The sequence below is a fragment of the Pseudomonas gorinensis genome, assembly GCF_042015035.1.
GTDB classification, from domain to species: Bacteria; Pseudomonadota; Gammaproteobacteria; order Pseudomonadales; family Pseudomonadaceae; genus Aquipseudomonas; species Aquipseudomonas gorinensis.
In genome coordinates, this window is sequence record NZ_CP167125.1 from 5,211,075 (window position 1) to 5,326,417 (window position 115,343).

General features: G+C 62.0%; 97 protein-coding genes (2 of these 97 cut by a window edge). 50 read left to right on the forward strand and 47 right to left on the reverse strand.

Annotated elements, in window-relative coordinates; translation table 11 throughout:
• Positions 1-906, forward strand: partial view of a class II fumarate hydratase gene (locus AB7933_RS23560; protein WP_041160987.1) — the 3' portion only. The gene continues 477 nt to the left of window position 1, outside the view; 906 of the gene's 1,383 nt are visible here — the last part of the coding sequence; its start codon lies off the left edge, out of view; its stop codon occupies positions 904-906.
• Here the strand turns inward: AB7933_RS23560 and AB7933_RS23565 are convergent.
• The 3 genes from AB7933_RS23565 to pap all read right to left on the reverse strand — a co-directional run bounded on the left by AB7933_RS23565 (position 903) and on the right by pap (position 5,148).
• Positions 903-1,859: a DMT family transporter gene (locus tag AB7933_RS23565; protein ID WP_024076610.1), complete on the reverse strand. Its 957-nt coding sequence runs from the start codon at positions 1,857-1,859 to the stop codon at positions 903-905. The genes AB7933_RS23560 and AB7933_RS23565 overlap by 4 nt on opposite strands.
• Before the next feature lie 128 nt (positions 1,860-1,987).
• Positions 1,988-3,172: a thiolase family protein gene (locus AB7933_RS23570; RefSeq protein ID WP_024076611.1), complete on the reverse strand. Its 1,185-nt coding sequence runs from the start codon at positions 3,170-3,172 to the stop codon at positions 1,988-1,990.
• A 461-nt stretch (positions 3,173-3,633) separates the two neighbouring features.
• Positions 3,634-5,148, reverse strand: a complete 1,515-nt coding sequence (gene pap, locus AB7933_RS23575; RefSeq protein ID WP_024076612.1) for a polyphosphate:AMP phosphotransferase — start codon at positions 5,146-5,148, stop codon at positions 3,634-3,636.
• Positions 5,149-5,289: 141 nt separating this feature from the next.
• Between pap and mnmC the strand changes: the two genes are divergently transcribed.
• The 5 genes from mnmC (at position 5,290) to AB7933_RS23600 (ending at position 12,897) form a co-directional block, all read left to right on the forward strand.
• A complete protein-coding gene (gene mnmC / locus AB7933_RS23580) occupies positions 5,290-7,284 on the forward strand; it encodes a bifunctional tRNA (5-methylaminomethyl-2-thiouridine)(34)-methyltransferase MnmD/FAD-dependent 5-carboxymethylaminomethyl-2-thiouridine(34) oxidoreductase MnmC (protein ID WP_024076613.1) in 1,995 nt (664 codons plus the stop codon).
• Between the two features lie 165 nt (positions 7,285-7,449).
• On the forward strand, positions 7,450-9,222 hold the full coding sequence (locus AB7933_RS23585) for an N-acetylglutaminylglutamine amidotransferase (protein WP_024076614.1): 1,773 nt from the start codon (positions 7,450-7,452) through the stop codon (positions 9,220-9,222).
• A 3-nt stretch (positions 9,223-9,225) separates the two neighbouring features.
• Positions 9,226-10,974 (forward strand): N-acetylglutaminylglutamine synthetase, encoded by a 1,749-nt coding sequence (gene ngg / locus AB7933_RS23590; protein WP_024076615.1) that lies wholly within the window; start codon positions 9,226-9,228, stop codon positions 10,972-10,974.
• Positions 10,975-11,425: 451 nt separating this feature from the next.
• The gene (locus AB7933_RS23595; protein ID WP_024076616.1) at positions 11,426-12,610 is read left to right on the forward strand and encodes an osmoprotectant NAGGN system M42 family peptidase; all 1,185 of its coding nucleotides are present in this window, start codon (positions 11,426-11,428) and stop codon (positions 12,608-12,610) included.
• A gap of 59 nt (positions 12,611-12,669) precedes the next feature.
• On the forward strand, positions 12,670-12,897 hold the full coding sequence (locus AB7933_RS23600) for a YheU family protein (RefSeq protein WP_003236706.1): 228 nt from the start codon (positions 12,670-12,672) through the stop codon (positions 12,895-12,897).
• Between the two features lie 8 nt (positions 12,898-12,905).
• Here AB7933_RS23600 and csrA read toward each other — a convergent pair whose 3' ends face one another.
• Positions 12,906-13,103, reverse strand: coding sequence for a carbon storage regulator CsrA (gene csrA / locus AB7933_RS23605; protein ID WP_024076617.1), 198 nt, complete (start codon positions 13,101-13,103; stop codon positions 12,906-12,908).
• 188 nt (positions 13,104-13,291) lie between these two features.
• Positions 13,292-14,107 carry an SDR family oxidoreductase gene (locus tag AB7933_RS23610; RefSeq protein WP_024076618.1) on the reverse strand — a complete coding sequence of 272 codons (816 nt, stop codon included), beginning with the start codon at positions 14,105-14,107 and terminating at the stop codon, positions 13,292-13,294.
• A gap of 328 nt (positions 14,108-14,435) precedes the next feature.
• Here AB7933_RS23610 and AB7933_RS23615 point away from each other — a divergent pair, with 328 nt between their 5' ends.
• Entirely contained in the window at positions 14,436-14,588 is a 153-nt protein-coding gene (locus AB7933_RS23615; protein WP_010208879.1) for a DUF3309 family protein, read from the forward strand.
• Between the two features lie 54 nt (positions 14,589-14,642).
• Here the strand turns inward: AB7933_RS23615 and AB7933_RS23620 are convergent, their stop codons facing one another.
• From AB7933_RS23620 to AB7933_RS23640, 5 genes are all read right to left on the reverse strand, one after another.
• Positions 14,643-16,730, reverse strand: coding sequence for an LTA synthase family protein (locus tag AB7933_RS23620; protein ID WP_024076619.1), 2,088 nt, complete (start codon positions 16,728-16,730; stop codon positions 14,643-14,645).
• A gap of 410 nt (positions 16,731-17,140) precedes the next feature.
• On the reverse strand, positions 17,141-17,332 hold the full coding sequence (locus tag AB7933_RS23625; RefSeq protein WP_024076620.1) for a PLDc N-terminal domain-containing protein: 192 nt from the start codon (positions 17,330-17,332) through the stop codon (positions 17,141-17,143).
• Positions 17,333-17,399: 67 nt separating this feature from the next.
• A complete protein-coding gene (locus AB7933_RS23630) occupies positions 17,400-17,930 on the reverse strand; it encodes a hypothetical protein (protein WP_024076621.1) in 531 nt (176 codons plus the stop codon).
• A gap of 41 nt (positions 17,931-17,971) precedes the next feature.
• Entirely contained in the window at positions 17,972-18,487 is a 516-nt protein-coding gene (locus AB7933_RS23635; protein WP_024076622.1) for an ankyrin repeat domain-containing protein, read from the reverse strand.
• Positions 18,488-18,584: 97 nt separating this feature from the next.
• On the reverse strand, positions 18,585-20,411 hold the full coding sequence (locus AB7933_RS23640; RefSeq protein WP_024076623.1) for a long-chain-acyl-CoA synthetase: 1,827 nt from the start codon (positions 20,409-20,411) through the stop codon (positions 18,585-18,587).
• A 399-nt stretch (positions 20,412-20,810) separates the two neighbouring features.
• Between AB7933_RS23640 and AB7933_RS23645 the strand changes: the two genes are divergently transcribed.
• Positions 20,811-21,089, forward strand: a complete 279-nt coding sequence (locus AB7933_RS23645) for a DUF3509 domain-containing protein (RefSeq protein WP_003172952.1) — start codon at positions 20,811-20,813, stop codon at positions 21,087-21,089.
• Positions 21,090-21,149: 60 nt separating this feature from the next.
• Here the strand turns inward: AB7933_RS23645 and AB7933_RS23650 are convergent, their stop codons facing one another.
• The 4 genes from AB7933_RS23650 to aroC form a co-directional block, all read right to left on the reverse strand.
• On the reverse strand, positions 21,150-21,428 hold the full coding sequence (locus AB7933_RS23650) for a response regulator transcription factor (protein WP_024076624.1): 279 nt from the start codon (positions 21,426-21,428) through the stop codon (positions 21,150-21,152).
• Between the two features lie 209 nt (positions 21,429-21,637).
• Complete coding sequence (locus AB7933_RS23655; protein WP_024076625.1) at positions 21,638-22,168, reverse strand: acireductone dioxygenase; 531 nt, start codon at positions 22,166-22,168, stop codon at positions 21,638-21,640.
• The gene (locus AB7933_RS23660; protein WP_024076626.1) at positions 22,165-23,328 is read right to left on the reverse strand and encodes an MFS transporter; all 1,164 of its coding nucleotides are present in this window, start codon (positions 23,326-23,328) and stop codon (positions 22,165-22,167) included. The genes AB7933_RS23655 and AB7933_RS23660 overlap by 4 nt, the downstream gene beginning before the upstream one ends.
• Positions 23,329-23,389: 61 nt before the next feature.
• The gene (gene aroC / locus AB7933_RS23665; protein ID WP_024076627.1) at positions 23,390-24,481 is read right to left on the reverse strand and encodes a chorismate synthase; all 1,092 of its coding nucleotides are present in this window, start codon (positions 24,479-24,481) and stop codon (positions 23,390-23,392) included.
• A gap of 142 nt (positions 24,482-24,623) precedes the next feature.
• Here aroC and AB7933_RS23670 point away from each other — a divergent pair, with 142 nt between their 5' ends.
• Both AB7933_RS23670 and AB7933_RS23675 read left to right on the forward strand, forming a co-directional pair.
• Positions 24,624-25,586 (forward strand): alpha/beta hydrolase, encoded by a 963-nt coding sequence (locus tag AB7933_RS23670; protein WP_024076628.1) that lies wholly within the window; start codon positions 24,624-24,626, stop codon positions 25,584-25,586.
• A gap of 99 nt (positions 25,587-25,685) precedes the next feature.
• Complete coding sequence (locus tag AB7933_RS23675; RefSeq protein ID WP_024076629.1) at positions 25,686-26,492, forward strand: hypothetical protein; 807 nt, start codon at positions 25,686-25,688, stop codon at positions 26,490-26,492.
• A gap of 317 nt (positions 26,493-26,809) precedes the next feature.
• Here AB7933_RS23675 and prmB read toward each other — a convergent pair whose 3' ends face one another.
• Positions 26,810-27,718 (reverse strand): 50S ribosomal protein L3 N(5)-glutamine methyltransferase, encoded by a 909-nt coding sequence (gene prmB, locus AB7933_RS23680; protein ID WP_024076630.1) that lies wholly within the window; start codon positions 27,716-27,718, stop codon positions 26,810-26,812.
• Between the two features lie 239 nt (positions 27,719-27,957).
• Between prmB and AB7933_RS23685 the strand changes: the two genes are divergently transcribed.
• From AB7933_RS23685 to AB7933_RS23710, 6 genes are all read left to right on the forward strand, one after another.
• Positions 27,958-28,548 (forward strand): cysteine hydrolase family protein, encoded by a 591-nt coding sequence (locus AB7933_RS23685; protein ID WP_024076631.1) that lies wholly within the window; start codon positions 27,958-27,960, stop codon positions 28,546-28,548.
• 140 nt (positions 28,549-28,688) lie between these two features.
• A complete protein-coding gene (locus AB7933_RS23690) occupies positions 28,689-29,009 on the forward strand; it encodes a hypothetical protein (RefSeq protein ID WP_024076632.1) in 321 nt (106 codons plus the stop codon).
• A 75-nt stretch (positions 29,010-29,084) separates the two neighbouring features.
• Positions 29,085-29,642, forward strand: coding sequence for a Smr/MutS family protein (locus tag AB7933_RS23695; protein WP_003192796.1), 558 nt, complete (start codon positions 29,085-29,087; stop codon positions 29,640-29,642).
• 78 nt (positions 29,643-29,720) lie between these two features.
• A complete protein-coding gene (folE, locus tag AB7933_RS23700; RefSeq protein ID WP_024076633.1) occupies positions 29,721-30,266 on the forward strand; it encodes a GTP cyclohydrolase I FolE in 546 nt (181 codons plus the stop codon).
• Positions 30,267-30,368: 102 nt separating this feature from the next.
• Positions 30,369-30,740, forward strand: a complete 372-nt coding sequence (locus AB7933_RS23705; protein ID WP_024076634.1) for a glutathione S-transferase N-terminal domain-containing protein — start codon at positions 30,369-30,371, stop codon at positions 30,738-30,740.
• Between the two features lie 131 nt (positions 30,741-30,871).
• A protein-coding gene (locus tag AB7933_RS23710) for an IS3 family transposase (protein ID WP_404940672.1) occupies positions 30,872-32,247 on the forward strand; the annotation gives its coding sequence in 2 pieces (ribosomal slippage) (positions 30,872-31,363 and positions 31,366-32,247; 1,374 coding nt in all).
• 65 nt (positions 32,248-32,312) lie between these two features.
• On the opposite strand, the gene AB7933_RS23715 is transcribed toward AB7933_RS23710, so the two are convergent.
• Genes AB7933_RS23715 through AB7933_RS23725 form a run of 3 tightly spaced genes read right to left on the reverse strand, consistent with a single transcriptional unit; the run spans position 32,313 to position 35,249 of the window.
• Entirely contained in the window at positions 32,313-32,633 is a 321-nt protein-coding gene (locus AB7933_RS23715; protein WP_024076635.1) for an AtuA-related protein, read from the reverse strand.
• Entirely contained in the window at positions 32,630-33,955 is a 1,326-nt protein-coding gene (locus AB7933_RS23720) for an acyclic terpene utilization AtuA family protein (protein ID WP_024076636.1), read from the reverse strand. The genes AB7933_RS23715 and AB7933_RS23720 overlap by 4 nt, the downstream gene beginning before the upstream one ends.
• Position 33,956: 1 nt before the next feature.
• Positions 33,957-35,249, reverse strand: a complete 1,293-nt coding sequence (locus AB7933_RS23725) for a CitMHS family transporter (protein ID WP_024076637.1) — start codon at positions 35,247-35,249, stop codon at positions 33,957-33,959.
• A gap of 111 nt (positions 35,250-35,360) precedes the next feature.
• On the opposite strand from AB7933_RS23725, the gene AB7933_RS23730 reads away from it, so the two are divergent.
• Positions 35,361-36,263, forward strand: coding sequence for a LysR family transcriptional regulator (locus tag AB7933_RS23730; protein ID WP_024076638.1), 903 nt, complete (start codon positions 35,361-35,363; stop codon positions 36,261-36,263).
• 9 nt (positions 36,264-36,272) lie between these two features.
• On the opposite strand, the gene AB7933_RS23735 is transcribed toward AB7933_RS23730, so the two are convergent.
• Both AB7933_RS23735 and AB7933_RS23740 read right to left on the reverse strand, forming a co-directional pair.
• Positions 36,273-36,875 (reverse strand): glutathione S-transferase family protein, encoded by a 603-nt coding sequence (locus AB7933_RS23735; protein ID WP_024076639.1) that lies wholly within the window; start codon positions 36,873-36,875, stop codon positions 36,273-36,275.
• Between the two features lie 10 nt (positions 36,876-36,885).
• Positions 36,886-38,052 (reverse strand): PLP-dependent aminotransferase family protein, encoded by a 1,167-nt coding sequence (locus tag AB7933_RS23740; protein WP_024076640.1) that lies wholly within the window; start codon positions 38,050-38,052, stop codon positions 36,886-36,888.
• An 81-nt stretch (positions 38,053-38,133) separates the two neighbouring features.
• Between AB7933_RS23740 and AB7933_RS23745 the strand changes: the two genes are divergently transcribed.
• From AB7933_RS23745 to AB7933_RS23755, 3 genes are all read left to right on the forward strand, one after another.
• Positions 38,134-38,568, forward strand: coding sequence for a MarR family winged helix-turn-helix transcriptional regulator (locus AB7933_RS23745; protein ID WP_024076641.1), 435 nt, complete (start codon positions 38,134-38,136; stop codon positions 38,566-38,568).
• A 387-nt stretch (positions 38,569-38,955) separates the two neighbouring features.
• Entirely contained in the window at positions 38,956-40,287 is a 1,332-nt protein-coding gene (locus tag AB7933_RS23750; RefSeq protein WP_205896041.1) for an NCS2 family permease, read from the forward strand.
• 13 nt (positions 40,288-40,300) lie between these two features.
• Entirely contained in the window at positions 40,301-40,927 is a 627-nt protein-coding gene (locus AB7933_RS23755) for a LysE family translocator (protein WP_024076643.1), read from the forward strand.
• Positions 40,928-40,982: 55 nt separating this feature from the next.
• Here AB7933_RS23755 and AB7933_RS23760 read toward each other — a convergent pair whose 3' ends face one another.
• The 3 genes from AB7933_RS23760 to uraH all read right to left on the reverse strand — a co-directional run bounded on the left by AB7933_RS23760 (position 40,983) and on the right by uraH (position 48,080).
• The gene (locus AB7933_RS23760; protein ID WP_024076644.1) at positions 40,983-46,223 is read right to left on the reverse strand and encodes a dermonecrotic toxin domain-containing protein; all 5,241 of its coding nucleotides are present in this window, start codon (positions 46,221-46,223) and stop codon (positions 40,983-40,985) included.
• Positions 46,224-46,572: 349 nt separating this feature from the next.
• Positions 46,573-47,598 (reverse strand): IS110 family transposase, encoded by a 1,026-nt coding sequence (locus tag AB7933_RS23765; protein WP_024074122.1) that lies wholly within the window; start codon positions 47,596-47,598, stop codon positions 46,573-46,575.
• Between the two features lie 128 nt (positions 47,599-47,726).
• The gene (gene uraH, locus AB7933_RS23770; protein WP_024076645.1) at positions 47,727-48,080 is read right to left on the reverse strand and encodes a hydroxyisourate hydrolase; all 354 of its coding nucleotides are present in this window, start codon (positions 48,078-48,080) and stop codon (positions 47,727-47,729) included.
• Positions 48,081-48,469: 389 nt separating this feature from the next.
• Between uraH and puuE the strand changes: the two genes are divergently transcribed.
• The 7 genes from puuE (at position 48,470) to AB7933_RS23805 (ending at position 55,884) form a co-directional block, all read left to right on the forward strand.
• Positions 48,470-49,396, forward strand: coding sequence for an allantoinase PuuE (gene puuE, locus AB7933_RS23775; protein ID WP_024076646.1), 927 nt, complete (start codon positions 48,470-48,472; stop codon positions 49,394-49,396).
• Positions 49,393-49,908 carry a 2-oxo-4-hydroxy-4-carboxy-5-ureidoimidazoline decarboxylase gene (gene uraD, locus AB7933_RS23780; RefSeq protein WP_024076647.1) on the forward strand — a complete coding sequence of 172 codons (516 nt, stop codon included), beginning with the start codon at positions 49,393-49,395 and terminating at the stop codon, positions 49,906-49,908. The genes puuE and uraD overlap by 4 nt, the downstream gene beginning before the upstream one ends.
• Positions 49,909-49,949: 41 nt before the next feature.
• Positions 49,950-50,945 carry an allantoicase gene (alc, locus tag AB7933_RS23785; RefSeq protein WP_024076648.1) on the forward strand — a complete coding sequence of 332 codons (996 nt, stop codon included), beginning with the start codon at positions 49,950-49,952 and terminating at the stop codon, positions 50,943-50,945.
• Positions 50,946-51,301: 356 nt separating this feature from the next.
• Entirely contained in the window at positions 51,302-51,805 is a 504-nt protein-coding gene (locus AB7933_RS23790; protein ID WP_024076649.1) for an ureidoglycolate lyase, read from the forward strand.
• A gap of 51 nt (positions 51,806-51,856) precedes the next feature.
• Positions 51,857-53,140 (forward strand): urate hydroxylase PuuD, encoded by a 1,284-nt coding sequence (locus AB7933_RS23795; RefSeq protein ID WP_024076650.1) that lies wholly within the window; start codon positions 51,857-51,859, stop codon positions 53,138-53,140.
• Positions 53,141-53,316: 176 nt separating this feature from the next.
• On the forward strand, positions 53,317-54,663 hold the full coding sequence (locus tag AB7933_RS23800; protein ID WP_024076651.1) for a nucleobase:cation symporter-2 family protein: 1,347 nt from the start codon (positions 53,317-53,319) through the stop codon (positions 54,661-54,663).
• A 435-nt stretch (positions 54,664-55,098) separates the two neighbouring features.
• Positions 55,099-55,884 (forward strand): outer membrane protein OmpK, encoded by a 786-nt coding sequence (locus AB7933_RS23805; RefSeq protein ID WP_024076652.1) that lies wholly within the window; start codon positions 55,099-55,101, stop codon positions 55,882-55,884.
• A gap of 116 nt (positions 55,885-56,000) precedes the next feature.
• Here AB7933_RS23805 and AB7933_RS23810 read toward each other — a convergent pair whose 3' ends face one another.
• Together AB7933_RS23810 and AB7933_RS23815 are read right to left on the reverse strand one after the other, a co-directional pair.
• Positions 56,001-57,149 carry a patatin-like phospholipase family protein gene (locus AB7933_RS23810; protein ID WP_024076653.1) on the reverse strand — a complete coding sequence of 383 codons (1,149 nt, stop codon included), beginning with the start codon at positions 57,147-57,149 and terminating at the stop codon, positions 56,001-56,003.
• Positions 57,150-57,189: 40 nt separating this feature from the next.
• Complete coding sequence (locus AB7933_RS23815; protein ID WP_024076654.1) at positions 57,190-58,125, reverse strand: lipid A biosynthesis lauroyl acyltransferase; 936 nt, start codon at positions 58,123-58,125, stop codon at positions 57,190-57,192.
• 119 nt (positions 58,126-58,244) lie between these two features.
• Between AB7933_RS23815 and minC the strand changes: the two genes are divergently transcribed.
• The 7 genes from minC to AB7933_RS23850 all read left to right on the forward strand — a co-directional run bounded on the left by minC (position 58,245) and on the right by AB7933_RS23850 (position 65,021).
• Positions 58,245-58,982: a septum site-determining protein MinC gene (gene minC, locus AB7933_RS23820; RefSeq protein ID WP_024076655.1), complete on the forward strand. Its 738-nt coding sequence runs from the start codon at positions 58,245-58,247 to the stop codon at positions 58,980-58,982.
• A gap of 201 nt (positions 58,983-59,183) precedes the next feature.
• A complete protein-coding gene (gene minD, locus AB7933_RS23825; protein ID WP_003175251.1) occupies positions 59,184-59,996 on the forward strand; it encodes a septum site-determining protein MinD in 813 nt (270 codons plus the stop codon).
• A gap of 3 nt (positions 59,997-59,999) precedes the next feature.
• Complete coding sequence (gene minE, locus AB7933_RS23830; RefSeq protein WP_003175252.1) at positions 60,000-60,254, forward strand: cell division topological specificity factor MinE; 255 nt, start codon at positions 60,000-60,002, stop codon at positions 60,252-60,254.
• A gap of 96 nt (positions 60,255-60,350) precedes the next feature.
• A complete protein-coding gene (locus AB7933_RS23835; RefSeq protein ID WP_003192838.1) occupies positions 60,351-60,986 on the forward strand; it encodes an RluA family pseudouridine synthase in 636 nt (211 codons plus the stop codon).
• Positions 60,987-61,156: 170 nt separating this feature from the next.
• Complete coding sequence (locus AB7933_RS23840; RefSeq protein WP_024076656.1) at positions 61,157-62,446, forward strand: M18 family aminopeptidase; 1,290 nt, start codon at positions 61,157-61,159, stop codon at positions 62,444-62,446.
• A gap of 156 nt (positions 62,447-62,602) precedes the next feature.
• Positions 62,603-62,779 (forward strand): hypothetical protein, encoded by a 177-nt coding sequence (locus AB7933_RS23845; RefSeq protein WP_017845812.1) that lies wholly within the window; start codon positions 62,603-62,605, stop codon positions 62,777-62,779.
• A gap of 73 nt (positions 62,780-62,852) precedes the next feature.
• Entirely contained in the window at positions 62,853-65,021 is a 2,169-nt protein-coding gene (locus AB7933_RS23850; RefSeq protein ID WP_024076657.1) for a mechanosensitive ion channel family protein, read from the forward strand.
• A gap of 285 nt (positions 65,022-65,306) precedes the next feature.
• Here AB7933_RS23850 and AB7933_RS23855 read toward each other — a convergent pair whose 3' ends face one another.
• The 5 genes from AB7933_RS23855 to AB7933_RS23875 form a co-directional block, all read right to left on the reverse strand.
• Positions 65,307-65,528 (reverse strand): MbtH family protein, encoded by a 222-nt coding sequence (locus AB7933_RS23855; RefSeq protein WP_024076658.1) that lies wholly within the window; start codon positions 65,526-65,528, stop codon positions 65,307-65,309.
• A gap of 82 nt (positions 65,529-65,610) precedes the next feature.
• Positions 65,611-67,023, reverse strand: a complete 1,413-nt coding sequence (locus tag AB7933_RS23860) for an aspartate aminotransferase family protein (protein WP_024076659.1) — start codon at positions 67,021-67,023, stop codon at positions 65,611-65,613.
• 215 nt (positions 67,024-67,238) lie between these two features.
• The gene (locus AB7933_RS23865) at positions 67,239-68,006 is read right to left on the reverse strand and encodes an N-acetylmuramoyl-L-alanine amidase (RefSeq protein WP_024076660.1); all 768 of its coding nucleotides are present in this window, start codon (positions 68,004-68,006) and stop codon (positions 67,239-67,241) included.
• A gap of 126 nt (positions 68,007-68,132) precedes the next feature.
• Positions 68,133-69,452, reverse strand: a complete 1,320-nt coding sequence (locus tag AB7933_RS23870) for an ATP-binding protein (protein ID WP_041160988.1) — start codon at positions 69,450-69,452, stop codon at positions 68,133-68,135.
• Complete coding sequence (locus AB7933_RS23875; RefSeq protein WP_024076662.1) at positions 69,452-70,147, reverse strand: response regulator; 696 nt, start codon at positions 70,145-70,147, stop codon at positions 69,452-69,454. Before AB7933_RS23875 ends, AB7933_RS23870 begins: the two co-directional genes overlap by 1 nt.
• A gap of 177 nt (positions 70,148-70,324) precedes the next feature.
• On the opposite strand from AB7933_RS23875, the gene dsbD reads away from it, so the two are divergent.
• Genes dsbD through dsbG form a run of 3 tightly spaced genes read left to right on the forward strand, consistent with a single transcriptional unit; the run spans position 70,325 to position 73,649 of the window.
• A complete protein-coding gene (gene dsbD, locus AB7933_RS23880) occupies positions 70,325-72,052 on the forward strand; it encodes a protein-disulfide reductase DsbD (protein WP_024076663.1) in 1,728 nt (575 codons plus the stop codon).
• Positions 72,052-72,912 carry a TlpA disulfide reductase family protein gene (locus tag AB7933_RS23885; RefSeq protein ID WP_024076664.1) on the forward strand — a complete coding sequence of 287 codons (861 nt, stop codon included), beginning with the start codon at positions 72,052-72,054 and terminating at the stop codon, positions 72,910-72,912. Before dsbD ends, AB7933_RS23885 begins: the two co-directional genes overlap by 1 nt.
• Positions 72,888-73,649, forward strand: a complete 762-nt coding sequence (gene dsbG / locus AB7933_RS23890; protein ID WP_024076665.1) for a thiol:disulfide interchange protein DsbG — start codon at positions 72,888-72,890, stop codon at positions 73,647-73,649. Before AB7933_RS23885 ends, dsbG begins: the two co-directional genes overlap by 25 nt.
• A 125-nt stretch (positions 73,650-73,774) precedes the next feature.
• Here the strand turns inward: dsbG and AB7933_RS23895 are convergent, their stop codons facing one another.
• Together AB7933_RS23895 and AB7933_RS23900 are read right to left on the reverse strand one after the other, a co-directional pair.
• Positions 73,775-86,659 (reverse strand): non-ribosomal peptide synthetase, encoded by a 12,885-nt coding sequence (locus AB7933_RS23895; protein ID WP_024076666.1) that lies wholly within the window; start codon positions 86,657-86,659, stop codon positions 73,775-73,777.
• Positions 86,660-86,715: 56 nt separating this feature from the next.
• Positions 86,716-87,468: a thioesterase II family protein gene (locus AB7933_RS23900; protein WP_024076667.1), complete on the reverse strand. Its 753-nt coding sequence runs from the start codon at positions 87,466-87,468 to the stop codon at positions 86,716-86,718.
• Positions 87,469-87,770: 302 nt separating this feature from the next.
• On the opposite strand from AB7933_RS23900, the gene AB7933_RS23905 reads away from it, so the two are divergent.
• A complete protein-coding gene (locus tag AB7933_RS23905; protein ID WP_024076668.1) occupies positions 87,771-88,322 on the forward strand; it encodes an RNA polymerase factor sigma-70 in 552 nt (183 codons plus the stop codon).
• 25 nt (positions 88,323-88,347) lie between these two features.
• On the opposite strand, the gene AB7933_RS23910 is transcribed toward AB7933_RS23905, so the two are convergent.
• Positions 88,348-89,136, reverse strand: a complete 789-nt coding sequence (locus AB7933_RS23910; RefSeq protein ID WP_024076669.1) for a substrate-binding periplasmic protein — start codon at positions 89,134-89,136, stop codon at positions 88,348-88,350.
• Between the two features lie 94 nt (positions 89,137-89,230).
• Entirely contained in the window at positions 89,231-89,854 is a 624-nt protein-coding gene (locus tag AB7933_RS23915) for a TetR/AcrR family transcriptional regulator (protein WP_024076670.1), read from the reverse strand.
• A gap of 152 nt (positions 89,855-90,006) precedes the next feature.
• Here AB7933_RS23915 and AB7933_RS23920 point away from each other — a divergent pair, with 152 nt between their 5' ends.
• The 9 genes from AB7933_RS23920 (at position 90,007) to AB7933_RS23960 (ending at position 100,406) form a co-directional block, all read left to right on the forward strand.
• A complete protein-coding gene (locus AB7933_RS23920) occupies positions 90,007-91,785 on the forward strand; it encodes an acyclic terpene utilization AtuA family protein (protein WP_024076671.1) in 1,779 nt (592 codons plus the stop codon).
• Between the two features lie 13 nt (positions 91,786-91,798).
• Positions 91,799-92,671 carry an SDR family oxidoreductase gene (locus tag AB7933_RS23925; RefSeq protein WP_024076672.1) on the forward strand — a complete coding sequence of 291 codons (873 nt, stop codon included), beginning with the start codon at positions 91,799-91,801 and terminating at the stop codon, positions 92,669-92,671.
• 3 nt (positions 92,672-92,674) lie between these two features.
• Positions 92,675-94,291, forward strand: coding sequence for an acyl-CoA carboxylase subunit beta (locus AB7933_RS23930; RefSeq protein ID WP_024076673.1), 1,617 nt, complete (start codon positions 92,675-92,677; stop codon positions 94,289-94,291).
• Positions 94,292-94,307: 16 nt separating this feature from the next.
• The gene (gene atuD / locus AB7933_RS23935; RefSeq protein ID WP_024076674.1) at positions 94,308-95,465 is read left to right on the forward strand and encodes a citronellyl-CoA dehydrogenase; all 1,158 of its coding nucleotides are present in this window, start codon (positions 94,308-94,310) and stop codon (positions 95,463-95,465) included.
• The gene (locus AB7933_RS23940; protein ID WP_024076675.1) at positions 95,462-96,223 is read left to right on the forward strand and encodes an enoyl-CoA hydratase/isomerase family protein; all 762 of its coding nucleotides are present in this window, start codon (positions 95,462-95,464) and stop codon (positions 96,221-96,223) included. The genes atuD and AB7933_RS23940 overlap by 4 nt, the downstream gene beginning before the upstream one ends.
• Before the next feature lie 135 nt (positions 96,224-96,358).
• On the forward strand, positions 96,359-98,281 hold the full coding sequence (locus AB7933_RS23945; RefSeq protein WP_024076676.1) for an acetyl/propionyl/methylcrotonyl-CoA carboxylase subunit alpha: 1,923 nt from the start codon (positions 96,359-96,361) through the stop codon (positions 98,279-98,281).
• 89 nt (positions 98,282-98,370) lie between these two features.
• Entirely contained in the window at positions 98,371-98,913 is a 543-nt protein-coding gene (locus AB7933_RS23950; protein ID WP_024076677.1) for an exonuclease domain-containing protein, read from the forward strand.
• Positions 98,914-98,976: 63 nt separating this feature from the next.
• Positions 98,977-99,261, forward strand: a complete 285-nt coding sequence (locus AB7933_RS23955; RefSeq protein WP_003226701.1) for a pyrimidine/purine nucleoside phosphorylase — start codon at positions 98,977-98,979, stop codon at positions 99,259-99,261.
• A gap of 119 nt (positions 99,262-99,380) precedes the next feature.
• Positions 99,381-100,406 carry an IS110 family transposase gene (locus tag AB7933_RS23960; protein ID WP_024074122.1) on the forward strand — a complete coding sequence of 342 codons (1,026 nt, stop codon included), beginning with the start codon at positions 99,381-99,383 and terminating at the stop codon, positions 100,404-100,406.
• 277 nt (positions 100,407-100,683) lie between these two features.
• On the opposite strand, the gene AB7933_RS23965 is transcribed toward AB7933_RS23960, so the two are convergent.
• Positions 100,684-101,490, reverse strand: coding sequence for an MOSC domain-containing protein (locus AB7933_RS23965; RefSeq protein ID WP_024076678.1), 807 nt, complete (start codon positions 101,488-101,490; stop codon positions 100,684-100,686).
• Between the two features lie 39 nt (positions 101,491-101,529).
• The gene (locus AB7933_RS23970; protein ID WP_024076679.1) at positions 101,530-102,465 is read right to left on the reverse strand and encodes a chemotaxis protein CheV; all 936 of its coding nucleotides are present in this window, start codon (positions 102,463-102,465) and stop codon (positions 101,530-101,532) included.
• Positions 102,466-103,087: 622 nt separating this feature from the next.
• Between AB7933_RS23970 and AB7933_RS23975 the strand changes: the two genes are divergently transcribed.
• The 3 genes from AB7933_RS23975 (at position 103,088) to AB7933_RS23985 (ending at position 105,457) form a co-directional block, all read left to right on the forward strand.
• Complete coding sequence (locus tag AB7933_RS23975) at positions 103,088-103,537, forward strand: hypothetical protein (RefSeq protein WP_024076680.1); 450 nt, start codon at positions 103,088-103,090, stop codon at positions 103,535-103,537.
• A gap of 370 nt (positions 103,538-103,907) precedes the next feature.
• Complete coding sequence (locus AB7933_RS23980) at positions 103,908-104,801, forward strand: sensor histidine kinase (protein WP_024076681.1); 894 nt, start codon at positions 103,908-103,910, stop codon at positions 104,799-104,801.
• A complete protein-coding gene (locus AB7933_RS23985) occupies positions 104,798-105,457 on the forward strand; it encodes a response regulator transcription factor (RefSeq protein ID WP_024076682.1) in 660 nt (219 codons plus the stop codon). The genes AB7933_RS23980 and AB7933_RS23985 overlap by 4 nt, the downstream gene beginning before the upstream one ends.
• On the opposite strand, the gene yegS is transcribed toward AB7933_RS23985, so the two are convergent.
• From yegS to AB7933_RS24040, 11 genes are all read right to left on the reverse strand, one after another.
• Positions 105,416-106,336: a lipid kinase YegS gene (yegS, locus tag AB7933_RS23990; protein ID WP_024076683.1), complete on the reverse strand. Its 921-nt coding sequence runs from the start codon at positions 106,334-106,336 to the stop codon at positions 105,416-105,418. The genes AB7933_RS23985 and yegS overlap by 42 nt on opposite strands.
• A 108-nt stretch (positions 106,337-106,444) precedes the next feature.
• A complete protein-coding gene (locus tag AB7933_RS23995) occupies positions 106,445-106,837 on the reverse strand; it encodes a DUF2802 domain-containing protein (protein ID WP_024076684.1) in 393 nt (130 codons plus the stop codon).
• Positions 106,838-107,326, reverse strand: coding sequence for a chemotaxis protein CheW (locus AB7933_RS24000; protein WP_024076685.1), 489 nt, complete (start codon positions 107,324-107,326; stop codon positions 106,838-106,840).
• 79 nt (positions 107,327-107,405) lie between these two features.
• The gene (locus AB7933_RS24005; RefSeq protein WP_024076686.1) at positions 107,406-108,206 is read right to left on the reverse strand and encodes a CheW domain-containing protein; all 801 of its coding nucleotides are present in this window, start codon (positions 108,204-108,206) and stop codon (positions 107,406-107,408) included.
• Positions 108,206-108,994 (reverse strand): ParA family protein, encoded by a 789-nt coding sequence (locus AB7933_RS24010; protein ID WP_024076687.1) that lies wholly within the window; start codon positions 108,992-108,994, stop codon positions 108,206-108,208. The genes AB7933_RS24005 and AB7933_RS24010 overlap by 1 nt, the downstream gene beginning before the upstream one ends.
• Before the next feature lie 51 nt (positions 108,995-109,045).
• Positions 109,046-109,933: a flagellar motor protein MotD gene (motD, locus tag AB7933_RS24015; protein WP_024076688.1), complete on the reverse strand. Its 888-nt coding sequence runs from the start codon at positions 109,931-109,933 to the stop codon at positions 109,046-109,048.
• Between the two features lie 142 nt (positions 109,934-110,075).
• A complete protein-coding gene (locus AB7933_RS24020) occupies positions 110,076-110,816 on the reverse strand; it encodes a flagellar motor protein (protein ID WP_024076690.1) in 741 nt (246 codons plus the stop codon).
• The gene (locus AB7933_RS24025; protein WP_024076691.1) at positions 110,816-111,949 is read right to left on the reverse strand and encodes a protein-glutamate methylesterase/protein-glutamine glutaminase; all 1,134 of its coding nucleotides are present in this window, start codon (positions 111,947-111,949) and stop codon (positions 110,816-110,818) included. The genes AB7933_RS24020 and AB7933_RS24025 overlap by 1 nt, the downstream gene beginning before the upstream one ends.
• A gap of 48 nt (positions 111,950-111,997) precedes the next feature.
• Entirely contained in the window at positions 111,998-114,241 is a 2,244-nt protein-coding gene (locus AB7933_RS24030) for a chemotaxis protein CheA (RefSeq protein WP_024076692.1), read from the reverse strand.
• Positions 114,242-114,252: 11 nt separating this feature from the next.
• Positions 114,253-115,041 carry a protein phosphatase CheZ gene (locus tag AB7933_RS24035; RefSeq protein ID WP_024076693.1) on the reverse strand — a complete coding sequence of 263 codons (789 nt, stop codon included), beginning with the start codon at positions 115,039-115,041 and terminating at the stop codon, positions 114,253-114,255.
• An 18-nt stretch (positions 115,042-115,059) separates the two neighbouring features.
• Positions 115,060-115,343 carry the 3' portion of a chemotaxis response regulator CheY gene (locus tag AB7933_RS24040; RefSeq protein WP_160385018.1) on the reverse strand. It continues 91 nt past the right edge of the window, so the window shows 284 of its 375 coding nt (coding positions 92-375); the start codon falls outside the window, past its right edge; it ends in the stop codon at positions 115,060-115,062.

Sequence of the window (115,343 nt, forward strand, 5' to 3'; positions counted from 1 at the left end):
CCGGCGATCACCCACCTGTCCGGCGGCCTGGCGGAACTGTCGGCACGGCATATGAAGCTGGTGAAGACCGGTCGCACTCATATGATGGATGCCACGCCGATCACCTTTGGCCAGGAACTGTCGGCGTTTATCGCCCAGCTTGATTACGCCGAGCGCGCGATCCGCAGCGCCCTGCCCCAGGTCTGCGAGCTGGCCCAGGGCGGCACGGCCGTGGGCACCGGGCTCAACTCGCCCCATGGCTTTGGCGAAGCGATTGCCGCCGAGCTGGCGGCGCTGTCGGGCTTACCGTTCGTGACCGCCCCCAACAAATTCGCCGCCCTCTCCGGACACGAACCCCTGGTGACCTTGCACGGTGCGCTGAAAACCCTGGCCGTGGCCCTGATGAAAATCGCCAACGACCTGCGCCTGCTCGGCTCCGGCCCCCGCGCCGGGCTGGCGGAAGTCAAACTGCCAGCCAACGAACCGGGCAGCTCGATCATGCCCGGCAAGGTCAACCCGACCCAGTGCGAAGCGCTGTCCATGCTGGCCTGCCAAGTACTGGGCAATGACGTGACCATCGGCATCGCGGCGAGCCAAGGGCATTTGCAGTTGAACGTGTACAAGCCGGTGATCATCCACAACCTGCTGGAATCGATCCGCCTGTTGGCCGACGGCTGCAATAACTTCCAGGAGCACTGCATCGCCGGCCTGGAGCCCGACGCCGAACAAATGGCCGAGCACCTGGAGCGCGGGCTGATGCTGGTCACGGCGCTCAACCCGCACATCGGCTATGACAAGTCAGCAGAGATCGCCAAGAAGGCCTACGCCGAAGGATTGACCCTTCGGGAAGCGGCGCTGGACCTGGGCTACCTCACCGACGCAGAGTTCGACCAGTGGGTACGCCCGGAAAACATGCTGGGCGCCTAAGACGCCATGCGTAGCCGCCGGGCCTTGAGCCCGGCGAGCAACGACGGCGCCAGCGCAACCGCCGCCGACCCCATGACCACCACCAACGCGCCGAAATAGCCCAAGGCATTGATCTCTTCAGCCTGCACATAGTTGGGCCACAGCCACGCCGCCAACGCCACCGCGACAAAGGTCACCAACGGCGTCAGTGCCAGGGTTGCACTCACCCGCGAGGCTTCCCAGTGGGCCAGGGCTTCGGCAAATGCGCCGTAGGCCACCAGTGTGTTCATGCAACACGCCAGCAACAGCCAGCCTTGCAGCGGGCTCAGTTGCAGGGCCTCCAGCGGATGCGCCCAAGGCGTCAGCAGCACGGCGCACGACAGGTAGATCACCATCATCACTTGCAGCGAATTCCAGACGGTCAGCAACTGCTTCTGGCCCAAGGCGTAGAACACCCAGATCGACGTGGCGAGCAGGATCGTCAGCACACCGGCGGTATAAGCGCCGAGGGACGTCAGCAGTTCCTCCAGGCGTTGGTTGAAGAACAGACCGAAGCCGACGATCAGCACCACCAGGCCCACGCTCTGACCCACGCTGAAACGTTCCTTGAACACAAACACGCTGGCGATCATCAGGAAGATCGGCCCCATCTGCACCACCAACTGCGCGGTGCCGGGGCTGAGCAGTTTCAGGCCCACCAGGTACAACACGTAGTTGCCCACCAGGCCGCACACGGCCATCGCCACCAGCCAGCCGCCTTTGGGGCCGAGCACTTTACGACTGGGCAGGCGCTTGGTCGCGGCGAGGTACACGAAGAGGCAACTGCCGGCCACCATCAGGCGAAACCAGGTGACGGTGATCGGGTCCATCACCTGCAACACTTGCTTGAGCTTGATCGGCAGAATGCCCCAGAGCAGCGCGGTCAGCAGGGTCAGGAAAAAACCGTAGACCCAGCGGCCGGAAGAGATGTGCATGAGTGCCCCAGAAAATGCCAGAGGTGGAGGAGCGGCTATTCTAGGGGCAAGTGGACGCATTGGGATATGGCGCTGCATACCTGTGGGAGGGGGCGGTGCGACGATTCGACTTGCCCCCTCCACACTTATCAGCGCACGGCTTCGAACAGTCCCGTGGCGCCCATGCCGCCGCCCACGCACATGGTGACGATGCCATAACGCAAATTGCGCCGCTGCAGCTCACGCACCAGGTGCCCGACCTGGCGCGAACCGGTCATGCCGAACGGGTGGCCAATGGAGATCGAGCCGCCGTTGACGTTGTACTTGTCGTTATCAATTTCCAGGCGATTACGCGCGTACAGGCATTGGGAAGCGAAGGCTTCGTTGAGTTCCCACAGGTCGATGTCGGCAACCTGCAAGCCCTTGGCCTTGAGCAGCTTGGGCACCGAGAACACCGGGCCGATGCCCATCTCATCCGGCTCGCAACCTGCCACGGTGAAACCGCGGAAAAACGCCTTGGGCTTGAGCCCCAGTTCCAGGGCTTTCTCCAGGCTCATCACCAGCGTCATCGAGGCGCCATCGGAGAGCTGCGACGAGTTACCCGCCGTCACCGAGCCGTCTTCGGCAAACACCGGCTTCAACCCAGACAGGCTGGCCAACGTGGTGTCCGGGCGGTTGCAGTCATCGCGATCTACGACGCCGTCGAGGATTTGTACCGCGCCAGTGTTCTTGTCCTCGACCCTGTACTTGACCGCCATCGCCACGATTTCATCGTCAAACAGGCCATCGGTCTGGGCCTGGGCCGTGCGCTGCTGACTTTGCAAGGCGTAGAGGTCCTGGTCTTCGCGGCTCACGTTGTAGCGGCGCGCGACGATTTCAGCGGTCTGGCCCATGGGGAAGTAGATGCCCGGCACCTGCGCCTTGAGCAGCGGGTTGATGAGGTTATCGGTGTTGACGCTTTTCATGGTCAGGCTGATCGACTCGACACCGCCCGCCACGATGATATCGCTGCACCCCGAGGCGATCTGGTTGGCGGCGATGGCGATCGCCTGCAGGCCCGACGAACAGAAGCGGTTGAGCGTCATCCCTGCCGTGCCGGTACCCAATTGCGAAAGCACCGCCACGTTGCGCCCGATGTTGTAGCCCTGGGCGCCCTCGTTGGAGCCGGCGCCGACGATGCAATCCTCCACCGTGGCCGGGTCGATGCCGTTGCGGGCCAGCAGCGCGTTGACGCAATGGGCCGCCATGTCATCCGGGCGGGTCTGGTTGAACTTGCCGCGAAAGGATTTGGCCAGGCCGGTTCGCACACTGTCGACGATCACTACTTCACGCATGGGCTACCTCGATCTTGTGGTTGTTGGATCGAGAATAAGTCCAGTCCTCTCCCACTGCGACGATCATTCACCCGGCGTATGCAAAAACATGGTGACGAACATAAATCGGTGGTGAGTCGGCCTGTTGTGGTCAGAGGGCTTGTTGTGGGGGAGAGGGCTTGTTGTGGCCAGAGGGCTTGTTGTGGCCAGAGGGCTTGTGTGGCGAGCGGGCTTGTTGTGGCGAGCGGGCTTGCCCCGCGTTGGGGCGCGAAGCGGCCCTGACCCAGACGCCGCGTTTCTCCAGGCAGAACTCATTGGCTGGTTTTGGGGCCGCTTCGCAGCCCAACGCGGGGCAAGCCCGCTCGCCACAACAAGCCCTCTCCCCCAGAACTAGCCCTCTCCCCCCACAACAAACCCTCCGGCCACTTCAAGCCCTCTCCCTCGCAACAGCCCCGCTCGCCACGAGTCAGTTACCCAGCCACTTATTTCTTTTTCTTTTTATCGTGCTTGTCGGACTTGGCGAACGCTTCTTCCAAGGCCAGGTTGATGGTGCGTAGCACCTTGACCCGCGCCCAACGCTTGTCATTGGCCTCCACCAGGGTCCACGGCGAGACCTCGGTGCTGGTGCGGTCGACCATATCGCCCACCGCCGCGCGGTAGTCGTCCCACTTGTCGCGGTTGCGCCAGTCGTCCTCGGTGATCTTGAAGCGCTTGAACGGGATCGCCTCACGGGCCTGGAAACGCTCCAGTTGGGTCTGCTTATCGATAGCCAGCCAGAACTTGACCACAATCACCCCCGCATCGCGCAGTTGCTCCTCGAAGTCGTTGATCTCGCCATAGGCACGCAACCAGTCGGCCGGGGTGCAGAAGCCTTCGATGCGCTCCACCAACACTCGGCCATACCACGACCGGTCGAATACCGTGAACATGCCGCGTGCCGGGATCTGCCGCCAGAAACGCCAGAGGTAAGGCTGAGCCCGTTCGTCTTCGGTGGGTGCGGCGATCGGGATGATGCGGTACTGGCGCGGGTCGAGGGCCGCGGCGACACGGCGGATCGCCCCCCCCTTCCCGGCGGCATCGTTGCCTTCGAACACCGTGACCAGGGCGTGCTTGCGCATGCGTTTGTCGCGCATCAGGCCAGAGAGGCGCGCCTGCTCGGTAATCAGTTGTTCTTCGTAATCGTCCTTGTCCAGGCTCAAGGTCATGTCGAGGCTGTTCAGCAGGCTCACCTGGTCCACCGCGGCAGGCAAAGGCGCCGGGTTCATGCCGCTGGCCTTGCCCCTGGCTTGCTTCAAGGCGTTTTGCAGGCCTTCGAGCAGGATCTTGCCCACGGTCAGGCCACGGTAATAGGGGTCGACACCTTCGATCACATGCCACGGCGCATAGTCACGGCTGGTGCGGCGCAGCACGCGCTCGCCAAAATGCACGAACTTGTCGTAGGTCTGCGATTGCTGCCAGTCCAGCGGGCTGATGCGCCAGCTGTGCAGCGGGTCATCGGCCAGGGCCTTGAGTCGCGCCTTCATCTGTTTCTTGGACAGGTGGAACCAGAACTTGAAGATCACCGCGCCCTCATCGCAGAACATCTTCTCCAGACGCTCGGCACCGGCGATGGCCTGGTCGAGCCGCGCATCCTTGATCTCGCCATGCACGCGGCTTTGCAGCATCTGGCTGTACCAATTGCCAAAAAACACGCCCATGCGGCCCTTGGCGGGCAGTTGGCGCCAGTAGCGCCAGGCCGGGGGGCGCGCCAGTTCCTCGTCGGTCTGCTGGTCGAAGGTGCGCACTTCGATCAGGCGCGGGTCCATCCATTCATTGAGCAGCTTGACCGTCTCGCCCTTGCCCGCACCTTCAACCCCGTTGATCAGGATGATCACCGGAAAACGCTTCTGCTGCTGCAACTCGTATTGCACTTCGAGCAAGGCTTCGCGCAGGGCGGGCACCTCGGTGTCGTAGGTGTCTTTGTCGATGGCGTGACCGATTTCGGCGGATTCGAACATAGGCTGCTCCGTTTCAAGATGGATCAAGACTAGCGGATTGGGCAACGCCATGCGGGAGGAAATTCCACGTGCGCTTGCCGTGGGTCAATTCAAAGGCTGTTGATCGGCTAGAATGGCGGCCTTGCCTTTGCCGAGTCGCCCATGAACCCCGTAACCCACGCCCAGCTCGACTGGGATGACCAAGGTCGCCCGCACTCACGGGTATTCGACGACGTGTACTTTTCCGACAAATCGGGCCTGGAAGAAACCCGTTATGTGTTCCTCGAACAGAACCGTTTGCAGGAGCGTTTTGCTGCCTTGCCGGTGAATGGATGCCTGGTGATCGGCGAGACCGGTTTCGGCACTGGCCTGAATTTTCTCTGCGCCTGGCAGTTGTTTGAACAGCAGGCCGTAGCCGGTGCGCGCTTGCACTTTGTCAGCGTTGAGAAATACCCGCTGAGCCACGCCGACCTGCAACGCGCACTCGCCCTGTGGCCCGAGCTGCAACCCTTCGCCGAATCCTTACTGGCGCAGTACGTCGCGATCCACCAAGGCTTCCAGCGCCTGGTGCTGGCCAACGGCCGTGTGACCTTGACGCTGTTGATCGGTGACGCCCTGGAGCAATTACCGCAACTGGATGCGCAAGTCGATGCATGGTTTCTCGATGGCTTCGCCCCCGCCAAAAACCCCGACATGTGGACCGCCGAGCTGTTCGCCGAACTGGCACGCCTGGCGGCCCCTGGAGCGACCATCAGCACGTTTACCAGCACCGGTTGGGTGCGGCGGCTGATCAATGCCGCCGGGTTCAAGATGAAACGCACGCCGGGTATTGGCCACAAATGGGAGATCCTGCGGGGTGAATACCTTGGGTGGCCGGCCGACACCCCGCCGCCGCCCCCGGACAAACCGTGGTTCGCCCGTCCAACGCCGCTGCACGGTGAGCGCAGCGCCCTGGTGATCGGGGGTGGCCTGGCCGGCTGCGCTACGGCAGCCAGCCTCGCGGCACGCGGCTGGCGCGTCAAGCTGCTGGAACGACATGCGGGCCTGGCGCAGGAAGCCTCGGGCAACCCGCAAGGCGTGCTTTACCTCAAGCTGTCAGCGCACGGCACGGCACTTTCGCAGTTGATCCTCAGCGGTTTCGGCCATACCCGACGCCTGTTGGAACACCTGCACCGAGGCGTCGACTGGGACGGTTGCGGCGTGCTTCAACTGGCCTTCAACGCCAAGGAAGCCGAGCGCCAGGCACAGTTGGCCGGCGCATTCGCCCCTGGCCTGCTGCATCGGCTCGATCAGGCCCAGGCCCAGGCTCGTGCCGGTGTGGCGCTGGAGCATGGCGGGCTGTTCTACCCCGAAGGCGGTTGGGTGCACCCGCCAGCATTATGCGAATGGCAAGCCCGGCACCCTCTGATCACCGTGCTGACGCATCACGAAGCCCTTGAGTTGCAACGCGTCGACGGTCAATGGCGCGCCCTGGCCGGCGACACCTTGCTGGCCAGCGCCAGTGTGGTGGTGCTGGCCAACGCAGCGCAGATCAAGCACTTCGCGTTCAGCGCCGACCTGCCCCTCAAGCGCATTCGCGGGCAAATCACCCGCTTGGCGCAAACCCCGGCGAGCCAGGCGTTGGCCACGGTGGTGTGCGCCGAGGGCTATGTGGCCCCGGCGCGCCTGGGGGAGCACACGCTGGGCGCCAGCTTCGACTTCAAGAGCGATGACCTGACCCCCACGGTCGCCGAGCATGTCGGCAACCTGGACATGCTGCGGGAAATATCCGTCGACCTGCTGCACCGCCTGGGCGCCGACCACCTTGCCGGCGAGGACCTGCAAGGTCGCGCCGCGTTTCGCTGCACCAGCCCGGACTACCTGCCGATTGTCGGGCCACTGGCCGATCGCGCGGCCTTTGACCACGCCTATGCGGCACTGCGCAAGGACGCCCGACAGGTACCCGAGGCCGCCTGCCCATGGCTCGACGGCCTGTATATCAACAGCGGCCATGGCTCCCGTGGGCTGGTGACCGCCCCCCTGTGCGCGGAACTGTTGGCGGCATGGCTGGACGATGAACCCTTGCCGGTGCCTAAAAGCGTGGCCGACGCCTGCCATCCGAATCGGTTCGCCTTGCGCGCATTGATTCGCGGCACGGGCGGCTCCTCTGCGCAGTAACGGGCCACTCGCCGCGCAGGATCGCACCGGAGCAGGCAAGGCTCTTGGCCTTATAACAGATTGTTCTAAAACTCCAATCATAGGGGCGTGTCAGTTTCTGGGTACGCGCCCTTTAGGCGCATTGAGTATTTACCCCTCCCCAACGGAAAAACCGGTAAGGAACTTATGTGCGGATTAGCTGGAGAACTACGTTTTGATGCCCAACCTGCCGACCTGGCAGCGATTGAACGCATCACCCATCACTTGGCCCCCCGTGGCCCCGACGCCTGGGGCTTTCATGCCCAAGGGCCGATTGCCCTGGGCCATCGACGCCTGAAAATCATGGACCTGTCGGATGGCTCGGCCCAACCGATGGTTGACGCCCAACTGGGGCTGTCCCTGGCGTTCAACGGTGCAATCTATAACTTCCCGGAACTGCGCCAGGAGCTCGAAGCCCTGGGCTATGCCTTCTATTCCGGCGGCGACACCGAAGTGCTGCTCAAGGGCTATCACGCCTGGGGCGAGGCTCTGCTGCCCAAGCTCAACGGCATGTTCGCGTTTGCCATCTGGGAGCGCGACGCCCAGCGCCTGTTTATCGCCCGCGACCGCCTGGGCGTGAAGCCGTTGTACCTCTCACGTACCGGCCAGCGTTTGCGCTTTGCCTCAACCCTGCCAGCCCTGCTCAAGGGCGGCGATATCAACCCGATCCTCGACCCCGTCGCACTCAACCATTACCTGAACTTCCATGCCGTGGTGCCTGCACCGCGCACGCTGCTGGCAGGCATCGAAAAACTGCCGCCCGCCACCTGGATGCGCGTCGACGCCAAGGGCAACACCGAGCAAAAAACCTGGTGGACCCTGCCCTACGGCCCGCGAGAGGATGAGCGCAACCTCACGCTGGAAGACTGGACCGACCGCGTGCTCGACAGCACCCGCGAGGCCGTGGCGATTCGCCAACGCGCCGCCGTGGATGTCGGCGTGCTGCTCTCCGGTGGCGTCGATTCGAGCCTGCTTGTCGGCCTGTTGCGGGAAGTCGGCGTGCAGGACCTGTCGACCTTCTCCATCGGTTTTGAAGACGCTGGCGGCGAGCGCGGCGATGAATTCCAGTATTCAGACCTGATCGCCAAGCACTACGGCACCCGCCACCATCAATTGCGCATCGCCGAAAGCGAGATCATCGAGCAACTGCCGGCCGCGTTCCGCGCCATGAGCGAGCCGATGGTCAGTCATGACTGCATTGCCTTCTACCTCTTGTCCCGGGAAGTGGCCAAGCATTGCAAGGTGGTGCAAAGCGGCCAGGGCGCCGACGAACTGTTTGCCGGTTACCACTGGTACCCGCAGGTGGACGGTGCCAGCGATCCGTATGCCGCGTACCGCGAGGCGTTTTTCGACCGCAGCTACGACGACTACGCCGCCACCGCCGCTCCAAAATGGCTGACCGCCAACGATGCCGCTGGCGATTTCGTGCGTGAGCATTTCGCGATGCCCGGCGCCGATGCCGCCGTGGACAAGGCCCTGCGCCTGGACAGCACGGTGATGCTGGTGGACGACCCGGTCAAACGCGTCGACAACATGACCATGGCCTGGGGCCTGGAGGCCCGCACGCCGTTCCTCGACTACCGCCTGGTGGAGCTGTCGGCACGCGTCCCCGGTCAATTCAAGTTGCCCGACGGCGGCAAGCAGGTACTCAAGGAAGCGGCGCGCCGGGTGATCCCGAGCGAAGTCATCGACCGCAAGAAAGGCTACTTCCCGGTGCCAGGGCTCAAGCATTTGCAGGGCGACACCTTGAACTGGGTGCGTGAACTGCTGCTCGACCCCAGCCAGGATCGCGGCCTGTTCAACCCGGCCATGCTCGATCGCCTGCTGACTGACCCGCAGGGCCAACTGACGCCGTTGCGCGGCTCCAAGCTGTGGCAACTGGCAGCGCTGAACCTGTGGCTCAGCGAACAAGGAATCTGATCCATGAAACCGAATGCCGCGGCTTACAGCCAACGCTTGCTCAAGGGCCAGGCGCCGACCTATGAGCGCCTGCAGGCGCGCCTGGCCGAAGATGGCAGCCCACTGGCCGCCGAGCCGATTGCGGTGCATTGCGGCTGGGGCCGGCTGTTGATCGGCCACACCTTTCCCGACCCGGCCAGCCTGGCCCAGGAACTGCTCAACGAGCAGCCCGGCGAGCGCGACATCGCGCTGTACGTGGCTGCGCCCCAACAGATCCTCGGGATCGATCCGCAGCAGTTGTTCCTGGATCCGTCCGATACCCTGCGCCTGTGGTTCAGCGACTATCGCCCTGCCACCCGGGTGTTTCGCGGCTTCCGGATTCGCCGGGTCCAGACCGAGGCCGATTGGCTCGCGGTCAACCAGCTCTACCAGGGCCGCGGCATGTTGCCCGTCGACGCCGAGCGCCTCACGCCGCGCCATGAAGGAGGCCCGGTGTACTGGTTGGCCGAGGATGAAGACAGCGGCGCAGTGATCGGCAGCGTCATGGGCCTGAATCACCCCAAAGCCTTCCACGACCCGGAAAACGGATGCAGCCTGTGGTGCCTGGCCGTCGACCCGCAATGCACGCGCCCCGGCGTGGGCGAAGTGCTGGTGCGCCACCTGGTGGAACACTTTATGAGCCGTGGCCTGAGCTACCTCGACCTGTCGGTGCTGCACGACAACCGCCAGGCCAAGAGCCTGTACGCCAAGCTGGGCTTCCGCGCACTGACCACTTTTGCGATCAAGCGCAAGAACGGTATCAACCAGCCGCTGTTCCTCGGCCCCGGCCCGCAGGCGGGGTTCAACCCCTATGCGCGGATCATCGTCGAAGAAGCCCATCGGCGCGGCATCGACGTGCAGGTGGACGACGCCGATGCGGGGCTGTTCACCCTCAGCCATGGCGGGCGTCGCGTGCGTTGCCGGGAGTCATTGAGCGACCTGACCAGCGCCATCAGCATGACCCTGTGCCAGGACAAGAGCCTTACGCACAAGGTATTGAAGGCCGCCGGTTTGAAACTGCCTTCCCAGCAACTGGCGGGCAGCGCCGATGACAACCTGGAGTTCCTCGACGAACACCAGCGCATCGTGGTCAAGCCGTTGGACGGCGAGCAAGGCCAGGGTGTAGCGGTGGACCTGCAAGAGATTGACGAGGTGCAACAGGCCATCGAAGCGGCGCGGCAGTTCGACAGCCGCGTATTGCTCGAGAGCTTCCACGAGGGTCTCGACCTGCGCATCCTGGTGATCGGCTTCGAAGTCGTGGCCGCCGCGATTCGCCGCCCGGCCGAAGTAATCGGCGACGGCCAGCACTCCATCCGCGCGCTGATCGAGGCGCAAAGCCGGCGCCGCCAGGCCGCCACCGATGGCGAAAGCAAAATCCCCCTGGATGCCGAAACCGAACGCACCTTGAAAGCCGCTGGCTACGACTACAACAGCATCCTGCCCCGTGGTGTGCAATTGGCTGTGCGCCGTACTGCCAACCTGCACACGGGTGGGTGCCTGGAAGATGTGACGGGCATCCTGCATCCCACCCTGGTCGACGCCGCCGTACGCGCCGCCCGCGCGCTGGATATCCCCGTGGTGGGCCTGGACCTGCTGGTGCCCGCGGCCGATCAACCGGAGTACGTGTTTATCGAAGCCAACGAACGGGCCGGGCTGGCCAACCATGAACCGCAGCCGACGGCAGAGAAGTTTGTGGATTTGTTGTTTCCACACAGTCAGCCGACCGCTCAATAAACCCTGTGGCGAGGGGGGCCTGTGGTGGCGAGCGGGCTTGTTGTGGCGAGCGGGCTTGCCCCGCGTTGGGCTGCGAAGCAGCCCCCACATGTGCCAATGAGGTCTGACTGAAAGAGCGTGGTGCTTGGGGAGAGGGGGCTGCTGCGCAGCCCAACGCGGGGCAAGCCCTAATGCCGTTCAGTTAAGCGTACATCGCCTTCTGTAGGAGCGAGCTTGCTCGCGAAAAACGTCAACGATAACGCGTGTTTCCTGAGTGAACGCGGCGCCTGTGAGTTCTTCGCGAGCAAGCTCGCTCCTACAAAAAAGCCTTAACTGAACGGCATTAGGGCAAGCCCGCTCGCCACAACAAGCCAGCTCGCCACAACAAGTCCGTTTGCCACAACAAGCCAGCTCTCCACAACAAGCCAGCTCGCCACAAAACCGCCCTTATCTTATCCAGTCAGGAGTCTTTATGACCCGAACCATCCCCGAACCGGATCTCAACTACCTGCAAAAAGTGCTGCTGGAAATGCTCGCCATCCCCAGCCCCACCGGGTTTACCGATACCATCGTGCGCTATGTCGCCGAACGCCTGGAAGAGCTGGGCATCCCGTTTGAAATGACCCGCCGCGGCACCATTCGCGCCACCCTCAAGGGCCAGAAGAACAGCCCCGACCGCGCAGTATCGGCGCACTTGGACACCATCGGCGCCGCCGTCCGCGCGATCAAGGATAACGGACGCCTGACCCTGGCCCCCGTCGGTTGCTGGTCAAGCCGCTTTGCCGAGGGCAGCCGCGTCAGCCTGTTCACTGACAACGGCGTGATCCGTGGCAGCGTCCTGCCATTGATGGCCTCAGGGCACGCATTCAATACCGCCGTGGATGAAATGCCGGTGAGCTGGGACCATGTGGAGCTGCGCCTGGACGCCTACTGCGCGACCCGTGCCGACTGCGACTCCCTGGGAATCGGCATCGGTGACTACGTGGCGTTCGACCCCCTGCCCGAGTTCACCGAAAGCGGCCATATCAGCGCGCGCCACTTGGACGACAAGGCTGGTGTCGCCGCCCTGCTTGCCGCACTCAAGGCCATCGTCGACAGCGGCGAACCCTTGCTGATCGACTGCCACCCACTGTTCACCATCACCGAGGAAACCGGCAGCGGCGCAGCGGCTGCCCTGCCCTGGGATGTGAGTGAGTTTGTCGGCATCGATATCGCACCGGTCGCCCCTGGCCAGCACTCCAGCGAGCACGCGGTGAGCGTGGCGATGCAGGACTCCGGCGGGCCGTATGACTATCACCTGTCCCGCCACCTGCTGCGCCTGGCTTCGGACAATGAACTGCCGGTGCGTCGCGACCTGTTTCGTTATTACTTCAGCGATGCCCATTCGGCGGTGACCGCTGGCCACGATATCCGCACCGCGCTGCTGGCGTTTGGTTGCGATGCGACCCACGGCTACGAGCGCACCCATATCGACAGCCTGGCGGCCCTGAGTCGCCTGCTGAGCGCGTATATCCTCAGCCCCCCCGTGTTTGCCAGCGATGCGCAACCGGCCCAGGGTTCACTGGACAGGTTCAGCCATCAGATCGAGCACGAAACGCAGATGGAGAGCGACACGCGTGTGCCGTCGGTAGACAGCCTGGTCGGTCAGAAGTCCTGACGCTGGCAACAATGGTCCCGGCGCAGTAGCATCGCCGGGATTCTCTAGTTGAGGCTTGTATGCTGATTCCCTACGACGCACTTGAAGTCGACACCCTGACCCGCCTGATCGAAGACTTCGTCACCCGCGACGGTACCGACAATGGCGACGACACGCCCCTGGAAACCCGGGTATTGCGCGTGCGCCAGGCGCTGACCAAGGGCCAGGCATTGATCGTATTCGACCCCGACAGCGAACAATGCCAGTTGATGCTCAAGCACGACGTGCCCAAGCATCTGTTCGACTGAGCGCGGTTTCAGGCGTTGGGTTGCGGATGGGCGGCGGCACCCTGGCGTTCGACGATCTTCTCAAACACCTCGGCGCGGTGCACATTGACGCCCGTCGGCGCTTGGATGCCGAATTTAACCTGGGTACCGTTCAGTTCGAGGATGTGCAAGGCGATGTCATCGCCAATGGAGATGATTTCGCCTACGGCGCGGCTTAAGACCAGCATGGCGGTTGTCCTTTTCGAGTGACAGGACCTTGACCTTGCGCGCTTGGATTTGTGGCAGCAATGGCTTGCGGCTAAATCAGGCAGCGCCTACATAGGCGGGTAAATTGCCTGACAGACAGAGGCTTGGTTGTGGCGGGTTTAGCGGGGCATATCCGTTATCAAGGAAACGGATATGCACACCATCCCAATCACCCCCTGACAGCCTGGGCCTTCGCGCGCATCTTATCCGCCATCACGGTCATCTCGTCATACAGCAACTGCGGGTTCTTCTGCTTCAACGCCCACGCCATCCGACCCTGTTCATGGGGCAGGATCATGAACTCGCCCTGGGCCACCCGCTGATAAATGTAATCGGCGATATCCGCCGCCGAAATCGGTGAGCTCTCGAGCAACTTGCCCACCTGCGCTTTCATTGCCGGGGTCGGTCCACGGAACGAGTCCAACAGGTTGGTCTGGAAAAACGACGGGCAGACCACGTGCACCCCCACTTCCTGCTGCTTGAGCTCCACCAACAGGCTTTCCGATAGCGCCACTACGCCGGCCTTGGCCACGTTGTAGTTGCTCATGGCCGGGCCCTGCATCAGTGCTGCCATCGAAGCAATGTTGATGATGCGGCCCTTGCTCTTTTCCAGCAGCGGCAGGAACGCCTTGCAGCCCTTGACCACGCCCATCAGGTTGATCGCGATCTGCCAGTCCCAATCCTCCAGGGACAGTTCGGCGAAGAACCCACCGGAGGCCACGCCGGCATTGTTGACGATCACATCTATGCCACCCAGCTTCTCCTCGCAGGCCTGGGCAAAGGCCGTGAGCTGACTGTAGTCGCGCACGTCGCAGCGCTGGATAAAACCGTCGCCACCGGCCTCGCGTACCCGCTTCAAGGTTTCCTGCAGGCCCGGCTCACTGACATCCGACAAGGCCAGTTGCCAACCCTCGCGGGCCCAGCGCAGAGCGATTTCACGACCCAGGCCGGACCCGGCGCCAGTGATCATCATGCGATTTTGCATAGAAAGTAGCCTTGTGGTTCACAGAAGAAGTGATCGGCAGTGTAGCGAAGGTTTTTCCTACACCCACGCACCATCAGAATGATGAATGCCCCAGGCAAACCGCGGGCTCGGTCGGATACCTGCCCACAGGCTAAGTTCAATCTTTTTCAACTAAGCAGGTGCATTGGCGAGGGTATTAAAAGAAATAAGCGACGCTGCAAAACGCTTTAAAAAAACATGGAATTTTCCACGCAGGCGCACAGTCGGAGTTATTAAGGCGTCCGTATTCAACTGTCGGGCCTATCGTTAAATAACCGGTCTTTACAGAAGGCCTACAAGGAAAAAAACTATGAGCCTCATTCTGATCATTATCCTGATCCTTCTACTGGTCGGTGGCCTTCCAGTGTTCCCGCACTCCCGTAGCTGGGGTTATGGTCCGTCGGGTATTCTCGGTGTGGTCCTGGTCGTGCTGCTGGTGTTGTTGCTGCTCGGCAAGATATAAAAGCCGGGCAAAAAAAGAGGCCTTCTTGAAGGCCTCTTTTTTATTGCCGGTCAATTAGTCCGGCTTGCCATCAACCACCCCTGCGGTGTTATCCAACAGGCTCTTGGTCGCGGTCTGCAGGAACGATTCAAGCTTCTGCTTCAGTGCAGCTTCGTCCGGCGAATCAGGAATGACCTTACCGGTTGGCTCGGCGCCCAGTTCGTATTCCCACAACTTCGGTGGCATTTCCTTAGGCAACACCAGCACGCGGTCGCCAGTGAGCAACGCCACGGTCTGGTCGCTGCCCGAAGGCTTGATCACGCCGAAACCCTTGTCGCCTTCCGGCAGGTTCAGCAGGTCACGCCCCCAGCACTGGTGCAGGGTGTCGCCGCCAAGGCGCCCCATGATAGTCGGGACGATGTCGATCTGGGTGCCCACGGTGTGGTCACGCTCGCCGAACTTCTCCTGGATACCCGGTGCGATCATCAGCATCGGCACATTGAAGCGGCCCAGGTCCATTTCGGTGATCTGCTGTTCATTGCCAAAGCCGTGGTCACCCACGATCACGAACAGGGTTTCCTTGAAGTACGGCTCTTTGCGGGCCTTTTCAAAGAACTGGCCCAGGGCCCAGTCGGAGTAGCGCATGGCCGTCAAATGCTCGTCGAGGCTGCCACGGCCGGTCACTTTATCCACCGGCAACGGGTTGGGCAGCGCGTACGGCGTGTGGTTGGACAGGGTTTGCAGCAATGCGTAGAACGGCTTGCCGCCTTCGCGGGCCTTCAACTCTTCCAGGCCACGGTTGAACATGTCCTGGTCGGACACGCCCCAGGTCGGGTCGGAGAACACCGGGTTGACGAAGTCATTGCGGCCAATGAAGTTGGTCATGCCCTGGTTGCTGAAGAAACCGGACTGGTTGTCCCAGGCGAAGTCGCCGTTGTAGACATACACGTCGTCAAACTTGCGTGCACTGAGCAACTGCGGCAGGCCCGACAGCTTGTGACTGCCTTCGGGGGTCTGCATCAGGTATTCGAAGCCCGGCAGGTTCGGGAAGCAGGCCATGGTGGCGAACATACCCTGGTGGGTGTGAGTGCCATTGGAGAAGAAGCGGTCGAACAGCAGGCCTTCCTTGGACAACTTGTCGAAGTACGGCGTGATATTGCCCGGGCGACCCAAGGCGCCCACCGAGTGACCGGCGAAGCTTTCCATCAGGATCACGACGACGTTCTTGATCGGCAGGGTTTTTTCGGCCGGCGGCGTGTAGTCACGGCGCACGGCGGCGGTGTCGGTATCCACCAGTTTCTCTTGCGGCAAGACCAGCATGTCGCGCACGGTCTGGGTGGCCAGCGGTTGATCCAGGGTGGCTTTCCAGATGTTGGAGCGTTCTTCGGAGAAGCGCGACTTGGCCGCGGCGATCAGCGACAAGGTGCCATTGAGGCCCAACTGGTTGGCGAAGTTCGACTCGGTGGTGTAGACGTCACCCCAACGCAGCGGCGGGCCCTGGCGCAGGGTGCCACGAGCAGCGACGACCGCGACCAGCAGGCAAACCACGAACACCGCGATGCGCGAGTACCACGGCGCCACCTGGCGGGTACCGATGCTGCCACCGCTGAACGGGCCGCGCGGGCGCGTGGCACGGTCGGCACCCTTGAAGGCGATGCTCAGGATCAGCGTGCCCACGGCCCAGGCCAGCAGGTAGCGCACCACTGGGAAACCGTACCAGAGCATGCTCATCACGGTCTTCGGGTCTTCCTTGACATATTGGAAGACCAGGCCGTTGAGGCGCTGGTGGAATTCGCGGTAGAAGTCCATCTCCATCAAGCCCAGGAACAGGGCGATGCTGGACGCAACGGTCAGCCACAAACGGAAGAACCCACGCGCGGCCATGGCCCGTACGCTGAACAGGGCCAGCAGCAGCGGGATCAGCACGTACACCACCAGGCGAATATCCAGGCGCAGGCCGTTGGCGAACGCTTCCAGGAAGGTCGAGGCCGGGGTGTCGAGGATCATCTCGCGGTTGTAGGCCAGCAGCGCCAGGCGCAGCAGGGAAAACATCACCATCATGACCAGTGCGCAAAGCAGCGTGTACGCCAGATGGGATTTGACGGTCGGTTGCAGCAGGCGATTAGAAGCTCGCTGCTGACTCAGGGCGTCCGGGTTTGCCATGTCGTTTCAGGACCCATTGGAAGTTTAAGTTGCGAAATAAAGCAATGGCGCTCGGCCTCGCCCAGGCTGGCTGGGGGGAGGCGGTTTGCGCGGTGGCGCAAATGGTGCCCGATCAATGCGAGCAACGCTATTAATTACTGAATGTGCGCCCCCCTTCTGCCGTTAACGGCACTGGAGATAGAGCCTTGGGGCGGCGATTCAAAGCGGGCGAATTGTCTTGGATGGGATGTGAAAATTTCGTGCAGCGAATATTTCGACACACAAATCTCTGGAGTGCGCTGAAGACCACTGTGGGAGGGGGCTTGCTCCCGATAGCGGTGGGTCAGCCAACTCATCTGGCACTGCCACACCGCTATCGGGAGCAAGCCCCCTCCCACACTTATCGCTCACACGCCAAAGGGAGTGAGGGGTCAGATCCGCACATTACCGCGCGGCCCGGCGATCGCCCAGATGATCAGGCCCAACACTGGCAGCAACAGGATCAACAGGATCCAGAGCACCTTGGCCCCGGTGCTTGCGCCGCTTTGGAACACATTGATGATCGCCCAGATATCCAGCGCCAGGATGATCAACCCGATCAGACCGTTGAAAGTAGAACCCATGGTGTCGCTCCTAAGTGAGGGCATGCCCTTGTAGGATAGTCAGCCCTGGCGGGGGTTCCGTTTTATTTCAGACGTGAACGGCCACCTTCAACGCTTCCAGGGAAGGCTCGCCCTTGATGCCGACTTCGGCACACAGCGCCAACACGCGCGCCAGGTCGTTGCCGTACACCAGCACCGCCTGGATCTCGTCATCCAGCGGTTGGCTGAAGTTCATCAACACATAGCCGCCGTCTTCCGGGCTCAGGGCGCTCATCTGGATCTGGATGCGGTTGAGGGCGGTCAGCGCTTCGGTCTTGGCCAGTTGCTTGGGCTTGAGGTTGAATGCCACGCCCGGGCCGAACGACGCGACGATCTGGGCAAACAGATCACTGTAGGTATCGGCCTGGAACAGCACGGTGTCCGGCAGGCTGCCGACCACCACCCACTCCCCCAGCGGGATCGGGAAGGTGTCGTCGTAGTTGATGTCCGGATTGGCCGCCAGGAAGGCCGCAGGGTCTGCGTAGGCCTGGGCGGCCTCTTCGGCGATGCGCGCCACCTCGTCGTCGCTCATGAGGCCGGTGCTGATGTTGCTGATGAGTTCGACGAGGGCGGTTTTCATGGGGCGATCCTGTGACGGGCTGGTTTTCGAGGGCGCGTAGCCTACACCAGTTTCTGCAACTGCGCCGCCGTATCCATCGCGCCCATGGTCTGCGCCGCTGCCAGCACCGTCGCACCCTGGGCATCGACCGCCCTGGGGTTCGCGCCCTGGCCCAGCAGGTAGTCCACCATCTCAACGCGGTTGAACATCGCGGCCATCATCAATGCCGTGCGGCCGTCCGAGGATGCTGCGTCAACCGGTGCGCCACCCTCGATCAGGGCCTTGACCACGGGCAGGTTGCCCTTGAACGCCGCGCCAGCGATCGGCAGTTGGTTCTTGTCATTGGCGATCAGCGGGTCAGCCTTGAATTCCAGCAGCACTTTTACCGCCTCGGCGTGGCCATGGTAGGCCGCGAGCATCAGCAAGGTGTCGCCGTTGTGGTTGCGCAGGTTGGCCGGCAAGCCTTTGGCCAGCAGCGCGGCGAGCATGGCCGCGTCGCCTTTGCGGGCCACGTCGAAGACCTGTTCGGCAAATTCGGCGGCTTCGTCTTCGGTCATTCGTTTGGCGTGGTCTGACATGGGGAGGCTCCTGTTCTGGTGCTTTATATGGCGCCCAGTGTCGCGATGGAGTTCCCCACTGTCATGGCTTTTTTGTCAAAAGCCTTCATAGACACAATCAATAGCGAAACTCACCGCCCTGGATCTGCGCCAATAATTGCCCCGTGACCGGCACGTAGCTGTCCGAGCCCGGCAACCACGCGTAGACCGGATCGTTGCCCGCCTTGTCCGGGTCGAAGGCTTCTTCCTTGAGCCGTACCTTCTGGTACTTGAAGGTGCCAGTGGTCTCCATCTTCACCTTGATCCGCAGGAATAACGGCACCGCATAGTGCGGCAATTGACCATGGGCGAATTGCAGCAGTTCGCGCATATCCAGGGCCGCCAGGGATTCACTGGGAGTGATGGCGACCATGCCTGCGCGGCCGTTGGTGTTTTCGATCTCGACACCATAGGCCACGACCTCGGCGATCTGCGGGTGTTGCAGCAGGATGTTCTCGACTTCGGTGGTGGAAACGTTCTCGCCCTTCCAGCGATAGGTATCCCCCAGGCGATCGACAAACTGCGCATGGCCAAAGCCGATGCTGCGTAACAAGTCGCCGGTATTGAAGTAGCGATCGCCCTTTTCGAACACGTCGGTCAGCACCACCTTGCGGTTTTTTTCCGGGTCGGTGTAGCCATCGAACGGCGACTTTTCATCGATCCTGGCCAGCAACAGGCCCTGGCCGCCCGTTTGCACCTTGCGCATGAAGCCATCACTGCCCCGCAGCGGTTCGCCGCTCTCCGGGACGTAATCCACCAGCGCCCAATGTTGCAGGCAAAAGCCGATGGTGTTGTCGAAGTTCAGCACGTTGGTAAAGCCGATATTGCCATCGCTGGCGGCATACAGTTCGCAGATATGCTCGACGCCAAAGCGCTGTTTGAATTGTGCCCAAACACCGGGGCGCAAGCCGTTGCCGACCATCTTGGTCACCTGGTTATCGCGGTCCTGGGTACTGGTGGGCTGGTCAAGCAGGTAGCGGCACAATTCGCCGACATACCCGAGGGTAGTGGCGTTGAATTTGCGCGCATCGTCCCAGAACTGGCTGGCGCTGAATTTGCGCCGAATGGCGAATCCCGAGGCACCAATGATCGCCGCCCCCCAGCACACGCACAGACCGGTGGCGTGGTACAGCGGCAAGGTGCAATACATGACATCGTCCGGGCCCATGTCCAGGGCGATGCTGCCGAAACTGACGGCGGTCCTGGTCCAGCGACCATGTTTCATGATGCCGGCCTTGGGCAGACCGGTGGTGCCGGAGGTGTAGATATAGAAGCAGGGGTCGCTGAAGAAGATCCGGGCACTGCTGGCGGGGTTGTCTGGCGAACAGTCGGCACTGGCGGCCATCAGGTCGACATACCCCTCGGGGACCGCGCTGGCATGCTGATCCGCGACGAACCAGGTGCGCTCCGCCGGGATCGACACTTGATCGCGCACCACCGTATAGGCATCCACCAATTCCGCGCCGACCACGATTGCCACCGGGTTGACCAGGTTCAGGCTGTGCACCAACGCCGCCTGGGTTTGTGCGGTATTGAGCATGGCGCAGATGCCGCCAAGCTTGGTCACCGCCAGCACGTTCAGCAGCAACTCGGGACGGTTTTCGATAAACAGCGCGACGACGTCACCCTTGCCGATGCCTTGGGAGGCCAGATGATGGGCGATGCGGTTGGCACGCTGGTTAGCGTCGCGGTAGCTGAGCACGCTGTCGCCGTAGAGCAAGGCGGCGCCATCAGGGTTACGCAGGGTGGCTTGTTCGAAGTGCCAGCCCAGGCCGCAAGGCTGCGCCGGGTCGGTGACATTCGCAGCGCGCATGCCGCGCACCACTCGAGGCAAGGCCCGCACGATGGCTGGCACCTTACGCAGCATCATGCCCCAGGTGATCATGTCGTTTGGCTGATGGCTCATGGCGGAACATCCTTTTTCTTATTCTTTATCTGATCCGGAAACACCGGCGCCTTGCGAAGGCAGGAGGCCGAATGCCTTGCAGGAAAATACGCCAGCGATTCTTCAGCTGTACACGCGGGATTTGAAAAGTTTTGTATCCCCTGCCCCTCGTTGGCTGAAAAAAGGGAATTTAGTCACGTACAGACAGTCTTTACCCTTGAGCACCCGCCGCGACGGGCCTATCGAATAGCGCAAAATGCAGGATGCATGATGGCCATTCATGCAAATTGCACGAAACCGAAAATTCTGAATATTATTAACCTATTGATTTATAAAGACTTTTTATAAATTCACTAGCTGGCACAATCACTGCACCTATCACTCCATGCTTGCCAACTTGAGCCAACGGAGCTGATAGACATGAGCCTGATCCAAGATAAATTCGCCTCAGTATTCTCCAACTACGACGTCACCACCCAGCCACGTCCCGACGGCGGTATCCTGTTGACCCTGCGCAACAGCGAAGGCAAGCAGGTCAAGCGTTCGATCTCTTACCAGCAGTTGCACACTGCCGATCAACTGACGTGGGTGATCAGCGCGATTCGCCGCGACCTGGCCGAACAAGCCAGTGAGCTGCCGCAGATTTCGATGCTGCAAAGCCAGAACCGCTTTGCCTTGCCGACCTACCATTCGGCCTGAGCTATCCAGCAATAAAGAGGGCCGCGACGCCATCAAGCGTCGCGGCCCTTTTTTATGCGTTCAGTACAGGCCTTGCCGAACCGCTTCATTCATTGCCTGCACGCGGTTGGTGACCTGCAACTTGCCATAGATGTTACGCAGGTGAAATTTCACCGTGGCTTCGGAACTGGCTCGAATCTGGCTGATCTCCCAGACAGTCTTGCCCTCCAGGGCCCAGCGCAGGATTTCCTGTTCCGCGGGGGTCAGGGGCTTGCCGGACAAGCTCAGGCGCTTTCTCACCGCTGTGGACACTTCGTCCTGCGTCGGTGACGATCGATCCTGCTCCTGTTGCGCGCTCATTCATCTCTCTCCTTTTATTTGCGGACGCCGTCCTAACCTTCGGATTTCTCCTATTGACAGACAGCATAAACATCGAGGTTTGGAGAGATTTACATAACGAACGGAATTAAAGAGCAAGACCGGCAAAAACAGCCAAGTCTTACACTCCAATAAGGTTCTTCCCACAATACTTTTCCGCATAGGCGGGTTGAACAATCGCGAACCAGCGACTAGTCGTCCAATCCTGGAAACCCAGCGGCAAGCTCACTCCCGGTAAACTCAGCGACCGCGTGCCCAGGCTGGTGGGATAACTGCAAGATCACGCAGTGCGGGTGCTCTCCCATATCGAACCAATGCGGCAAGCCGGCCGGGATCACCAGCAGGTCATTTTTCTCACAGCGTACGCCGTACACATAGTCACCGATGTGCAAGCTGAACAGCCCCTGGCCGGCGATAAAGAACCTGGCCTGGTCCGAGCTGTAGCGGCGCTCATCGAGAAGGCCGGCGCGCAGCTCAGTGCGTTGCGGGTGGTCGCCGGTGACGCTGAACACCTCAATGCAGCCGTAACCGAGGGCGTCGATCCGGGGCTGGCATGCGGCGATCATTTCAGCCTCACTGGCACCTTTTGCCAGCGGGCCTGGTTGCCAGCGCTCAAACCGCACACCGTGCTCGGCCAGGGTCGAGACGATGTCGTCGAAATGGGTCAGGACCTTGTTCGGGGTATCCGGGGTGGTGACGGAGTAAACGGCTACATAACTCATTGGACGGTTCCTTGGTTCTGCTCTTGCAATCGAAAGCCGATGATAAGGGCGGCGGCCAGGGCCGCGACGCTGGCGATGCTGAACGTGAGGGTCGGCCCCAACAGGTTCCAGCTATAGCCGGCATACAAAGCGCCAAGTGCGCCGCCGGTGCCGGCCAAGGCTGCGTACAACGCCTGGCCCTGGCCCTGCTGGCGGTCGCCGAAGCTGCGTTGCACAAAGGCAATCGCCGCCGCATGAAAACTGCCGAACGTTGCCGCGTGCATCACTTGCGCCAACAGCAACACCCAGAAAAACTCGGCAAACGAGCCCAGCAGCAACCAACGCAGCGCCGCCAGCAGGAAACTGGCCAGTAACACACGACGCACGGAAAAGCGCGTAAGGATGCGACTCATGGCCAGGAACATCAGCACTTCCGCGACCACCCCCAGGGCCCAGAGCATACCGATCACGCCTCGGCTGTAGCCCAAGTGCTCCAGGTGCAGGGTCAGGAAGGTGTAGTACGGCCCATGGCTCATTTGCATCAGCGCCACACAGGCATAAAACGCAAGGACCCCGGGGCTGCGCAATTGCGTGAGGAAACCCTCGTCAGCCAGGCGATTGCCCTGGGTGGCAGGCTGCGCGTTCGGTACCCACAGGCTGGCGCCGATGATGCCGGCCATGATCACCACGACCACCACCGGGTAAATATCCAGGCTCAGCCAGTCGAACAGGCGACCCATGATCACGACGGTGAGGATAAAGCCGATGGAGCCCCACAGGCGGACCTGGCTGTAGCGCGAGGTTTGTGTGTGCAGGTGGGCCAGGGTGATGACTTCAAACTGCGGCAGCACCGCATGCCAGAAGAACGCGTGCAAGGCCATCACCAGCGCCAGCCAGGCGTAAGTCTTGCTGATGAAAATCAGGCAAAAGCTCGCCAGGGTGCACACCGCGCCAAAACGCACGATGGCCAGGCGCCGACCGGTATAGTCGCCGAGCCAGCCCCACAGGTTGGGCGCCACGCAGCGCATCAGCATGGGGATGGCCACCAGTTCGCCGATGCGCGCGCTGGAGAACCCCAGATGATCGAAGTAAAGCGCCAGGAATGGCGCTGTCGCCCCCAGCAGGGCGAAGTAGAACAGGTAGAAGCTGGAGAGGCGCCAGTACGGGACGGGGGGTGTCATGTTGCCGCAAGGGGCTGCTTCACAGCCCCGCGCGAGCCACATCGCTCGCCACCACAATCCGTCACAGTTGGCCCAGTACCGGGGTACTCACGCGTACATCGGCATTTTGCCCACGGTTGCGCAGCAGGTGGTCCATCAACACGATCGCCATCATCGCTTCGGCAATCGGTGTGGCACGGATGCCGACGCACGGGTCATGGCGGCCCTTGGTGATGACGTCCACCGGATTGCCGTGCACATCGATCGAACGCCCCGGGGTGGTGATGCTCGATGTGGCCTTGAGGGCCAGGTGCGCAATGATCGGCTGCCCGGAGGAAATACCGCCGAGGATGCCGCCCGCGTTATTGCTGAGGAAACCTTGTGGGGTCAGTTCGTCGCGATGTTCGGTGCCGCGCTGGGCGACACATGCGAAGCCCGCGCCGATTTCCACGCCTTTCACCGCGTTGATGCTCATCAGCGCGTGGGCCAGTTCGGCGTCCAGGCGGTCGAAGATCGGCTCGCCCAGGCCCGGCTTGACGCCTTCGGCGACCACGGTGATCTTGGCGCCCACGGAGTCCTGGTCGCGGCGCAACTGGTCCATGTAGGCTTCCAGTTCCGGCACTTTGTCCGGGTCGGGGCAGAAGAAGGCGTTGTCTTCCACGCTGTCCCAGGTCTTGAACGGGATTTCGATCGGGCCCAACTGGCTCATATAGCCACGGATGACGATACCCTGGGTGGCCAGGTACTTCTTGGCAATCGCACCGGCCGCCACGCGCATTGCGGTCTCGCGGGCCGAGCTGCGGCCGCCGCCACGGTAGTCGCGTTCGCCGTATTTGTGATGGTAGGTGTAGTCGGCATGAGCCGGGCGGAACAGGTCCTTGATCGCCGAGTAGTCCTTGGACTTCTGGTCGGTGTTGCGGATCAGCAGGCCGATGGCACAGCCAGTGGTGCGGCCTTCGAACACGCCAGAGAGGATTTCGACCTGGTCAGGCTCCTGACGCTGGGTGGTGTGGCGGCTGGTGCCGGGCTTGCGGCGGTCGAGGTCGCGCTGCAGGTCTTCCAGGGACAGCTCGAGGCCGGGCGGGCAGCCGTCGACAATGGCGACCAACGCCGGGCCATGGCTTTCGCCTGCGGTGGTGACAGTGAACAGCTTGCCGAAGGTATTGCCGGACATGCAGGGCGCTCCGTGAAATCAGTTGTAATCACTCAGAGGTGATAACCAAGCGCGCCAGTATACGCGGGCCAACCGACTAGTTCATCCTCGAAACCTTACCGGTAGACGTTGGTCGAACCGGCACCTTCCTGACGATGGCGTGATGATGCTTCGAGTTTTGCTACTGACCCTGACCCTGTTTACTGGCGTGGCCTGTGCCGCGTCCCCCGTGGTGTTGCAACGGCCCATCAGCCTCGACACCGGCAGCGGCGAGCTGTTTGGCTCGCTGCTGCTGCCCCAGTCCGACAAACCGGTGCCGGTGGTGCTGATCATTGCCGGCTCCGGCCCCACCGACCGCAACGGCAACAGCGCCGACGGCGCGCGCAACGACAGCCTCAAGCGCCTGGCCTGGGTACTGGCCCGGCATAACATCGCCAGCGTGCGCTACGACAAGCGCGGCGTTGCCGCCAGCCTGGCCGCCACGCCCGATGAGCGCAACCTGACCCTGGACGCCTACGTGGCCGACGCCGTGGCCTGGGGCAAGCTGCTCAAGGCCGACAAGCGCATGGGCCCGCTGATTGTGCTGGGCCATAGCGAAGGTGCGCTGGTGGCCGCCCTGGCCGCGCCGCAACTCGATCCGGCGGGGGTGGTCTCCTTGTCCGGCAGCGCCCGTCCGGTGGACCAGGTGATACGCCAACAGTTGGCTGACCACCTGCCCCCTGCCCTGCTGCTGCGCAGTAATGAAATCCTTGACCACCTCAAGGCCGGCCAGGTGGACCCCGATGTGCCGGCCCCTCTGGAAGGGATTTTCCGACCCAGCGTTCAGCCCTATCTGATCAGCCTGTTTCGTGCCGACCCCTCGGCAGCTTTTGCCAAGCTACGCATGCCGGCGCTGATCATCCAGGGCACCCACGATATCCAGGTGGGGGTGGGCGATGCGCAGCAATTGAAGAACGCCAAGCCCGACGCCGAATTGACGATAATCGAGGGCATGAACCACGTGATGCGCATCGTGCCCAACGACGTGAAGCAGCAACTGGCCTCCTATAACAACCCTCAATTGCCCCTGGCCGCCGAGCTGGGCACACGCCTGGTGCGCTTTATCGACGGACTTCAACCCCGTTGACCGACTAATTGCCTCCAGTACTGGGAAAAGCGGCCGATAAGCCCAGGGTCGACAGCAAAAAGCCTGTCGACTGGCTGGGCTTGGACAGGATCGCGCCGCATGACTATCACCGAAGCAACACCAGAACCTACCGCTGAAACCGCCACGGAAAAAACCGAGGTCGTCGACGCGGCGCCCCTGCCGTGGGCAGACGTGCAGGCGGAACATTTCAAGATGCTGCGCCTGGCGCCCCTGGCCACTGACCGCGCCACGGGGGTGAGGCCTTTGCGTTTCGTGCAGTTCGGTTACGCCGAACGCAACGACAAACACCACAGCCTGCTGCGCATGGTCATCCAGTTACCGGGCCAACGGGTGCGCCGCGAGCAGAATCACCTGGACATCTGGGTCGATCACGACAAGCACCGCGTGCACTTCGGCCCAGGCAACAGCCTGGAAATCGAACCGGCCAACCGTGGCATCGGCCGATTCCTGGTCGCCCAAGGCGCCGCCTGGGCGAAGAAGAAGTGGGCCCACTACCGCGTTGACGGCGTAGACCTGGCCAACAAGGACGCGCTCAATGAAGCCACGCGCCTGCGTCGCGATCACTTCCTGCGTGTCCAAGGCTTTGACGTGGCCTACGCCGATGTGCAGCATTTGAAAGGCAACGTGCAGCCCGGCAAGGTCGGCGATGTGCTGGACAGCTGGAACACCGAGAAGGTGCAGTTCGTGGAGATCCTCGAAGCCGCGCAAATGCTGCAACAGGCCGAACAGAACCTGGCGGAGCAGGAAGTGAAGCTGCGCAAGGAAGAGGAAAAAGTCACCAAGTTCAAGCGTGAGGACAGCGGGCTACGGTTTACCATCACCTGCCTGGTAGCGTTCACCGTGTTTCAGGCGGGATTGTTGATCTGGATCGCTACGCACCGGTAAATCGCGAGTGACCGGGTTGCACGGGATACACAGGTGGAAGGTGCGCCAACTATCCGACTATCCGACTATCCGACTATCCGACTGGGCGCCGTGGCGCAGCAAACTGGAACCCTGTGGCGAGCGGGCTTGCCCCGCGTTGGGCTGCGCAGCAGCCCCAAATCCCGCACTGCGTTTTGTCTGAAAAAACGCGGTGATCTTACTGGGGCTGCTGCGCAGCCCAACGCGGGGCTAGCCCGCTCGCCACAGACAGGCCCGCTCGCCACAACAGCCCGCCTTCCACAACAACCCGCTTGCCACGACAGCCGGTTCTTCTTCAGTTAGATCCTGGCGGCGAAGATTGCCTGATGCGCCCGGCACTGTTCAGCCGTCAACATGAACACGCCATGCCCACCGCGCTGGAACTCCAGCCAGGCAAAATCGACTTCCGGGTACAGCGCCTCGACGTGGACCTGGCTGTTGCCCACCTCGACAATCAGCAAGCCCTTCTCGGTCAGGTGATCGGCCGCTTCGGCGAGCATGCGCCGCACCAGGTTCAGGCCATCGTCGCCGCACGCCAGGCCCAGCTCTGGCTCATGCTGGTATTCGTCCGGCATGTCGGCAAAATCCTCGGCATCCACATACGGCGGGTTGGACACGATCAGGTCAAAGCGCTGGCCCGGCAAGCCATCAAAGCCGTCCCCCTGCACGGTGTACACGCGTTCATCGACGCCATGGCGCTCGATATTCTGGTTGGCCACTTCCAGCGCTTCGAAGGACAGGTCGCCCAACACCACTTCGGCGTCCGGGAACTCATAGGCACACGCGATGCCAATGCAACCGGAACCCGTGCACAGGTCGAGAATGCGCGCCGGTGGCTGGGCCAGCCAGGGCTCGAAGCGGTTTTCGATCAGTTCGCCGATCGGTGAGCGTGGGATCAGCACACGCTCATCGACAATGAACGACATGCCGCAAAACCAGGCTTCCTTCAACAGATAGGCGGTGGGTACCCGCTCGTGGATACGGCGATGCAGCAAACGCTGCACATGGGAGATTTCCTCTTCTTCCAGGTTGCAGTCCAGGTAGCTGTCGGCGATTTCCCACGGCAAGTGCAAGGCGCCGAGCACCAATTGCCGGGCTTCGTCCCAGGCATTGTCGGTACCGTGGCCAAAAAACAGGTCTTCCCCATGGAAACGGCTGACAGCCCAACGGATATGGTCGCGCAAGGTGCGCAGGCGAGAAGTGATCACGGGGGCAAGCTCCTGGAAAAAACGACTGGCGATTCTAACAGCCTTCGCCCGTAGCGACGATGTACGTAACGCCCTCGCCGTACGTCGGATTTCATCCAGTTTGCCATCATTGGCTGGAACAAGCCGGCCTCTTGACATGGCTGCACGCCAGCAACGGCGTACCTTATGATCGTAGCGATTCACAGAACCGCTCAGCCAGTGGACAATGTCACAAAAGCCCCACTCACAGGAGCCCCAGAATGTCCGTTCCAAAGACGATGTTTCAACTCAGCGGTCGTGGTTATGCAGCTGCCAATCTCAGCCATGCGACCCTTGTGATCATCGATGCCCAGAAGGAATACCTCAGCGGCCCGCTCGCCCTCACGGGCATGGACGCGGCGGTCGCCAATATCAAGCAATTGGTCGCAGCCGCGCGCAGCGCCGGGCGCCCGATCGTGCATGTGCGCCACCTGGGCACCGTGGGCGGCCTGTTCGACCCTCAGGGCGAGCGTGGCGAATTCATCCCTGGCCTGGAACCGGCCGGCGACGAAACCATCATCGGCAAGCTGCTGCCCAGCGCTTTCCACGGCACCGGCCTGGAAAAACACCTGCAGGACCTGGGTTCGCTGGACCTGATCGTCTGCGGTTTCATGAGCCACTCCAGCGTCAGCACCACCGTGCGCGCCGCCAAGAACCTGGGCTTTCGCTGCACCCTGGTGGAGGACGCCTGTGCCACCCGCGACCTGCCTTACAAGGGCGGCGTCCTCACTGCCGAACACGTGCAGCAAACCGAAATGGCCATCATGGCCGACAACTTTGCCACCCTTGCCTTGACCAAAGACCTGATCTGACAGCCGCGCGATGAGCGGAGCGGCCGCGTGCGGGCCCCGCTCATCCGCAAATGCCTGTCATTTGCTGCAATTGCCTCTGGCACAGGAACAACCTGTGTATCTTCCGGTCGAAGGGCCGATACCCTGGAGGAAAGGTCGGAATGAAGATATCCGATGGTTTTGATGCTCGTCGCTTGCGCCCCAAGGGCCCGAGCAACTGGCGCCTGCGCCTGGTGGCCGGCATTGCCGCGCTGCTGGCGGTTGTAGGTGTGCTGCTGGCGCTCGCCGGTGGCGCAGGCTTGTCGGGGCACTCCCCGGCACTGGGCGAATTGAATGCCAGCCCTGGCGGCTCGGCGATCCTGGTGGTGGTCGGCCTGTTGGTGCTGTGGTTCGGCGTGTGGTTGTGGCGGCGCAGCCGGCGGCGGATGCGCCAGCCGTTGTCACTGAACATCGCCTCGCACCTGATGAAAAAACACGACTGATGGCGCTTGGATAGCGTTTCCTGCGCCCTGGCCGCCGCGATTTAGGTAAACTGCCCGCCCTTCGCGGAGGCTGACATGCAAGACGACGATTTTTCCCTGTTCAAGAACGAGCTGCGCGGCGTCAAGCCGATCAAGCACGACCGCGCCGACACCGGCAAGCCCAAGACTGACCGGGCGCAGATCGCCAAGTTGCGCCAGGCTGCGACCGTGCGCACCGATGCCACCACCGTAGACGGTCTGTCGGACCAGTTCGTGATCGACGTCGGCCCCGAAGACGAACTGATGTGGGCCCGCGACGGTGTGCAGGAAAGCCAGATGCGCAAGCTCAAGGCAGGCCAGATCCCGTTCGAAGGCAGCCTAGACCTGCATGGCATGACCGTGGAAAAAGCCCGGGAAACCCTCTGGGCCTTCCTGGCCGAAGCCACCAAATTCGAAATCCGCTGCGTGCGCGTCACCCACGGCAAGGCCGTGCGCCTGGACGGCAAGCGGCCAATGATCAAGAGCCATGTCAACACCTGGCTGCGCCAGCATGCCCAGGTGCTTGGCTTTACCTCCTGCCAGGCCCGTCATGGTGGCGCCGGCGCGGTGTACGTGATGCTCAAGCGCACCATGATGGAAGGGCGCGACGAGTAACAAGTGCCATCGTCAGGCTTGCAGCCATGTGTCGGCCACCGTAACCTTGCGCTTTGCGAAAATCCAACAGGTAGTTTCATGTCCCTGGAACAGAATTACACCGAGATCCTCGGCCAACTTGGCGAGGACGTCTCCCGCGAGGGCCTGCTCGACACGCCAAAGCGTGCCGCCAAGGCGATGCAGTACCTTTGCCGCGGCTATGAACAGACACTTGAAGAAGTCACCAATGGTGCCTTGTTCAGCTCCGACAACAGCGAAATGGTGCTGGTCAAGGACATCGAGTTGTACTCGCTGTGCGAACACCACCTGCTGCCGTTTATCGGCAAGGCTCACGTCGCCTACATCCCGAGCGGCAAGGTGCTGGGCCTGTCCAAGGTCGCGCGGATCGTCGACATGTATGCGCGCCGCCTGCAGATCCAGGAGAACCTCAGCCGCCAGATCGCCGATGCGGTCCAGCAGGTCACCGGTGCCCTGGGCGTGGCGGTGGTGATCGAAGCCAAGCACATGTGCATGATGATGCGCGGTGTGGAAAAACAGAATTCGTCGATGATCACCTCGGTGATGCTGGGTGAGTTCCGCGAAAACGCGGCGACCCGTAGCGAATTCCTCAGCCTGATCAAGTAACAGGCTGCGTAGGAAAAGGCCGGCGTCCATCGCCGGTTTTTTTTCGCCCGCAAAATTCAGGTAAGCTGCGGCCCCTTCTGTCATGGGCAAGAGGTTTCAGCCATGTTTGTCAAAGCACTTCGAGTGGGCCTCGGCCACGTCATCATCGCGGGCGACTTCATTACCCGCCCACGCAAAAAGCAGCGCCCCGCCGAGCAGCAGGCACAGGTGAACGCGGCGGCCAAGGGCCTGAGCCTGTACCAGTTCCACGCCTGCCCGTTCTGCGTGAAGACCCGTCGTACCCTGCATCGCCTGAATGTTCCGGTGGCGTTGAAGGATGCAAAGAACAACGAGCAAGATCGCCAGACCCTGCTGGAGCAAGGCGGCAAGATCAAGGTGCCGTGCCTGCGCATCGAAGAGAATGGCCAGACCACGTGGATGTACGATTCCAAGGTGATCATCGATTACCTGGACAAGCGCTTCGCTGCGCTCTGACAGACCTGTGCAGATCCAATGTGGGAGGGGGCTTGCCCCCGATGAGGGAGTGTCAGTCGCAGAATACATCGACTGACACTCTGAAGTGCGCCCCAGAAGTTGGACACCCATCCAATTTCTGGGGCGTTTTCATGAGCAAGTACACCACGCAGTTCAAGCTATCTGCCATCACCGCTTTCCTTGAGCGAGGCCGAGGGTTTCGCCGGGTCGCCGCTCAATTTCAAATGGACCCCACCTTGCTTCGTCGTTGGGTCGAGGCTTATCGATTACACGGTGAGGCCAGCTTGAGCAGTACCGGCCAGCGTTACAGTGCCTTGTTCAAGTTCTCTGTTCTACGGCGCATGTGGGATGACTCCCTTTCCTTGCGCCGCGCAGCGGCGCTTTTCAACTTGGGGGATTCCACTCAGGTGGGCAGATGGCAACAGCAGTATTACAGTGGCGGTATTGAAGCCCTGGAGTCAGGGAAAAGAGGACTGAGCACCGCTATGCCTAAACCACCTGCTAAACCACGCAAAACCGCTGCCCCACTCACCAGCCCTGAGCCTGAGCACAAGACGTTACTTGATGAGCTCCAATACCTACGGATGGAGAACGCTTATCTAAAAAAGCTTGGGGAGTTAGGCGAGGCGGTGATGAGGCGGGAGAAAGAACAGAAGAAAAAGCCCGATTAGTCAGTGAGCTTAAGCAACACTTTCCCTTGCGTGACTTGCTCAAGCTAGTGAGCCTTGCGCGAAGTACGTACTACTACCAACTCAAGGCAATGGGCGTTGCGGACCGATTTTCCTCGATCAAAGCTTCTATCCAGACCATCCAAAACGAGCATAAGGGCCGCTTTGGTTACCGTCGGATGACGCTAGAACTACGTAAAGAAAGATCGCTGATCAACAGTAAAACGGTACGACGACTGATGGGGGAGCTGGGTCTGAAATGCACGGTGCGGCCTAAGAAATACAGGTCGTATAAAGGGCCGATGGGCGAAGTGTCGCCCAACACCTTGGCTCGTCAGTTCGAGGCTGAGCAACCGAATCAGAAATGGGTGACGGATGTCACCGAGTTCAAAGTGGCCGGCAAAAAGCTGTACTTGTCCCCAGTTTTGGACTTGTACAACGGAGAAATCGTGGCCTATCAGACGGCAATACGTCCCCAATATGCCTTGGTGGGCGAGATGCTGGAAAAAGCTATTGAAGGCTTACCTGAGGGCGGCAAGCCAATGCTGCATTCAGATCAAGGCTGGCACTATCGATATCCAAAGTACCGGGAGAGGCTAGAAAAAGCAGGGCTGGAGCAAAGCATGTCACGCAAAGGAAACTGCCATGACAACGCCACAATGGAGAGTTTCTTCGGCACGCTGAAGTCAGAGTTCTACTATCGGGAAAGCTTTGAAAGCGTGGAGCAGTTGCAAGCGGGGCTGGATGAGTACATCCATTACTACAACCATAAGCGAATCAAAGTGAAGCTTGGCGGACTGAGCCCTGTAGCGTACAGGACCCGGTCCGCTGTAGCCTAACCAACAGCTGTCCAGCTTTTGGGGCGCACTTCACTCCGCTATCGGGGGCAAGCCCCCTCCCACATTCAGTTCGGTGTTGGCAAATCCAGGTCCAGCAGCGCCGAGCCCAGACATTTGCCATGGGCATCCAGCGCCAGCGAACGGGTCACCCCGCCGCGCAGGATCCCCGGCAGCACGAAGTTCAGCGCCTGCACGTTGGGCAACTCATAACGCCGTATCGGCGCAGCACCCGGTTCCAGAAGGCCCGCAAAAAATTCGCTCACGCGCTCGGCCGTGAGCTGTTCGCAAAGCAAGGGATAGTCCTCGGCGCGATAGGCAATGATCGAAATATTCGAGGTGTCGCCCTTATCCCCGGTGCGGGAATGGGCCAGGGTGTGCAGCTTCATGCTTCGATCCTCGGGTTGACCGCGTTACGCGGCAGCAGCAACGACGCCACCGCCACCACCTGCCGCACACTCTTGCTGGCGCCGCCACCGCCAGACGGGCCGTTGGTGTAGAGGGTTTCCACTTCATTGCCGACACGTACCGCCTCGCTGCGCTCTTCACAGCGCGCAGCCACGCGCAGACGCACTTCCCAAGGCTCGACACTGCTGCGTGGGCCGTGCAATGAGTCCATGCCGATCAACTCGGCGCGCACCTCCTGCATCTTCACCCCCATCAACTCCAGGCGCTTGAGCACGACATCTCGCGCCAGTTGCGCCCGCGCGACCGCACCCGGGCCACCGTAGGACATCTGCCCCTCGCCGATCCAACCGTCCAGGTAACCCACGCTGACCTTCAACTGTTCCGGCCGTGCTCGGCCGTTGGCGCCCTGGGCCCGCACCCGGTCAGTAGCGTCCTCGACAAAGGTCACCTGGGAAAAATCGGCGGTGACATCAGGGGTCAGGTACGCCGCAGGGTCATGCACTTCATAGATCAATTGCTCGGTACAGGTCGCTCGACTGACCCGCCCACCGGAACCCGCGACCTTGGTAATCACCGCATCACCGTCGGCATTGATCTCGGCCAACGGAAACCCCAGGCGCGCCAGGTCATTCACGTCCTTGAAGCCGGGATCGGCGAAATACCCACCGCTGACCTGCCCCGCGCATTCGAGCAAATGCCCCACCAGTGTGCCGCGCCCCAGACGCGGCCAATCGTCCATCGCCCAGCCAAACTCAAACATCTGCGGCGCCAGGAACAGCGACGGATCGGCCACGCGCCCGGTGATCACCACATCAGCCTCGGCACGCAGGGCCTCGAGAATGCCGTCGACCCCCAGGTAGGCGTTCGCAGAAATCAACCGCGCGCCCAGTGAGCCCAAGGTCTGGCCGTTATCCAGCACCTGCTCGGGACGCAGGATGTCGAGCACATCGTCACCCAGCACCGCCACCACCTTGAGGCCCAGGCCCAACTCATTGGCGATGCGGCGCACTTCAAGGGCCGCCGCCACCGGATTGGCCGCGCCCATATTGGTGATCACTCGCAGACGTCGGCGCCCCTCGCGGCGGCCGACAAACGGCAGCACGCGGCGCATGCGCTCGCTCAGCAGCGGGTCATACCCGCCCTGCGGATCGCTGATGCGCGCCTGTTGCGCCAGGGCGATGGTGCGTTCGGCCAGGCATTCGAAGACCAGGTAATCCAGGTCGCCGTGTTCGGCCAGTTCTACGGCAGGTTCGATGCGGTCGCCGGAATAGCCGGCACCGGAACCGATGCGCAAGGTGTTCATCTCAAATCACTCCCAGGAGCAACGCCGTCAGGGTCATCAACACCGACGCAGCAAACAGAAAAGGGATGGTAAAGCGCTGGTGATCGGCCAATTCGATCTTGCACAGGCCCACCAACAGGAATGTCGCGGGGGTCAGCGGGCTGACCGGGAAGCCGGTGGTGTGTACGCCGAGCAGCGAGGCCTGGGCCACTTGCAGCGGGTCGACGCCCAGGGCCTTGCCGACTTCGGCGATCACCGGCATGACGCCGAAATAGTAGGAATCGGGGTCGAACAGCATGCTCAGGGGCATGGAAATGAAGCCCACCACCGCGGGGATCAGCTTGCCGTGGCCCGCCGGAATCTGCGCGACCGCCACTTCGGCAATGGCCTTGAGCATGCCGGTGCCTTGCATGATGCCGGTGAACACCCCGGCGGCGAGCAGGATACTGGCCATGGTCAGGGCGGTTTTGGCGTGGGCATCGATGCGCGCACGCTGGGCGTCGACATTCGGGTAATTGATGCACAGCGCGACCACAGTGCCGAGCATGAACATCACCACGGGATCGACCCAACCGGCAATCATCACCACCATCACCAGCACCGTCAGGATCAGGTTGACCCAGAACAGGCGTGGGCGGCGCAGCCGGATGTCATCATCGCTGAGCACCCGTTGCGGCACGGCATCCACTGTGGAACCGGCGCCCAGGCCCAAGCGTTTTTCCTCGCGACGACCAAGCCACCAGGCGCAAGCGAAAACGAAGATCAGGCCGACGATCTGCACCGGGATCAGCGGCTGGAACAAGTCCGCCACTGGCACGTGCAAGGCTGCCGACGAGCGCAACACCGGGCCGGTCCAAGGCAGGAAGTTGACCCCGGCGGCCATCGCGCAGACACAGGCAAGGATGCGCTTGTCGATGCCCAGCCGTGTATACAGCGGCAGCATCGCCGGCACCGTCACCAGAAAGGTCACCGCGCCGGAACCGTCCAGGTGGACCAGCAAGGCCAGGGTCGCGGTACCCACCACAATTCGTGTAGGACGCGTCCCTACCGTACGCAGGATGCGATCAATGATGGGATCAAGCATGCCGGCATCGGTCATGATCCCGAAAAACAGGATCGCGAACACAAACATGCCCACCACGGGGGCGACGTTCTTGATACCGGTAATGATGAAAGCGCTGGTTTGCAGGCCGAAACCGCCGAGCAGCGCGGCGATGATCGGCAAGGCAATCAGAGCCACCAGCGGCGAAAGGCGTTTGCTCATGACGGCAGCGAGCAGGCACAGGATGGTGATGACACCCAGGGTAGCGAGCATGGGTTACTCCAGAGCGGCCTTGGTGGCCGGTTATTGTTTTCCCTGGAGTATTGGAAGCGGGTTAGTCTTTGTAAATTGGAATATTCAGCCCCGTATGTTCGGAAAAACAAAATGAAGAACTCAATCCAGCATATTCAAGCGTTTCTCGCGGTGGCCCGTACCGGAAGTTTCACCAAGGCCGCCAATGAACTGCACCTGTCTCCTTCGGCACTGACAGTCCAGGTGCAACAACTGGAGGACTGGCTCGGCGTCACCCTGCTGGACCGCAGCCCGCGCCATGTGAGCATCACCGCCGCCGGCCAGGAAGCCCGTGGGCCGATGGAAAAGCTGCTGCTGGACCTGGACAACATCGTCACTGGCTCCCGCGACCTGGCCGCCCTGCGCCGGGGCGTGGTCACCATCGCCGCCCTGCCCTCGGTCTGCGCAGGCGCCCTGCCCCCGGCGTTGCGCCTGTTTCGCGAGCGTTTTGCCGGGATCGAAGTGCGCTTGCAGGACCTGGTGGCCCACCGCATTCACGCCCAGGTGCGCGCAGGCGAGGTGGATTTTGGTATCGGCGTACGCGCGCGGTTGAGCCATGGCCTGGAATTCGTACCGGTGCTTAATGATCGTTTGTGCGCGTTCGTACCGCTGGATCACCCCCTCGCCCACCATCGCCAGCTGACGCTGCAACAACTGGCCGACCAGCCGATCATCCTCACCGGCCGCGACAGCAGCGTGCGTGAGCAAGTGGATGGGCTGTTCGATGAGATGCGGCTGACGATGCACGCCGGCATGGAAGCCAACTACATGTCGACGGTGTTGGCGCTGGTGCGCCAGGGCCTGGGAATCAGTGTGCTGCCGGAGTCGGCGGCGGACAGCCTGGAGGGGTTGAAACGTATCCACATCGATCATCCCGGCGTGAACCGGGAGATCGGGTTGATCAGTCGTAGCGGGATGGGGCTGAGCCCGGCGGCACAACGTTGTTTCGACCTGCTGAATGAGGAACTGTCCGACACACCCTCCCAGAGTTTTTGACCGCGTCAGTCAGTCGAGCATCGCGATATGTCTGGGATGGCTGGCCACACGCTCCAACCAAGCCCGCACGGCCGGGTACGGCGCCAGATCAAAACCGCCTTCCTCGGCCACATGGGTGTAGGCATACAACGCCACGTCGGCAATGGAGAACTGGTCGCCGACCAGGTAGGGCGTGAGTTGCAACTGGCGCTCCATGACCTTGAGCGCCTTGTAGCCACCCTTGTGCAGCTTCTTGTATTCCTCCTGGCGATCTTCCGGTAGCCCCAGGTAAAGCTGGATAAACCGCGCCACCGCAATGTACGGCTCATGGCTGTACTGTTCGAAGAACTGCCATTGCAGCACTTGCGTGCGCAGGCGCGGCTCGGTGGGCAGGAACTGGCTGCCATCGGCCAGGAAGTTGAGGATCGCGTTGGATTCCCACAGGCAGGTGCCGTCTTCGAGTTCCAGCACCGGGATCTTGCCGTTGGGGTTCTTGGCCAGGAATTCCGGGGTCTCGGTGTCGCCGTTGAGGATGTCGACATCCACCCACTGGTACGGGATGCCCAACAGGTTGAGCATCAATTTGACCTTGTAGCAGTTGCCCGATTTGTAATCGCCATAAACCTTATACATGGGGCTCCCCTTATGCCGCTTGCGCGTGCTGTGCTTGACGGACCACTGCGGCCAGGCGCTTGAGACCTTCGTCCAGGCGGGACGGGTCGATATGGCTGAAATTGAGCCGCAGTGAACCCAGGTGCTGGTCCGGCTCGGAAAAGAACGGTTCACCGGGCATGAACGCGACGTCCTGATCGAGTGCAGGAGCCAACAAGGTGCGGGTATCGAGCGGCTGTTTCAAGGTCAGCCAGAAGAATAATCCGCCCTGGGGCACTTGCCAGTCGGCCAACTCGCTGAAGTGACGCGCCAATGCAGCCTGAAAAGCATCGCGTCGCTCGCGATAAAAACTGCGCAGCTCGACCAGGTGCTGTTGATAGTTGTCGGTACCCAACCACTGCATCGCTTGCCACTGGCCGACGCGGTTGGTGTGCAGGTCAGCCGATTGCTTGAGCTTGAGCAAATGCGGGAACAGGTCGGGGCTGGCGATCAGGTAGCCGACGCGCAGGCCAGGCAACAAGGTCTTGGACACCGTTCCAGTGTAGATCCAGCTGGCCTTTTCCAGGCGGCCGGCAATGGGCTGCGCGCTACCGCCATCGAAGGTCAGCTCGCGGTAGGGTTCGTCCTCGATCAGGGTCACGCCGAACTCGTCGAGCAAAGCCGCGACAGCCTCGCGCTTGGCTTCGCTGTAGCGCACCGCCGACGGGTTCTGGAACGTCGGGATCAGGTAAATGAACGCCGGCCGATGGCGTTCAAGGCTGGCACGCAGGGCGGCCAGGTTCGGGCCGTCGGTTTCCAGTTGCACGGTGAGGCATTCGGCGCCGAACAGTTGGAAGATCTGCAAGGCGGCCAGGTAGGTCGGGCCTTCCAGTAGGATCTGGGTGCCTTTATCGATATACAGCTTGGCCGCCAGGTCCAGGGCCTGCTGGGAGCCGCTGACCACCAGCACTTGGCTGGCCTGGCACGGCACGCCAAGGGCGCGGGCCTGGGCAGCGAGCAATTCACGCAGTTGCGGCTCGCCTTCGCTCATGCCGTACTGGCCGATATTCAGCGGCATGCCATCCCAGTTCAACGCCGGCAACATCGCTTCGGCGGGCAAGCCTCCGGCGAACGACATCACTTCCGGGCGCTGGGCCGCCGCGAGGATTTCACGAATCAAGGAGCTTTTGAGGCGCGTAACACGTTCAGAGAAGGCCATAAGGTCACCGCTAGCGAAGCCTGTGGGAAATACGTCAAACTAGTTGACCGAAATTACGACGACTTGAGTAGATACGTCAATATGCTTGACCTTAAAAACCAGAACAGTCAGCAAGCCGCCATGGAAGCGTTCTTCTTCGGCTACCAGGCGTTTACCGCCAAGGCCGACGAAATGCTCGAGCGCCGCGGCCTGAGCCGGGTGCACCAACGCATCGTGTTTTTTATCGCGCGCTACCCGGGCCTGAGCGTGAAGGAACTCCTGGAATTGCTGGGCGTGAGCAAGCAGGCGCTGAACATGCCGTTGCGCCAATTGCAGGAAATGCACTTGGTGGACAGTGTCGCGTCCGAGGCCGACAAGCGTAAACGCTTGCTGGCGTTGACCGAGGACGGCCGGCGTTTCGAGCAGTCACTGCGCCGCGAACAGGTGAAATTGCTGCAGCGCGCCTTCGCCGAAGCAGGCGAAGAAGCGGTAACCGGCTGGTTGGCGGTGAACCAGGCCCTTGCAGGGCCGCCGTGATCGCTGTGGCGAGCGGGCTTGCCCCGCGTTGGGCTGCGAAGCGGCCCCAAAACCAGACACCTCGGTGTGTCAGTTAAAAACACACGCCTGTCATGGGGCCGCTTCGCGCCCCAACGCGGGGCAAGCCCGCTCGCCACAACACGCCCGCTCGCCACAGGCCAGCCCGCTTGCCACAACCCCCACCGGGATGTGCCTTTCATCTATTTCGCACAAGAAATAGAAAACATTATTTGCTTTCTTTGTATACAAAAGCATAATTCGCTTCGTGCGAGTTCCTGACCTATTAGTCAACAAACCCGCCAGTACCTCACAGCGCGTGCGCGCTGGACATAACAATAAAATGCTTGAGGAGTACTCGCTGTGGATAGCCGCAAATCCGAAGCCCCGCTGGACCTCGCCCCGCCGAACCTCACCCACACGAACCACGGCTGGCTCGAACGCCTGTTCAAACTGCGCTTGCATGGCACCACAGTGAAGACCGAGCTGATCGCCGGCCTCACCACCTTCATCACCATGGCCTACATCATCTTCGTCAACCCGAACATCATGGCCGACGCCGGTATCGACCACGGTGCGGCGTTCGTCGCCACCTGCATCGCCGCCGCCCTGGGGTGCCTGTTGATGGGCCTGTATGCCAACTGGCCGGTGGGCCTGGCGCCGGGCATGGGCTTGAATGCGTTTTTCACCTACACCGTGGTCGGCACCATGGGCTACACCTGGCAGACCGCACTGGGTGCGGTATTCATCTCTGGCGTGCTGTTCATGCTCCTGACACTGTCGCGCGTGCGTGAATGGCTGCTCAACAGCATCCCGGTCAGCCTGCGCCATGCCATGGGCGCCGGCGTCGGGCTGTTTCTCGGGGTGATCGGCCTGAAAACCGCGGGCATCATCGTCGATAGCCCCGCCACCCTGATCAAACTCGGTTCCCTGCACGAACCCGCCCCGCTGCTGGCGGCCATCTGTTTTCTATTGATCGCGATCCTCAGCTATCACCGCGTGTTTGGCGCGATCCTGATCAGCATCATCGCCGTGACCCTGGCCGGCTGGGGCCTGGGCCTGGTGCACTACAACGGCATTCTCTCCACCCCACCGAGCCTGGCACCGACCTGGATGGCCATGGATATCAAAGGTGTATTCAATGTCAGCATGATCAGCGTGGTATTTGCCTTCCTTTTTGTGCACATGTTCGACACCGCAGGTACACTGATGGGCGTGGCACAACGCGCCGGGCTGGTGGGCGACGATGGCAAGATCCATAACCTGTCCAGGGCGCTGAAGGCCGACAGTGCCTCCAGCGTGTTTGGCGCCATGGTCGGCGTGCCGCCGGTGACCAGTTATGTGGAAAGCGCTGCCGGCGTCGCGGCCGGTGGTCGCACCGGGCTGACCGCCGTGACCGTGGGCGTGCTGTTTGTGGCGGCGATGTTTTTCGCACCGCTGGCCGGCATGATCCCGGCCTATGCGACGGCCGGTGCACTGATTTATGTGGCGATGCTGATGATGGCGAGCATGGCCCATATCCATTGGGATGAAGCCACCGACAGCATCCCGGCAATCGTGACCGCGATCATGATGCCGCTGACCTTCTCGGTCGCCGACGGTATCGCCCTGGGCTTTATCACCTATGTGGCGCTGAAAGCAGGTACCGGCAAGTACCGCGAAATTTCCCTCAGCCTGTGGGTACTGTGCGCGATTTTCATCGCTAAATTCATATTTCTATAAAAAGGAGTAAGGCATGACCCTGGAAACCTGGCTGCTGTTCAGCGGCGCTGCATTGATCGTGATCCTGATCCCCGGCCCACTGTCCTTGCTGATGATCAGTAACAGCCTCAACTATGGTCTGCGCGGTTCGTACCCCGCATTCCTGGGTGGCGTGTTTGCCTCGGTCTGCCTTTTGAGTGCATCGGCACTGGGGCTGGGCGCCCTGCTGCTGGCCAGTGAGCAACTGTTCGGCGCATTGAAACTGCTCGGCGCGCTGTACCTGTTCTACCTCGCCTGGCAAAGCTGGCAGCAATCGCGCCAGCCGAGCCTCGCCGTGCACGTACCACAGGCCATCGCCACGCCGCGTTTTCGCAGCTTGTTTGGCCGCGCGTTTGTACTGGGCGCCAGCAACCCCAAGGACATTCTGTTCTTTGCCGCCTTCCTGCCACAGTTTCTCGACAGCGGGCAATCCTTCCTGCCGCAACTGCTGGTCATGATCGCCACCTGGACGGTGCTCGACCTGCTGTGCAAGTTGACCTACGGGCTCGGCGCACAGGGAGCGGCACGCTACCTGCGCAGCGGCAAGGGCCAGGTCGGGTTCAACCGCGTCAGCGCCGTATTATTCAGCGGGGCCGGCGCAGCGTCTCTGTTGAGTCGATGAAGTCACTGGCAGACCCTTCAGCCTGCACACTGTCGAGTCGATCGCGGCGAGGCGCTCACACCTTCACAAAATAAACACTGGGTGGATCCGCCTGAAAGACAGGCCATTGAATACCTGCCACGATCCGGACCAATCGATTTTCCTGCATGGCGCGCTGGACACTCACAACGGGAAGCGAACCCGCGTTGGCTCTGATAGCGACATTCAACCAGTGATCGGTCAGCCTTTCTTTCAACTGAACACTGGCTCGCTCAACCCACAGGGCGCTGATGTAGTACACATTGCCTGACGCGGAAGAACGGTGCGTCGCGATAAATTCATTGCTCAGGTACCTGTTTCTTCTTACCTCGACGTCATACACGTTGAAGCCCTGCTGCTCCAGGACGTTCCGGATGGCGGCGCGTTGTGCAGTGTTGCGCTGAGCCGTTCTCCCTGGCCCGCTATATCGCAACGCAGGATCCAAGTGGGGAGCCCGGAAGTCGACGCGAGTGAAGCCCGGCGCGTTACTCTCGTTACCGATGCGGATTGATCCGTGCGCTCGTTCGGTGCGGCGTAACATTCTCAGCAAGTCATCGGTCTGGCTCGAGCCCCTGGCATTGGAGGCCAGCCAATTGTCCAGCGTCGCCCGGATATTGAGCAGGTGAGTGGTCGAGACCGAGTAGGCAGTGTCGGCCAACTCGATCAGCCTTCTGGCTGCCATTCTCTGGCTGTGCAGGGTCATGGTGGGGAAGGCCGTGCCGACATAGTGCTCCAACGGCCGGTCGAACAAACGCGTATGCACTTGCCAGTCACCCGTCGCATTGCGCGATACCGGTATCGGCTGTTCGCCTGGCGCAGTGCTTGTCCAACGTTCGATATCCACGTAGGCGCGTGAAACCAGCGGCTCGTCCGGGACAATAAACGCAATACCGCTCCTTGGCGCATTGCTACCCTCATGAAGCAACCGGTAATACCCGATCCCCGACACGGTCGGCGTGTCATATTGCGCCCCGATGTAGATAGTGTCGTAGGAAAACCCTCGGGCGTCCTGGCTCACATGAAACGTCCCGAACTCCGTGGCGGCAGACATCTGCTCGAGAGGAACCTGAACCCTCCAATCGAACCATTCGTTGGCTGTGGCGGGTGACTGGTAAATACGATGTTCCGTCGCAGCGCGCACACTGGTTGGCCGCCAATCCGACACTACCGGCATTGGCGCACGCCAGGGGTCAAGCCCAGCGGTACTCGTCCCCGCCACCGGCTGGGGCGCATCAGCGCCCAGTAACCACTCCCCAGGTTGGTGGACGTTGATAATCAGTTCGTCCTGCCCCAGCGCCTGCTGGTTTTTCAGGCGCAATACCCGTTCGTTGTCGCGCCGGTAAAGTGGGTAATGGTGGGTTTCATCCGCTACGAAGAGCTCGCCGTTTTTCACGTAGACGCCGGACGCCCCAGGCCCTTTAAGCGCCACCGCGCCCTCGGGCACACCCTTGGCTTTGAAGCGTTCCAGGGCTTTGAGTTGGGTCACCTTGGGCGGTTCCGGGCGTGAAAGCCCGTCATACGGTGTCATGCGCAAGCGGTGTATTTTTCTCAGCCCATTACCCAGCGCGGGGCGCGCCATGCCGGCGCTCTTGGGGCCGGGGATAAAGCTCATCAACAGGTCAATCGCCAGATAGGCGCTCCTGAAACCGACTTCGACGGCATCCCGAGGGTCGCCAGAACGGTGATAACGCCGTGCCGAAAGCAACAACTCATAGGCTTCGTTCAACACCCCGAAGGCCGGAGAGAAAAACGCCACCAACGCCCGCGCACGGGTATCGCCCTGCTCACCAAGGCGCCGAATTCGATAGTCTTGCAGCGCGTTGCCGGATTGACTCGCCGCCTGCGTCCGGCGCTGCAGGTCAAGCAGGCTGGCACGGTAGAGCAATGCCTGGGCGTTGCTGTGGGATGTTCCGACGATCGCCAACCATTCCCGCGGCTCGCAAGCGATCTGCTCGAGGATCAGTTTTTCAATTTCTTCCGGCAGCGGCGTCGGCTCCAAATGCTTGATCTTGAATGAGCGAACAAAGCCGATACCTTTCCAGACCCCTTTCATGAAGAAAAAAGCCGGCGCGACAATCAAGTGCGCGGCCCCCACAGCGCGCTCGCCAACCGCCTCCGGATAATGGGTGATCGCCTCGAATGCCCAACCGGGGGCGACCTGCCGCGAGAGTGCCTTGACGTTATCGGGCAAGGCACCGATGCGATTGAGTTCATCCTGGGCCACTTGCAGGCTGCTGTACTCAGTGAGCGCCAAGCCGTGGGGCGCATCGGGCCAGTAGACCACGCAGAGCCCGGAAAGCTTGTCCTGCACGACCACTATCCCCGCGATATAGCGATCGTGCTGCAGGGTGTGCCCCACCACATGCACCACATGCAATTGCAACTGGTACGGGCTCTTCCACAAGTCTTGCGGGGTTATTGCCGCCATCGCGGCGATGAACAGGTTTTGTGCATTGGCTGTCAGACCCCGTTGAATCGCCGAGAACAGATGATGTTCAACGCCCGCACGCAGGGCGCGATTCAGCAACGCGGGGATACGTCCTTCGCTGAGCGTCCGGCCAGGACCGATGAGTGGGTAAAAAGCCCGGTTGATCAACGCGTCGTATTGCCCACCGATATCCAGTGAAGACACCAGGCGGATCAGGTAACCGGCATTGAGCTGTTGCTTCCAGTCAGCTTGCAGATAGCGGGCGCGATCGAGTCGCCACTGCGTCCAGGGCGCCAGTGGGTCCAGGTTATGCAGCGCCAATTGCAGCAGACTGAACGTCGTGCGCGTCGTGGTTGGCGTCAACACTATGTTGCGATCACCCACGGTACAGGTGCTGCTCCAGCCACAGAAAGAGCCGCGCACATCATCGGGCAGCTCAATCAAAGGCTCGTCGATATCCGGCAGCGGGGAAAAACCATCCTGGCGTAAACGGTCGATCAAGGCTTGGCGGGCGAACGTGTTCAGGTCAGGCAGGTAGTGCTCGATCCGATCATGAAAGGCAAAGGTACTGCCCAGGTACACACGCTCCACGTGTTGGAATTTTTTACGCTGGGCACGGCTTGCGTGCGCCAACCACATGGGCAGTTTCTTCGCTTCGGATACCGCTTTGCGCAGCAGCTCGACATTGGCCAGAGCCCGGCTCAGGAGGTTATTGAGGGGAATACTCAGTTGATCTTCCAGCTCGACCATCAACAGCGAGCGGCTCAGCCCGGGGTCCGTCACCTCACTGAAAATACGCGTGATGTCCTCGTTGCTGTTGTGCAAGCGAGAGTAACTACCCAGCAGTTTCTTGAGCGAGGCCAGCGCTGGCTTGCCCGGGATTTCAAGGTAGCGAACAGCGAGCGTTTCACGGGCCGCATGCCCCCGCAGATCGGTGCGTTTATCCCGCTCGACGGTGCCCCACAGCACAGAGCCATCCGGGCTGCTCAGGCTCGTCTTGAGGCTTCGGGTCAAGGCGTCCAAACCGGCAAACGCCTGAATCCCCCCCTCCACGCCGAACGCGTACAGCACCACCGGATGCGGGCGGGCCGGAACCCGCACCGCTGCCGCCGTGGTCATCACCCAGACATTATGGAGTGGGTAGAAGGCGTCCGGTTCGCTGCCCACCGCGATCGACAGCACCCGGGTATCGCTGCCCGGGCGTTTGGTTGCCAGGGGCTGGGCCACCACTTCGATCACCAGGTCTCGATGGGCCGCACTGATCAACTTGAGCCCGTGCAGCAACTGCGCTTCGCAACGCAAGGCTTCGGTCTGGGCTTGCATAAACAGGGAAACACGTCTGGCCGTTCCCTTCCCCTGGGGGCGCTCTGCCCAGAATGCCAACTCAAGCAGCCGATGCCGCGCGCTTTGCATCAAGGTTTTCAGCACATGGGTATGGACGTTGAGTCGCCCCACCTGGGACATGATCTCCAGATAGGCTGGAGTCTCTGCGCAGGGGTCATCCGCGGCCAATAAGGCGACCAGGCCCTTTTCATAGCGTTTGACCTGCTGTTCTACGGTACGCATGGGCAAACCCGGCGCCACACCGGTGAACATGATTTCTTCGCGTCGTCGTTGCTGGTCCCATTTGAGCAATTGATCGCCAATGACCCCGAGCCGGGCAGCGCCGACCAGTTGGCGCCTGGCGCTCTCCACCTGCGCGAAAAAAAGCACGGCATCCAGCGGTGGCGGCTGAGACCGCACGTCAGAAAACACATGGGCAAAATACACCTTCACCGCACACCCCAGCTCATTGCTCCATTGCCCGGCCAGCAACGCCTGGGCGCCATGCGCCAGCGCATCGTCCCTCACCTCCAAGCCACGCGTGAAGCCGGTGGCCGGCGACAGGTCCGCCGGCCGGTACAAGGTTTTGCGGCGACTTAACGGCAAGCAATGCCAGAGGTCGTGGAACAGCGACCGGTTCAACGCCAGCAGGTCGCACTGAAGGGCAAGGAAGGATGGGGCCTCGTAGAAATTGCGGGCGGCGCCCGGCAGGTAAATCACATGAGGCGTATCACTGGCCTCCCCCTCACGGTAAAGATGCAAGGCCCCGGGCATCGCGACGGCAGGAGTGCCCGGCCACATCAATTGGCTCACTTTGACGCTGGCCCACTCCCCGCCTGCCCGCTCGCGTGCTTCTGCGGCAGGGGCGTCGATCAGGGCTTGAACCAGGGCCATGCCCGCGCTCGATAGCTCCTCAAGTTGCCGCGCCATGAACGCACGGTCAGCGAAGAGCGTCTTTTGCAACTCGACCCAACGTTCCTGGCGGGTGAGCCAGGAGCCCTGCGCCAGCGTGCCCCAGTATTCAGAAACCGCGTGATCCAATCGCTCAAAGAGCCTCAGCGCATTGACACGCTGCAACGCTTCCAGCGGCGTATACGGTAAGCGGCAACCCGGATCTCCCTTGACGCTCAGCGCGGTGAACTGGTTAACGTTGGCCATTACCACGGGCAACGCCAGCAACATCAACGCCCGATCGGTCAAACTGTCGACTTTGCCGGCTTCGCTTGGCCGCTTGGATTCGGTGAACAACAAGCAGTCGGGGTCCATGCCGAATGCTTTGCGCAGCTCGGCACGGATAACCGTCAAGACTTTGGGAGAGCGTCCTATCAAGCGTGCAAGTTCCTGCGTCGACTCTGTACAACGCCGATCTACAAGGCCGATCTGATTGATCAGGCGGCTTGGATGGGGATGGGCGTTGATCCGCCGCGTTAACCGCTCACGAATGGCCTGTGGCGCATCGCTGTCGTCTGCAACGGATGGGGAACTGGAAGGGGGCGCAGCGCTTGGGTGATCGATGGACGAGGTCATGGTGTTTTCTTTTCTAGGAGGAAAACACCCATCCTAGGTATCGCCGAGGTGCCCCTGGCGCTAGATAGTTGAACGCACGACACGCAAAAAAATCTATGGTCTCCCCCATTTTTGCAATACTGATTAACGGGCGATGTGGTTGGCTTGCTTAAATCTATCCGGCGTCTGTTTGGGGCTTGCCCCAGCGCCACGATGAGAGTCGCGCCTGACGATCCTTAAAAGCCCGTCGGCTTCTGAAGCCGATTTTTATGTCAGGATCTTCGCCAGGCCGGTAGGCCGTTCACGTCATCCGTTGTTCAGCTATCGCAAAACCTGAAGGGTGAATTGTGGTACTGCAACAACCGCAGGGTCAGGCGTTCAAGGCGTCTGGCCCTGCTTCATATTGCGCATGGTGAGCCGCTATCGCCCAAGCGATACGCGCCAGTTTGTTGGCCAGGGCACAGGCCACCACATTCGAGTGTCGTCGGCGCAGCAGCGCTCGCACCCAGTCGGCCAAAGCCCCCTTCTGATGATCCAGCCTCTGCATGTAAACCCTGGAGCATTGCACCAGCAGTTGCCGCAGGTGCTTGTCACCCCGCTTGCTGATCCCCAACAAATTGGCTTTGCCGCCCGTGCTGTACTGTCGCGGCACCAAGCCCACTGAAGCCGCAAAATCGCGACTGCATCGGTATTGCTTGCCATCGCCCATTTCTACAGCCAGAAGGCTGGCGGTGATCGGACCGACACACGGCATGCTAAGCAAACGGCTCCCCAGATCATCGTCGGCCAGCTGGCAAGCCAGTTGTTTGTCCAGTTCCTTGATCTGTTCATCCAGGTAAACGAAGTGATCGTGCAGGCGTTGCAACAGCACTGTCAGCCGCACAGGCAGCTCATGCTCGGCCAAAACAGCTGCCAAACGCTTCATGATGGCTGAGCCTTTGGGCAGGCTGATGCCAAATTCCAGCAGGAAACCGTGCATCTGATTGGCTGTCTTGGTGCGGTCATGCACCAACGACTCGCGCATGCGATGCAGGACAGACAGGGTTTGCTGAGACTCGGTTTTAGGCGTAACGAAGCGCATGGACGGACGGGAAGCCGCCTCGCAAATGGCCTCTGCGTCGATAAAGTCATTTTTGTTGCCCTTGACGAAAGGGCGGACAAACTGCGGTGAAATCAACTTGGTCGTATGCCCCATCGCCGCAAGCTGACGGGCGATGAAGTGAGAGCCGGCACAGGCTTCCGTTACCACGACGCAGCTCGGCAAGTTGCCGAAGAACCGCATCATCTGCGCTCGCGAGAGCTTTTTGCGAAACACCTCGCGGCCCGATTTGTCTTGGCCCAGAAGGTGGAAATTATGTTTGCCGAGATCGATCCCGATCAGTGCTGACTCGCTCATGATGATGGCCTCCAAAAACAAAACACCCTGCGAAAGCGTAGCCCTCGCAGGGTGTGGGGGTGACCATCTCATTAGCCCGCAGTGTGGGCGGGCGAAAAACCAACGAAGAGCGTTAGGCGAGGTGACGCTCAGCTACCGCGATAGGTGGAGTAGCTGTAAGGCGAAATCAACAAGGGCACATGGTAGTGATCCTGTTCGGCGTTGATGCCGAAGCGCAACACCACCACGTCGAGGAAAGCCGGCTCCGGCAGTTGCACGCCCCGGGCGCGGTAATAATCGCCTGCACTGAATTGCAGCTGGTACACGCCGCTGCGGTAGTCATCACCTTGCAGCAGCGGCGCGTCGCAACGACCGTCGCTGTTGGTCAGGGCGGTGGCGAGCCGTTCAAGCTTCTCGCCCTCTACGCGGTACAGCTCAACCTTGATTGCGCTGCCGGGGCAGCCATGTGCGGCGTCCAAAACGTGTGTGGTCAAGCGTCCCATGGCGTTTGTGCGCCTCCCGAAGTCAGTAGAAGAGGAAACCGCACTTTTTCAGGGCATCAAAAAAGTCGGCGATGGCTGATTAAGACACTTTTTAAAAAAATTGTACACAATAAATATCACAACGCTTTTGATCCCCCCGCCGACATTGCTCGACGAGTCGATTTGTCAGTAATCCTTGCTTTTAAACGACCTTTTGTCCATTAGCTGACCAGTCAGGCAAGTTTCTTGCTACACCCTTGAAGGAGAGCGATGCGGAAAAAATGCAGAAATGCAGGCTTACAAAGTTGGCAATAAGTTGTATACAATCACTCATCGCTGTGACGCCACCCAGTCTTTTCACTGCCCGGCCGCCACACCTATTGCTACCACGAACAAGAAGGAAGACTGCAGTGAGCGCTGACTACCCACGCGACCTGATCGGTTACGGCAGTAACCCTCCTCACCCCCACTGGCCGGGCAAGGCACGCATTGCGTTGTCTTTCGTACTCAACTACGAAGAAGGCGGCGAGCGCAACATCTTGCATGGCGACAAAGAGTCAGAAGCCTTCCTCTCGGAAATGGTCTCGGCCCAGCCGCTGCAAGGCGAGCGCAACATGAGCATGGAGTCGCTGTACGAATACGGCAGCCGTGCCGGCGTGTGGCGCATCCTCAAGCTGTTCAAGGCGTTCGACATTCCGCTGACCATCTTCGCCGTGGCCATGGCCGCCCAGCGCCACCCGGATGTGATCCGCGCCATGGTCGAAGCCGGCCACGAGATCTGCAGCCACGGCTACCGCTGGATCGACTACCAGTACATGGACGAGGCCCAGGAACGCGAGCATATGCTCGAAGCCATCCGCATCCTCACCGAACTGACCGGCGAACGCCCCCTGGGCTGGTACACCGGGCGCACCGGCCCGAACACACGGCGGCTGGTGATGGAGGAAGGCGGCTTCCTGTACGACTGCGACACCTACGACGACGACCTGCCCTACTGGGAACCGAACAACCCCACCGGCAAGCCGCACCTGGTGATCCCCTATACCCTGGACACCAACGACATGCGCTTCACCCAGGTGCAGGGGTTCAACAAGGGCGATGACTTTTTCGAGTACCTCAAGGACGCCTTCGACGTGCTGTATGCCGAAGGTGCCGACGCGCCGAAGATGCTTTCCATTGGCCTGCATTGCCGCCTGATCGGCCGCCCTGCCCGTCTGGCCGCCTTGAAGCGTTTTCTCGAATACGCCAAGGGTCATGAGCAGGTGTGGTTCGCCCGCCGTGTCGACATTGCCCGCCACTGGCAGGAAACCCACCCCTATACGGGAGTGGCGAAATGACCACGTTCCAGACCCTGAAACCCTCGACCTTGAGCCGCGACGCATTCGTCAAAGCCTTCGCCGATATCTACGAACACTCGCCATGGGTGGCCGAAAAAGCCTATGACCTGGGCCTGGATGCGTCGATCGACCAGATCGAAACCCTGCACCAGCGCATGAGCGATATCCTGTTGAGCGCCGATCACGCCAGTCAGCTGGCGTTGATCAACGCTCACCCGGACCTGGCAGGCCGTGCGGCCGTCCAGGGCCAGTTGACCGAAGCCAGCACGAATGAACAAGCTGGCGCCGGTATTCACCAATGCACGGCCGAAGAGTTCTCGCGCTTCACCGAGCTGAACGATGCCTACAAGGCCAAGTTCAAGTTTCCCTTCATCATGGCGGTAAAAGGCAGCAACCGGCACCAGATCCTGGCCGCGTTCGAAACGCGCATCCACCACTCGGCAGACACCGAGTTCAACTGCGCACTGGCCGAGATCAACAAGATCGCGCTGTTCCGTTTACTGACCCTCTAAACGACCATCCCCAGCCACTCTATCTAAGGCAGACAAGAAGAATGAAAGCTTACGCTGTACCTTTCGAGAAGTTCGTCAACCTGGCCGACGCCCGCCTGGGCACCAAGATCATCTCCGTCACCGATGACTGGTTCGCCGACGCCAACCGCCTGTTCCAGCCGACCCCGGCCGTGTGGAAGGAGGGCGTTTTCGATGACAACGGCAAGTGGATGGACGGCTGGGAGTCGCGCCGCAAGCGCTTCGAAGGCTACGACAGCGCAGTGATCCGCCTGGGCGTACCGGGTTCGATCAAGGGCGTGGACATCGACACTTCATTCTTCACCGGCAACTACCCGCCGTCGGCGTCCCTGGAAGCCTGCTTCCTGGCCTCGGGCGAGCCTGACGACAACACCCAGTGGGTAGAAGTACTGTCGGCCGTCGAGCTGCAAGGCAACAGCCACCACTACCACGAAATCAGCAACGACCAGGCGTTCAGCCACCTGCGTTTCAACATCTACCCGGATGGCGGCGTGGCCCGCCTGCGTGTGTACGGCGTGCCGTTCCGCGACTGGTCCGCAGTGGGCGATAACGAACAGGTCGACCTGGCTGCCGCCTTGAATGGTGGTCGCGCCCTGGCCTGCTCCGACGAACATTTCGGCCGCATGAGCAACATCCTCAACCCGGGCCGTGGCATCAACATGGGCGATGGTTGGGAAACCGCGCGTCGTCGCACGCCAGGCAATGACTGGGTGATCGTCGCGCTGGGCCACCCCGGCGAGATCGAGAAGATCATCGTCGACACCCTGCACTTCAAGGGCAACTACCCGGACACCTGTTCGATCCAGGGCGCGTTCGTCAAGGGCGGTACCGACAGCCAGATCGAAACCCAATCGCTGTTCTGGCGCGAACTGCTGCCGTCGCAAAAGCTGGAAATGCACGCCGAACACACCTTCGCCGAGCAGATCAAGGCGCTGGGGCCAATCACCCATATCCGCCTGAACGTGTTCCCGGATGGGGGCGTAAGCCGCCTGCGTGTGCTGGGTAAAGTTTCGAAGTAAGCAGTGAACCTCTGTGGCGAGCGGGCTTGCCCCGCGTTGGGCTGCGAAGCAGCCCTGAAACCAGGCACCGCGTTGTATCGGTAGAAACGCGCTGACTTGATGGGGGCTGCTTAGCAGCCCAACGCGGGGCAAGCCCTAATGCCGTTCAGTTAAGGTTTTTTTGTAGGAGCGAGCTTGCTCGCGAAGAACTCACAGACGCCGCGTTCATTCAGGAAACACGCGTTATCGTTGACGTTTTTCGCGAGCAAGCTCGCTCCTACAGAAGGCGATGTCCGCTTAACTGAACGGCATTAGGGCAAGCCCGCTCGCCACATGAACTGAATGACACAACACAGAATCCGGATAAGAAGACAGCCATGCGCACACTGATGATCGAACCGCTGACCAAAGAAGCCTTCGCCCCTTTCGGAGACGTTATCGAAACCGACGGCAGCGATCACTTCATGATCAACAACGGCTCGACCATGCGCTTTCACAAGCTGGCAACGGTAGAAACCGCACAGCCTGAAGACCACGCAATCATCAGCATCTTCCGCGCCGACGCGCTGGATATGCCGCTGACCGTGTGCATGCTGGAGAGACACCCGCTGGGCAGCCAGGCCTTCATTCCGCTGCTCGGCAACCCCTTTCTGATCGTGGTCGCGCCACTTGGCGATGCACCTGTATCAGGCTTGGTCCGCGCCTTCGTCACCAACGGCAGGCAGGGCATTAATTACCATCGCGGCGTCTGGCACCACCCGGTGCTGACGATCGAAAAGCGGGATGACTTCCTGGTGGTTGATCGCAGTGGCACAGGCAATAACTGCGATGAGCATTTTTTCAAAGAGGATGAGCGGTTGATCCTCGCCCCCCACCAATAAGAGAAGGCCGGATCACCCGACAACAAGGGTGACAGGCGAGAGGTAAAGACTGTGGAAGCACATCTGTTGGAATGGCTGAACCTTAGCGTGCGCTGGGTTCACATGATCACTGGCGTCGCCTGGATCGGCGCTTCGTTCTACTTTGTCTGGCTGGAAAACAACCTCAACCGCGTCAACCCCAAGAGCGGCCTGGCCGGCGACTTGTGGGCGATCCACGGTGGCGGTATCTACCACCTGGAAAAATACAAACTGGCCCCGCCGACCATGCCGGACAACCTGCACTGGTTCAAATGGGAAGCCTATTTCACCTGGATGTCGGGCGTCGCGCTGTTATGCGTGGTGTTCTACCTCAACCCGACGCTGTACCTGCTCGCCCCCGGCAGCAGCCTGAGCGGCACCGAAGGCGTATTGCTGGGCATTGGCTCGCTGTTCGCCGGCTGGTTCATCTACTCCTTCCTCTGCGACTCGGCCCTGGGCAAGCGCCCTGCCCTGCTCGGTTTCATCCTGTTCGTGCTGTTGATTGGCGCCGCGTACGGTTTCAGCAAAGTGTTCAGCGGCCGTGGCGCGTACCTGCACGTGGGTGCGGTGATCGGCACCATCATGGTCGGTAACGTATTCCGCATCATCATGCCGGCCCAGCGTGCGCTGGTGGCAGCGATCGCGGAGAACCGCACGCCCGACCCGGCCCTGCCGGCCAAGGGTTTGCTGCGCTCACGGCACAACAACTACTTCACCCTGCCGGTGCTGTTCATCATGATCAGCAACCACTTCCCGAGCACCTACGGCAGCCCATACAACTGGCTGATCCTCGCGGGTATCGCGGTGGCAGCGGTGTTGGTGCGGCACTATTTCAACACCCGGCATAACAGCCAGAAGTATGCCTGGACCTTGCCGGTGGGGGCGTTGGCGATGATCTCCCTGGCCTACGTGACCGGGCCCAAGCCCGTGGCAGAAGTGGCCAAGGCACCCGCCGCGATCGAGTACCAACCGTTGCCGGAAACCGCCTTGGGCGGCGGCGTGAAATCCGCCGCGCCAGCCGCCCCCGTCGCGGCACCCGCCCCCGCCCAGGCGACGATTGATTTCGACAAGGTGCATGGGGTGATCCAGGAACGCTGTGCGGTATGCCATTCGGCCAAGCCCACCAGCCCGCTGTTCAGCACCGCACCGGCAGGCGTGATGTTCGATACACCGGCGCAGATCCAGCAACAGGCGGCGCGTATCCAGGCGCAGGCCGTGGCGAGCCAGATCATGCCGCTGGGCAACATCACCCAGATGACCCAGCAGGAGCGCGATTTGATCGGCACCTGGATCAACCAGGGCGCGCGTACCAACTGACGGATTCACATAGTTCCAATGTGGGAGGGGGCTTGCCCCCGATGGCGGTGCATCAGTCACAGATACGTTGAATGTCACACCGCTATCGGGGGCAAGCCCCCTCCCACATTTGGACATGCCGTGTTTTGAAGATTGCGTTCCACACAACACAACAATAAAAAGATCCGAGGTGTTGCATGACCGAGTTAGTCGAACCGCAGATTCCTGCCGCACCCGCCATGGTGCGGCTGCCCCTCTTGCAACTGATTCTGGTAGGCCTGCAACACGTCTTGCTGATGTACGGCGGCGCCGTCGCGGTCCCCCTGATCATTGGCCAGGCCGCCGGCCTGAGCCGTGAAGAAATCGCCTTCCTGATCAACGCCGACCTGCTGGTGGCCGGTGTCGCGACCATGGTCCAGTCGTTCGGCATCGGCCCCCTGGGGATTCGCATGCCGGTGATGATGGGCGCCAGTTTCGCCGCGGTCGGCAGCATGGTCGCCATGGCCGGCATGCCGGGTATCGGCTTGCAGGGGATCTTCGGCGCGACCATCGCCGCCGGGTTCTTCGGCATGCTCATCGCGCCATTCATGTCCAAGGTGGTGCGCTTCTTTCCGCCGTTGGTAACCGGCACCGTGATCACCGCCATCGGCCTGTCGCTGTTCCCTGTGGCAGTGAATTGGGCAGGCGGTGGCAGCGCCGCCGCGACCTTCGGCTCGCCCATCTACCTGGCCATCGCCGCACTGGTGCTGGCCACTATCCTGCTGATCAACCGCTTCATGCGGGGCTTCTGGGTGAATATCTCGGTGTTGATCGGCATGGCGCTCGGCTACGGCTTGTGCGGCCTGCTCGGCATGGTCGATCTCAGCGGCCTGGCCCAGGCGCCATGGGTACAGGTAGTGACACCGTTGCACTTCGGCATGCCCACATTCGAGCTGGCGCCGATCCTGTCAATGTGCCTGGTGGTCGTGATCATCTTTGTCGAATCCACCGGCATGTTCCTCGCCCTGGGCAAGATCACCGGCCAGGACGTGACCCCGAAGATGCTCCGCCGTGGCTTGCTGTGCGATGCCGGCGCATCGTTCTTCGCCGGGTTCTTCAACACCTTTACCCACTCCTCGTTTGCGCAGAACATCGGCCTGGTGCAGATGACGGGCGTGCGCTGCCGTTCGGTGACGATCATGGCCGGCGCCTTTCTGATTGTGCTCAGCCTGTTGCCCAAGGCCGCCTACCTGGTGGCGTCGATTCCGCCAGCAGTACTCGGCGGCGCGGCGATTGCCATGTTCGGCATGGTGGCGGCCACCGGGATCAAGATTCTCCAGGAAGCCGATATCGCCGACCGTCGCAACCAGTTGCTGGTGGCTGTCAGCATCGGCATGGGCCTGATCCCGGTGGTGCGCCCGGAGTTCTTCGCACAACTGCCGTTGTGGATGAGCCCGATCACCCACAGCGGGATTGCCATGGCGACCCTCAGCGCGCTGGCGCTGAACGTGCTGTTCAATATCCTCGGCGGCGCAGAGCGCCCCGCCGTCGCCCATACGCATTGATGCCTTTGTTAGTCCAAAAATAACAACAGACAAGGAACATCCCATGCATACCATTCACCTGGGGCCGGCCATGTGCCGTGCCCCATTCTCGCCCCTTGCGCGCTCTAACAGCGCACTTGAGCCAAGGCTTTGGAGCCAGTATTCTCCGCGCCCGCTCGAATCGACTCAAAAAAAAACAGCGAATGTAAAAGCTGACTGCAAGGCCAACTTATCCCGGCCCTGCAACAGCGACCAATGTGCACAAACATCCCCTGAATTCGACTGCATTCCGTGCAGCCGACGGGGATTTTTTGGTTTTTCAAACACGTTGGCGCAGCTCTTGCTAAAAGCATCAAAGCTGACCGAATAGACGATTTTTGCAGCGAACCAAAAGGCGCCACACCAGAGCGCCTGCGTAGAAGAAAAACCATAAAACTTTAACTCGGGAGCAACCGAATGAAACCTATGTTCAAGGGCCTGATGCTGGCGGGATCGCTGCTGGCCGGTGGCCAAGCCGTGGCCGGTGACTTGTTGCAGTGGCAGAACAACAGCCTGACTTACCTGTGGGGCAAGAGCTTCACGGTTAACCCGCAGATCCAGCAAACCGTCACCTTCGAACATGCCGACGCATGGAAGTACGGCGACAACTTCTTCTTCCTCGACCGCATCTTTTATAACGGCAAGGAAGATGGCAACGTCGGCCCGAGCACTTACTACGGCGAGTTCAGCCCACGCTTGTCGTTCGGCAAGATCCTGGACAAGGACTTGTCCTTCGGCCCGATCAAGGATGTGTTACTGGCCTTCACTTATGAGTTCGGCGAAGGCGATAACGAATCGTACCTGCTCGGCCCTGGCTTCGACCTGAACATCCCAGGCTTCGACTACTTCCAGCTGAACTTCTACCAGCGTCAGACCGAAGGCAATCGCCCGGGTGACGGCGTATGGCAGATCACTCCGGTATGGGCGTACACCCTCCCCGTTGGCAACTCCGACATCCTGATCGACGGTTTCATGGATTGGGTGGTGGACAACGACAAGAACGCCCGTGGCACTTACCACGCCAACCTGCACTTCAACCCACAGGTCAAATACGACCTAGGCAAGGCGCTGCATTGGGGCGATAAGCAGTTGTATGTGGGTTTTGAATACGACTACTGGAAGAACAAGTACGGGATCGAGGATTCCGGGGCGTTCAAGACCAACCAGGACACGGCGAGCTTCCTGGTCAAGTATCACTTCTGACCGAACATCGCAGGTCAAAATGTGTCAGGGGCAAGCCCCAATGCCTGTCAGTTAAGCGTACAGCGCCTTCTGTAGGAGCGATAACTGACTGGTATTTGGGCTTGCCCCTCCCACATTCAGATAGGCGGCAGGCCTAAGAACCGGGTGATTTCTTCACGCTTGGCCAACGCATCTTTCCTGCCCAATTCAATCAACTCGCTGCAATACCCCGCTTCGAACAACAAGTAACTCAGCACCCCTGCCCCACTCGTCTTGGTCGCCCCCGGCCCGCGCAGGAACAGGCGCAATGCCGCGGGCAATTCCTGACGATGCCGCGCCGCGATTTCATCGATCGGCTGGCTCGGCGCAATCACCAGCACGTCCACCGGGGCCAGGCCGCGGGATGCGCTGTCGGCAGGCTGGAAATGGCTGAACTGGTTCAAACGCTCCAGCAACTCGATATCACTTTCCAGGCTGTCGATGAACGTGCTGTTGAGCATATGCCCGCCAATCTGCGCCAGGGTCGGTTGCTGGCCCGTGAAGACGCGCGGTGTCGCCGCCTCGTTGCCCCGTGGGTTGCCACTGACCCCCACCACCAGCACACGGCTGGCCCCCAGGTGCAAGGCTGGACTGATGGGTGCCGACTGTCGCACGGCGCCATCGCCGAAATATTCCTGGTCGAGTTTCACCGGGGCAAACAGCAAGGGGATCGCCGAACTGGCCAGCAGGTGTTCAACCGACAGTTGGGTCGGCACGCCGATACGGCGGTGGCGCAACCAGGCGTCGATGGTGCCGCCGCCCTGATAGAAGGTCACCGCTTGTCCGGACTCATAGCCGAACGCGGTCACCGCCACCGCGTGCAGATGCTTCTCGCGGATGGCCTCATCGATGCCCTCCAGGTGCAGCTTGTCGTGGAGCAGCTCGCGCAGCGGCGAGCTGTTGAGCAGCGCCACCGGCACTTGGGCGCCCAGGCCCAGCAGGCTGTGAAAACAGAAACGGCTGGCCTGGTGAATCACCCCCGGCCAGTCGCTGCGCAGCACCCGATGGCTGCGAAAGCCCTGCCAGAACGCGGTAAGACGCTGGATCGCCGCCGTGAAGTCCATGGCGCCGCTGGCCAGGCTGACCGCATTGATCGCCCCGGCCGAGGTGCCGACGATGACCGGAAAAGGATTCGGCGCCCCCAACGGCAGCAACTCGGCAATCGCCGCCAACACCCCCACCTGATACGCCGCTCGCGCTCCGCCGCCGGAAAGAATCAAGCCTGTGACCGGTTCAGCTGGGCGCATTGCATCACTCCATGTGGGGCCAACAGGGGAAGGTCAGGTGTTATCGACGACGTTTTTCGTACAGCTTGGGTTCGCCCGGTGGCCGGCTCTTGAAGCGGCGGTGGGTCCACAGGTATTGCTCGGGGCATTCACGCACCGAGGCTTCGACCCAGCGGTTGATGCGCAGGCAGTCGACTTCGTCGCTTTCGCCCGGGAAGTCGGTCAACGGCGGGTGGATCACCAGGCGGTAACCGCTGCCATCGGCCAGGCGCTCCTGGGTGAACGGCACCACCAGCGCCTTGCCCAGCTTGGCGAACTTGCTGGTGGCGGGCACGGTGGCGGCCTGGATGCCGAACAGCGGCACGAAGATACTTTGCTTGGCGCCGTAGTCCTGGTCCGGCGCGTACCAGATGGCGCGGCCGGCGCGCAGCAGCTTGAGCATGCCGCGCACGTCTTCGCGCTCGACGGCCAGGGAATCGAGATTATGCCGCTCGCGACCACGGCGCTGGATAAAGTCGAATAAGGGGTTGCCGTGCTCGCGGTACATGCCATCGATGGTGTGCTTCTGTCCCAGCAAGGCTGCGCCGATTTCCAGGGTAGTGAAGTGCAGGGCCATGAGGATCACGCCCTTGCCATCCAACTGCGCCTGCTTGAGGTGTTCCAGGCCCTCGACGTGAGCCAGGCGCGCCAGGCGCTGGCGCGACCACCACCAGCTCATGGCCATTTCAAAGAACGCGATGCCGGTGGAAGCAAAGTTTTCCTTGAGCAGCTTTTTGCGCTGCGCGGCGGATTTTTCCGGGAAGCACAGCTCCAGGTTGCGCGCGGCGATGCGGCGACGCTCGCCGGCCACGCGGTACATGCCCGCACCCAGCAGGCGACCAATGGCCAGCAACGCGCGATACGGCAATTGAGTGATCAGCCACAGCAGGCCGAGTCCCAGCCATAACAGCCAAAAACGCGGGTGAAAAAATACAGCACGAAAACGCGGGCGATCCATTACAGATTCCGGTAAAGACAAGGGCCGCGCATTCTACAACGGTTCGACTCGGCTTGCGGCCAGTGGATGTTCTCGTTATAAGTCTCGACACTTTTCGTGACAAGCCGCTTTTGCCGACCATGAGCCAAACCGAACCGCTAGACCAAGATCCCGTGTTCCAGCTGAAAGGCAGCATGCTCGCCATCACCGTGCTGGAACTGGCCCGCAATGACCTCGATGCCCTGGACCGCCAGCTCGCCGCCAAGGTCGCCCTGGCGCCGAACTTCTTCAACAATGCCCCGCTGGTGCTGGCCCTGGACAAGCTGCCGGCCGGCCAAGGCGCGATCGACCTGCCCGGCCTGATGCGCGTATGCCGCTCCCATGGCTTACGCACCCTGGCGATCCGTGCCAGCCGTATCGAAGACATTGCCGCCGCCATCGCCATTGAACTGCCAGTACTGCCACCGTCCGGCGCACGCGAGCGTCCACTCGATCCGACGGAAGGTGAAGTGAAGAAAAAACCGGAAAAACCGGCGGAACCGACGATCAAGCCGACAAAGATCATCACCTCCCCCGTACGCGGCGGGCAGCAGATTTACGCCCAGGGCGGCGACCTGGTGGTGATCTCATCGGTCAGCCCCGGCGCGGAACTTCTGGCCGACGGAAACATCCATGTATACGGCCCGATGCGCGGACGTGCGCTCGCCGGTATCAAGGGTGACACCAAGGCACGTATTTTTTGCCAGCAATTGACCGCTGAACTCGTGTCCATCGCAGGCCAGTACAAGGTTTCAGAAGATTTGCGCCGCGATCCGCTGTGGGGGGCTGGTGTACAGGTCAGCCTGTCGGGCGATGTGTTGAACATCATCCGTCTTTAACGGATACTGCCGCATTTTCCAAGCATCTCTAGACTCTGATAGCACAGCGAAACTGGCAAGACTTGCGTAGGAATAATTGGAAGTTGGCGTTTCCCCTGCGGGAACCCCATCTTTTCCCTACAAAGGCTGTCCGCCTGCAGCGAGTTCCAAGAGATGTTTTTCAGGGGCTGAAAAGTCCTTTTTCCTTAGGGGTGAAACACCTTGGCCAAGATTCTCGTGGTTACATCCGGCAAGGGTGGTGTGGGTAAGACCACCACCAGCGCCGCTATCGGTACCGGCCTCGCACTGCGCGGCCACAAGACAGTCATCGTCGACTTCGACGTCGGTTTGCGTAACCTCGACCTGATCATGGGCTGCGAACGCCGCGTGGTGTACGACTTCGTCAACGTCGTCAATGGTGAAGCCAACCTGCAACAGGCGCTGATCAAGGACAAACGCCTTGAGAACCTGTATGTACTGGCCGCCAGCCAGACCCGTGACAAAGACGCACTGACCAAGGAAGGCGTCGGCAAAGTCCTCGCCGAGCTGAAGGAAACCTTCGAATACGTGGTGTGTGACTCCCCGGCCGGTATCGAAACCGGTGCTCACCTGGCGATGTACTTCGCCGATGAAGCCATCGTGGTGACCAACCCGGAAGTGTCCTCGGTACGTGACTCGGACCGTATGCTGGGCCTGCTGGCCAGCAAGTCCAAGCGCGCCGAAGAGGGTCAGGACCCGATCAAGGAACACCTGCTGCTCACCCGCTACAACCCTGAGCGTGTCAGCAACGGCGAAATGCTCGGCGTTGAAGACGTGAAGGAAATCCTTGCAGTGACCCTGCTGGGCGTGATCCCGGAATCCCAGGCAGTTCTGAAGGCATCCAACCAAGGCGTGCCGGTGATTCTTGACGACCAGAGCGACGCCGGCCAGGCGTACAGCGATGCGGTCGATCGTCTGCTGGGCAAGACCGTGGAACATCGCTTCCTCGATGTTAAGAAGAAGGGATTCTTCGAGCGTATCTTTGGAGGCAACTAAACAATGAAATTTCTCGACTTCTTTCGCGCCAACAAAAAGCCAAGTACCGCGTCGGTAGCGAAAGAGCGTCTACAGATCATCGTGGCGCACGAACGCGGCCAACGCAGTACACCGGACTACCTGCCAGCCTTGCAGAAGGAATTGGTAGAGGTGATCCGCAAGTACGTCAATATCGGCAACGATGACGTGCATGTCGCCCTGGAAAACGACGGCAGCTGCTCGATTCTGGAACTCAATATCACCCTGCCTGATCGTTGATCGAAAGGGCGGTCGCCACGGCGGCTCCGTCACCCTGATGCCTTTGCGGGCATCGGGTGGTCGAGCCGCCGTTGGCGTTTGTTACGAGGCTGTTTAATGCCGTTGTCCAACATCCATATTCTTCATCAGGACGATGCCGTCCTGGTGGTGAACAAGCCGACTTTGCTGCTCTCGGTGCCTGGCCGCGCCGATGACAACAAGGATTGCCTGATCACCCGCCTGCAGGAAAACGGCTACCCCGAAGCCCGCATCGTCCATCGCCTGGACTGGGAAACCTCGGGCATCATACTGCTGGCCCGGGACGCCGATACTCACCGCGAGCTGTCTCGCCAGTTTCACGATCGCGAAACCGAAAAAGCCTACACCGCCCTGGCCTGGGGCCAGCCGGCACTGGACAGCGGCAGCATCGACCTGCCCCTGCGCTATGACCCGCCGACCAAGCCGCGGCATGTGGTCGACCACGAATTCGGCAAACATGCGCTGACCTTCTGGAAGGTGCTGGAACGTTGCGGCGACTGGTGCCGAGTCGAGTTGACGCCGATCACGGGGCGTTCCCACCAGTTGCGGGTGCACATGCTGTCCATCGGCCACCCCTTGCTCGGCGATGGCCTGTACGCCCATGAACAAGCCCTGGCCGCCTGGCCACGCCTGTGCCTGCACGCGAGCATGCTGAGCTTCACCCACCCGCAAAGCGGCGAGCGTTTGCGCTTCGAGTGCCCAGCCCCGTTCTAAAGCTGCAAACACAGTAAATGTGGGAGGGGGCAGCCCCCGATTGCGGAGTGTCAGTCACTGTATTTGTTGACTGGGCCACGGCAATCGGGGGCAAGCCCCCTCCCACATTTGTGCTGTGCACTTCTTGCCATCGGACGGTAAACTCCGCGCATTGCTGTCTGGAGCTATTTATGCGCGAAGCGTTGAATCAAGGCCTGATCGACTTCCTCAAGGCCTCCCCTACTCCTTTCCATGCCACCGCGGCCCTGGCCCAGCGCCTCGAAGCCGCCGGTTTCCAGCGTCTCGACGAGCGCGAAACCTGGGCCACCGAAGCCAACGGGCGCTATTACGTCACCCGCAACGATTCCTCGATCATCGCCTTCAAGCTCGGCCGTCACGCGCCACTGCAAGGCGGCATCCGCCTGGTTGGCGCCCACACTGACAGCCCGTGCCTGCGGGTCAAGCCGCAGCCTGAGCTGCAACGCCAGGGCTTCTGGCAGTTGGGTGTGGAAGTCTACGGCGGTGCGCTGCTGGCGCCGTGGTTCGACCGCGACCTGTCCCTGGCCGGGCGCGTCACCTTCCGCCGCGACGGCAAGGTCGAAAGCCAACTGATCGACTTCAAGCTGCCCATCGCGATCATCCCCAACCTGGCCATTCACCTGAACCGTGAAGCCAATCAGGGCTGGGCGATCAACGCCCAGACCGAGTTGCCGCCGATCCTCGCGCAGTTTGCCGGCGATGAACGCGTGGACTTCCGCGCCGTGCTCACCGAGCAACTGGCCCGCGAGCACGGCTTGAATGCCGATGTGGTGCTCGACTACGAGCTGAGCTTCTACGACACCCAGAGTGCTGCCGTGATCGGCCTGAACGGCGACTTCATCGCCGGCGCACGCCTGGACAACCTGCTGTCGTGCTACGCCGGCCTGCAAGCCTTGCTCACCAGCGAGACCGATGAAACCTGCGTGCTGGTGTGCAACGACCACGAAGAAGTCGGTTCCTGCTCGGCCTGCGGTGCCGACGGCCCGATGCTGGAACAGACCCTGCGCCGCCTGCTGCCTGAAGGTGATGAATTCGTACGCACCATTCAGAAATCGCTGTTGGTTTCAGCCGACAACGCCCATGGCGTGCACCCGAACTACGCCGAGAAGCATGACGCCAACCACGGGCCCAAGCTGAATGCGGGCCCGGTGATCAAGGTCAACAGCAACCAGCGCTACGCCACCAATAGCGAAACCGCCGGTTTCTTCCGCCACCTGTGCATGGCCGAGGAAGTCCCGGTACAGAGCTTCGTGGTGCGCAGCGACATGGGCTGTGGCTCGACCATCGGCCCGATCACTGCCAGCCACCTGGGCGTGCGCACCGTGGACATCGGCCTGCCGACGTTTGCCATGCATTCCATCCGCGAGCTGTGCGGCAGCCATGACCTGGCGCATTTGGTCAAAGTACTCGGCGCGTTCTACGCCAGCCACGACCTGCCCTGATCCAAAGGCTGAATGCAGTTAAACAGGTGGGAGGGGCGGTGATTCGACTTGCCCCTCCCACATTTGGCTTCGCGTACACCTGATCTATATCACCTGCATTTCCCACAATCCCACCTAGACTTGTCACTATTCCCACTCTGACAAGGCCATCGCCTCATGATCACCATGTCCTCCTTCCACGCCATGCTCATCCCTATCCTGATCGGCATGATCATGCTCGCGGTTGGTTTTAACTTTCGTGACAAGCCCCTGGGTGTGTTCGGCATGTGGATCGGCATGCTGTTGATCCTGGGCACCGTGGTCTACAAGATCCTCGCCAAACTGGCCGAATGACAAATGCACTCGCATTGGGCATAGCGGCCTCGTACACTCGGTCAACTCGTCGTTTCCAAGGTTGACCGCCTCCGTGCTTTCCCGTCTGTTCGCTCTGCCCTGCTACCTGCTGATCGCCCTGCTCACGCTGCTGCCGCTCGCACCTGCCCAGGCCGTGAGCTTGCCCGGCTTGCTGAGCAGCACCAACAAGACCCAACCCCAGGCCGATGTGCCTCTGGGGCAGTCGTTGGACGAGGTGATCAAGACCCTGGAAAACGACCAGCAGCGCACCCAACTGCTGAGCGACCTGAAGAAGCTGCGCGAAGCCACGCAAAAAGCCCAGCCGGCCGCCGAACAAGGCGTGCTCGGGTTGATCGGCAGCACGCTGTCGGACCTTGAGCAACAATTTTCCGGGGACGACAGCCCGATCAGCCGCTGGTCCAACGAGGTTGACCTGGCCAAGGATGAACTGAGCGCACTGATACTGCCGGCCAATGAATGGCTACCCATCATTTTCGGTTTCGCCGTGATCCTGGCGGTGTGGAGCCTGCTCGCCGCCGCGTTGATCTGGCTCAGCCACCGCGTGCGCGAGCGCTTCGGCCTGCCCGAGGAATTGCCACAACACCCGCGCACCTGGGACATGCTGCGCTTCGCCCTGCGCAAGCTGGGGCCTTGGCTGATCGCCCTGGTGATCACCGTGTACCTGAGCTATGCACTGCCGTCGTCCCTGGGCAAATCCCTGGCAATGGTGCTGGCCTACGCGCTGGTGGTCGGTACGTGTTTCTCGGCGATCTGCGTGATCGCGTTCTCCCTGCTCGACGGCCCGCACCGCCACCGCGCGTTGTATATCCTGCGGCACCAGGCGTTCCGTCCACTGTGGTGGATCGGTAGCTTTGCCGCCTTTGGCGAAGCGTTGAGCGACCCCAGGCTGGTCACGGCGCTCGGCCAGCATTTGGCTCATACCGCAGCGACCGTGGCCAATGTGATGGCTGCGCTGTCCACCGGTGTGTTTATCCTGCGTTTTCGCCGGCCGATTGCGCACCTGATCCGCAACCAGCCGCTGTCCCGACGCCTGACCCGCCGCGCCCTCAGCGACACGATCGAAATCATCGGCACCTTCTGGTTCATCCCGGCCCTGCTGCTGGTGGGTATCTCGCTGTTCGCCACCTTCGTCTCGGCCGGCGACACCAGCACCGCCCTGCGCCAGTCGCTGCTGTGCACCGTGTTGCTGGTGCTGTGCATGGTGATCAACGGCCTGGTCCGACGCCACGCGCTCAAACCGCAACGCGGGCACAAGCGCCATGCGCTGTACTCCGAGCGCCTGAAAAGCTTCGTCTACACCCTGGCCCACCTGGCGGTATGGCTGGCATTTATCGAGCTGGGGCTGCGAGTCTGGGGCTTGTCGCTGATCCGCTTTACCGAAGGCGATGGTCATGAAGTCGCCGTCAAGCTATTCGGCCTGGCGGGCACCCTGCTGTTCGCGTGGCTGATCTGGATTCTCAGCGACACCGCGATCCTCCACGCCCTCACCCGCTCGCGCAAAGGCCTGGCCAATGCCCGTGCGCAGACCATGATGCCGTTGATCCGCAACGTGCTGTTCGTGACCATCTTTATCATCGCGGCCATCGTTGCCCTGGCGAACATGGGCATGAACGTCACACCACTGCTGGCCGGTGCCGGTGTAATCGGCCTGGCCATCGGTTTTGGTGCGCAGTCGCTGGTGGCGGACTTGATCACCGGCCTGTTCATCATCATCGAGGATTCCCTGGCCATCGATGACTACGTCGACGTCGGTGGCCACCTCGGTACCGTCGAAGGCCTGACCATCCGCACCGTACGCCTGCGCGATATCGACGGCATCGTCCACACCATCCCATTCAGCGAAATCAAGAGCATCAAGAACTACTCGCGGGAGTTCGGCTACGCGATCTTCCGGGTCGCGATCCCCTACAACATGGACATCGACAGCGCGATCAAGCTGATACGCGACGTCGGCCATAAAATGCGCAACGACCCGCTGCAGCGTCGCAATATCTGGTCGCCCCTTGAGATTCAGGGCGTGGAGAGCTTCGAGTCGGGCAGCGCAATCCTGCGCGCACGCTTCAAAACCGCGCCGATCAAGCAGTGGGAAGTGTCGCGGGCGTTCAACCTGTCACTCAAGCGCCATCTGGACGAAGCCGGGCTCGACCTGGCCACGCCGCGCTTGAGCGTGCAGGTGGTGACAGGGGCTGCGGGTGGGCTGGAAAAAGACAAGAACGTATAAGGGGTACAGGCCTGTTGTGGGAGCGGGCCTCTGGTGGGAGCGGGTCTGTTGTGGCGAGCGGGCTTGTTGTGGCGAGCGGGCTTGCCCCGCGTTGGGCTGCGAAGCAGCCCCAATCAAGAAGCACTCGGTGTATCAGGTACAACTCAGCGGCTGGTCTTGGGGCCGCTGCGCAGCCCAACGCGGGGCAAGCCCGCTCGCCACAACAAGCCCGCTCGCCACACATCAAGCCAGCCTTCCACATCAAGCCCGCCTTCCACATCCAGCAGGCTTGACCCAGGTTTTGTGTCAGCCCAGCGCGGCGCCGTCCATCTTCTGGCGCAGGCTCAGCGGGCGCATGTCGGTCCAGGTTTCCTCGATATAGGCCAGGCACTCTTTCTTCAGGCCGCTCTTGCCCACGGTACGCCAGCCTTCCGGCACAGCCTTGTAGTCGGGCCAGATGGAGTACTGTTCTTCATGGTTGACCACTACTTGGAACAGGATGTCGTCGCGGTCAAATACTGAGGTCATTGCGGTTCTCCGTCGCTCAAAGGCTGGCTGCGCACCACGCGCAGCGCTGATATCTGTAGAAACGTACCAAGACGTTGAAAAATTAGAGGCTGGCGACCGCCGCCGCCAATGCACGCCCGAAGATCTCGGCGACGCGGTCGATTTCCACGGCCGTGATCACCAGCGGCGGCAGGAAGCGCACCACGCCGCCATGTCGGCCACCCAGCTCCAGGATCAGGCCGCGCTTGAGGCATTCACGCTGTACCAGCGGTGCCAGTTGGCGATGCACCGGTGGGTGGCCCTGGATATCGAGGGGGCCGTGCGGGTCCACCAGCTCTACGCCGAGCATCAACCCACGGCCACGGATATCGCCCAACTGCGGGAAGTCGCGCTGCAGGAGGCGCAGGTGCTCGCCGAGGCGCTCGCCCATCGCCGCCGCATGGCCGGCGAGGTCATGGTCCTTGAGGTAGCGCATCACCGCCGACCCCGCCGCCATGGCCATCTGGTTGCCGCGGAAGGTTCCGGCATGGGCGCCGGGCAGCCAGGTGTCGAGCCAGTCGCGGTACACCACCACCGCCAACGGCAGGCTGCCGCCGATGGCCTTGGACATCACCACCACGTCCGGGATGATCCCGGCGTGTTCAAAGGCGAACATTTTGCCTGTGCGGCCGAAACCGCTCTGGATCTCATCGACGATCAACGCCACGCCGGCCTGCTCGGTGATACGGCGCAAACCGCGCAGCCAATCGAGATCGGCCGGGATCACGCCGCCCTCGCCCTGCACCACTTCGACGATCACCGCCGCCGGCAACAACACCCCGGCTTCCGGGTCGGTGAGCAGGTTTTCCAGGTAATGCAAGTTGACCCGAACCCCTTGCGCGCCGCCCAGGCCGAACGGGCAGCGGTAGTCGTAGGGGAACGGCAGGAACTGCACGCCATTACCGAGCAACGCCCCCAGGGGTTTCTTCGGACCCAGGCTGCCCATCAGGCTCAAGGCACCCTGGCTCATACCGTGGTACCCACCCTGGAACGACAACACCGTGCTCCGGCCGGTCGCGGTGCGCACCAGTTTCAACGCGGCTTCCACCGCATCGGTGCCGGTGGGGCCGCAGAACTGGATCTTCGCTTCACGGGCCAATGCTGGCGGCAACAGACCGAACAGGTCCTGCACGAACTGGTCCTTGACCGGCGTCGTCAGGTCGAGGGTGTGCAACGGCAATTCATCGCTCAGCACTTGCTGGATGGCGGCGATCACCACCGGGTGGTTATGCCCCAACGCCAAGGTGCCGGCGCCCGCCAGGCAGTCGATGAAGCTGCGCCCTTCCACATCCTCCACGTAGATCCCCTTGGCGCGCTTGAGCGCCAGGGGGATACGCCGTGGGTAACTGCGGGCATTGGACTCCTGCTGGCGCTGACGGGCCAGCAGCGGCGTTTCTTCGAACTGGTAGAGCGTTTCTGCGGGTGCCGGGCTGACAAGCGCCTGGGCGTCTTCGATACGGCTGGTAGCGACTGACATCTCTCGATCCCTCAATACGCTGATGATGGTGACCAAACTGCCGATCCGTTGGCGTCTGGCCCAAGGGCATGCGCACGGATTTCCTGTTCTGGAAACGCACCAGCGAGAGGAGGATTTAGGAGAAGTGATTGTTGACTGAGGCATGAGGATCAAAATGTGGGCGGGGCAAGTCGAATCGTCGCCCCGCCCCTCCCACCTTTGAACGGTGCGGGGCTTCAAAGCCCAAGGTACTTTTCATTCAAGGCATACAGAATCGCGCAGGTTTCGACATCCAGGAACCCGCAGTAATCCCGCGGCCGAAAGTGCATCTGAAATGCGCGGGTCCTCAGTTCAAACCCATGGCGGTTCTGCGCCGGCTTATAGCCGTAGCGCTGGAATGCCCGCTCCACCTCCACTTCAGGCGGTAAGCCGAGACAGAACCGGCGCTGGTACATGGCTCGCGTCGACTCGTCAAACCACGCCCCGATTCCCGCCTCGAACAAGCGGCGCCACGGCAGCCGGGGCCCCGGATCGCTCTTGCGCCCATAGGCCACATCCGAATGCCCGAGCACGTCGGTCGGCCCGATCTGTGGGTAACGCTCGAGAATGTCACGCAGCAACTCGATCAACACCTCGACCTGCTCCTCGGCGTAACAGGGAAAGGTAAACCCACTGGCGTCATCCCGCGCCTGATTGACGATTTCGATGCCAATCGAGCGACTGTTGAGGTTATCCCGCCCCCCCCATTGGCTCACCCCGGCATGCCAGGCACGCTTGTCCTCGTCCACCAGGCGAAACACGCGCAATTCGTCATAGCCGGCCGTGCGGTAGCCGGGCTCATCGGGGTCGGGCAGCAAGTAATGCGCACTGACCCCGTTCCGGGTCAGGGTGTGCAAGGAGGAGGCGAAGGGTGCCGCGGTGTAATGCAGGATCACTTGGCGCACAGGTTCGCCATTGCGTTCGTTGAAGTCCCTGGAGGGAAAACTGGTATCGATCACCAACATAAGAGCTGTCCTTTTCAACACAGGCCGAGTCATTCAGCCCGTTCAAGCGCAAAAAAATTACCGCCATCCTGAAGGGTTGAACCTCAGGAGGGCGGTAACTATGTGTGACACTTGAAAAAAGGGTGATCAGCGCCGCAGGGGCATGCCCAGGTCAACTCGCAGGCCATCCGGCTGGCTGTCGAATGTCAACGAGCACGAACAGCGCTGCACGATCGCTTGCACGATCGCCAGGCCCAAGCCGCACCCTTCGCTGTTGCCATTGCGCCAGAAACGCTGGGTCAGGTATTGCAGGTCTTCGGCGGATATCTGCGTGCCATGGTCACGCACACGAAACACCACCTGGTCGGCGGTGGTGGATACATTGAGTTCCACCCGGGTAGCCGCCGGGGTGTGGCGCAGGGCGTTGTCCAACAGGTTGCGCAGGGCCGCAACCGCCAGGCCCACCGGCATTTCCACCGGGGCACTTGAGAGGTTGTCCGGCAGGATCAGGTCGATCCGCGAATTGTCACCGGCATTCGCGTCCTGGATCGCCAGCCGTGCAACCTCCTCGGCACTGGATTGCATGCCATCGTCAAACGACAGGCTGCCCTCCACCCGCGCCAGCAGCAGCAATTGTTCGAGGGTGCGGTGCAGACGGTCGGCGCCCTCCTCGGCGTGGGCCAGGGACTGGTCGCGGGCAGCGCCCTCGGTCATGCGGGCCACTTGCAGGTGGGTCTTGATCGCCGTCAGCGGGCTGCGCAACTCGTGGGCGGCGTCGCCGGTGAGGCGGCGTTCGCGCTCGATGGTCTTGGCGATGCGTTGCAACAGTTGGTTTTGCGTGTCGAGCAGCGGCTTGAGCTCGCTGGGCAGCGGGTGGATCTGCAACGGCTCAAGGGAGTCGGCACTGCGGCGCATCAACGCGTCACGCATGCGGTTGAGCGGCAGCAGGCTCTGGCCGATGCCCAGCCACAGCAGGCACAAGCAGCCCAACAGGGCCACGCCCACCGGCACCGAGGCCGCCAGCAGGATCGACAGGTTCAAGGCTTCCCGCTCCACCTGGCGGTCGGCGGTGGTGATGAACAGGTCGCCACGGGCCAGGGTGAAGCTGCGCCACGCCGCGCCGTCGATGATCTGGTCACGGAAGCCACTGCGGTGGGATTCCAGGCCCTGGTCAGGGGTAGTGTGGCTGCGCGCCAGCACCTCACCGCGCAAGGAGCTGACCTGGCATGCCATGCCCCCCGGCACGTTGAGTTGTTCGGCACTGAAATGCTTGCCCTCGGCGGTGCTCGCCAGGCCGGGCATTTGCTCCATCAAACCGGCGACCATACGCGCGGACGCCACCAGGCGCTGGTCGAGGGAAAACATCATTTGGTTGCGCAGATCGTTGAGCATCCAGGCAGCCGCCAAGGCCCAGATCAGCACAAAGGCGGCGCCGAGCTTGAACGTCAGCCGCAGTCGCAGGCTCATCACGAAACCTTCTCTCCCGCCTCGGCCGGGCCGCCATCCGCCGGCCCCAGGCGATAGCCCAGGCCGCGCACGGTCTCAACGATGCCATTGCCCAATTTGCGCCGCAGGTGGTGGATGTGCACGTTGAGCGCGTTGCTCTCCAGCTCGTCGTTGAAACCGTAGACGCTGTCCTTGAGCTGCTCGCTGGAGAGCACTCGGCCTTTGTTGTGCAGCAGGGCTTGCAGCAACGCTTGTTCGCGGCGCGACAAGTCCACAGGCTGCCCGCCCAGGAAGGTCTCGCGGCTGCTGGGGTTATAGGTCAGTTGGCCATGCTCGATCAGGTTGACGCTACGCCCGGCCACCCGCCGCAGCAGGGTTTGCAGGCGCGCAGCGAGTTCGCGCAGGTCGAAGGGCTTGAGCAGGTAGTCGTCGGCACCGGCCTGCAGGCCGTCGACGCGGTTGGTTACCGAGTCGCGCGCGGTGAGAATCAGCACCGGGATCTCCAGGCCCTGGCTGCGCTGTTGCTGCAACAGCTTGAGGCCGTCTTCGTCGGGCAGGCCGAGGTCGAGCACCATGATGTCGAAGGTAGCCGCCTTGAGCATCGCCCGCGCCGCTGCCGCCGAGGCCACGCGCTCGACCGTAAAGCCCTGGGCGCCGAGGCCGGCCACGATGCCGCTGGCGATCAGTTCGTCGTCTTCACAGACCAGTACGTGCATGCTGAACCCTTCATGAAAGATGGGGGTGATTAAAAGTGCTGCGGATTAAGCAGCGATTATGCCGCGAAAAGAAGCCCCCTCAGACATTCCCTACACTTTAGAATAGCGCCCGGTTAATCATCGGTTAATCAACACCACACATTGTGTGCCTCACTTGCATCGAACTAAGGCTTGACCATGCGGCATTTGTTTATCGTTCTGCTGGCGTTATTCGCAGGGTTCGTCCAGGCCGCGCCGGGCAACCCATTCGAGACCAAACCCGACTTCCTCCCGGTGGGCAAAGCCTTCACTTTTACCTCCGAACGCCTGGAGTCCGGTGAAACCCAGTGGTATTGGCAGATCGCCGACGGCTATTACTTGTACCAGCAGCGCATGAAGTTCGACGGCCTGGCTGAAAAGCCGCCGCTGCCCCAAGGCGAAGCCCATAGCGATGAGTTCTTCGGCGAGCAGCAAGTGTATCGCCAGGGCCTGGAAGTGAAGATCCCCGCCGGGACCACCGGCAAGGTCAAGCTGGGCTGGCAGGGCTGTGCCGATGCCGGCCTGTGCTACCCGCCGCAGTCGATCACCGTGGACCTGGGGGGCAACCCCGCCGTGGCCGCTACCGCCGAAGCCCAGGACCAGAGCCTGGCCAGCGGCCTGCAACAACGCAGCCTGGGCTGGAGCCTGCTGGTGTTCTTTGGCCTGGGCCTGCTGCTGGCGTTTGCCCCTTGTTCATTGCCGATGTTGCCGATTCTCGCCGGGTTGGTGGTCGGCAGCGGTGCCAGCCCGCGTCGTGGCTTTGCCCTGGCCGGCAGTTATGTCGTGTGCATGGCGCTGGTGTATGCCGCGCTGGGCGTAGTCGCCGCCCTGCTCGGCAGTAACCTCGCCGCGCTGCTGCAAACCCCGTGGATTCTGGGCAGCTTCGCTGCGTTGTTTGTGATCCTGGCCCTGCCGATGTTCGGCTTCTTTGAACTGCAACTGCCGGTGGCCCTGCGCGACCGCCTGGACAACGTCAGCCGTAACCAGAGTGGCGGCAGCCTGATCGGCGCCGGAGTACTCGGCGCCCTCTCCGGCCTGCTGGTCGGCCCGTGCATGACCGCGCCCCTGGCCGGTGCGCTGCTGTATATCGCGCAAAGCGGCAATGCCCTGCACGGCGGCCTGATCCTGTTCGCCATGGGCATCGGCATCGGTGTGCCGCTGTTGCTGCTGGTGACCGTGGGCAACCGCTTCCTGCCCAAGCCGGGCACCTGGATGAATGTGCTCAAGGGGATCTTCGGCTTCCTGTTCCTGGCCACCGCCATACTGATGATTCGTCCGGTCGTCGATGAAGCCCTGTGGCTGGGCCTGTGGGGTGTACTGGCCTTGGCCATGGCCTATTGCGGCTGGCGCCTGGCACAGGATTTCGGGCGTATCGCCATGCTGTCCGGCGCCGGTTCCGTGGTACTGGGGTTGTGGGGCGGCCTGCTGCTGGTGGGCGCGGCAGGTGGCAGCGATGACCTGTGGCAACCGTTGAAGGTCTACAGCGGCTCGCGCGCTGTCGCCGGCCCTACCGCCCACGACGCGTTCATGACCATCAACGACCCAGCCGTGCTGCAAAGCCAGCTCGACAGCGCCAAGGCCCAGGGCCAATGGGTGCTGGTGGACTACTACGCCGACTGGTGCGTGTCGTGCAAGATCATGGAGAAACAGGTATTCGGCAAACCCGAAGTCCTCGACGCCCTGAAGGACGTGCGCCTGCTGCGCCTGGATGTCACCGCTGACAACGCCGCCAGCCGCGAGCTGCTCGGCCGTTACAAGGTGCCAGGGCCGCCGAGCTTCGTGTGGATCGGCCCTGACGGCGAAGAACGGCGTGCCCAGCGCATCACCGGCGAAGTGGATGCCGCGGCCTTCCTGCAACGCTGGACCCAGACCCGGGGCGCCCTCTGATGCTGACCCTGACCATCGGCACCTTCGCTATCGCCCTGAATCACATCCTGCTGATCAGCGCGCTGATTCTCGCCACCCTGGTGGGCTGGCGCGTGGCCAAGCGTGGCGGGGAAAACCCCGAGTCGGTGCTGTTCAGCCTGTTCCTGCTGGGCATGCTCAGCGCGCGGGTCAGCTTCGTACTGATGTATTGGAGTTACTACAGCAACGACCCGCTGCAGATGGTCGACCTGCGCGACGGCGGCTTTCTGGCCTGGCCGGGCGTGATCGCGCTGATCCTCGGCGCGCTGCTGTACGGCTGGCGCCGCCCGGCCCTGCGCAAGCCGCTGAGCGCCGGGGTAATCACCGGCCTGGTGTTCTGGGGCATGACCAGCCTGTCCCTCAGCGTGTATGAAAAAGGCACACGGCTGCCAGACATCACCTTGCGCACCGCCAACGGCGAGGTGGTGCAATTGGCCGACTATCAAGGCGGGCCGCTGGTGATCAACCTGTGGGCCACCTGGTGTCCGCCCTGCCGTCGCGAAATGCCGGTACTGGAAAGCGCCCAACGCATGCGCCCCGACGTGACCTTCCTGTTCGTCAACCAGGCCGAGAGCATGCAAAGCGTCAGCACCTACCTGGCCACCCAGGGCCTGAACCTGGACAACGTGCTGTTCGATGCCAGTGGTCGCCTGGGCCAGGCCGTGGGCTCCATGGCCTTGCCGACCACGCTGTTCTACCAAGCCGATGGACGCCTGATCAACAGCCACCTCGGTGAACTGTCCCAGGCCAGCCTGGCCCGTGCCATGGAACCCTTCGACTCCGCCCCCGCCGCCACGGCCCCCTCAAGGAAACCGACATGCCCCGCCTCCGCCACCTGCTGACCCTGCTGCCACTGAGCCTGGCCGCCACCCTGGCCCAGGCCGAAGACTGGCCGGCACCGATCAAACAGATCGAAGCCAAGGGTGCCAAGATCATCGGCAAATTCGATGCACCCAGCGGCCTCACCGGCTACGCCGCGCAGTATCAGAACCGTGGCATGGCCCTGTACCTGACCGCCGACGGCAAAAGTGTGATCGCCGGCAACCTGTACGACGCCCAGGGTAATGACCTGAGCAGCGCGCCCCTGGAAAAACTGGTGTACGCGCCGATGGCCAAGGAAGTCTGGGCGAAGATGGAAAAGAGCCACTGGATCCAGGACGGCGACAAAAACGCCCCCCGCACCGTCTACCTGTTCAGCGACCCCAACTGCCCGTACTGCAACATGTTCTGGGAACAGGCGCGGCCATGGGTGAAAGCCGGCAAGGTGCAGCTGCGACATATCATGGTGGGGATTATTCGCGAGGACAGCCCAGGCAAATCCGCTGCGCTGCTGGCCAGCAAAGACGCGCCCAAGGCCCTGGAAGAACACGAAGCCGCCGGCAAAGGCAGCAAGCTCAAGCCGCTGGAGAAAATCCCGGCGGATATCCAGGCCCAACTCAATGCCAATATGCAGTTGATGGATGACTTGGAGTTGTCGGCAACCCCGGCGATTTTCTACCTGGATGACAAGGGTGGCTTGCAGCAACAGCAAGGCGCGCCGTCGCCGGATAAGTTGGTGAAGATTCTTGGACCGAAATAAGCCGCGCCTGGGCTGACGCCATCGGGAGCAAGCCCCCTCCCACACTCGAGCCCCTTCCTTCAGGATGAACCCGGTCACTGTGGGAGGGGGCCTGCTCTCGATGAGGCCCGCGCAGGCTGCGAAAATTACAAGCCTTCCAGCTCCGCCATCAAATCACTCAAGCGATCCACCTTCTGCGCGCTGATCTCATTCGCCGCCAGCCCATCGATGTACTCGGCCAACGTCGCCACCGTGCTGCACTCGAACATCGCCCGCAGCGGCACATCCCGTTGCAGGGTTTTCTGCACCCGCGAGGCAATCTGCGTGGCCAGCAACGAATGCCCGCCCAGTTCAAAGAAGTTGTCCTGTACCCCTACCCTTTCGACTTTCAGCACCTCGGCCCAGATCGCGGTCAAGGTGGCTTCAAGTGCGTTGCGCGGCGCCAGGTAGTCCTGGCTGTGCAATTGGCCGATCTCCAGGGTGGGCAGGGCCTTGCGGTCGAGCTTGCCGTTGGCGTTGAGCGGCAGGCGGTCCAGCCATAGCCAATGCAGCGGCACCATGTACTCCGGCAGTTCGGCGCGCAGGCGTTGCTTGATGCGGTCCAGGCGTTCGCCTGGGTTCAGGGTTTCATCGGCGGCCACCAGGTAGCCGACGAGGTGTTTGCCGTTGTCCCCCTCCTGCACGCCGACGGCCGCGTCGCGCACGTCCGATTGTTCGTGCAGGCGTGCTTCGATTTCCCCCAGCTCGATGCGGTAACCGCGAATCTTCACTTGGTGGTCGATACGCCCGACGTACTCCAGCACACCATCGCTGCGACGGCGTGCCAGGTCGCCGGTGCGGTACAAACGCTCGCCCGCCGCGCCGAACGGGTTCGGCACAAACACTGGGGCGGTGCGCAACGGGTCGCCGACATAGCCACGCCCCACGCCGGTACCGGCTACGCACAACTCGCCTACCGCGCCTTGGGGCACCAGTTCCAACGCACCGTCCAGCAGGTACAAGCGGTTGTTGTCGGTCGGCGTCCCAATCGGCAGGTAAGTGCCACGGGTCGAGGCCAGGTCGACGCGGAAGAACGCCACGTCGTCCGAGCATTCTGCCGGGCCATAGGCGTTCACCAGGCCGATCTGCGGGTAACGCAGCAACCACTGGTGCGCCAGCTCCGGCGGCATGGCCTCGCCGGTGGGCAGCATCCAGCGCAGGCCATCGAGGCTGATGCGCTCCTCGGCCAGCATGCCCTGGATCAGCGACGGCACGCTTTCCAGCACCGTGATGCCTTGAGTCTGAACATGCGCCAGCAAGCCTTGGGGATCGTGGGCGATGGTGTTCGGCACAATATCCACCCGCGCCCCGAACAGCGGCGCGGCAAGGAATTGCCACACGGAAATATCGAAGCTTTGCGAGGCCGTCTGGGCGATCACATCCGTCTCGCTCAGTTGCAGGTAAGGCACTTTGCTCAACTGGTTATTGAGCATGCCGCGCTGCTCGACCATCACCCCTTTGGGCAAACCGGTGGAGCCCGAGGTGTAGATCACGTAGGCGAGGTTGTCCGGTGCGCTGTAGACACCAGGGTTGGCACCCCGGGACGGCACTTCCTCCCATACCAGCAACTGACAGTCAAAACCGTCCAGCAACGCAATGGCCTGCTCGCGGCACGCCTCGGTGCACACCAGCAACGGCGTACGGCTCAGGTCGATGATGCTGCGCAAACGCTGGCTCGGCAGGCCGGGGTCCAGCGGCAGGTAACCGGCACCGGCCTTGAAGCTGCCGATGATCATGCCCAGCAAGTCAAGGCTACGCTCGGCCAGCAACGCCACCGGTTGGTCCAGGCCGACACCCGCCGCGATCAGCGCGTGACCGAGCCCGTTACTGCGACGGTTCAATTCGTCATAGGTCCACTGTCGGTCCAGGCAACTGGCGGCAATGCGCTGTGGATGGGCGGCGACCTGCGCTTCGAACAGTTCGACATAACTGCGCTCCAGCGGGTAGGCGTGCGCGCTCTGGTTGCAGCCGTGCAACAGGAACGCACGTTCCTGCTCGCCCATCAGCGGCAGGTCGGCCATGTCGCCATGGAACCCGTGCATCAATGCCAGCAGCAAACGCTTGAACTCGCCGAGCATGCCTTGCACGGTGGTTTCGTCGAAGTAACGCTGGTCGTAAGACAGGTGCAACCCCAGGTCATCACCCGGATAGCACACGGCCGTCAGCGGGAAGTTGGTGTGGGTGCGGCCGGAGTCCGAGGTGGCATTCAGGCTTTGTGCGCGATCCAGTACCGAGACTTCCACCGGGGCATTTTCAAACACGAACAGGCTGTCGAACAGCGGCTGGCCCTTGGGCAACTCGCTGTGTTCCTGGATCGTCACCAGCGGCAGGTATTCGTACTCGCGCAGTTGCATATTGCTGTCGAGCAAGCCGCTCAACCACTGGCGCACGCTGCAACGCTGGTCGTCCTCGGGCAGTTTTACCCGCAGGGCGATGCTGTTGATGAACAGGCCGACGGTGCGCTGCATCTCGGGCATGTCCACCGGGCGCCCAGCCACGGTGACGCCGAACAGCACGTCACGATCGCCGCTCAAGCGGCGCAGCACCAACGCCCATGCAGCCTGGGCGAAGGTGTTGACGGTGAGTTGATGGGCCTGCGCCAACTCGCGCAGTTGCGCACCGTCGCGGGCCTCGAGACGGGTGTAGCAGTCGCCCACCACCATGCCACCGCTATGGCCGGCATGTTCACGCAGGAATGGCCGGTCGCTCGGGATCGGCGTGGTGCGCTCGAAGCCTTGCAGGTTCTGCTGCCACCACTGGCGTGCTTCGCTCAGGTTCTGGCGTTGCAGCCAGGCAATGTAGTCGCGATAACGCGGCGGCGTGGCCAGTTGTGCCTCGCGCCCTTCGCCCAGGGCCATGTAGATCTCGAAGAAGTCATTCATCAACAACGAGCGGCACCACGCATCGATGAGGATGTGGTGGTTGCTCATCATGAACCAGTAGCGCTCGGCGCCGACGCGGATCAGGCGCAGGTGGAACGGCGCCTGGTTGAGCAGATCGAAACCGGCTTCGCGCTCCTTCTTGAGCAGCGCTTGCAGACGCGGCTCCTGCTCGCTTTCTGGATCAGCACTCCAATCCAGGTACTCAATCGGCGTACTGCCCGGCTGATGGATCACTTGCAGCATGTCTTCGCCAACGTTCCAACAGAACGAGGCACGCAAGGCTTCATGCCGGGCGATCACCGCCTGCCAGGCCTGGGCGAAACGCTCAGGGTCCAGGGCGCTGTCGATGCGGTAGCGGTCCTGCATATAGTAGAGACCCGTGCCCGGTTCCAGCAGGGTGTGCAGCAGCAAACCCTCCTGCATTGGCGTCAGCGGGTAGACGTCTTCGATGACGCTGGCGGGTACCGGCAAGCTGTCCAGTTGCGCCTGACTCAAGTGCGCCAGGGGGAAGTCCGACGGCGTGAAACCGCCAACATCGTCCCTGAGGCAGTGCGCAATCAGGCTGCGCAGTTCGGCCAGGTAGGCATCGGCCAGAGCCTGGAGAGTCTGCCGATCGAAGCGTTCGCGGCTGAAGGTCCAGCGCAGCACCAGCTCACCGCCGTACACCTGGCTGTCGATGCTCAGTTCGTTGGGCAACGGTGCATCCGGGTCATGGGCCAGGCCGGCAGACTCGTCCAGCGGGTGGAACAGCGCATCGGCGCCAAAGCTCTGGTCGAATTGACCGAGGTAGTTGAAGGTGATGCCGGCGCTGGGCAGCCCGGCCAGGGTCTGCTTGCACAGGTCGTCCGCCAGGTAACGCAGCACGCCATAGCCGAGGCCCTTGTGGGGGATGCCGCGCAGTTGCTCCTTGATCGCCTTGATCGAAGCGCCCTGCTCCGCCAGTGGGGTCAGGCGCAGCGGATAAGCACTGGTGAACCAGCCGACGCTACGGGTCAGGTCGATATCATCGAACAGGGTTTCACGACCATGGCCTTCCAGCTGGATCAGCGCCGAATCATGCCCACTCCAGCGGCACACCACACGGGCCAGCACGGTCAACAGCAGGTCATTGACCTGGGTGCGGTAGGCGCTGGGGGCCTGTTGCAGCAACTGGCGGGTGTGTTCGGCATCCAGGCGCACGCTGACGGTATCCGCATCCCGATTACGCAGCGCGCCTAGAGGACGCGTCACCGGCAATGCCACGGCCGGGCCGGCCAATTGAGCCTGCCATACCGTCAATTCCTCGCGCAGGGATTCACTGTGGGCATAAGCCTGCAAGCGCGCAGCCCAGTCACGCAGGGCGCTGGTCTTGGCCGGCAGGCTGACGGACTGGCCTTCGCTCAGTTGGCGATAGACGTTTTGCAGATCCTCCAGCAGCACCCGCCACGACACGCCATCGACCACCAGGTGATGGATAGCGATCAGCAGGCGCTGTTGCCCTTGCGGGCCATCCACCAGCAAGGCGCGCAACAGCGGGCCGTGCGCCAGGTCGAGGCTGCGCTGGGTCTCGGTGAACAGCGCGGTGCACTGCGCCATATCGTGCACGTGCGCCTGCATCAGCACGCCGCCCTGGGGCACGGCCAAGTGCTCGGCGTGCCATTGCGCGTCGCGCTGGCTGAAGCTCAGGCGCAGCGCGTCGTGGTGTTCCAGCACCGCCAACAGCGCTTGCTCCAGGCGATGGGGCTCGAGCAGTTGCAGGGGCTTGAGGACAAGCGCCTGGTTCCAATGCTGACGTTCGGGAATCGGGGTATCGAAGAACCACTGCTGGATGGGCGTCAGGCCCGAGCTGCCGGTGAGCACGCCCTGCTCGGCCGTCACTTGCTCGACGAGCGTGGCAACCGCCGCCAGGGTTTGCACGGTCTGGTGCTGGAACAGGTCGCGGGGGCTGAAGTGAATCCCCGCCTGCCGCGCACGGCTGACCACCTGGATCGACAGGATCGAGTCGCCGCCCAGTTCAAAGAAGTTATCGTCCAGGCCGACTTGCGGCACGTTCAACACGGCGCACCAGATCGCGGCCAGGGTGCTTTCCAACGGGTTGCGCGGGGCCACGTACTGTTGGCGGTTGGCTTCCGGGTCCGGTTGCGGCAAGGCACGCCGGTCGAGCTTGCCGTTGGCGGTCAACGGCATGCTGTCCAGCACGATCAGGTGCGCGGGCACCATGTAGTCCGGCAGTTGCGCCTTGAGATGCGCCTTGAGCGCATCGCGTAATGCGCCGTGCTCGGCATCGCTGACCAGGTAGGCCACCAGCTGTTTGCCGCTGGGCGAATCCAGCGCCAGCACCACGGCCTCGCGTACGGCGTGGTACTCCAGCAGGCGGGTTTCGATCTCGCCCAACTCGATACGGAAGCCACGAATCTTCACTTGATGGTCGATCCGCCCCAGGTACTCCACCAGACCATCGGCGCGTTGGCGCACCAGGTCGCCGGTGCGATAAAGACGCCCGCCGTCACGCGCGAAGGGATCGGCCACGAAGCGTTCGGCGGTCATGCCCGGACGCTGGTGATACCCCTGGGCCAGGCCGGCGCCGCCGACATACAGTTCACCCGTCGCACCTTGCGGCACCAAGGCCAGGTCGGCGTCGAGAATGTACGCCACGCGGTCCCCGATGATGCTGCCGATCGGTACGCTGCCGGCGCCCTCCTCCAACTGCTCGGGCGCGAGGCTGGCCAGCGGCATCACCACGGTTTCGGTCGGCCCATAGGCGTTGAAGAACACCTGCGGCTGGAACGCTGCGCGGATGCGCTGCAAGTGTTCGCCGGTCAACGCCTCGCCACCGGTGATGCACATGCGCACCGGCAACGTCTGCTGCTGGGTGGCCAGCCACTGCGCCAACTGGCTGCCATAACTCGGCGTAAAGCCGAGGATATTGATGCGATGGGTACGGATCAGCGCGCAGATCTCTTCTGCATCCCACTGGCCCTGGGCGCGTAATACCACCCGCGCACCGCAGAGCAACGGCACCAGCAAACGTTCTGTAGCGGCGTCGAAGTTGATCGAATAGAAGTGCAGTTCGCAGTCGTCCGGGCGCATGCCGAAGCGCTCGATCACGGCCCGGCAGTGCATGGCGATTTCGCCGTGCGACACCACCACGCCCTTGGGCTTGCCGGTGGAACCGGAGGTGTAGATCAGGTAGGCCTGGTGCTGCGCCAGGCTGATAAAGGGCAGTTCATCGGCCGGGTAATTCTCCAGCACCGGAAGGTCATCTTCCAGGCACCAGCAGGCCACGGTCGCCGGCAGTTCACCCAGGGCTTCGAACATGGCCGCATCGCTGAGCAGCAGGCCAATGCCGCTGTCTTCGATCATGTAGTGCAGGCGGTCCAGCGGGTATTCCGGGTCGAGCGGCACATAGGCACCGCCCGCCTTGAGGATCGCCAACAGGCCGATGACCATTTCCAGGGAGCGCGGCAACGCCAGGCCGACGCGTACCTGCGGGCCGACACCACGCTCGCGCAGCATCCAGGCCAGGCGGTTGGCGCGGGCGTCCAGCTCGCGGTAGCTGAGGGTAACGCCGGCGAAGGTCAGCGCGGGCGCATCGCCACGGGCTTTTGCCTGTTGGCTGAACAGCGTGTGAATGCACTGATCAAGGCGGTGCTCGCCCGCTTCGACGCCCAGGCTGTCCTGCAACGCGCGCTGTTCCGTGGCGCTGAGCAACGGCAATTCGCTCAGACGCTGCTCGGGGCTGGCGATCAGCGCTTGCAACAGATTGCGCCAATGCTCGGCCATCCGCGCAATGCGCGGCTCATCGAACAAGTCGGTGCTGTAGGTCAGGCAGCACCCCAGGCGATGGTCAAGGTCGGTGACTTCCAGGTTGAGGTCGAACTTGGTCGCGCGCGCATCGTTGGCCAGGTACTCGACCGTCATGCCGGCCAGTTGGCGGCTCTGCTGGAACTCCCAACGCTGCACGTTGCACATCACCTGGAACAACGGGTTGTACGCCGCACTGCGCGGCGGTTGCAAGGCTTCGACCAGATGGTCGAACGGCAGGTCCTGATGGGACTGGCCCTCGATCACGGTGTGACGCACCTGTTCGAACAACTCACCCACAGTCATCTGCCCATTGAGCTGGCAACGCAGCACCTGGGTATTGAGGAACGCACCAATCAGCCCTTCGCTTTCCGGGCGAATCCGGTTGGCCACGGGGGCGCCGATGCGCAAGTCGGTCTGGCCGCTGTAGCGGTAGAGCAACACGGCCAGGGTGGCGGTCATGGTCATGAACAGGGTCAGGCCGCGTTCGGCGTTGAAGGCGCGCACGCGGGCCGCCAGGTCATCGCTCAATTCGAAGCGGTACAGCTCGCCACGATGGCTTTGTACCGGTGGCCGTGGGCGGTCGCCGGGCAGTTCCAGCAGCGGGTGCTCATGACCCAGTTGCGCGGTCCAGTAATCCAGCTGGCGTTGGCGTTCGCCGGCTTCCAGCCATTGGCGTTGCCACACGCTGTAGTCGAGGTATTGCACGGGCAACGGCGCCAGCGGCGAGTCGCGCTCGTCGATAAAGGCTTCGTACAACGCGCTGAGTTCACGGGCAAAGATGTCCATGGCCCAGCCTTCGGTGACGATATGGTGCAGGGTCAGCACCAGGTAGTGCTCCTGCTCACCGGCCTTGACCAGACACGCGCGCAGCAGCGGGCCGGTTTCCAGGTTGAACGGTGAGTGGGCTTCATGGTCGGCCAGCTGCTGCAAGCGTTGCTGGCGCTCGGTTTCGCAGAGCGCCGAGATATCCTGCCAGCCCATGCGCACGCCGGACTGCGGCGCGACCTTCTGATAGGCCACGCCATCGACACTCGGGAAGGTGGTGCGCAAGGTTTCATGGCGCATGATCAAGGCTTGCAACGCCGCCTCGAAACGCCCCACATCCAGCACCCCGCGCAGGCGCGCCATGCCGCCGACGTTGTAGGCCGGGCTGTCCGGCTCCATCTGCCAGAGGAACCACATACGCTGCTGGGAGTAGGACAACGGCACCGGTTCGCTGCGGTCGACCTTGGCGATGGTGGTTTGTTGGTTGCGTTGCCCCGACGCCTGGATCAGCCCGACCTGTTCAGCAAAAGCGCCCAACTCGCTGGCTTCGAACAACGTGCGCAACGGCAGCTCGACGTCACAGGCCTGGCGGGTACGGGAGATGATTTGCGTGGCCAGCAGCGAGTGGCCGCCCAGGGCGAAGAAGTCATCGTGCAGGCCGATCTTCGGCAGGCCAAGGACCTCGCGCCAGATCGCGGCGATCTGCTGTTGCAGCGGCGTTTCAGGCTCGACGTGCTCACGGGTTTGCCACACCGGCTCCGGCAAAGCGCGGCGGTCGAGCTTGCCGCTCGGGCTCAGAGGCATGGCGTCCAGACGCATCAGCAGGGCGGGCACCATGTACTCCGGCAGCTCGGCGGCCAGGGCAGTTTTGACCTGCTGTTCGTCCAGCTCGGCATGGGCGGTGTAGTAGCCGATCAACTGTGCGTCACGCACCAGCACGACGGCCTGGGCGATGCCGTCCAGGGCGAGCAGGCGCGCTTCGATTTCTTCCGGCTCCACACGGAAACCGCGGAGCTTGACCTGTTGGTCGAGACGGCCGAGGTACTCAAGCACACCGTCGGCGCTCCACCGGGCGCGGTCACCGGTGCGGTACAGGCGCGCACCTTGGTGGTCGGCGACAAAGCGCTCAGCGGTCAACCCAGGACGACCGAGGTAACCCCGCGCCAGGCCAATGCCACCGATGCACAGCTCACCCGGCACGCCAACGGGCACGGGGTTGAGCTGCTCATCCAGCACGCGACAGATCACATTGCCCAGCGGGCGGCCAATCGGCGAGCGCTCGCCATCCTCCACGCGGCAGTGCCAGTGCGTCACGTTGATCGCGGTCTCGGTCGGGCCATAACGATTGTGCAATTGCACCGCCGGCAACTGCGCCAATACGCGGTTGCGCAGCTCGGCGGGCAAGGCTTCACCACCGGAGAACAGGCGGCGCAGGCTGGTGCATTCGGCCACCAAGGGTTCATCGATAAACAGCTGCAACAGCGGCGGCACGAAGTGCAGCGTGGTCACGCCGTGTTCTTGGACCAACTGCGCGATACGGTGCGGATCACGATGCTCGCCAGGGCCAGCCAGCACCAGGCGGCAGCCGGTGATCAGCGGCCAGAAGCATTCCCACACCGACACGTCGAAACTGATCGGCGCCTTTTGCATCAGCACATCCGTGTGGTTGAGCTGATAGGTGGCTTGCATCCATTGCAAGCGTTCGGCCAGGGCCGCATGGGTGTTGCCCACGCCCTTGGGCTGGCCGGTGGAGCCGGAGGTGTAGATCACGTAGGCGAGGTTGTCACCCTCCAGGTGCAGGCCAGGGGGCTGGGTCGGCCAACTGTCGAGGTGCAGGCTGTCCATGGCGATCACGCACACGCCGTCGGCCGTCGGCAGGTGTTCGAGCAAGGCGGTCTGGGTCAGCAGCAGGTGCGCGCGGCTGTCCCGGAGCATGTAGGCCAGGCGCTCGGCGGGGTAGTCCGGGTCCAGCGGCACATAGGCACCGCCGGCCTTGATGATCGCCAGCAGGCCGATCAGCAACTGCGGCGACCGCTCGGCAGCGATGGCCACGCACACGTCCGGGCCAACGCCTTTGTCGCGCAGGTAATGGGCCAGGCGGTTGGCCTGGGTATGCAGTTGGGCGAACGTCAGGCTGCCGTCCTGCCAGACCAGCGCGGTGCTATCAGAGACAGATGGGTTGAGCAGTTCGGGCAGCCATTGTTGAGCGGGGGCACACGGCGCCTGGCTCCACGCTTGCTGTTCGTCCTGCTGCATCAGCTTGAGGTCGCCGAGGGCACGTTGCGGATGCTCGCAGATCGCGTGCAGCAGGTGGATGAAGTGTTCGGCCAGGCGCTGGATCGTCGCAGGCTCGAACAGTTCATCGGCGTAGTCGAACGACAGGCCCAGGCGCCCATTGCGGTCTTCTTCAGTGTGCAGTTGCAGGTCGAACTTGGCTTCGCGGCTGTGCCACGGCAGCTCGTCGGCAAGCATGCCCGGCAGGCGGCGCAAGGCACTCAGGTCGCGTTGCTGGTGGTTGAACATCACTTGGAACAAACCCTGTTCGCGGGCCTGCGGGAACGCCTCCAGCAGTTGTTCGAAGGGCAAGTCCTGATGCGCCTGGGCGCCCAAGGCGGCCTGGCGTGTCGCGGCCAATAGCTGGTTGAACGGCAAACGCCCGTCCAGTTCGGCGCGCAGCACCAGCGTGTTGATAAAGAAACCGACCAGGCCCTGGGTTTCCTGGCGTGGGCGGTTGGCGTTGGGCACGCCAATGCGGATATCGCGCTGGCCACTGTAGCGATAGAGCAAGGTCTGGAACGCCGCCAGCAACAGCATGAATGGCGTGGACTCATGGGACTGGGCAGTCTGGCGAATCGCTTCGCTGAGGCTGGCGCCCAGGCGCACGCTGTGGCGTGAAGCAGTGTGGCGCTGCTGCGCCGAGCGCGGGTGGTCGGTGGCCAGGCTCAAGGCCGGATGCTCCTCCCCCAGTTGCGCTTTCCAGTACGCCAGTTGGCGCTGGCCTTCGCCTTCGGCCAGCCATTGGCGTTGCCAGCTTGCGTAGTCGGCGTACTGCAAAGCCAGGGGTGGCAACGCCAGGGTTTGGCCCTGGGCAGCGGCGGCATACAGTCGCGAGAACTCGTCGATGAGCAGATTCAGCGACCAGCCGTCAGCAATGATGTGGTGCAGCGTCACCAGCAGTTGATGATCTTCATCCTCCAGGCGTACCAGGGTCACCCGCAGCAGCGGGCCGTTTTCCAGGTCGAACTGGGTACGCGCTTCGTCCTCGCGGATCTGTTGCGCGCGGGCGTCACGTTCGGCGGCGGGCAGGTGGCTGAGGTCGATGACGTGCAGATCGAAATCGCTGTTGGCGTCCACACGCTGGAAGGCTTGGCCATCGCGCTCATAGAAACGTGTGCGCAGGGCTTCGTGGCGCTGGATCAAGTGCTGGAAGCTGGCACGTACCGCGTCTTCATCCAGCTCGCCACGCAAACGCAGGGCGCCGGGGATGGTGTAGGCGCTGCTCAGGGGATCCAGTTGCCAGGTGATCCACAAGCGATTCTGGGCCAGGGATTGGGGCAGGTCTTCGTCGCGCGATAGGGTGTGGATCGCGCCTTGGGCAACGCCACCGTCCTGTTGCAATTGCGCGATATGCGCGGCAAAGCCTTCCAGGGTCGGGGCTTCGAACAGCATGCGCAGGTTCAGCTCCAGGCCGAGGTCTTCGCGCAGGCGCGCGACCACCTGGGTGGCGGTGATGGAGTTGCCGCCGAGCAGGAAGAAGTGATCGTCGGCCGCCACGCTCGCCACGTGCAACTGTTCGCACCAGATCGCCGCGATCCGGCTTTGCAGCTCCGACCCCTGCGCCGCATTAGGCGCCGGCGCATGCAGGTCGGGGAACTGCGCATAGCTATCGAGGCTGCCATCGGCATGACGCACCGCGCAGGCCGCGCGTTGCAGCTTGCCGCTGGAGGTCTTGGGCAAGGCACCGGGGTTGAGCAGCAGCACCACGCACGGCGCCTCTTGGTAGGCCTCGGCCACGGCCTGGCGGATGGCTTTGATCAGCGCTTCAGGCGGCAAGATCTTCTGCACGCTGCGGCTGATTTCCGCCGCAATGCCAATACCTTCCTGGCCCTGATCATTCACCGCGAACGCCGCAACGCGACCCTTGCGCACCACTTCCACTTCGCGCTCGATGGTCTGCTCGATGTCCTGGGGATACAGGTTGTGCCCGCGCACGATCAGCAGGTCTTTCAGGCGGCCGGTGATGTACAGCTCGCCCTCGCGGATAAAGCCCAGGTCACCGGTGCGCAGCCAGGTGCGGCCGGCGTGCTGTACGAAGGTCTTGGCGCTGGCTTCGGGGTTGCGCCAGTAGCCATGGGCGATGCTCGGCCCGCTGGCCCAGATTTCGCCGACGCCGTTGTCAGCCAGTTCGCTCAAGGTGTGCGGGTCGACGATCAGCACCCCATGGTCCGGCTGGCTCGTGCCGCAACTCATGATCGCACTGCCCTGCCCTGGTTCGGCGCGGTTAGCGGCCAACGCCTGTTCGTCGACACGCAGCGCGGGGATGCCCTGGCCACGGCGGCCACCGGCGACAAACAGGGTCGCTTCGGCCAGGCCGTAGGAGGCGAAGAAGCTGTTCGCGGTGAAACCGCAACGGGCGAATTTCTCGGCGAAGCGTTCCAGGGTGTCGAGGCGGATCGGCTCGGAGCCGGAATAGGCCACGCGCCACTGGCTCAGGTCGAGACGCGCCAACGCCGACTCACTGACCCGCTCACTGCATAAACGGTAGGCGAAATCCGGGCCGCCGCTGATGGTACCGCCGTATTCGCTGATCGCTTCCAGCCAACGCAGCGGCCGGCCGAGGAAGTACGCCGGCGACATCAGTACGCAGGGCACGCCGCTGAAAACCGGTTGCAGCAGGCCGCCGATCAGGCCCATGTCGTGGTACAGCGGCAGCCAGCTGACGATCACATCGTCCGGGTTCACGTCGATGCCGAAGCCTCGGCGGATCAGCACTTCATTGGCAACCAGATTGCCGTGGCTGACTTGTACGCCCTTCGGCAACGCGGTGGAGCCAGAGGTGTATTGCAGGAAGGCAATGTCGTCGGGTTGCAGGTCGGGGGCGCGCCAGCTGTCCGCGATTTGTGCGTCCAGGGTGTCGACACTCAACACCGGCGGCGCGTTTTCGAGCTGCGCCAAGCCATCGCCGAGGCTGGCGATGGTCAGCAGCAGGCGTGGCTCGGCGTCGGCGATGATCGACAGCAGGCGCGCCTGGTGATGCCGGCGGGTGGACTCCGGCGGGTAGGCCGGCACTGCAATGATGCCGGCGTACAGGCATCCGAAGAACGCCGCGACATAGTCCGGGCCGCTGGGGAACAGCAGCACCGCACGCTCGCCCAACGCTGCGTTGGCCTGGAGGGCGGCGGCGATGGTGCGGGCGCGCAGGTCCAGGTCGCGGTAACTGAGCACGATGCTCTGTTCGGCGGACTCGGCGAGAAAGCGCAGGGCCACTTGGTCCGGGGTCTGCTCGGCACGCTGTTGAAGGGACTGGACCAGGGTGCGGGGAAGTTCGAAGGCGTCCATCTTGGGGTTCCTGCCTGAAATCGGCTTACGGGAAATTCGGGAATGGGAGGGGGCGTTCAGCCGGCGGCCAGTTGCCGCGCCGTGCCATTGCGCCAGCGGGCCAGGTGCTCGTCGGCATAACGCCGCAGGCAGCGCAGCACGGCGCTTTCGTGCTGCACGAGAAAGAAGTGGTGGCCGTCGAACATATCCAGGGAAAAGCCACTGGCGGCGTCGGCCTGCCAATCGAGCAATTGGTCGGCGCGCACACTGTCCTGCTTGCCGCCGAACACATGGATCGGCATGTCCAGCGGCGTGCGCTGGCCATAGGTGAAACTGCCGCACAGCAGGAAATCGGCGCGCAGGATCGGCAGCATCAATTTCATCAACTCGGGATTGGCCAGGGCTTCTTCGGCGGTGCCTTGCAGTTCGCGCAGGCGGGCGATCAGTTGCTCATCGGTCTTTTCAATGGCGTATTCACTGACATCACGGCGCGCGGGCCCGGCGGTGCCGGAGGCGAACAATGCCAGCGGCGCAGGCACATGGCGCTCGTTCAGCGCATGCGCCAGCTCGAAGGCCAGCAGGCCACCCAGGCTGTGACCGAACAGCGCGTAGGGGCCGTCCAGGTCGCGACTGATTTCATCCGCCAACTGCGCGGCCAATACCTTGATATCACGCTGCAACGGCTCGTCCATGCGCATGCCACGCCCGGGCAACTCCAGCGGGCACACTTGCAACCACTCCGGCAGGGCGCGGCGCCAGCGCACGTAGACCATGGCGCTGGCCCCTGAATAAGGCAGGCAAAACAGGCGCAGTCGAGTCGGCGCACTCATCGCCGGTGGCCCCCACACTGAATCACGCTGTATGCACGATAGAAACCCATCTCGCCCTCCTGCGGGTGCTGATCCTTGGCCGTTTTACTAACGGACCTGTCACCCAGAAGAACGGACGGCACCGGCAAATAATTAGTCGCCGGGGGCGAGCGAGACGTGGCTCACACCTTCCGCAAAGGCATAAGATTAGTTCGCCTTCTCATTTGACAATCATTATCATTAAGCATAATTTGTTGCCCGATGTGTAGGAGGCCTCAGCAAGGACGCCCTCCCCTAACCTCTTTAGCGACAAGGTGATTTCCATGACGGAACAAGTATCCACAGGCAGGTGCGACTCACCGCTGCTCCAGGCATTCGTCGACAATCGGCTGATCCTGGTAAAGATCGCAGCACGAATTACCGGGTGCCGCTCCCGGGCCGAAGATGTGGTGCAGGACGCCTACTTCCGGCTGCAATCGGCACCGACGATCACCTCATCGTTCAAGGCCCAGTTGAGTTACCTGTTCCAAATCGTGCGCAACCTGGCGATCGATCACTACCGCAAGCAAGCCCTGGAGCTCAAGTACTCGGGCACGGAAGAGGAAGGCTTGAATGTGGTGATTCATGGCGCATCACCGGAAACCACCCACATCAATTTCAACACCCTGGAAAACATCGCCGACGCCCTGACGGAGCTGCCCCAGCGCACCCGCTATGCATTCGAGATGTACCGCCTGCACGGCGTGCCACAAAAGGACATCGCCAAGGAACTGGGTGTGTCGCCAACCCTGGTGAACTTCATGATCCGTGATGCACTGGTGCATTGCCGCAAAGTGTCGGGCAACCATAGCGATACGTTTGCGCGGCGGGTCTGACTGTGCCACCCCCACCCTGGCCAAGTCAGGGCACGGCCATCACATCAATGCGATACGGCTCGAAAATCTTCAACATCTCGCCGTTATCGCGTAAACGTTTGAGCAGTTCGGCAAACGCCGGCCCGCTGATCGGCGCCTTGGGTCGCAGCAAGGCGTAATGGTGGTACACCTGATCAATGCGCTCCGACACCATCAACTGCCCCGCCATCTCGGCATTGCGCACCATGAAGTCACTCAGGTATGAGCGCGTGACCAGCGCGATATCGGCACGGCCACGGGCGACCATCAGCAGGTTGCTGTCATGGGAGTAGGTCAGCGTCGCGTTGAAGTGCTCGGCCATGTACCTGGGGTCGGCGTTGAAGTTGGCGAAGGCGTAGTGATAACCGCTGAACACCGCCAGGCGCTTGCCGGTCAGGTCGTTGAAATAGCTTTGATCGCGGTCGGGTTCATGCTGGGCGACGAACACTTCGGCATCTTCAAGCCCCATGTCGACACTGGTGTGGGGAATCTTCTGCCAGCCCCAGTCCGGGTTTTCGAAGATCGCCATGTCCACCCGGCCTTGCTCGAAATCCCGGAAACGCCGGGGGATGGAGGTGGGGACCAGCACAAATTGGTAGTCCGCCTGCGCGGCGTTCAGCGCTTCCACCAGTTGCGGCAGCAAACCGGTGTCTGCGCCCTGCTCAGGGCGTACGGTGTAGGGCGGGAAATGCGCGGCGCCAATCCTCACCAATTGCGCGGCCGAAGCTGGCATCCACCCTGCGGTGCCCAGTGCCCATAAAGAAAGTCCTGCAGCCAGCCGCCATGGCGAAAACATCGAGGCACACACCGTTCACTATTCTGATGGCGATAAGCTAGGCGTTTTTGTCTGGCGAGACAACTTTTCCACCGCCAAATTAACAGCTTGCGTCTTAATCGGCCTTCAACACCATCAACAAAGCCTCTTCGGCCAATTGTTCAAGGGTCAGGCTGCCCTCGGCACGGAACCAGGTGGTGGTCCAGGACAAGGCCCCCGTGAGAAAGCGCCGGGCAATAAACACATCGCCCTTGATATAGCCGGCGGCCTTGGCCTCGCCCAGCACCTGCAACCAGAGTTGCTCATACACATCACGCAGGGCCAGCACCTGGGCCTGGCCTTCGGCCGACAGCGAGCGCCATTCGTATACCAGCACCGCCATCGCCTCGCCGCTGCCGCCCATGATCGACTGCAATTCGCAGCGAATCAGCGCCAACACACGCTCGCGCACGTTCGTCGCTTCTTCCAGCGACGCCCGCATCAACGCGGTGTTGTAGTGGATGGTTTCCTCCATCACCGCGCGCAGGATCTCGTCCTTGCTCTTGAAGTGATGAAAGATGCTGCCGGACTGAATGCCAACGGCGCTGGCCAGGTCGCGCACGGTGGTGCGTTCGAAGCCCTTGTTGCGAAACAGGTGAGCCGCGGTTTGCAGCAACTTGCCCCGGGCACTGTCGGGGTCGGTCAATTGGCCGCCGTCGACCATGGTGCGCATCACCCGCAGGGCTTTGTGCTCATCCATGCTGCTCTCCTCTACTTCTTTGACGTCTTGGGCGGCAATTTAGGCCGTGGCCGCCACCCAAGCAAGCGCTTGGCTAAAACTTGTATCCGAAGTTTACAAACCAAGCGCTTGCTTGGTAGGATCGAAGCCAGCCATTCGAGGAAGGATTTCTCATGAGCAAGACGGTTCGTATCGGCTGCGCCAGTGCCTTCTGGGGCGACACCTGCACTGCCGCTGCCCAGTTGGTGCACGGCGGCAAGCTGGATTACCTGGTGTTCGACTACCTCGCGGAAGTCACGATGTCGATCCTGGCCAGCGCCCGGATGAAAGATCCCCAGGCCGGCTACGCCACGGACTTTGTCGAGGTCCTCGCGCCGTTGCTGGGCGATATCCAGCGCCAGGGCATCCGCGTGATCAGCAATGCCGGCGGGATCAACCCGCACGCCTGCGCCGCCGCCCTGCAAGCGGCCTGTGACAAGGCCCACGTGCCGCTGAAAATCGCGGTGCTGCTGGGCGATGACCTGCACGCCCAACTCCCGCACCTGCAAGGCATCACTGACATGTTCAACGGCGCGCCCCTGCCGCCCCTGTGCGTGTCTGCCAACGCCTATCTGGGCGCACCGGGCATTGCCCAGGCGCTGAAGCTGGGCGCCGATATCGTCATCACCGGCCGGGTGGTCGACAGCGCGGTGGTCAGTGCGGCATTGGTGCATGAATTCAACTGGTCCTGGCAGGATTACGACCGCCTCGCCCAGGCCGCCCTGGCCGGGCATATCATCGAATGCGGCGCCCAGTGCACCGGCGGCAACTTCACCGACTGGCGCGACGTGCCGGACTACGAACACATCGGTTTCCCCATTGTTGAAGTCAGCGCCGACGGCCAGTTCACCGTCAATAAAGTCGAAGGCAGCGGCGGGCTGATCAGCGAACTGAGCGTGGCCGAACAACTGCTCTACGAAATCGGCGACCCCCGCGCTTACCTATTGCCTGACGTGATCTGCGATTTCAGCCAGGTCAAATTGCACCAGCAAGGCAAGCACAGCGTGCGCCTGCATGGCGCCAAGGGCTTGCCGCCCACCGCTCAATACAAAGTCAGCGCCACCTACCCCGATGGTTTTCGCTGCACCGCCAGTTGCCTGATCGCCGGGATCGACGCGGTGGCCAAGGCCGAGCGGGTCAGCCAGGCGATCATCCACAAGACCTCGGAACTGTTCAGCCAACAAGGCTGGGCGCCCTACACCGAGGTGAATATCGAATTGCTCGGCAGTGAAGCCACCTACGGCGCCCACGCCCAACGCCATGACTGCCGCGAAGTGGTGGTGAAGATCGCGGTGCGGCACCCGAGCAAGCAGGCGCTGGCGCTGTTCGCCCGCGAGATCGCCCAGGCGGCCACCGGCATGGCGCCGGGGCTGACCGGCATCGTCGGTGGGCGGCCGACGGTGTATCCGCTGATTCGACTGTTTTCATTCCTGGTCGATAAGTCTGCGTGTGCGTTGCTCATCGACGTCCAGGGCCAGCGTCACACCTGCGAACTACCCACCCGCGATGCGCTGGGCACGCCCTCCGCCCCCGTCGACCCGCCCATGCCCGAGGGCCGTGCCGACGCCAGCGTGCCCCTGGTGAAACTCGCCGTGGCGCGCTCTGGCGACAAGGGCAACCACAGCAATATCGGGGTGATCGCCCGCGACCCGGCGTACCTGCCGTGGATCGCCGAGACCCTGACCCCAGCCGTGGTCGTCGACTGGATGAGCCACGTGCTCGACCCGCTCCACGGCCGTGTCGAACGCTGGTACCTGCCGGGCAGCCACAGCCTCAACTTCCTGCTGGAAAATGCCCTGGGCGGCGGCGGTATCGCCAGCCTGCGCATTGACCCGCAAGGCAAGGCCTTTGCCCAGCAACTGCTGGAAATCCCCATCGCCGTGCCGCAACACATCGCCGATCAATGCCAATAAAAGGAATGTCGCCGTGGCCTTCGACTCGATCTTCAAAGCCAACCTGTTCCAGGGTCACACCGTGATTGTCACCGGCGGCGGCAGCGGCATTGGCCGCTGCACCGCCCATGAACTGGCAGCCCTCGGTGCCCAGGTGATCCTGGTCGGGCGCAAGCCGGAAAAACTGCAAAAGGTCGCGGCGGAAATTGCCGAAGACGGCGGCAGCGCCCACGGGCTGGCCTGCGATATTCGCGATGAAGAGGCGGTGAAAGCGCTGGTCACGCAGGTCCTCAATGACCACGGCCCGATCCATGGGCTGGTCAACAACGCCGGCGGCCAGTACCCGTCGCCGCTCGCGTCGATCAATCAAAAAGGCTTCGAAACCGTACTGCGCACCAACCTGGTCGGCGGCTTCCTGATGGCGCGCGAGGTGTTCAACCAGTCGATGAGCAAACACGGCGGCGCCATCGTCAACATGCTCGCGGACATGTGGGGCGGCATGCCCGGCATGGGCCATTCGGGTGCGGCGCGTGCGGGCATGGACAACTTCACCAAAACCGCAGCATTCGAATGGGGTTACGCCGGGGTGCGGGTCAACGCGGTAGCGCCGGGCTGGATCGCCTCCAGCGGCATGGACACCTACGAAGGCGCGTTCAAGGCCGTGATCCCGACCCTGCGCGAACACGTGCCGCTCAAGCGCATCGGCACCGAGTCGGAAGTCAGTGCGGCCATTGTGTTCCTGCTCAGCCCCGCCGCGGCCTTCATCAGCGGCAGCACCCTGCGCATCGACGGCGCCGCCAGCCTGGGCAACCGCGCCTGGCCGCTGCACAAGGCGCACCCACCGAGCGCGCCGTTCAATGGTTTCCACCGCGCGTACCTGCCGGACGTGCTCAAGGCGGAGCAATAAACCATGCCCGTGATTGAAAGCTCGATCGATGCCCACAGCCCGCAGTTCGCACAGAACCGCGAAGCCCTGCTCGCCACCATCGCGCAGTGGCGCCAGTTGGAAGATGCCCTGCTCAGCAAGGCCCAGGAGGCCAAGCCCAAGTTCGACCAACGTGGCCAACTGCTGCCCCGCGAGCGCCTCAACCGGCTGCTGGACCCCGGCGCGCCGTTCCTGGAACTGGCCAGCCTCGCCGGCTACAAGCTCCACGACGACAAGGACGGCAGCGCGGCCGGTGGCGGTTTGATCGCCGGCATCGGCTACGTCAGCGGTGTGCGCGTGCTGGTGGTGGCCAACAACAGTGCGATCAAGGGCGGCACCATTTCGCCTACCGGTTTGAAAAAATCCCTGCGCCTGCAACAGATCGCCATGGAGAACAAGCTGCCGGTGGTGACCCTCGCTGAAAGCGGCGGTGCCAACCTCAACTACGCGGCAGATATTTTCGTCGAAGGCGCACGCAGCTTCGCCAACCAGGCGCGCATGTCCGCCATGGGCCTGCCCCAGATCACCGTGGTACACGGCTCGGCCACGGCGGGCGGCGCCTACCAGCCGGGGCTGTCGGATTACGTGGTGGTGGTGCGCGGTAAGGCCAAGCTATTCCTGGCTGGGCCGCCGCTGCTCAAGGCAGCGACCGGCGAAGTCGCCAGCGACGAGGAACTGGGCGGTGCCCAAATGCACGCGCAAACCGCAGGCACCGCCGAATACCTGGCTGAAAACGACGCCGACGGCATACGCATCGTGCGCGAGATTGTCAGCCTGCTGCCTTGGAATGATCGCCTGCCGCCTGCGCCCAAGCGGGCTTATCAGGAGCCGCTGTACCCGGCCGACGACTTGCTGGGACTGATCCCCGACGACCCGAAAAAACCCTATGACGTGCGCGAAATCCTCGCACGCCTGGGCGACGGTTCGAACTTCCTGGAGTTCAAGGGCGAGTTCGACCCCCACACCGTCTGCGGTCACCTGCACATCCAGGGGCGGGCCGTCGGCGTCATCGGCAACAACGGCCCGATCACCCCCAAGGGCGCCAGCAAGGCCGCGCAGTTTATCCAGCTGTGCGACCAGAGCCGTACGCCGCTGCTGTTCCTGCACAACACCACCGGTTTTATGGTCGGCACCGAGTCGGAGCAACAAGGCGTGATCAAGCACGGCGCCAAGATGATCCAGGCCGTGGCCAATGCACGCGTCGCTAAACTCACCCTCGTGGTCGGCGGCTCTTACGGCGCCGGCAACTATGCGATGTGCGGACGCGGCCTCGACCCACGCTTTATCTTCGCCTGGCCCAACAGCCGCACCGCCGTGATGGGCGGCGCGCAAGCCGGCAAGGTGCTGCGGATTGTCACCGAGGCCAAACAACTGAAGAACGGCCTGGTGCCGGACCCCAAGGTGCTGGATATGCTGGAGCAAGTCACTGCACAGAAGCTCGAGAGTCAATCCACCGCGCTGTATGGCAGCGCGAACCTGTGGGATGACGGGCTGATCGACCCACGGGATAGCCGCACGCTGCTGGGGTTTCTGCTGGATATCTGTGATGAAGCCGAAGTGCGGGAGTTGCAGCCGAACAGCTTTGGCGTGGCGCGTTTCTAACCGGAGAATAAGCACAATGATCTTCACCCAGGAACATCAGGAACTGCGCCGCACCGTCCGCGCCTTCGTCGACCGCGAGATCAACCCCTACGTCGACGAATGGGAAAAAGCCGGCCGCTTTCCCATCCACGACGTCTTCCGCAAGGCCGGCGACCTCGGCTTGCTGGGCATTTCCAAGCCCGAGCAATTCGGCGGGATGGGCCTGGACTACAGCTACTCGATCGTCGCCGCCGAAGAGTTCGGCACCATACGCTGCGGGGGCATTCCCATGTCCATCGGCGTGCAGACCGACATGTGCACCCCCGCCCTCGCCCGCTTCGGTTCCGACGAATTGCGCGACGAATTCCTGCGCCCGGCCATCAGCGGCGAACAAGTGGGCTGCATCGGCGTCTCGGAAACCGGTGCGGGTTCCGATGTGGCCGGGCTGAAGACCCATGCGCGCAAGGACGGCGACGACTACGTGATCAACGGCAGCAAGATGTGGATCACCAATTCCCCCAGCGCCGACTTTATCTGCCTGCTGGCCAAAACCTCCGACGACAAGCCGCATATCAACAAGTCGCTGATCATGGTGCCGATGAACACCCCGGGCATCAGCGTCAGCCCGCCCTTGGAAAAACTCGGTATGCACAGCTCCGAGACCGCCCAGGTATTTTTCGATGGCGTGCGCGTGCCGCAGCGTTATCGCATTGGCCATGAGGGGGCCGGCTTTATGATGCAGATGCTGCAATTCCAGGAAGAACGCCTGTTTGGCGCGGCCAATATGATCAAGGGCCTGGAGTACTGCATCGACAGCACCATCGACTACTGCAAAGAGCGCCAGACGTTCGGCAAGGCGCTGATCGACAACCAGGTGATTCACTTTCGCCTGGCTGAACTTGCCACCGAAATCGAATGCCTGCGCGCACTGGTCTACCAGGCCACCGAGCAATACATCAAAGGCCAGGACGTCACGCGCCTGGCCTCCATGGCCAAGCTCAAGGCCGGGCGCCTGGGCCGTGAAGTCAGCGACAGTTGCCTGCAATATTGGGGCGGCATGGGCTTTATGTGGGACAACCCGGTGGCCCGCGCCTATCGCGATGTGCGCCTGGTATCGATTGGCGGCGGTGCCGACGAGATCATGCTGGGCATTATCTGCAAACTGATGGGCACCCTGCCGGGGAAAAAACCATGAACACCCTGCTGCTCGAACCGCATAACGGGGTGCTGCATATCACCCTCAACCGGCCGGAAAGCCGCAATGCAATGAGCCTGGAAATGGTCAATGAACTGCGCGCGGTGCTGGCGGGGTTGGACAGCCAGGTGCGCGCGGTGGTGATCAGTGGCGCAGGCGGACACTTTTGCGCCGGTGCCGATGTGAAGGATCTGGTCAGCGCAGGCGATCAATTGCAGGCGCTGAACCGGGCTTTTGGCGCTTTGCTGCAAGACGTGGAAGCCGTGTCGCCAGTGGTCATCGTGGTGCTGCAAGGCGCAGTGCTGGGCGGTGGGTTTGGGTTGGCCTGCGTGAGTGACATCGCGATTGCCGATCACCAGGCGCAGTTCGGTTTGCCGGAGACCAGCCTGGGGTTGCTGCCGGCACAGATTGCGCCGTTCGTGGTCAAGCGTATCGGCCTGACCCAGGCGCGGCGACTGGCACTCACCGCCGCACGCTTTGATGGACTGGAAGCTGAACGGCTGGGGCTGGTGCACTTCACCGAGCGCGATCCGCAGGCGTTGGCGGAGCGTTTGGATGAGGTATTGGGGCAAGTGCTGCGCTGCGCACCAGGCGCCAACGCGCGCACCAAGGCGCTGTTGCTGGCCAGTGCGGAGCAGCCGTTGGGGCCGCTGCTGGACCAGGCGGCGCAGTGGTTTGCCGAGGCGGTGACCAGTGAAGAAGGGATTGAGGGGACGCAGGCTTTTGTGCAGAAGAGAAAGCCTGGGTGGTGCAAGTGACGTCATCGGGGGCAAGTCGAATCGTCGCACCGCCCCTCCCACATTTTTACCGCGCCCCCCCGTGGGAGGCGCGGTGCAACGATTCGACTTGCCCCGATGAGGCCGGAACAACCGCATAACCCAAGGGATAATCCAATGCCCCAGCTCACCAAGATCCTGATCGCCAACCGCGGCGAAATCGCCTGCCGCATCCAACGCACGGCCCAGGCAATGGGCTACCGCACCGTCGCCGTCTACAGCGACGCCGACGCCCAGGCCCTGCACGTGCAGATGGCCGACGAAGCGGTGCACATCGGCCCCGCCCCGGTACAACAGTCCTACCTCAATATCCCGGCCATCCTCGCGGCCGCCGAAAAGACCGGCGCCGACGCCATCCACCCCGGCTACGGCTTCCTCTCGGAAAACCCCGACTTCGCCCGCGCGTGCCGAGACGCCGGCCTGATCTTCATCGGCCCCAGCGTCGAGGCCATCGAACTGATGGGCAGCAAGCGCCTGTCCAAACTCGCCATGCTGGAGGCTGGCGTGCCCTGTATCGCCGGCTACCAAGGCAGCGCCCAGGACGACGCCACCTTGCAGGCGCAAGCCCAGCGCATCGGCTACCCCCTGATGATCAAGGCCAGCGCCGGCGGTGGGGGGCGCGGCATGCGCCTGGTGCACGATCCCGCGTCCTTGCTGGACAACCTCCACACCGCACGTTCGGAAGCCCGCAATGCCTTTGGCAGCGACGAGTTGATCCTCGAGCAGGCGCTGATCGACCCGCGCCACGTCGAGATCCAACTGTTCGGCGACAGCCACGGCAACCTGGTCTACCTCGGCGAACGCGACTGCTCGATCCAGCGCCGCCATCAGAAAATCATTGAAGAAGCGCCGTGCCCGGTGATGACGCCCGAACTGCGCCAGGCCATGGGCGAAGCGGCGCTCAAGGCCGGGCGCGCAGTGAATTACGTGGGCGCCGGTACCGTGGAGTTCCTGCTCGACCGCAACGGCCGGTTCTACTTCCTGGAAATGAACACGCGCCTGCAAGTGGAACACCCGGTTACCGAACTGATCACCGGGCTCGACCTGGTGGACTGGCAACTGCAAGTCGCCGCCGGCCTGCCGCTGCCGCTGCTGCAATCACAAGTGACCCTCAGCGGCCACGCCATGGAAGTACGCCTGTATGCCGAAGACCCGGCCCAGGGCTTTTTGCCGCAGACCGGCGAGGTGCTGCGTTGGGAGCCGACCCCCGGCATCCGGATCGATCATGGGTTGTGCACAGGCGAAAAGATCAGCCCATTCTACGACCCGATGCTCGGCAAGCTCATCGCCCATGGCGCTACCCGTGAAGAGGCACGGCGCAAACTGCTGCGGGCGGTGCAAGACACGGTGCTGCTCGGGGTTGCGAGCAATCAGCGGCTACTGGCCGACCTGCTCGGGCATCCGGGCTTTATCCAGGGCGACGTCAGCACCGGGTTTATCGCCAAGCACTTCAGCCCTATCCCGCCCGTGACCGCCAACGCAGAACAGATCGCCCTGGCTGCCGCACTGTTCTACCAACGCAGCGCCGCCGAGCATCGCCGGGACCTGGCAGGCTGGCGCAACAACGCCACTGTCCCCTGTACCTACCAACTGAGCGTCAACGATGCCGTTCACCACGTCACCCTCAGTGTGCTGGCCGATCACCGGCTGCACATCGATGGCGTCGACATCCAGGACCTTCGCACCGACGGCCGCTGGGCCACCCTGGTGATCAACGGCATTCGCCGCCGCCTCGCCTACCACCTTGACGGCGCCCATGCCTGGTTGCCGGGTGTCAGCGTGGTTGACCGCACACAGCAGGTCGCGAGCCGCCAGACCCAGGCCAACAGCGGCACGCTCAAGGCGCCGATGGACGGTGCCATCGTCGATGTGCGTGTCCAGGCCGGTGACTGCGTCAGCAAAGGCCAGCTGTTGCTGGTGCTCGAAGCGATGAAAATGGAACACCCGCTGAAAGCCGGCATGGATGGCGTGATCAAGGACGTGCAGGTGATCGCCGGAGACCAGGTGCGCAATCGCCAGGTGCTGCTGGAGATCGAATAAGCCCGGCCTCAATCAAAAACAGCGCGGAACTACGCGACCGGGCTACGCTCTATCCCCATCAGGAAGGGAAGAGTACGGGAACCTGCACCATGCATCATTGGCTGATTATTGACCTTGAGGCCACAACGGATGACGGCGGCTGGCCCGTGACGGAGATGGAAGTCATCGAGATCGGCGCGAGCCTGGTCAATCGCCAGGGCCGCGAACTGGACCATTTCCAGCGCTTTGTGCGGCCGCTGCGGCGCCCCTTGCTGACGCCGTTCTGCCGCAAGCTGACCCATATCACCCAGGCGAACATCGACGGCGCCGCGCCCATCACCGAGGTGTGGCCGCTGTTCGAGCGCTGGCTGGGCCAGCATCAACCCCGCCTGGAGGGCTGGGCCAGTTGGGGTGACTACGATCGCCAGCAATTGGAACTGGAATGGCAGCGTCATGGCCTGAGCAGCGCCCTCGCCCACACGCCCCACGTCAACCTCAAGCAACGCTTCGCCAAGGCGCGGCGCCTGGACAAACCCCTGGGGCTCAACGGTGCCCTGCAATTGGCGGGGATGCAGTTCCATGGCCAGCAACACCGGGCGCTGGAAGATGCGCGCAACACCGCCCGCCTGCTGCCGCTGATTTTGCCGGTCTAGGCAGCTCCCCTGGCCTTGGGCATACTGGCCGACCTTTCCAGACCCTTTTCCGAGGATTCGCCCATGTTTAAAGTCAACGAGTACTTCGACGGCACCGTCAAGTCGATCGCTTTCGGCACCGCAGAAGGTCCGGCGACCATTGGTGTCATGGCCCCGGGTGAATACGAATTCGGCACCGCCCAGCGTGAAATCATGCACGTGGTGTCCGGCGCCCTGACCGTCAAGCTGCCCGACAGCAGCGACTGGGAAACCTTCGCCGCCGGCAGCCAGTTCAACGTACCGGCCAACAGCAAGTTCCAACTGAAAGTCGCCGTGGACACCGCTTACCTGTGCGAATACCGCGGCTAAGCGCTCCTGCCGCGTAAAAAAATGCCCGTCTCGCAGGAGACGGGCTAATGAGATGGTCACCCCCACACCCTGCGAGGGCTACGCTTTCGCAGGGTGTTTTGTTTTTGGAGGCCATCATCATGAGCGAGTCAGCACTGATCGGGATCGATCTCGGCAAACATAATTTCCACCTTCTGGGCCAAGACAAATCGGGCCGCGAGGTGTTTCGCAAAAAGCTCTCGCGAGCGCAGATGATGCGGTTCTTCGGCAACTTGCCGAGCTGCGTCGTGGTAACGGAAGCCTGTGCCGGCTCTCACTTCATCGCCCGTCAGCTTGCGGCGATGGGGCATACGACCAAGTTGATTTCACCGCAGTTTGTCCGCCCTTTCGTCAAGGGCAACAAAAATGACTTTATCGACGCAGAGGCCATTTGCGAGGCGGCTTCCCGTCCGTCCATGCGCTTCGTTACGCCTAAAACCGAGTCTCAGCAAACCCTGTCTGTCCTGCATCGCATGCGCGAGTCGTTGGTGCATGACCGCACCAAGACAGCCAATCAGATGCACGGTTTCCTGCTGGAATTTGGCATCAGCCTGCCCAAAGGCTCAGCCATCATGAAGCGTTTGGCAGCTGTTTTGGCCGAGCATGAGCTGCCTGTGCGGCTGACAGTGCTGTTGCAACGCCTGCACGATCACTTCGTTTACCTGGATGAACAGATCAAGGAACTGGACAAACAACTGGCTTGCCAGCTGGCCGACGATGATCTGGGGAGCCGTTTGCTTAGCATGCCGTGTGTCGGTCCGATCACCGCCAGCCTTCTGGCTGTAGAAATGGGCGATGGCAAGCAATACCGATGCAGTCGCGATTTTGCGGCTTCAGTGGGCTTGGTGCCGCGACAGTACAGCACGGGCGGCAAAGCCAATTTGTTGGGGATCAGCAAGCGGGGTGACAAGCACCTGCGGCAACTGCTGGTGCAATGCTCCAGGGTTTACATGCAGAGGCTGGATCATCAGAAGGGGGCTTTGGCCGACTGGGTGCGAGCGCTGCTGCGCCGACGACACTCGAATGTGGTGGCCTGTGCCCTGGCCAACAAACTGGCGCGTATCGCTTGGGCGATAGCGGCTCACCATGCGCAATATGAAGCAGGGCCAGACGCCTTGAACGCCTGACCCTGCGGTTGTTGCAGTACCACAATTCACCCTTCAGGTTTTGCGATAGCTGAACAACGGATGACGTGAACGGCCTACCGGCCTGGCGAAGATCCTGACATAAAAATCGGCTTCAGAAGCCGACGGGCTTTTAAGGATCGTCAGGCGCGACTCTCATCGTGGCGCTGGGGCAAGCCCCAAACAGACGCCGGATAGATTTAAGCAAGCCAACCACATCGCCCGTTAATCAGTATTGCAAAAATGGGGGGGACCATAGAATTTTTTATGGGCGGGCGATCTATTCGAGGATAGTCACCGGCATGCCGACTTCCAGGCGACCGACGCCATCGTTGACCAGGTTCTGGCCGAACATCGCGCCGTTCTCCGTCTTGCGATAGGCCTCCAGCGTGACGAAGGGTTCGCGGTCGGCACTGCGCTCGCCGGTCCTGGGGTCAATGGTGGTGAGAATGCAACGCGAGCAAGGCTTGACCACGCGAAACTCCACGTCACCGATGCGCAGGCGTTTCCAGCCGTCCTCGGCGAAGGCATCGCCGCCTTCGATCACCAGGTTGGGACGAAAACGCAACATTTCCATGGGCCGCCCCACCCGCGCGGACAGGTCGTCCAGGGAGGCCTGGCCGATCAATAACAGCGGGTAGCCATCGGCAAAGGCCACTTGGTCACCCTCCTGGCCATACCCCGCCTCGGTGTAACGGGCGCGCTCCAGCGGGATGTGCACCAGCCGGGTCGGCTTGCCGATAAAGTCACTGACCCAGGCGGCGGCCTGATCGCCGGCATCCGGTACGCGCAGGGTGTCACGCCAGATGGTCACGCCACGCAACTCGGCATCACGGCCGGGCAGCGCGATTTCCAGCGGCGTGTGGCCGGGCGCGCTCAGGCTGAGGCCACCTGCGCTGTTCCACAGCGCCGACAGCTGACTCATCTTCGCCACGGCCCGCTGGGTGAGGAACCGCCCGCTGGCTTCGTCCACCAGCATCCAGCGTCGATCCCCAGCCAGCCCGAGTTTATCCAGGCCGATATGCTGAAGGGGTTCGGCCTTGCCGGACTTCAAGGGGTAACGGTACAGCGCGCTGAGACGAAGCATGGGCCTGCGTTCCTGAGGGGCAAAGACGTCACCCTAAGGTCAGGCGGACACTTCGTCCAGCATCAAGCGTTCGCGCACGACGTCCACCAGTTTGTCCGGCTGGAATTTGGAGAGGAAGTTGTCGCAGCCGACCTTCTTCACCATCGACTCGTTGAAGCTGCCTGACAGTGAAGTGTGCAGGACCACATACAGGCTCCGCAGGCGTGGGTCGTTGCGAATTTCGGTAGTGAGGCGGTAGCCATCCATCTCAGGCATTTCGGCGTCGGTGAAGATCATCAGCAGCTTGTCGGTCATCACCTGGCCGCTGTCGGCCCAGCCCTTGAGCATGTTCAGGGCCTTGAGCCCGTCGCTGGCGATGTGCATTTTCACCCCCAGTTGGCCGAGGGTGTCGCGCAGTTGCGACAGGGCCACATTGGAGTCGTCCACCAGCAGCACTTCACGGCCACGGGCGCGTTCCAGTACCGGATCATCGAGTTTCTCGCGGGAGACCTTGGCGTTGTACGGCACGATCTCGGCCAGGACTTTTTCCACGTCGATGATTTCCACCAACTGGTCATCCACCTTGCTGATGGCCGTGAGGTAATGCTGGCGACCGGCGCTGGTCGGCGGTGGCAGGATGGCTTCCCAGTTCATGTTGACGATGCGGTCGACGCCGCCCACCAGGAACGCCTGCACCGAGCGGTTGTACTCGGTGACGATGATGGTGCTGTTCGGGCCCGGCACCAGCGGGCGCATACCGATGGCCTGGGACAGGTCGATAACGGGCAGGGTCTGGCCGCGCAGGTTGACCACCCCGCACACAAAAGGATGGCGCTGGGGCATCAGGGTCAGCTTGGGCAGTTGCAACACTTCCTGCACCTTGAACACGTTGATCGCGAACAACTGCCGACCCGCCAAGCGAAACATGAGGATCTCCAGGCGATTCTCACCCACCAGTTGCGTGCGTTGATCTACCGTGTCGAGAATGCCGGCCATTAAAAGCTCCTGATGCGCTAAGGGTTATGCAGTTGACTGAAGCAGGTCGCGATTAGCACCGACGATACGCGCCCCTTCTGGATCACGTGGCATCTTGAGTTCTTCACGAGCAAGCTCGCTCCTACGCTAGTTATCGGCGGCAAACGCCAGACCTTGACCCCGTTAAAATGCCACGTAAATCCATTGATGTCACACTGACATCATGCTTTACTGCGCTGGCCTCTCCATTCGGCAAGGCAGCGACATCGCGCGACATCCAAATCGGCGCGAGGTTCCGCTGCGTAAGGGATTCCCCTATGCACAATCAGGCCCAACCTGATATTCGCGATATCTAATAGCCATTAATGTGACGCCATTCTCATTGCATGAATGGAGTCAGGCTTTTGTTTGCCATCGCAAGTCCACGGCCTACTGGCCTTCCAGACATTCACGTCGCGGCAACCGAAGTTGTGCAAATGAACTCAACTGCGGGCCGCGTACTCGGCTGTCGCCCGTATTTAGATAACGGTCCTACTGAAATCTCAGAAGCGACCTACAGATTTCAGTCATCTTTCAGCGATAGTTTTACGCCATTCACTTGGTGCGACATCTCATCACCCGACCTTACGTTGTGGAGACTTGCATGATGAATAGCGCAAACGAATGGCAAACCACACTTCCCGAGTTCCTGCTTGAGGCCGAAACGCTGCTGACCAAGTCGGAAGAATGCCTGAGCCACCTGCATCTGATTCGCAACGACAGCGATGCCATCGACTGCATGACGGTCAGCCTGACCCAACTGGCCGAGAAGGCCGACAGCCTGGCCCTGCGGGCGATCAGCGAGTTCTCCCGGCACATCCAATACCTGATCGCCAATGCGGAAAACCCGCTGCAACTGCACGATCAAGCCCTGAAGGCCTTGCACGATTGCTTGACATTACTGGCATGGCAATTGGAGTTGATTGATACCAGGACCGGCGAACTGACACTGGATGAAAGTGAACAAACGACATTGATTGCCACGGTGACACTGCAAATCCCGCAAAAGGACTACAGCTATAAACCGCAGCAACGTTTGCATCACACCTCCTGAGTCCGGCCAGGTCGTTTTTAATACGAAAGTTATCTAAAAACGACAGACGCAACTCATCGGCCTTGATTGACCTGCAGGCGAAAAGATATCAATTAGCCACTAACTGCAATAACGATACAATCCAACTTAAACAATACAACCCTCCATTGTTTGGACACGGATACTTACCGGCCAGACCGTTTGCCTGAATTATGACTCAACGGTGTCAGGCGCCAGGCGACCAACGGTAAGAGTGGTGGTACTATGCCCCCGCTCGAAGTCACTCAACTTCATCATGTACAAAAACGATTCGGCCACGCATTCCAAACAGAGCCCCGTCAGCCGCCATGACCGGTCTTATCGCAGCGAACCCTCATTGGCTCCATCCGTTATGTACGCCAGCCTCAAGTCACTCATCGCAAGGTCCGTGTCCCGCAGCCATGCACGGCGCCTGATCCTTGCCCTGTGCCTGTGCTCGTCGCTGCTCAGCCTGTGGGCCTATATTCGCGCCGACACCCTGCCGCTGGCGGTGCTGCTGTTCAACCTGGCCACGCTGGCGTTGGTGGGGTTGCGTCAATGGAGTTCGCGCAAATCCATCAAGTTCCAGCCTCAGGAACTGGCCGAACGCCTGCTGCAAGTGCAGGAAAACGAGCGCCACCGCCTCAGCCGCGACCTGCATGACGATATCGGCCAATTGCTCACGGCTGCCAAGCTGCAAAGCGAATGGCTCAAGCGTCGCCTGCCGGACGACCTGCAAGGCCAATGCGCGGTGCTGTGCAACACCCTGAATGAAACCCTGGCCAAGGTGCGCGACGTCTCCGCGATTCTCAACCCGCGCCAGTTGACCAGCCTGGGCCTGGAAGCCAGCCTGCGGGCACACTTGCTCAAGACCCTGGAAAACACTCAGGTGCACTGGAGCCTGGAATGCCATCAACGCCTGACCGGCATTCCGGAAGAAATGGCCGTGGCGGCGTTTCGTATCACCCAGGAAGCCGTGACCAACATGCTGCGCCACGCCCAGGCCCGCAACCTGCTGGTACGCCTGCAACGCCTGCCCGAAGGGTTATCGCTGTTTATCAGTGATGACGGCCAGGGTTTCTCGCCCGCCAGTAACCCCGGCCTGGAAGGCCAACGGGGTATGGCGGGTATGTCCGAGCGGATTGATCAACTGGGGGGCACCTTGTCCGTCAGCAGCCAGCCTGGCAAAGGGACCCGGATCGACGCGCTTTTCCCCTGGGCGCCCCGCGCCCTCGAACGGGCCAGTTCCCCTAAGGTTCTCGAGTGATCTGCAATTTACTCCTGGTGGATGACCACGCACTGATCAGGGCCGGCGTACGCGCGCTGATCCTGGATATACCCGGCTATGCGGTGGTCGGCGAGGCCAGCGACGGTGCACAGGTGCTGGAGGCGTTCAGCGCCTTGCAGCCCGATATCGTGCTGCTGGACCTGTCGATGAAACACACCGGCGGCCTGGACGCGTTGCAACAGTTAAAAGCTGCCTACCCGGCGAGCAAGGTGCTGATCCTGTCGATGCACACCGACCCGGAGCTGATCATGCGCGCGCTGGAGTCCGGCGCCCATGGCTACCTGCTCAAGGACACCACCGCCAACGAACTGGAGCACGCCCTGCTGGCCCTGCGCAACAATGAGCGCTACCTGAGCCCGGCGATCGCCCATACGGTGATCAACCAGGCGCTGGTGCGCAACCAGGGCCCGGTTTCCTCCGTCGCCCAGAACCACAACCTCACCGCGCGACAGCTGGAAATCCTGCGCCTGATCGTGCGCGGCAAGTCCACCCGCGAAATCGCCCACGGCCTCGGCCTGAGCATCAAGACCGTGGAAGCTCACCGCTCACAGATCATGAAGCGGCTGCAGATTTTCGACGTGGCGGGCCTGGTGTTATTTGCCGTGCGCGAGCAGATCATCAGCCTGGACGACTAGGGGCGAGCCCAGCGGCAAGTGCACGCGCAACGCCTTGGGCAGCGCGCAAAAGCGCAAATCGTCGCCCTTCAGCGGTTCGCCATCGAGATTGATGTACAACCCCTCGGCCTGTTTGATCTGAACCCACGGCAGGCGCGCGCGCACGAACATGGTGTCCAGGCCCCAGCCATTGTTCATCAGCTCACGCAAGGTGCCGACCACTTCCTGGGGCGCCGGCAGGATGCTGACGTCGAGCAACCCGTCATCAGCCAACGCTTCGGGGCATAACACATGCCCGCCGCCCGCCTGGCGCCCATTGCCGATACCCAGCGCGAGCAGTTCGCCCTTCCAATGGAAACCCGGGCCTTCCAGCTCGCCATACGCCGCCTTCAATTCGCTGAAGCGCGACAGGCCGGTGAACAGGTAGGCGGCGCCACCGAGGATTTTTTTCAGGTCTTCGGAGGTGTTCGCGGTGACCTGGCTGCCAAAACCGCCGGTGGCCATGTTCAAGAACATTTGCCCACCGACCTGGCCGAGGTCGATCGCCCTGGCCGGTACATCCAGCAGCGCCAGGGCCTGCGCAGGCTCCAGCGGCACGCCGGCGGCCTTGGCAAAGTCATTGGCGGTGCCCAGCGGCATCAGCACCAGGCTGGCGTCGGTCCTGGCCAGGGCCATGGCTTCGGCCACGTCGCGCAAGGTGCCGTCGCCGCCGCCAGCGATGATGTGGGTATAGCCATCGGCCAGGGCTTCCTTGACCAGGCGCTGGGCGTCGCCGCCCTCCCACGTGACCCGCACGGCCAGCTCCTCGCCCTGCTCACGCCGGCTCATTACAGCGGCGCGCACGTCCTCGTTGAGGGCTTGCTTGCCGTGGAGGATCAACAGGGCCTTGGGGGTGGTCATGGGGGGAAATCTCCGCGTTCAAAGGGCTTGAAGGATGTTGACCTTTGGGGAGGAGAAAAAAGTCATTGGGATTGGAAATTAATTGACCGGGTGGATTGGCGAGTACGCTCAGCTCCTGTGCAACTTACTCATCAACTGCGCCTCAGCCTGGGTCAACCCACACGACTGCGTCAGTTCATCCACCGTAGCCCCCATGCCCACCAGCTTCGCGGCCTGGGCAAAGGAAAGACTCGACGGATCACGCTGCTCGATCTGCGCCAGCTTGTCCGGCAGGGGAGCAAGGATCGCGCGCAGTTCATGCACTTCGTCTCCGACCCGTACCGCACTCTGCTGGAAGTGATCAACGCGCTTGACCAGCTCCAGCACGCGCCGATCACGCACGGCATCGCGCTCGGCCTGTTGCATGGCCGATTCGCGTTGCTGGCGCAGGTGGCGCAGCAGGAATGCCAACGTCCCGGCCCACAACAGGGCCAGGACAATCACCGCTGCTTCAAGGAACAATCAGATGCTCTCCAGTTCCGACCACTCTTCTTCGCTCATCATTTTGTCCAGCTCAACCAGAATCAACAACTCGTTGTTCTTGTTGCATACGCCTTGAATGAACTTGGCCGACTCTTCGTTACCGACGTTCGGCGCTGTTTCCACTTCCGACTGGCGCAGGTAGACCACTTCGGCGACGCTGTCGACCATGATCCCGACCACTTGCTTGTCGGCTTCGATGATGACGATACGCGTGTTGTCGCTGACTTCGACGGTATCCAGGCCGAAACGCTGGCGCGTGTCGATGACCGTCACCACATTGCCGCGCAGGTTGATGATGCCCAGCACGTAGCTCGGTGCACCCGGTACCGGGGCGATCTCGGTGTAGCGCAGCACTTCCTGCACGCGCATCACGTTAATGCCGTAGGTTTCGTTGTCCAGTTTGAAGGTCACCCATTGCAGGATCGGATCATCCGAACCTTGTGCGGACGCGGACGCTGACTTATTCATACCCCTACCCCTTCAAATGCCGTTAGTTTCGGCGTGTGTGCTTCGTGGGCCGCACAACCGTGCGGTCCTTGTTGTTCAATCAACTGCGTGTGTGGCCTGGCATCGATTTGACGGCACCGCTGGCGATCAACTCGGCCAGTTCAGCGACATCAAGCAACGCGCACATATGTTCGATCACGGTGCCCGCCAACCAGGGGCGCTGGCCCCGGTGGCTGCGCCATTTGATTTCATTCGGATCCAGGCGCAACGAGCGGCTGACTTGATGCACCGCCAGCCCCCACTCATAGCCTTGCACCGAAATCACGTATTGCAAGCCCTGGCGGAAATCATCGCGGTAGCGATCGGGCATCACCCAGCGCGCGGTGTCCAGCACCTTGAGGTTGCCGGCCTGGCTGGGCAGGATGCCGAGGAACCACTCCGGTTGCCCGAACAGTGGCGTCAGCTCCTGGCCTTCCAGGGAATAAATCGAGCCCAGGCACACCAGCGGTACCGCCAGGGTCAAGCCGGCCACGTCGAACAACAGGCATTCGAACGGCTCGGCAGCCCACGACGGGCGATCATCACCACTGACCGGCGGCGGTGTGATACTCGGTGGCAAGTGGACTTCGACCACCGGTTCGACCACCACGGGCGCCACCACCACAGGGGCGCTCGGCATCACCGGCGCGGCGACGGGCACCGCCCGCGCATCCCGCGCCTGCTCTTCCAGCACGGCCAGTTGAAACTCATCCAGCGTGCTTTGCGGCGGTTCCTGCACGGCCGGTTCCAGCACCAGGATCGGTTCCGGCAGTTCTTCGGCGGTGGCTTCCTGCAGCAAGGCATCCAGGTAGGATTCCAGTGCCAGTTGCGGCCGGGTCTTGAGTTCGACGGGACGGTTCATCACGCCACCTGCGGCACAAGCTGTTGGGACAGCAGGTGCTTGAGCAATGCGCGGTAAGCCAGCACGCCACGGCTCTTGGGGTCGAATTGCGACGGTGCCAGGCCCGCGCGGCTGGCGTCACGCAGGCGCGTGTCCACCGGGATATAGCCATTCCAGATGGTCTCCGGGTAGGCGTCGCGCAGCACGCGTAAAGTGCCAAGGGAGGCTTGGGTACGGCGGTCGAACAAGGTCGGCACGATGCTGTACGGCAGCGCCTGTTTGCGCGAACGGTTGATCATCGCCAGGGTGCTGACCATGCGCTCCAGGCCTTTGACCGCCAGGTGCTCGGTCTGTACCGGGATCACCAGTTGCTGGCTGGCGGCCAAGGCGTTGACCATCAGCACCCCCAGCAACGGCGGGCTGTCGATGATTGCGTAGTCGAAGTCCTGCCACAGTTGCGCCAGGGTCTTGGCGATCACCAGGCCCAAGCCGCTTTGCCCCGGCGACTGGCGCTCCAGGGTGGCCAGGGCGGTACTGGACGGTAGCAGGGAAATGCTTTCGTTACTGGTAGGCAACAGCAATTGGCCAGGCAAATCGCTCGGCACACTGCCCTTGTGCAGGAACAAGTCGTAGTTGCTGTGTTCCAGGGCATCCGGGTCGTAACCGAAATAGCTGGTCATCGAGCCATGGGGGTCGAGGTCGACCACGACCACACGCTTGCCCGCCTCAGCCAGCAAGCCGGCTAAGGCGATGGAGGTGGTGGTCTTGCCGACTCCACCTTTTTGATTGGCAACTGCCCAGACTCTCATTCGGTTGGTTCCTCCCGGTGGGCGTAGACGCGACCGAGACATTGCATAAAGTTATTGAGCCGGTGACGGAGAATTGACGGAGCTTTGACGCACCGGCGGTTTTGCAAGGGCTGGTGCAGTTTGTGTGCCAGCCCGCTTCAAGGCCGCGTCCGGTGTTGCATTGGCGGTGCCGGTACCGGTCAGGCTGCGGCGTACATCCAGGTTACGTGACACCACCAGCACCACGCGGCGGTTACGCGCGCGGCCTTCCACCGTGGCGTTGTTGGCCACCGGCTGGAACTCGCCATAGCCCACCGACGCCAGCCGCCCGGGGTTCACACCCTGCATGGCCAGCATGCGTACGATGCTGGCGGCACGGGCCGAGGACAGCTCCCAGTTGGTCGGGTATTGCGCGGTGCTGATCGGGATATTGTCGGTAAAGCCTTCGACATGGATCGGGTTTTCAAACGGCTTGAGGATCGCCGCCAGCTTGTCGATGATCGTAAACGCCTGGTCGCTCGGCATCGCATCGGCGCTGGCGAACAGCAGGCTGGAATTGAGTTCGATCTCCACCCACAACTCATTGCCGCGCACGGTCATCTGGTTGGAACTGATCAGGTCGCCAAATGCGGCGCTGATGTCGTCGGCGATGCTTTTCAGCGGGTCGCTGGTGCCACCCACGCCAGCCGCGGTTTCATCGCTGTCGTTGACCAGCGGCTTGGCCGGGGTCACGGTCTTGGGCCGCTCCTCACCGATGGGGATGGGCTTGAGCGAGCGATCGGCGTCGTTGAATACGCCGATCAACGCCTGTGAAATCACTTTGTACTTGCCTTCGTTGATCGACGAGATGGAATACATCACCACGAAAAACGCGAACAGCAAGGTGATGAAGTCCGCGTAGGACACCAGCCAGCGTTCGTGGTTGACGTGTTCTTCAGGCTCGCGACGGCGACGGCTCACAGACGATTACCTCCGCACAACGAATCACCTGTAGGAGCGAGCTTGCTCGCGAAAAATCCGAGAGCCACGCGTTCATCCAGGATGCCCGCGTTATCGTTGACCCTTTTCGCGAGCACGCTCGCTCCTACACCTTTCATGTACATCAATCCATGAAGCCCTGGAGCTTCAATTCGATGGAGCGCGGGTTCTCGCCCTCGGCAATCGAGAGGATGCCTTCGAGCAGCATCTCGCGGTAACGGGACTGGCGCATGGCGATCGACTTGAGCTTGCTGGCCACCGGCAACAGCACCAGGTTGGCACTCGCCACACCGTAGATGGTGGCGACGAACGCCACGGCAATGCCGCTGCCCAGTTGCGAAGGGTCGGCGAGGTTGCCCATCACGTGGATCAGGCCCATTACCGCACCGATGATGCCGATGGTCGGCGCGTAGCCGCCCATGCTTTCAAAGACTTTGGCCGCGTTGATATCGCGGCTTTCCTGGGTGTAGAAGTCCACTTCCAGGATGCTGCGGATTGCTTCCGGCTCGGCGCCGTCCACCAGCAATTGCAGGCCCTTGCGCGCGTAGCTGTCAGGCTCGGCATCGGCCACGCCTTCCAGGCCCAGCAGGCCTTCCTTGCGAGCGGTGAGGCTCCAGTTGACCACCCGATCGATGCCACCCGGAAGGTCGACGCGTGGCGGAAAAATAATCCATATCAGGATCTGCATGGCGCGCTTGAATGAGCTCAAGGGCGACTGCAGCAACGCGGCGCCCACGGTACCGCCAATCACGATCAAGGCCGCCGGGCCGTTGGCCAATGCGCCGAGGTGACCGCCTTCGAGGTAGTTGCCGCCGATGATCGCGACAAACGCCATGGTGATACCGATCAGGCTCAAGACATCCATCAGAGGCAAGCCTCCACCAGATACTTGCCGATGTCGTCGAGGCTGTAGACGGCGTCGGCCAGGTCCGCCTTGACGATGGCCATGGGCATGCCATAGATCACGCAGCTGGCTTCATCCTGGGCCCAGATCGCACTGCCACCCTGCTTGAGCAACCGCGCGCCTTCACGGCCGTCGGCGCCCATGCCGGTGAGGACCACCGCCAGAACTTTGTCGCCGTAGGACTTGGCCGCCGAACCAAAGGTGATATCCACGCACGGCTTGTAGTTGAGGCGTTCATCGCCTGGCAGGATTTTGATCGCGCCACGGCCATCGACCATCATCTGCTTGCCACCCGGCGCCAGCAGCGCCAGGCCAGGGCGCAGGATGTCGCCATCCTCGGCTTCCTTGACGCTGATACGGCAGAGCTTGTCCAGGCGTTCAGCGAACGCTTTGGTGAAGGCCGCAGGCATGTGCTGGATCAACACGATCGGCGCCGGGAAGTTGGCCGGCAACTGGGTCAATACCCGTTGCAGCGCCACCGGGCCGCCGGTGGACGTGCCAATGGCCACCAACTTATAAGCCTTGCGCTTGGGCGCTGGCGAATAGGCGCTGGGCGCCGACGCACGGGCCGGGGCCACGGCTGGCCGGGCAACAGGCGCCGGGGCCGGACGACCGAACGCGGTGCTGGTGGGCGCAGCCGGGGGCGCGACCGGTGCTGCGGGTGCCGGTGCAGGCGCACTGAACAGGCTGCGACGGTTGCTGCGGGAAATGCTGTGCACCTTCTCGCACAGCATCTGCTTGACCTTCTCGGGGTTGCGCGAGATGTCTTCGAAGTTCTTCGGCAGGAAATCCACCGCGCCAGCATCCAGCGCATCCAGGGTGACCCGGGCGCCTTCGTGCGTCAGCGAGGAGAACATCAATACCGGGGTCGGGCAGCGCTGCATGATGTGCCGGACTGCCGTGATGCCATCCATCATCGGCATTTCGTAGTCCATGGTGATCACGTCCGGCTTCAACGCTATGGCCTGATCAATCGCCTCTTTGCCGTTGGTGGCCGTACCGACCACCTGGATGGTTGGATCGGCGGAAAGAATTTCCGAGACGCGGCGGCGGAAGAAACCCGAATCGTCCACCACCAGGACCTTGACTACCATAAACACTCCGTTAGGCGGGACGGGCAATACCGCCCTGCCCCACCAGAATCAAATACGCCGTGCGGCGTAACGCTTGAGCATGCTCGGAACATCGAGAATCAGCGCGATCCGACCGTCACCGGTGATGGTCGCGCCCGACATGCCCGGGGTTCCCTGCAGCATTTTGCCCAAAGGCTTGATGACCACTTCTTCCTGGCCCACCAGTTGATCGACCACAAAGCCGATACGCTGGGTGCCCACCGAAAGGATCACCACGTGGCCTTCGCGCTGCTCTTCATGGGCAGCCGATGCCACCAGCCAGCGCTTGAGGTAGAACAATGGCAGCGCCTTGTCGCGCACGATCACCACTTCCTGGCCGTCCACCACGTTGGTGCGTGACAGGTCGAGGTGGAAGATCTCGTTGACGTTGACCAGTGGGAAGGCGAAGGCCTGGTTGCCCAGCATCACCATCAGGGTCGGCATGATCGCCAGGGTCAACGGCACCTTGATGACGATTTTCGAGCCCTGGCCCTTGGTCGAGTAGATATTGATCGAGCCGTTGAGCTGGCTGATCTTGGTCTTCACCACGTCCATGCCCACGCCACGGCCCGACACGTCGGAAATCTCGGTCTTGGTCGAGAAGCCTGGGGCGAAGATCAGGTTGTAGCACTCGGTGTCGGTCAGGCGGTCGGCGGCGTCCTTGTCCATCACGCCACGCTTGACCGCGATATTGCGCAGGATCGCCGGGTCCATGCCCTTGCCGTCATCGGTAATCGACAACAGGATATGGTCGCCCTCCTGCTCCGCCGCCAGGATCACCTTGCCGTTGCGGGACTTGCCCGAGGCTTCGCGTTCTTCCGGGGTTTCCACGCCGTGGTCGACGGCGTTGCGCACCAAGTGGACCAACGGGTCGGCCAGGGCCTCGACGAGGTTCTTGTCGAGGTCGGTTTCTTCACCCACCAGTTCCAGGTTGATTTCTTTCTTGAGCTGGCGAGCCAGGTCGCGAACCAGGCGTGGGAAGCGGCCGAAGACTTTCTTGATCGGCTGCATCCGCGTCTTCATCACGGCGGTCTGCAAGTCAGCCGTGACCACGTCGAGGTTCGACACAGCCTTTTGCATGGCTTCGTCGCCGCTGTTCAGGCCCAGGCGCACCAGACGGTTACGCACCAGCACCAGTTCGCCGACCATGTTCATGATGTCGTCCAGTCGTGCGGTATCGACCCGTACGGTGGTTTCGGCTTCACTGGCAGGCTTGTCGGCTACGGCAGCGGCAGGCGCACGCGCGGCGGCCGCGGCGGCTGGCGCTGGGGCTGGCGCCGGTTTGGCGGCAGCAGGCGCGGCGGCCTTGGCCGGTGCCGGTTTCGCGGCCACGGGGGTGGCAGTCGTCGCAGCAGCCGGGGCCACTTCGGTGAACTTGCCCTTTCCGTGCAATTCGTCGAGCAGGGCTTCGAATTCGTGATCGGAGATCAAGCCGTCGTCAGCAGGGGCCGCAGCGGCGCCCGGTGCAGCTGGCGTCGGCGCCGCGCCAGTGGCCGCGACTTCCGGCAAGGCATCGGCGGCAAAGGTGCCCTTGCCATGCAACTGGTCGAGCAACGCTTCGAATTCGTCGTCGGTGATATCGGTACTGGCCGTTGCCGCCGGCGTTTCCGGGGCAGCCGCAGTGGCCACGGCATCAGCCGCGAACTGGCCTTTGCCATGCAACTGGTCGAGCAGGGATTCGAACTCTGCGTCGGTAATGTCTTCGCTGGTCGGCTCGGCAGGCGCAGCGGCCGCGGGTGCGGGTACGGCCGACGGTGCTTCAGCCTCGGCCTTGACCGCATTGAGAGAGTCGAGCAACTGCTCGAACTCGCTGTCGGTGACATCCGCTTCGGCTTCGACCACCGGCTCCGGCGCCGCTTCCACCACGGGCGCGGCCGAGGTGTCGGCAGGTTCTGCCAGGCGCGCCAGGGCGGCCAGCAGTTCCGGGGTGGCGGCGGTGATCGGGGCACGTTCGCGCACTTCGCTGAACATGCCGTTGACCGCATCCAACGCTTCGAGGATTACATCCATTAACTCCGAGTCAACGTGACGCTCACCCTTGCGCAGGATGTCGAACACGTTTTCGGCGATGTGGCAGCACTCCACCAGCTCATGGAGCTGGAGGAAGCCGGCGCCCCCTTTTACAGTATGAAAACCGCGAAAAATTGCATTGAGCAGGTTCGCATCATCCGGGCGGCTTTCCAGCTCGACCAGTTGTTCGGACAGTTGCTCTAAAATTTCGCCGGCCTCTACAAGGAAATCCTGAAGGATTTCTTCATCGGCGCCGAAGCTCATGGGTGTGCTCCTTAGAAGCCTAAACTGGATAACAGGTCATCTACGTCATCCTGACCTGACACAACGTCTTCACGTTTATCGGCATGAATCTGCGGACCTTCACCCTTGGCGAGATGTTTTTGTGGATCTTTTTCAGAGAGGATCGCTTCGCGGTCATGTTCGATGCCGGCGAAACGGTCGACCTGGCCGGCCATGAGTACCAATTTGAGCAGGTTGCTTTCCACTTCGGTGACCAACTGGGTCACACGCTTGATCACCTGACCGGTCAGGTCCTGGTAATCCTGGGCGAGCAGAATGTCATTGAGGTTGCTGGAAACCGTACGGTTTTCCTGCTCGCTGCGTGACAGGAACCCTTCGACCCGACGGGCCAGCTCACGAAACTCTTCTGCGCCGACTTCACGGCGCATGAAGCGACCCCAGTCAACGCTCAGCGCCTGGGCTTCCGTGGCCATGCCGTTGACCAGGGGCGTGGCGTTTTCCACCAGGTCCATGGTGCGGTTGGCCGCTGCCTCAGTCAGCCTGACCACATAGGACAGGCGTTCGGTGGCGTCGGTGATCTGCGAAATCTCTTCGGCTTGAGGCATGTGCGGGTCAATCTGGAAATTGACGATCGCACTGTGAAGCTCGCGTGTGAGCTTGCCCACCTCCTGGTACAGGCCGCGGTCACGGGTCTGGTTGAGCTGATGGATTAACTGCACCGCATCGCCGAACTGGCCTTTTTCAAGGCTGTCGACCAGCTGGTGAGCATGTTTTTTCAGGGTCGACTCAAAGTCGGCCTGCGATGATTCTTTTTGCTCCATAGCTCCCCCGTGGCAGCATTAGCCGTGGATGCGTTCGAAGATTTTTTCGATCTTCTCTTTCAAGGCCTGCGCAGTGAATGGTTTGACCACATAGCCGTTAACCCCGGCTTGGGCGGCTTCGATGATCTGTTCACGCTTGGCTTCGGCGGTCACCATCAGCACGGGAAGGCTGCGCAGTTTTTCGTCGGCACGCACGTGGCGCAACAAGTCGATACCCGTCATGCCCGGCATGTTCCAATCGGTTACCAGAAAGTCGATGCTCCCGCTGTTGAGGATCGGAATCGCCGTAAGGCCGTCATCCG

What these genes read in the sequence shown, in the direction of transcription:
- AB7933_RS23905 (WP_024076668.1), top strand. Translation starts at nt 87,771, where the DNA reads ATGACGGAACAAGTATCCACAGGCAGGTGCGACTCACCGCTGCTCCAG.
- AB7933_RS23915 (WP_024076670.1), bottom strand. Translation starts at nt 89,854, where the DNA reads ATGGATGAGCACAAAGCCCTGCGGGTGATGCGCACCATGGTCGACGGC.
- AB7933_RS23565 (WP_024076610.1), bottom strand. Translation starts at nt 1,859, where the DNA reads ATGCACATCTCTTCCGGCCGCTGGGTCTACGGTTTTTTCCTGACCCTG.
- AB7933_RS23635 (WP_024076622.1), bottom strand. Translation starts at nt 18,487, where the DNA reads ATGTCAGACCACGCCAAACGAATGACCGAAGACGAAGCCGCCGAATTT.
- aroC (WP_024076627.1), bottom strand. Translation starts at nt 24,481, where the DNA reads ATGTCCGGCAATACCTTCGGCAAGCTGTTCACTGTCACCACCGCAGGC.
- AB7933_RS23625 (WP_024076620.1), bottom strand. Translation starts at nt 17,332, where the DNA reads ATGGGTTCTACTTTCAACGGTCTGATCGGGTTGATCATCCTGGCGCTG.
- AB7933_RS23920 (WP_024076671.1), top strand. Translation starts at nt 90,007, where the DNA reads ATGAGCAAGACGGTTCGTATCGGCTGCGCCAGTGCCTTCTGGGGCGAC.
- AB7933_RS23975 (WP_024076680.1), top strand. Translation starts at nt 103,088, where the DNA reads ATGATGAATAGCGCAAACGAATGGCAAACCACACTTCCCGAGTTCCTG.
- AB7933_RS23720 (WP_024076636.1), bottom strand. Translation starts at nt 33,955, where the DNA reads ATGAACACCTTGCGCATCGGTTCCGGTGCCGGCTATTCCGGCGACCGC.
- folE (WP_024076633.1), top strand. Translation starts at nt 29,721, where the DNA reads ATGTCCCTGGAACAGAATTACACCGAGATCCTCGGCCAACTTGGCGAG.
- minE (WP_003175252.1), top strand. Translation starts at nt 60,000, where the DNA reads ATGAAATTTCTCGACTTCTTTCGCGCCAACAAAAAGCCAAGTACCGCG.
- uraH (WP_024076645.1), bottom strand. Translation starts at nt 48,080, where the DNA reads ATGGGACGCTTGACCACACACGTTTTGGACGCCGCACATGGCTGCCCC.
- AB7933_RS23610 (WP_024076618.1), bottom strand. Translation starts at nt 14,107, where the DNA reads ATGCAAAATCGCATGATGATCACTGGCGCCGGGTCCGGCCTGGGTCGT.
- AB7933_RS23570 (WP_024076611.1), bottom strand. Translation starts at nt 3,172, where the DNA reads ATGCGTGAAGTAGTGATCGTCGACAGTGTGCGAACCGGCCTGGCCAAA.
- AB7933_RS23945 (WP_024076676.1), top strand. Translation starts at nt 96,359, where the DNA reads ATGCCCCAGCTCACCAAGATCCTGATCGCCAACCGCGGCGAAATCGCC.
- AB7933_RS23910 (WP_024076669.1), bottom strand. Translation starts at nt 89,136, where the DNA reads ATGTTTTCGCCATGGCGGCTGGCTGCAGGACTTTCTTTATGGGCACTG.
- AB7933_RS23650 (WP_024076624.1), bottom strand. Translation starts at nt 21,428, where the DNA reads ATGAGCGCGCAACAGGAGCAGGATCGATCGTCACCGACGCAGGACGAA.
- AB7933_RS24000 (WP_024076685.1), bottom strand. Translation starts at nt 107,326, where the DNA reads ATGAATAAGTCAGCGTCCGCGTCCGCACAAGGTTCGGATGATCCGATC.
- AB7933_RS23840 (WP_024076656.1), top strand. Translation starts at nt 61,157, where the DNA reads ATGCGCGAAGCGTTGAATCAAGGCCTGATCGACTTCCTCAAGGCCTCC.
- csrA (WP_024076617.1), bottom strand. Translation starts at nt 13,103, where the DNA reads ATGCTGGTCTTAAGCCGCGCCGTAGGCGAAATCATCTCCATTGGCGAT.
- AB7933_RS23730 (WP_024076638.1), top strand. Translation starts at nt 35,361, where the DNA reads ATGAAGAACTCAATCCAGCATATTCAAGCGTTTCTCGCGGTGGCCCGT.
- AB7933_RS23895 (WP_024076666.1), bottom strand. Translation starts at nt 86,659, where the DNA reads ATGGACGCCTTCGAACTTCCCCGCACCCTGGTCCAGTCCCTTCAACAG.
- ngg (WP_024076615.1), top strand. Translation starts at nt 9,226, where the DNA reads ATGAAACCGAATGCCGCGGCTTACAGCCAACGCTTGCTCAAGGGCCAG.
- AB7933_RS23655 (WP_024076625.1), bottom strand. Translation starts at nt 22,168, where the DNA reads ATGAGTTATGTAGCCGTTTACTCCGTCACCACCCCGGATACCCCGAAC.
- AB7933_RS23955 (WP_003226701.1), top strand. Translation starts at nt 98,977, where the DNA reads ATGTTTAAAGTCAACGAGTACTTCGACGGCACCGTCAAGTCGATCGCT.
- AB7933_RS23740 (WP_024076640.1), bottom strand. Translation starts at nt 38,052, where the DNA reads ATGGCCTTCTCTGAACGTGTTACGCGCCTCAAAAGCTCCTTGATTCGT.
- pap (WP_024076612.1), bottom strand. Translation starts at nt 5,148, where the DNA reads ATGTTCGAATCCGCCGAAATCGGTCACGCCATCGACAAAGACACCTAC.
- AB7933_RS23800 (WP_024076651.1), top strand. Translation starts at nt 53,317, where the DNA reads ATGACCGAGTTAGTCGAACCGCAGATTCCTGCCGCACCCGCCATGGTG.
- AB7933_RS23620 (WP_024076619.1), bottom strand. Translation starts at nt 16,730, where the DNA reads ATGGCAAACCCGGACGCCCTGAGTCAGCAGCGAGCTTCTAATCGCCTG.
- AB7933_RS23715 (WP_024076635.1), bottom strand. Translation starts at nt 32,633, where the DNA reads ATGAAGCTGCACACCCTGGCCCATTCCCGCACCGGGGATAAGGGCGAC.
- AB7933_RS23950 (WP_024076677.1), top strand. Translation starts at nt 98,371, where the DNA reads ATGCATCATTGGCTGATTATTGACCTTGAGGCCACAACGGATGACGGC.
- AB7933_RS23735 (WP_024076639.1), bottom strand. Translation starts at nt 36,875, where the DNA reads ATGTATAAGGTTTATGGCGATTACAAATCGGGCAACTGCTACAAGGTC.
- AB7933_RS23875 (WP_024076662.1), bottom strand. Translation starts at nt 70,147, where the DNA reads ATGCACGTACTGGTCTGTGAAGACGACGAACTGATCGCCAGCGGCATC.
- AB7933_RS23755 (WP_024076643.1), top strand. Translation starts at nt 40,301, where the DNA reads ATGACCCTGGAAACCTGGCTGCTGTTCAGCGGCGCTGCATTGATCGTG.
- AB7933_RS24010 (WP_024076687.1), bottom strand. Translation starts at nt 108,994, where the DNA reads ATGAGAGTCTGGGCAGTTGCCAATCAAAAAGGTGGAGTCGGCAAGACC.
- AB7933_RS23900 (WP_024076667.1), bottom strand. Translation starts at nt 87,468, where the DNA reads ATGAGTGCGCCGACTCGACTGCGCCTGTTTTGCCTGCCTTATTCAGGG.
- AB7933_RS23690 (WP_024076632.1), top strand. Translation starts at nt 28,689, where the DNA reads ATGAAGATATCCGATGGTTTTGATGCTCGTCGCTTGCGCCCCAAGGGC.
- AB7933_RS23980 (WP_024076681.1), top strand. Translation starts at nt 103,908, where the DNA reads ATGTACGCCAGCCTCAAGTCACTCATCGCAAGGTCCGTGTCCCGCAGC.
- AB7933_RS23585 (WP_024076614.1), top strand. Translation starts at nt 7,450, where the DNA reads ATGTGCGGATTAGCTGGAGAACTACGTTTTGATGCCCAACCTGCCGAC.
- AB7933_RS23600 (WP_003236706.1), top strand. Translation starts at nt 12,670, where the DNA reads ATGCTGATTCCCTACGACGCACTTGAAGTCGACACCCTGACCCGCCTG.
- AB7933_RS23670 (WP_024076628.1), top strand. Translation starts at nt 24,624, where the DNA reads ATGATGCTTCGAGTTTTGCTACTGACCCTGACCCTGTTTACTGGCGTG.
- alc (WP_024076648.1), top strand. Translation starts at nt 49,950, where the DNA reads ATGAAAGCTTACGCTGTACCTTTCGAGAAGTTCGTCAACCTGGCCGAC.
- mnmC (WP_024076613.1), top strand. Translation starts at nt 5,290, where the DNA reads ATGAACCCCGTAACCCACGCCCAGCTCGACTGGGATGACCAAGGTCGC.
- AB7933_RS23885 (WP_024076664.1), top strand. Translation starts at nt 72,052, where the DNA reads ATGCTGACCCTGACCATCGGCACCTTCGCTATCGCCCTGAATCACATC.
- AB7933_RS23870 (WP_041160988.1), bottom strand. Translation starts at nt 69,452, where the DNA reads ATGAGCCTGCGACTGCGGCTGACGTTCAAGCTCGGCGCCGCCTTTGTG.
- AB7933_RS23855 (WP_024076658.1), bottom strand. Translation starts at nt 65,528, where the DNA reads ATGACCTCAGTATTTGACCGCGACGACATCCTGTTCCAAGTAGTGGTC.
- AB7933_RS23860 (WP_024076659.1), bottom strand. Translation starts at nt 67,023, where the DNA reads ATGTCAGTCGCTACCAGCCGTATCGAAGACGCCCAGGCGCTTGTCAGC.
- uraD (WP_024076647.1), top strand. Translation starts at nt 49,393, where the DNA reads ATGACCACGTTCCAGACCCTGAAACCCTCGACCTTGAGCCGCGACGCA.
- AB7933_RS23760 (WP_024076644.1), bottom strand. Translation starts at nt 46,223, where the DNA reads ATGACCTCGTCCATCGATCACCCAAGCGCTGCGCCCCCTTCCAGTTCC.
- AB7933_RS23615 (WP_010208879.1), top strand. Translation starts at nt 14,436, where the DNA reads ATGAGCCTCATTCTGATCATTATCCTGATCCTTCTACTGGTCGGTGGC.
- AB7933_RS23865 (WP_024076660.1), bottom strand. Translation starts at nt 68,006, where the DNA reads ATGTTGGTGATCGATACCAGTTTTCCCTCCAGGGACTTCAACGAACGC.
- AB7933_RS24025 (WP_024076691.1), bottom strand. Translation starts at nt 111,949, where the DNA reads ATGGTAGTCAAGGTCCTGGTGGTGGACGATTCGGGTTTCTTCCGCCGC.
- AB7933_RS23810 (WP_024076653.1), bottom strand. Translation starts at nt 57,149, where the DNA reads ATGCGCCCAGCTGAACCGGTCACAGGCTTGATTCTTTCCGGCGGCGGA.
- AB7933_RS23745 (WP_024076641.1), top strand. Translation starts at nt 38,134, where the DNA reads ATGCTTGACCTTAAAAACCAGAACAGTCAGCAAGCCGCCATGGAAGCG.
- AB7933_RS23965 (WP_024076678.1), bottom strand. Translation starts at nt 101,490, where the DNA reads ATGCTTCGTCTCAGCGCGCTGTACCGTTACCCCTTGAAGTCCGGCAAG.
- AB7933_RS23675 (WP_024076629.1), top strand. Translation starts at nt 25,686, where the DNA reads ATGACTATCACCGAAGCAACACCAGAACCTACCGCTGAAACCGCCACG.
- dsbD (WP_024076663.1), top strand. Translation starts at nt 70,325, where the DNA reads ATGCGGCATTTGTTTATCGTTCTGCTGGCGTTATTCGCAGGGTTCGTC.
- AB7933_RS23660 (WP_024076626.1), bottom strand. Translation starts at nt 23,328, where the DNA reads ATGACACCCCCCGTCCCGTACTGGCGCCTCTCCAGCTTCTACCTGTTC.
- minC (WP_024076655.1), top strand. Translation starts at nt 58,245, where the DNA reads ATGAGCCAAACCGAACCGCTAGACCAAGATCCCGTGTTCCAGCTGAAA.
- AB7933_RS23845 (WP_017845812.1), top strand. Translation starts at nt 62,603, where the DNA reads ATGATCACCATGTCCTCCTTCCACGCCATGCTCATCCCTATCCTGATC.
- AB7933_RS24035 (WP_024076693.1), bottom strand. Translation starts at nt 115,041, where the DNA reads ATGGAGCAAAAAGAATCATCGCAGGCCGACTTTGAGTCGACCCTGAAA.
- AB7933_RS23725 (WP_024076637.1), bottom strand. Translation starts at nt 35,249, where the DNA reads ATGCTCGCTACCCTGGGTGTCATCACCATCCTGTGCCTGCTCGCTGCC.
- AB7933_RS23645 (WP_003172952.1), top strand. Translation starts at nt 20,811, where the DNA reads ATGAGCCTGATCCAAGATAAATTCGCCTCAGTATTCTCCAACTACGAC.
- AB7933_RS23695 (WP_003192796.1), top strand. Translation starts at nt 29,085, where the DNA reads ATGCAAGACGACGATTTTTCCCTGTTCAAGAACGAGCTGCGCGGCGTC.
- AB7933_RS23940 (WP_024076675.1), top strand. Translation starts at nt 95,462, where the DNA reads ATGAACACCCTGCTGCTCGAACCGCATAACGGGGTGCTGCATATCACC.
- AB7933_RS23685 (WP_024076631.1), top strand. Translation starts at nt 27,958, where the DNA reads ATGTCCGTTCCAAAGACGATGTTTCAACTCAGCGGTCGTGGTTATGCA.
- AB7933_RS23960 (WP_024074122.1), top strand. Translation starts at nt 99,381, where the DNA reads ATGAGCGAGTCAGCACTGATCGGGATCGATCTCGGCAAACATAATTTC.
- AB7933_RS24005 (WP_024076686.1), bottom strand. Translation starts at nt 108,206, where the DNA reads ATGAACCGTCCCGTCGAACTCAAGACCCGGCCGCAACTGGCACTGGAA.
- AB7933_RS23835 (WP_003192838.1), top strand. Translation starts at nt 60,351, where the DNA reads ATGCCGTTGTCCAACATCCATATTCTTCATCAGGACGATGCCGTCCTG.
- dsbG (WP_024076665.1), top strand. Translation starts at nt 72,888, where the DNA reads ATGCCCCGCCTCCGCCACCTGCTGACCCTGCTGCCACTGAGCCTGGCC.
- AB7933_RS24030 (WP_024076692.1), bottom strand. Translation starts at nt 114,241, where the DNA reads ATGAGCTTCGGCGCCGATGAAGAAATCCTTCAGGATTTCCTTGTAGAG.
- AB7933_RS23790 (WP_024076649.1), top strand. Translation starts at nt 51,302, where the DNA reads ATGCGCACACTGATGATCGAACCGCTGACCAAAGAAGCCTTCGCCCCT.
- AB7933_RS23640 (WP_024076623.1), bottom strand. Translation starts at nt 20,411, where the DNA reads ATGAGCCATCAGCCAAACGACATGATCACCTGGGGCATGATGCTGCGT.
- atuD (WP_024076674.1), top strand. Translation starts at nt 94,308, where the DNA reads ATGATCTTCACCCAGGAACATCAGGAACTGCGCCGCACCGTCCGCGCC.
- AB7933_RS23705 (WP_024076634.1), top strand. Translation starts at nt 30,369, where the DNA reads ATGTTTGTCAAAGCACTTCGAGTGGGCCTCGGCCACGTCATCATCGCG.
- AB7933_RS23765 (WP_024074122.1), bottom strand. Translation starts at nt 47,598, where the DNA reads ATGAGCGAGTCAGCACTGATCGGGATCGATCTCGGCAAACATAATTTC.
- AB7933_RS23930 (WP_024076673.1), top strand. Translation starts at nt 92,675, where the DNA reads ATGCCCGTGATTGAAAGCTCGATCGATGCCCACAGCCCGCAGTTCGCA.
- AB7933_RS23595 (WP_024076616.1), top strand. Translation starts at nt 11,426, where the DNA reads ATGACCCGAACCATCCCCGAACCGGATCTCAACTACCTGCAAAAAGTG.
- AB7933_RS23815 (WP_024076654.1), bottom strand. Translation starts at nt 58,125, where the DNA reads ATGGATCGCCCGCGTTTTCGTGCTGTATTTTTTCACCCGCGTTTTTGG.
- AB7933_RS23970 (WP_024076679.1), bottom strand. Translation starts at nt 102,465, where the DNA reads ATGGCCGGCATTCTCGACACGGTAGATCAACGCACGCAACTGGTGGGT.
- AB7933_RS24020 (WP_024076690.1), bottom strand. Translation starts at nt 110,816, where the DNA reads ATGGATGTCTTGAGCCTGATCGGTATCACCATGGCGTTTGTCGCGATC.
- yegS (WP_024076683.1), bottom strand. Translation starts at nt 106,336, where the DNA reads ATGACCACCCCCAAGGCCCTGTTGATCCTCCACGGCAAGCAAGCCCTC.
- AB7933_RS23805 (WP_024076652.1), top strand. Translation starts at nt 55,099, where the DNA reads ATGAAACCTATGTTCAAGGGCCTGATGCTGGCGGGATCGCTGCTGGCC.
- AB7933_RS23630 (WP_024076621.1), bottom strand. Translation starts at nt 17,930, where the DNA reads ATGAAAACCGCCCTCGTCGAACTCATCAGCAACATCAGCACCGGCCTC.